Source organism: Streptomyces sp. RKND-216, from assembly GCF_004795255.1.
Taxonomy (GTDB): domain Bacteria; phylum Actinomycetota; class Actinomycetes; order Streptomycetales; family Streptomycetaceae; genus Streptomyces; species Streptomyces hazeniae.
In genome coordinates this window covers 1526030-1641372 of the sequence record NZ_SSBQ01000002.1, presented here as the reverse complement: position 1 = coordinate 1641372, position 115343 = coordinate 1526030, and the positions used below count along the sequence as shown (strand labels likewise).

The 115343-nt window shown below is 72.7% G+C and carries 99 protein-coding genes, 1 tRNA gene and 4 pseudogenes (2 of these 104 running past the window's edge); 57 read left to right on the top strand and 47 right to left on the bottom strand.

The window, feature by feature from the left end:
• Both E4198_RS06975 and E4198_RS06970 read left to right on the top strand, forming a co-directional pair.
• Positions 1–1082, top strand: the 3' portion of a protein-coding gene (locus tag E4198_RS06975) for a saccharopine dehydrogenase NADP-binding domain-containing protein (protein ID WP_136182406.1). The gene continues 124 nt to the left of window position 1, outside the view; the window shows 1082 of its 1206 coding nt (coding positions 125–1206); its start codon lies beyond the left edge, outside the window; its stop codon occupies positions 1080–1082.
• Positions 1083–1164: 82 nt separating this feature from the next.
• On the top strand, positions 1165–1356 hold the full coding sequence (locus E4198_RS06970; protein ID WP_136182405.1) for a hypothetical protein: 192 nt from the start codon (positions 1165–1167) through the stop codon (positions 1354–1356).
• Positions 1357–1557: 201 nt separating this feature from the next.
• On the opposite strand, the gene E4198_RS06965 is transcribed toward E4198_RS06970, so the two are convergent.
• Positions 1558–2394, bottom strand: a complete 837-nt coding sequence (locus E4198_RS06965) for an MIP/aquaporin family protein (RefSeq protein WP_136185225.1) — start codon at positions 2392–2394, stop codon at positions 1558–1560.
• A 754-nt stretch (positions 2395–3148) separates the two neighbouring features.
• Complete coding sequence (locus tag E4198_RS06960; protein ID WP_136182404.1) at positions 3149–3580, bottom strand: MerR family transcriptional regulator; 432 nt, start codon at positions 3578–3580, stop codon at positions 3149–3151.
• A 218-nt stretch (positions 3581–3798) separates the two neighbouring features.
• Here E4198_RS06960 and E4198_RS06955 point away from each other — a divergent pair, with 218 nt between their 5' ends.
• Positions 3799–4344 carry a peptidoglycan-binding domain-containing protein gene (locus E4198_RS06955; protein ID WP_136182403.1) on the top strand — a complete coding sequence of 182 codons (546 nt, stop codon included), beginning with the start codon at positions 3799–3801 and terminating at the stop codon, positions 4342–4344.
• Between the two features lie 31 nt (positions 4345–4375).
• Positions 4376–4807 (top strand): VOC family protein, encoded by a 432-nt coding sequence (locus E4198_RS06950; protein WP_136182402.1) that lies wholly within the window; start codon positions 4376–4378, stop codon positions 4805–4807.
• Positions 4808–4815: 8 nt separating this feature from the next.
• Here the strand turns inward: E4198_RS06950 and E4198_RS06945 are convergent, their stop codons facing one another.
• Positions 4816–4986 (bottom strand): hypothetical protein, encoded by a 171-nt coding sequence (locus E4198_RS06945; RefSeq protein ID WP_210732788.1) that lies wholly within the window; start codon positions 4984–4986, stop codon positions 4816–4818.
• Positions 4987–5071: 85 nt separating this feature from the next.
• Positions 5072–5800 carry a FadR/GntR family transcriptional regulator gene (locus E4198_RS06940; protein ID WP_136182401.1) on the bottom strand — a complete coding sequence of 243 codons (729 nt, stop codon included), beginning with the start codon at positions 5798–5800 and terminating at the stop codon, positions 5072–5074.
• An 89-nt stretch (positions 5801–5889) separates the two neighbouring features.
• Here E4198_RS06940 and E4198_RS06935 point away from each other — a divergent pair, with 89 nt between their 5' ends.
• From E4198_RS06935 to E4198_RS06915, 5 genes are all read left to right on the top strand, one after another.
• Positions 5890–7155 (top strand): Nramp family divalent metal transporter, encoded by a 1266-nt coding sequence (locus E4198_RS06935; RefSeq protein ID WP_136182400.1) that lies wholly within the window; start codon positions 5890–5892, stop codon positions 7153–7155.
• Positions 7156–7167: 12 nt separating this feature from the next.
• Positions 7168–8976: a gamma-glutamyltransferase family protein gene (locus E4198_RS06930; protein ID WP_136182399.1), complete on the top strand. Its 1809-nt coding sequence runs from the start codon at positions 7168–7170 to the stop codon at positions 8974–8976.
• Positions 8977–9150: 174 nt separating this feature from the next.
• Positions 9151–9846, top strand: a complete 696-nt coding sequence (locus E4198_RS06925) for a YoaK family protein (RefSeq protein ID WP_247597576.1) — start codon at positions 9151–9153, stop codon at positions 9844–9846.
• A 206-nt stretch (positions 9847–10052) separates the two neighbouring features.
• Positions 10053–11324 (top strand): VWA domain-containing protein, encoded by a 1272-nt coding sequence (locus tag E4198_RS06920; protein ID WP_136182398.1) that lies wholly within the window; start codon positions 10053–10055, stop codon positions 11322–11324.
• Positions 11324–12169 (top strand): hypothetical protein, encoded by an 846-nt coding sequence (locus E4198_RS06915; RefSeq protein ID WP_210732787.1) that lies wholly within the window; start codon positions 11324–11326, stop codon positions 12167–12169. The genes E4198_RS06920 and E4198_RS06915 overlap by 1 nt, the downstream gene beginning before the upstream one ends.
• A gap of 125 nt (positions 12170–12294) precedes the next feature.
• Here E4198_RS06915 and E4198_RS06910 read toward each other — a convergent pair whose 3' ends face one another.
• From E4198_RS06910 to E4198_RS06900, 3 genes are all read right to left on the bottom strand, one after another.
• Positions 12295–12480 carry a DUF397 domain-containing protein gene (locus E4198_RS06910; RefSeq protein ID WP_027766057.1) on the bottom strand — a complete coding sequence of 62 codons (186 nt, stop codon included), beginning with the start codon at positions 12478–12480 and terminating at the stop codon, positions 12295–12297.
• Positions 12477–13337, bottom strand: a complete 861-nt coding sequence (locus E4198_RS06905; protein ID WP_027766056.1) for a helix-turn-helix transcriptional regulator — start codon at positions 13335–13337, stop codon at positions 12477–12479. Before E4198_RS06905 ends, E4198_RS06910 begins: the two co-directional genes overlap by 4 nt.
• A gap of 163 nt (positions 13338–13500) precedes the next feature.
• Positions 13501–14406 (bottom strand): hypothetical protein, encoded by a 906-nt coding sequence (locus E4198_RS06900; RefSeq protein WP_136182397.1) that lies wholly within the window; start codon positions 14404–14406, stop codon positions 13501–13503.
• Positions 14407–14835: 429 nt separating this feature from the next.
• Between E4198_RS06900 and E4198_RS06895 the strand changes: the two are divergent.
• Positions 14836–15086, top strand: a pseudogene (locus E4198_RS06895) (IS5/IS1182 family transposase); the annotation flags it as partial.
• A 110-nt stretch (positions 15087–15196) separates the two neighbouring features.
• Here the strand turns inward: E4198_RS06895 and E4198_RS06890 are convergent.
• A tRNA-Arg gene (locus tag E4198_RS06890) sits at positions 15197–15268 on the bottom strand.
• A gap of 146 nt (positions 15269–15414) precedes the next feature.
• Here E4198_RS06890 and E4198_RS06885 point away from each other — a divergent pair.
• The 24 genes from E4198_RS06885 (at position 15415) to E4198_RS06770 (ending at position 39941) form a co-directional block, all read left to right on the top strand.
• Complete coding sequence (locus E4198_RS06885) at positions 15415–15849, top strand: response regulator (protein ID WP_348771322.1); 435 nt, start codon at positions 15415–15417, stop codon at positions 15847–15849.
• Positions 15850–16001: 152 nt separating this feature from the next.
• Positions 16002–16778 carry a DALR anticodon-binding domain-containing protein gene (locus E4198_RS06880; protein WP_136182395.1) on the top strand — a complete coding sequence of 259 codons (777 nt, stop codon included), beginning with the start codon at positions 16002–16004 and terminating at the stop codon, positions 16776–16778.
• 19 nt (positions 16779–16797) lie between these two features.
• On the top strand, positions 16798–18189 hold the full coding sequence (lysA, locus tag E4198_RS06875) for a diaminopimelate decarboxylase (protein ID WP_136182394.1): 1392 nt from the start codon (positions 16798–16800) through the stop codon (positions 18187–18189).
• Between the two features lie 187 nt (positions 18190–18376).
• Positions 18377–19669, top strand: a complete 1293-nt coding sequence (locus tag E4198_RS06870) for a homoserine dehydrogenase (protein WP_136182393.1) — start codon at positions 18377–18379, stop codon at positions 19667–19669.
• 122 nt (positions 19670–19791) lie between these two features.
• A complete protein-coding gene (gene thrC / locus E4198_RS06865; RefSeq protein WP_136182392.1) occupies positions 19792–20883 on the top strand; it encodes a threonine synthase in 1092 nt (363 codons plus the stop codon).
• 428 nt (positions 20884–21311) lie between these two features.
• Complete coding sequence (thrB, locus tag E4198_RS06860) at positions 21312–22244, top strand: homoserine kinase (RefSeq protein ID WP_136182391.1); 933 nt, start codon at positions 21312–21314, stop codon at positions 22242–22244.
• A gap of 384 nt (positions 22245–22628) precedes the next feature.
• Positions 22629–24590: a transcription termination factor Rho gene (rho, locus tag E4198_RS06855; protein WP_136182390.1), complete on the top strand. Its 1962-nt coding sequence runs from the start codon at positions 22629–22631 to the stop codon at positions 24588–24590.
• Between the two features lie 203 nt (positions 24591–24793).
• Positions 24794–25909 (top strand): LCP family protein, encoded by a 1116-nt coding sequence (locus tag E4198_RS06850; RefSeq protein WP_136182389.1) that lies wholly within the window; start codon positions 24794–24796, stop codon positions 25907–25909.
• A 175-nt stretch (positions 25910–26084) separates the two neighbouring features.
• The gene (gene rpmE, locus E4198_RS06845) at positions 26085–26312 is read left to right on the top strand and encodes a 50S ribosomal protein L31 (protein WP_027766034.1); all 228 of its coding nucleotides are present in this window, start codon (positions 26085–26087) and stop codon (positions 26310–26312) included.
• Positions 26313–26479: 167 nt separating this feature from the next.
• Complete coding sequence (gene prfA, locus E4198_RS06840; RefSeq protein WP_136182388.1) at positions 26480–27553, top strand: peptide chain release factor 1; 1074 nt, start codon at positions 26480–26482, stop codon at positions 27551–27553.
• Positions 27554–27645: 92 nt separating this feature from the next.
• Positions 27646–28485, top strand: a complete 840-nt coding sequence (prmC, locus tag E4198_RS06835) for a peptide chain release factor N(5)-glutamine methyltransferase (protein ID WP_136185222.1) — start codon at positions 27646–27648, stop codon at positions 28483–28485.
• Positions 28486–28488: 3 nt separating this feature from the next.
• Positions 28489–29136 carry an L-threonylcarbamoyladenylate synthase gene (locus tag E4198_RS06830; protein WP_136182387.1) on the top strand — a complete coding sequence of 216 codons (648 nt, stop codon included), beginning with the start codon at positions 28489–28491 and terminating at the stop codon, positions 29134–29136.
• 23 nt (positions 29137–29159) lie between these two features.
• Positions 29160–29795, top strand: coding sequence for a protein-tyrosine-phosphatase (locus E4198_RS06825; protein ID WP_247597871.1), 636 nt, complete (start codon positions 29160–29162; stop codon positions 29793–29795).
• 156 nt (positions 29796–29951) lie between these two features.
• Entirely contained in the window at positions 29952–31307 is a 1356-nt protein-coding gene (locus E4198_RS06820) for an MraY family glycosyltransferase (protein ID WP_136182385.1), read from the top strand.
• A gap of 231 nt (positions 31308–31538) precedes the next feature.
• The gene (locus tag E4198_RS06815) at positions 31539–31985 is read left to right on the top strand and encodes a hypothetical protein (RefSeq protein WP_136182384.1); all 447 of its coding nucleotides are present in this window, start codon (positions 31539–31541) and stop codon (positions 31983–31985) included.
• Between the two features lie 204 nt (positions 31986–32189).
• Positions 32190–32999, top strand: coding sequence for a F0F1 ATP synthase subunit A (gene atpB, locus E4198_RS06810; RefSeq protein WP_136182383.1), 810 nt, complete (start codon positions 32190–32192; stop codon positions 32997–32999).
• Between the two features lie 73 nt (positions 33000–33072).
• The gene (gene atpE, locus E4198_RS06805) at positions 33073–33309 is read left to right on the top strand and encodes an ATP synthase F0 subunit C (RefSeq protein WP_023531171.1); all 237 of its coding nucleotides are present in this window, start codon (positions 33073–33075) and stop codon (positions 33307–33309) included.
• Positions 33310–33368: 59 nt separating this feature from the next.
• On the top strand, positions 33369–33899 hold the full coding sequence (locus tag E4198_RS06800) for a F0F1 ATP synthase subunit B (RefSeq protein WP_136185221.1): 531 nt from the start codon (positions 33369–33371) through the stop codon (positions 33897–33899).
• A 58-nt stretch (positions 33900–33957) separates the two neighbouring features.
• Positions 33958–34773, top strand: a complete 816-nt coding sequence (locus tag E4198_RS06795; RefSeq protein ID WP_136182382.1) for a F0F1 ATP synthase subunit delta — start codon at positions 33958–33960, stop codon at positions 34771–34773.
• Between the two features lie 115 nt (positions 34774–34888).
• Positions 34889–36460 (top strand): F0F1 ATP synthase subunit alpha, encoded by a 1572-nt coding sequence (atpA, locus tag E4198_RS06790; protein WP_136182381.1) that lies wholly within the window; start codon positions 34889–34891, stop codon positions 36458–36460.
• Between the two features lie 2 nt (positions 36461–36462).
• Complete coding sequence (locus E4198_RS06785; protein WP_136182380.1) at positions 36463–37434, top strand: F0F1 ATP synthase subunit gamma; 972 nt, start codon at positions 36463–36465, stop codon at positions 37432–37434.
• Between the two features lie 2 nt (positions 37435–37436).
• The gene (gene atpD / locus E4198_RS06780) at positions 37437–38879 is read left to right on the top strand and encodes a F0F1 ATP synthase subunit beta (protein ID WP_027766021.1); all 1443 of its coding nucleotides are present in this window, start codon (positions 37437–37439) and stop codon (positions 38877–38879) included.
• Between the two features lie 92 nt (positions 38880–38971).
• On the top strand, positions 38972–39355 hold the full coding sequence (locus E4198_RS06775; protein WP_027766020.1) for a F0F1 ATP synthase subunit epsilon: 384 nt from the start codon (positions 38972–38974) through the stop codon (positions 39353–39355).
• A gap of 133 nt (positions 39356–39488) precedes the next feature.
• The gene (locus tag E4198_RS06770; RefSeq protein ID WP_136182379.1) at positions 39489–39941 is read left to right on the top strand and encodes a DUF2550 domain-containing protein; all 453 of its coding nucleotides are present in this window, start codon (positions 39489–39491) and stop codon (positions 39939–39941) included.
• Positions 39942–40124: 183 nt separating this feature from the next.
• Here the strand turns inward: E4198_RS06770 and E4198_RS06765 are convergent, their stop codons facing one another.
• The 3 genes and pseudogenes from E4198_RS06765 to E4198_RS06755 form a co-directional block, all read right to left on the bottom strand.
• Positions 40125–41975 (bottom strand): glycoside hydrolase family 18 chitinase, encoded by a 1851-nt coding sequence (locus tag E4198_RS06765; protein ID WP_136182378.1) that lies wholly within the window; start codon positions 41973–41975, stop codon positions 40125–40127.
• A 158-nt stretch (positions 41976–42133) separates the two neighbouring features.
• A pseudogene (locus E4198_RS06760) lies at positions 42134–42772 on the bottom strand (response regulator transcription factor); the annotation flags it as partial.
• Between the two features lie 32 nt (positions 42773–42804).
• Positions 42805–44059: pseudogene (locus E4198_RS06755) on the bottom strand (histidine kinase).
• 157 nt (positions 44060–44216) lie between these two features.
• Between E4198_RS06755 and E4198_RS06750 the strand changes: the two are divergent.
• Positions 44217–44804 (top strand): hypothetical protein, encoded by a 588-nt coding sequence (locus E4198_RS06750; protein WP_136182376.1) that lies wholly within the window; start codon positions 44217–44219, stop codon positions 44802–44804.
• Positions 44805–44930: 126 nt separating this feature from the next.
• Here E4198_RS06750 and E4198_RS06745 read toward each other — a convergent pair whose 3' ends face one another.
• From E4198_RS06745 to E4198_RS06735, 3 genes are all read right to left on the bottom strand, one after another.
• Complete coding sequence (locus tag E4198_RS06745; RefSeq protein WP_136182375.1) at positions 44931–45563, bottom strand: hypothetical protein; 633 nt, start codon at positions 45561–45563, stop codon at positions 44931–44933.
• Between the two features lie 72 nt (positions 45564–45635).
• A complete protein-coding gene (locus E4198_RS06740) occupies positions 45636–46166 on the bottom strand; it encodes a hypothetical protein (protein ID WP_247597575.1) in 531 nt (176 codons plus the stop codon).
• A 191-nt stretch (positions 46167–46357) separates the two neighbouring features.
• Complete coding sequence (locus tag E4198_RS06735; protein ID WP_136182374.1) at positions 46358–47779, bottom strand: MFS transporter; 1422 nt, start codon at positions 47777–47779, stop codon at positions 46358–46360.
• 189 nt (positions 47780–47968) lie between these two features.
• Between E4198_RS06735 and E4198_RS06730 the strand changes: the two genes are divergently transcribed.
• Positions 47969–49162 carry an alpha/beta fold hydrolase gene (locus tag E4198_RS06730; protein ID WP_136182373.1) on the top strand — a complete coding sequence of 398 codons (1194 nt, stop codon included), beginning with the start codon at positions 47969–47971 and terminating at the stop codon, positions 49160–49162.
• Positions 49163–49193: 31 nt separating this feature from the next.
• Here E4198_RS06730 and E4198_RS06725 read toward each other — a convergent pair whose 3' ends face one another.
• Both E4198_RS06725 and E4198_RS06720 read right to left on the bottom strand, forming a co-directional pair.
• Positions 49194–49766, bottom strand: a complete 573-nt coding sequence (locus E4198_RS06725) for a cob(I)yrinic acid a,c-diamide adenosyltransferase (RefSeq protein ID WP_136182372.1) — start codon at positions 49764–49766, stop codon at positions 49194–49196.
• A 141-nt stretch (positions 49767–49907) separates the two neighbouring features.
• Entirely contained in the window at positions 49908–51611 is a 1704-nt protein-coding gene (locus E4198_RS06720; protein ID WP_136182371.1) for an APC family permease, read from the bottom strand.
• A gap of 509 nt (positions 51612–52120) precedes the next feature.
• Between E4198_RS06720 and E4198_RS06715 the strand changes: the two genes are divergently transcribed.
• From E4198_RS06715 to E4198_RS06705, 3 genes are all read left to right on the top strand, one after another.
• Complete coding sequence (locus E4198_RS06715) at positions 52121–52969, top strand: 3-hydroxyacyl-CoA dehydrogenase family protein (RefSeq protein WP_136182370.1); 849 nt, start codon at positions 52121–52123, stop codon at positions 52967–52969.
• 307 nt (positions 52970–53276) lie between these two features.
• On the top strand, positions 53277–53609 hold the full coding sequence (locus E4198_RS06710; RefSeq protein WP_027766007.1) for an STAS domain-containing protein: 333 nt from the start codon (positions 53277–53279) through the stop codon (positions 53607–53609).
• Positions 53610–53678: 69 nt separating this feature from the next.
• Complete coding sequence (locus E4198_RS06705) at positions 53679–56273, top strand: ATP-binding protein (protein ID WP_136182369.1); 2595 nt, start codon at positions 53679–53681, stop codon at positions 56271–56273.
• Positions 56274–56543: 270 nt separating this feature from the next.
• On the opposite strand, the gene nucS is transcribed toward E4198_RS06705, so the two are convergent.
• Complete coding sequence (nucS, locus tag E4198_RS06700) at positions 56544–57215, bottom strand: endonuclease NucS (protein ID WP_136182368.1); 672 nt, start codon at positions 57213–57215, stop codon at positions 56544–56546.
• Between the two features lie 241 nt (positions 57216–57456).
• Between nucS and E4198_RS06695 the strand changes: the two genes are divergently transcribed.
• A complete protein-coding gene (locus E4198_RS06695; protein ID WP_136182367.1) occupies positions 57457–57849 on the top strand; it encodes an SCO5389 family protein in 393 nt (130 codons plus the stop codon).
• Here E4198_RS06695 and E4198_RS06690 read toward each other — a convergent pair.
• On the bottom strand, positions 57818–58978 hold the full coding sequence (locus E4198_RS06690; protein ID WP_136182366.1) for an LLM class flavin-dependent oxidoreductase: 1161 nt from the start codon (positions 58976–58978) through the stop codon (positions 57818–57820). The two genes, E4198_RS06695 and E4198_RS06690, sit on opposite strands and share 32 nt — an antisense overlap.
• Positions 58979–59210: 232 nt before the next feature.
• Here E4198_RS06690 and E4198_RS06685 point away from each other — a divergent pair, with 232 nt between their 5' ends.
• Complete coding sequence (locus E4198_RS06685) at positions 59211–59534, top strand: ATP/GTP-binding protein (RefSeq protein WP_136182365.1); 324 nt, start codon at positions 59211–59213, stop codon at positions 59532–59534.
• Positions 59535–59614: 80 nt separating this feature from the next.
• Here the strand turns inward: E4198_RS06685 and E4198_RS06680 are convergent, their stop codons facing one another.
• From E4198_RS06680 to mce, 9 genes are all read right to left on the bottom strand, one after another.
• On the bottom strand, positions 59615–60775 hold the full coding sequence (locus E4198_RS06680; RefSeq protein ID WP_136182364.1) for a S1 family peptidase: 1161 nt from the start codon (positions 60773–60775) through the stop codon (positions 59615–59617).
• Positions 60776–60999: 224 nt separating this feature from the next.
• Complete coding sequence (locus E4198_RS06675; protein WP_348771289.1) at positions 61000–62295, bottom strand: ABC transporter permease; 1296 nt, start codon at positions 62293–62295, stop codon at positions 61000–61002.
• Positions 62296–62356: 61 nt separating this feature from the next.
• Positions 62357–63580 carry an ABC transporter ATP-binding protein gene (locus E4198_RS06670; RefSeq protein WP_136182363.1) on the bottom strand — a complete coding sequence of 408 codons (1224 nt, stop codon included), beginning with the start codon at positions 63578–63580 and terminating at the stop codon, positions 62357–62359.
• 138 nt (positions 63581–63718) lie between these two features.
• A complete protein-coding gene (locus tag E4198_RS06665; RefSeq protein ID WP_348771288.1) occupies positions 63719–64468 on the bottom strand; it encodes a phosphotransferase in 750 nt (249 codons plus the stop codon).
• A gap of 101 nt (positions 64469–64569) precedes the next feature.
• Entirely contained in the window at positions 64570–65349 is a 780-nt protein-coding gene (locus E4198_RS06660; RefSeq protein ID WP_136182362.1) for an ABC transporter permease subunit, read from the bottom strand.
• A gap of 3 nt (positions 65350–65352) precedes the next feature.
• Complete coding sequence (locus E4198_RS06655) at positions 65353–66471, bottom strand: ATP-binding cassette domain-containing protein (protein ID WP_136182361.1); 1119 nt, start codon at positions 66469–66471, stop codon at positions 65353–65355.
• 183 nt (positions 66472–66654) lie between these two features.
• Positions 66655–67608, bottom strand: coding sequence for a cellulose-binding protein (locus tag E4198_RS06650; protein WP_136182360.1), 954 nt, complete (start codon positions 67606–67608; stop codon positions 66655–66657).
• 135 nt (positions 67609–67743) lie between these two features.
• Positions 67744–71079 (bottom strand): polarized growth protein Scy, encoded by a 3336-nt coding sequence (gene scy / locus E4198_RS06645; protein WP_136182359.1) that lies wholly within the window; start codon positions 71077–71079, stop codon positions 67744–67746.
• 240 nt (positions 71080–71319) lie between these two features.
• A complete protein-coding gene (gene mce / locus E4198_RS06640) occupies positions 71320–71775 on the bottom strand; it encodes a methylmalonyl-CoA epimerase (protein ID WP_136182358.1) in 456 nt (151 codons plus the stop codon).
• A gap of 149 nt (positions 71776–71924) precedes the next feature.
• On the opposite strand from mce, the gene E4198_RS06635 reads away from it, so the two are divergent.
• Together E4198_RS06635 and meaB are read left to right on the top strand one after the other, a co-directional pair.
• Positions 71925–73130 (top strand): acetyl-CoA C-acetyltransferase, encoded by a 1206-nt coding sequence (locus E4198_RS06635; protein WP_136182357.1) that lies wholly within the window; start codon positions 71925–71927, stop codon positions 73128–73130.
• Positions 73131–73174: 44 nt separating this feature from the next.
• Positions 73175–74134 carry a methylmalonyl Co-A mutase-associated GTPase MeaB gene (gene meaB / locus E4198_RS06630; RefSeq protein ID WP_136182356.1) on the top strand — a complete coding sequence of 320 codons (960 nt, stop codon included), beginning with the start codon at positions 73175–73177 and terminating at the stop codon, positions 74132–74134.
• Positions 74135–74159: 25 nt separating this feature from the next.
• Here the strand turns inward: meaB and E4198_RS06625 are convergent, their stop codons facing one another.
• Both E4198_RS06625 and E4198_RS24810 read right to left on the bottom strand, forming a co-directional pair.
• Positions 74160–75335 (bottom strand): CaiB/BaiF CoA-transferase family protein, encoded by a 1176-nt coding sequence (locus tag E4198_RS06625; RefSeq protein WP_136182355.1) that lies wholly within the window; start codon positions 75333–75335, stop codon positions 74160–74162.
• Positions 75336–75498: 163 nt separating this feature from the next.
• Positions 75499–75672: a hypothetical protein gene (locus E4198_RS24810; protein ID WP_168711385.1), complete on the bottom strand. Its 174-nt coding sequence runs from the start codon at positions 75670–75672 to the stop codon at positions 75499–75501.
• Between E4198_RS24810 and E4198_RS25330 the strand changes: the two are divergent.
• Positions 75613–75747 (top strand): annotated as a pseudogene (locus tag E4198_RS25330) (ATP-binding protein); the annotation flags it as partial. The gene E4198_RS24810 and the pseudogene E4198_RS25330 overlap by 60 nt on opposite strands.
• Before the next feature lie 12 nt (positions 75748–75759).
• On the opposite strand, the gene E4198_RS06615 reads toward E4198_RS25330, so the two are convergent.
• From E4198_RS06615 to E4198_RS06600, 4 genes are all read right to left on the bottom strand, one after another.
• Positions 75760–76227 (bottom strand): MarR family transcriptional regulator, encoded by a 468-nt coding sequence (locus tag E4198_RS06615; RefSeq protein WP_136182354.1) that lies wholly within the window; start codon positions 76225–76227, stop codon positions 75760–75762.
• A gap of 102 nt (positions 76228–76329) precedes the next feature.
• Complete coding sequence (locus E4198_RS06610) at positions 76330–77079, bottom strand: AIM24 family protein (protein WP_136182353.1); 750 nt, start codon at positions 77077–77079, stop codon at positions 76330–76332.
• The gene (locus E4198_RS06605; RefSeq protein WP_136182352.1) at positions 77076–77726 is read right to left on the bottom strand and encodes an AIM24 family protein; all 651 of its coding nucleotides are present in this window, start codon (positions 77724–77726) and stop codon (positions 77076–77078) included. Before E4198_RS06605 ends, E4198_RS06610 begins: the two co-directional genes overlap by 4 nt.
• Positions 77726–78364, bottom strand: coding sequence for an AIM24 family protein (locus E4198_RS06600; RefSeq protein ID WP_136182351.1), 639 nt, complete (start codon positions 78362–78364; stop codon positions 77726–77728). Before E4198_RS06600 ends, E4198_RS06605 begins: the two co-directional genes overlap by 1 nt.
• Positions 78365–78458: 94 nt before the next feature.
• Between E4198_RS06600 and E4198_RS06595 the strand changes: the two genes are divergently transcribed.
• The 3 genes from E4198_RS06595 (at position 78459) to E4198_RS06585 (ending at position 81199) form a co-directional block, all read left to right on the top strand.
• Positions 78459–78815, top strand: a complete 357-nt coding sequence (locus E4198_RS06595; protein ID WP_136182350.1) for a DUF3817 domain-containing protein — start codon at positions 78459–78461, stop codon at positions 78813–78815.
• The gene (locus E4198_RS06590) at positions 78812–79114 is read left to right on the top strand and encodes an MTH1187 family thiamine-binding protein (RefSeq protein WP_136182349.1); all 303 of its coding nucleotides are present in this window, start codon (positions 78812–78814) and stop codon (positions 79112–79114) included. The genes E4198_RS06595 and E4198_RS06590 overlap by 4 nt, the downstream gene beginning before the upstream one ends.
• A gap of 312 nt (positions 79115–79426) precedes the next feature.
• Positions 79427–81199 (top strand): cellulose synthase catalytic subunit, encoded by a 1773-nt coding sequence (locus tag E4198_RS06585; RefSeq protein ID WP_210732786.1) that lies wholly within the window; start codon positions 79427–79429, stop codon positions 81197–81199.
• On the opposite strand, the gene E4198_RS06580 is transcribed toward E4198_RS06585, so the two are convergent.
• The gene (locus E4198_RS06580) at positions 81142–82140 is read right to left on the bottom strand and encodes a DUF5937 family protein (protein WP_136182347.1); all 999 of its coding nucleotides are present in this window, start codon (positions 82138–82140) and stop codon (positions 81142–81144) included. The genes E4198_RS06585 and E4198_RS06580 overlap by 58 nt on opposite strands.
• Before the next feature lie 183 nt (positions 82141–82323).
• On the opposite strand from E4198_RS06580, the gene E4198_RS06575 reads away from it, so the two are divergent.
• From E4198_RS06575 to E4198_RS06565, 3 genes are all read left to right on the top strand, one after another.
• A complete protein-coding gene (locus E4198_RS06575; protein WP_027765985.1) occupies positions 82324–82836 on the top strand; it encodes a MarR family transcriptional regulator in 513 nt (170 codons plus the stop codon).
• An 86-nt stretch (positions 82837–82922) separates the two neighbouring features.
• A complete protein-coding gene (locus E4198_RS06570; protein ID WP_136182346.1) occupies positions 82923–83255 on the top strand; it encodes a DUF3817 domain-containing protein in 333 nt (110 codons plus the stop codon).
• A gap of 177 nt (positions 83256–83432) precedes the next feature.
• On the top strand, positions 83433–85133 hold the full coding sequence (locus tag E4198_RS06565) for a methylmalonyl-CoA mutase family protein (protein ID WP_136182345.1): 1701 nt from the start codon (positions 83433–83435) through the stop codon (positions 85131–85133).
• Between the two features lie 41 nt (positions 85134–85174).
• On the opposite strand, the gene E4198_RS06560 is transcribed toward E4198_RS06565, so the two are convergent.
• Complete coding sequence (locus E4198_RS06560; protein ID WP_136182344.1) at positions 85175–85765, bottom strand: TetR/AcrR family transcriptional regulator; 591 nt, start codon at positions 85763–85765, stop codon at positions 85175–85177.
• 129 nt (positions 85766–85894) lie between these two features.
• On the opposite strand from E4198_RS06560, the gene E4198_RS06555 reads away from it, so the two are divergent.
• The 4 genes from E4198_RS06555 to E4198_RS06535 all read left to right on the top strand — a co-directional run bounded on the left by E4198_RS06555 (position 85895) and on the right by E4198_RS06535 (position 90034).
• Positions 85895–86854, top strand: a complete 960-nt coding sequence (locus tag E4198_RS06555; RefSeq protein ID WP_136182343.1) for a tetratricopeptide repeat protein — start codon at positions 85895–85897, stop codon at positions 86852–86854.
• Positions 86855–87442: 588 nt separating this feature from the next.
• On the top strand, positions 87443–88054 hold the full coding sequence (locus E4198_RS06545; protein ID WP_136182342.1) for a DUF6230 family protein: 612 nt from the start codon (positions 87443–87445) through the stop codon (positions 88052–88054).
• 92 nt (positions 88055–88146) lie between these two features.
• Positions 88147–88725: a DUF6114 domain-containing protein gene (locus E4198_RS06540; RefSeq protein WP_136182341.1), complete on the top strand. Its 579-nt coding sequence runs from the start codon at positions 88147–88149 to the stop codon at positions 88723–88725.
• On the top strand, positions 88715–90034 hold the full coding sequence (locus E4198_RS06535; protein ID WP_136182340.1) for a hypothetical protein: 1320 nt from the start codon (positions 88715–88717) through the stop codon (positions 90032–90034). Before E4198_RS06540 ends, E4198_RS06535 begins: the two co-directional genes overlap by 11 nt.
• 96 nt (positions 90035–90130) lie before the next feature.
• Here the strand turns inward: E4198_RS06535 and pyk are convergent, their stop codons facing one another.
• The 3 genes from pyk to pta form a co-directional block, all read right to left on the bottom strand.
• On the bottom strand, positions 90131–91567 hold the full coding sequence (gene pyk / locus E4198_RS06530) for a pyruvate kinase (RefSeq protein WP_136182339.1): 1437 nt from the start codon (positions 91565–91567) through the stop codon (positions 90131–90133).
• Between the two features lie 73 nt (positions 91568–91640).
• Positions 91641–92900: an acetate kinase gene (locus tag E4198_RS06525; protein ID WP_136182338.1), complete on the bottom strand. Its 1260-nt coding sequence runs from the start codon at positions 92898–92900 to the stop codon at positions 91641–91643.
• Positions 92897–95053 carry a phosphate acetyltransferase gene (pta, locus tag E4198_RS06520; RefSeq protein ID WP_136182337.1) on the bottom strand — a complete coding sequence of 719 codons (2157 nt, stop codon included), beginning with the start codon at positions 95051–95053 and terminating at the stop codon, positions 92897–92899. The genes E4198_RS06525 and pta overlap by 4 nt, the downstream gene beginning before the upstream one ends.
• A gap of 254 nt (positions 95054–95307) precedes the next feature.
• On the opposite strand from pta, the gene E4198_RS06515 reads away from it, so the two are divergent.
• The 3 genes from E4198_RS06515 to E4198_RS06505 are packed head-to-tail and all read left to right on the top strand — an operon-like array spanning position 95308 to position 97548.
• On the top strand, positions 95308–96333 hold the full coding sequence (locus E4198_RS06515; protein ID WP_136182336.1) for an ATP-dependent 6-phosphofructokinase: 1026 nt from the start codon (positions 95308–95310) through the stop codon (positions 96331–96333).
• A gap of 31 nt (positions 96334–96364) precedes the next feature.
• Positions 96365–96775 (top strand): hydroxyphenylacetyl-CoA thioesterase PaaI, encoded by a 411-nt coding sequence (gene paaI / locus E4198_RS06510; RefSeq protein WP_136182335.1) that lies wholly within the window; start codon positions 96365–96367, stop codon positions 96773–96775.
• A 2-nt stretch (positions 96776–96777) separates the two neighbouring features.
• Entirely contained in the window at positions 96778–97548 is a 771-nt protein-coding gene (locus E4198_RS06505; RefSeq protein WP_136182334.1) for an SDR family oxidoreductase, read from the top strand.
• 23 nt (positions 97549–97571) lie between these two features.
• Here the strand turns inward: E4198_RS06505 and E4198_RS06500 are convergent, their stop codons facing one another.
• The 9 genes from E4198_RS06500 to E4198_RS06460 form a co-directional block, all read right to left on the bottom strand.
• Positions 97572–97982 carry a hypothetical protein gene (locus E4198_RS06500; protein ID WP_136182333.1) on the bottom strand — a complete coding sequence of 137 codons (411 nt, stop codon included), beginning with the start codon at positions 97980–97982 and terminating at the stop codon, positions 97572–97574.
• Positions 97983–97990: 8 nt separating this feature from the next.
• Positions 97991–98710 carry a helix-turn-helix transcriptional regulator gene (locus tag E4198_RS06495; RefSeq protein WP_136182332.1) on the bottom strand — a complete coding sequence of 240 codons (720 nt, stop codon included), beginning with the start codon at positions 98708–98710 and terminating at the stop codon, positions 97991–97993.
• Positions 98711–98811: 101 nt separating this feature from the next.
• A complete protein-coding gene (locus E4198_RS06490) occupies positions 98812–99021 on the bottom strand; it encodes an MbtH family NRPS accessory protein (RefSeq protein WP_136182331.1) in 210 nt (69 codons plus the stop codon).
• 80 nt (positions 99022–99101) lie between these two features.
• Positions 99102–100394 (bottom strand): MFS transporter, encoded by a 1293-nt coding sequence (locus E4198_RS06485; protein WP_136182330.1) that lies wholly within the window; start codon positions 100392–100394, stop codon positions 99102–99104.
• Positions 100391–108454, bottom strand: a complete 8064-nt coding sequence (locus E4198_RS06480) for a non-ribosomal peptide synthetase (protein WP_136182329.1) — start codon at positions 108452–108454, stop codon at positions 100391–100393. The genes E4198_RS06485 and E4198_RS06480 overlap by 4 nt, the downstream gene beginning before the upstream one ends.
• Entirely contained in the window at positions 108451–111075 is a 2625-nt protein-coding gene (locus E4198_RS06475) for an amino acid adenylation domain-containing protein (RefSeq protein WP_136182328.1), read from the bottom strand. The genes E4198_RS06480 and E4198_RS06475 overlap by 4 nt, the downstream gene beginning before the upstream one ends.
• An 11-nt stretch (positions 111076–111086) precedes the next feature.
• Entirely contained in the window at positions 111087–111899 is an 813-nt protein-coding gene (locus tag E4198_RS06470; RefSeq protein ID WP_136182327.1) for an aspartate/glutamate racemase family protein, read from the bottom strand.
• Positions 111896–113863 carry an AMP-binding protein gene (locus tag E4198_RS06465; RefSeq protein ID WP_136182326.1) on the bottom strand — a complete coding sequence of 656 codons (1968 nt, stop codon included), beginning with the start codon at positions 113861–113863 and terminating at the stop codon, positions 111896–111898. Before E4198_RS06465 ends, E4198_RS06470 begins: the two co-directional genes overlap by 4 nt.
• 11 nt (positions 113864–113874) lie before the next feature.
• On the bottom strand, positions 113875–115343 hold the end of the coding sequence (locus tag E4198_RS06460; RefSeq protein ID WP_168711383.1) for a type I polyketide synthase. 6703 nt of this gene lie beyond the right edge of the window; the window shows 1469 of its 8172 coding nt (coding positions 6704–8172); its start codon lies beyond the right edge, outside the window — the gene reads right to left on this strand; its stop codon occupies positions 113875–113877.

The following is a 115343-nucleotide window of genomic DNA, read 5'->3' as shown; positions in this document are numbered from 1 at the left end:
TGGCCGGACGCAACCGCGACAAGCTCGCCGCCGTGCGCGCCGAACTCGCCGGCATCCGCCCCGCATGGGCCGAACTCCCGCTGCTCGACGCCGACGTGACGGACACGCCCGCCCTGCACCGCCTCGCCGCCGCCACCCGCGTCCTCCTCACCACCGTCGGCCCCTACCTCCGCCACGGCGAGGAACTCGTCGCCGCCTGCGCCGAAGCCGGCACCGACTACGTCGACCTCACCGGCGAGCCCGAGTTCATCGACCGCACCTACGTCCGCCACCACGAGACCGCCCGCCGCAGCGGCGCCCGCCTCGTCCACGCCTGCGGATTCGACTCCGTCCCGCACGACCTCGGTGTCCAGTACACCGTCGGCCTGCTCCCCGAGGGCGTACCGCTGCGCATCGACGGCTACGTCACCGCCGACGCCCGGTTCTCCGGCGGCACCCTCGCCTCCGCCCTCGACGCCTTCGCGCGCGGCCCGCAGATGCTCCAGGCCGCGCGCGAACGGCGCCGCGTCGAGCCCTGGCCCACCGACCGCCGCGTCTCCACCCCCACGGGCGGCATCCGTCGCGTCCCCCTCCTGCGCAGCTGGGCCGTGCCGTTGCCCACCGTCGACCCGCAGGTCGTCGCCCGCTCCGCCGCCGCCCTGGACCGCTACGGCCCCGACTTCCGCTACCGGCACGCCGCCGCCGTCCGACGGCTCCCCGTCGCCCTCGGCGGCCTCGCCGGCACCGCCGGACTCGTCGCACTCGCCCAACTCCCCGCCGCCCGCCGCGCCCTGACCTCCCGGCTCGGCTCCGGCGAGGGCCCTTCCGAGGAGCGCCGCGCCCGCAGCACCTTCTCCGTCCGCTTCCTCGCCGAGGCCCTCACCGCACACGGCCCCCGCCGCATCGCCACCGAGGTGTCCGGCGGCGACCCCGGCTATGACGAGACCGCCAAGATGCTCGCCGAGTCCGCGCTCTGCCTCGCCCACGACGAACTCCCCGCTCTCACCGGCCAGCTCACCACCGCCACCGCCATGGGTCCCGCCCTCACCGACCGCCTCGTCCGCGCCGGCCTCCGCTTCCACGTCACCCACGAAGGCCGCTGAGAGAACACCACGTTTACCGGTCCGTGACCCGGGCACGTGAACCACTGTCAAGGAAACGGCTCACGAAACGAGGAGCGCGACCATGGCATCGCACAGCACGTTTTCGGCCAAGGCGCACAAGGCCCGGAGCCTCGTGGAGAACACCCTCCGCCAGGCCCGCACCCGTGGCCACGGACGCACGACCGCCGCCCCACGAGGCGGTCGTTCCCGCACCTCGACGGCGGCGGACGTACGACGCGTCGCTCTCCGCGCGCGGGAGGCGTTCCGGAAGTGACCCCCCACGCCTTGGACGACGCGGCCAGAGGAGCGCCCCCTTTCAGAGCCTGAGCGGTGGCCCGGCGGAACCTTCCGCCGGGCCACCGCTGTGTCAGCAGGCCCGGCCGACCCATGCCTGGCCGCATCGGCGGCGGTCGTGCGCATGCTGTTCGCCCCCGTGCCCTGGGGCACGGGGGCGAACGGTGCGCCGCTCCTGGGGTCACTCGGGGGCGCGGCCCTCCTCGGGGGCCTCGCCTGCGGCGAGGCGGGCCTTGAGGACGGGGGAGATGATCAGGTCGTAGACCAGGACGCCGACGATGCCGCCGATGAGCGGGCCGACGATCGGAATCCACCAGTAGCCGCTGAACCAGTCGAAGGTGCCCGGCAGGGCGATCGCACCCCAGCCCTCGAAGTAGGTGAAGAGGCGCGGCCCGAAGTCGCGGGCCGGGTTGATGGCGTAGCCGGCGTTGGTGCCGAAGGTCAGGCCGATCACCGTCACGATCAGACCGGTGATGAAGGGGCCGATGTTGGACCCGGGCGCCAGGTTGCGCTGGTCGATCAGGGCGCAGATCAGCAGTAGCAGGATGCCGGTGCCGACGATCTGGTCCAGCAACGGCCCCCAGATGCCGCCGCCGAAGTACTCGGCGGGGAAGGTCGCAAAGATGGAGTACGTACTCAACGACTCCTCGCGTGTCATGCCTGCCGCCTGGTTCGCCGCGTCGATGGCCCAGCGGTAGCAGGAGTAGGTGACCGCCGCGCCGCAGAACGCGCCGACGAGTTGGGCGCCCCAGTAGGGGAGCACCTTCGAGAAGGGGATCGCCCGCCGCACCGCGAAGGCGAGGGTCACCGCGGGGTTGATGTGCGCGCCGCTGACGCCGCCCGCGACGTACACGCCGAAGACGACGGCGAATCCCCAGCCCCAGGTGATGATGAGCCAGTTCGCCGGACCGAAGTCGGAGGTCTGGCGCCCCGAGCCCGGCAGGCCCACGACCGCGACCGCCACCGCTGCCGTTCCCAGCAGCAGCAGGACGAACGTACCCAGGAACTCGGCGAGCATCTCGCCACCGAGCCCTGCCCGGTAGCCGCGGCGGCGCGGGGTGCGCTCCGTAGCCGTGTGCTCAGACATTGACCCTCCTCACGTCGGCCCGTTCACCGTCGCAAGCGGGGGAGAGCGTGTCCTGCCGGAAAGGCCCGTTCGGGTGATGTGGTGGCGCCCCGGCGGCGCGGCGGCTGGACGGGTGCCCGTAGCCGGGTGCTCGGGCCGGGGTCTCGGCGCGAACCGGTAGAGCGAGGGCGGGTAGTCCGCCTCCGGCGCCCCGAACCGGGCGACGAGTTCCGGCGTCATCCGCGTCTGGAGCGCCCGCCGGAACAGCGCCAGATGCGCGTACACGTGGAAGGCGCCGAGCGCCCGGTCGCGCCCACTCGTTCGGCGCGACCACGGAGGCCCACTTCAGCCACGGCACCTCGACCTTCGACCGTCGGGCAGCCGGTCCGGCTCGGCGAAGACGCTCGCCGAGCGCTGGATGTCGAACAGCTTCAGGGGCAGGCCCTCGGGCAGCGCCGTCTCTGCCAGGCGCCACGGGTGCGCCATGCGGTTCTCCGAGCGGGCGGAGGCGTTGCCGCGGCGCGGGAGCGGCGGGTGAGCCGCCGTCTCGGCCCGAACGCGCCGCGGCGGGCCGGGGGATCGGCACTCTGGCCGATAACTCCCGTTGCCAGTTGTGCAATCGATCGCCATGCCCGGCGTCCGGCTGCGGGGCGGGTGCCGGTCACGCCGCACCCTCACGCGGCGTCGGCGTGCCTCCCGTGCCCGCTCACGTGTGCGGGCGGTCCGGGAGAGGAGTCAGTCCGCAGCGGCCTCCCGGGCACGGGTGACGTAGGCGATCAGTGCTCCGACGGGCTGCCGTACTCGCGCTGGATCTGCTCGCTGCCGACACCAGCGTCGACAGCCGCGCGTGCAGGGCGCGCAGCGCGGTGAGCTGCTGCCCGACGTGCTCCAGGTGGCTGCGCAGCAGGTCGGCCAGGTCCAGTTCGCCGGCGAGCGCGGTGCCCACGGCGTCCAGTGACAGCCCCAACTCCCGCAGCGCCACGACCCGGTACAGCCGCGTCACGTCGGCCTCGTCGTACAGCCGGTGCCCGCCTCCCGTACGTCCCGACGGCGTGAGCAGGCCGATCCGCTCGTAGTGGTGCAGCGTGCGCACCGTCAGGCCGGTGGGCCGGGCCAGCTCTCCCACCTTCCAGGCCATGACGTCCTCGCTTCCTCGTCCGGAACATCCCGGAACCACCGGTTTCGCCAGCGGTGTTCCCGACGCTACGACCTCCTCCGACGTCAGGTTCAAGCCTGCGCGGCGAGGAGGCCGCCCCTGCCCGCCCGGGATGCGGGGTGCCGGGCGCGGGCGCAGCCTGGAGTGGCCGGCTCCCGATCCTCCTCCCGGTCCTCCCGGTGCTCTCGGAGGCGATGCGTATGCGCCGCTCGAACGCGATTCTGCCGCTTCTGCCGGCCGTGCTTCTGGCCGTGCTCCTCACCGTCGCCGGCTGCACCGGGGGTGGTTCCGGCGACCCGTCCGGGGACGGCCCGGGTACCACCACGACGGCGCCCTCCGCGCCTGCCGAGGAGCCCGCCGAGGAGCCTGCCGAGACCCGTACCGTCACCGAACGTCCCTCCGCCACCGTGACCGAGAGGGCACCGGAGTCACCGCCGTCCGCGCCCGGGACCACGACGGTCGCCCCGCCGCCGGACGTCGCTCCGCAGGGGGAGGCGTGCCTGGCCACCACCGCGCAACCCGCGATCCAGCAGGGCTCCTCCGGGCCGGCCGTGGTGAAGGCCCAGTGCTACCTCAACCTCGCCCTGTCCGGGGCGTCCATCCCCGAGGACGGCGACTTCGGCCCGGTGACCGACGACTCCGTGCGCCGCTTCCAGGGGTGCGCCGGCCTGACCGTGGACGGTCTCGTCGGACCTCAGACCTGGCCCGAACTGGTCTTCTGGGCCGACGCGGGGCCCGTCTGCTGACACTCGCCGAGGAGAGGAGTAAGGAGGACCCATGGACTACACCATCGAGGTCATCGTCGTCCCCGTCACCGACATCGACCGGGCCAAGGAGTTCTACGCCGACCGCTGCGGCTTCCCCGTCGATCTCGACACCGAGGTCGCTCCGGGCATCCGCATCGTCCAGCTCACCCCGCCGGGCTCCCGCTGCTCCCTCGCTCTCTCCCAGGGCATGCCCAGCTCCCCGAGCCAGTCCGACATGGAGCCCGGCGCGCTGCGCGCCGTGCAGATCTGCGTCACCGACATCACCGCCGCGCACGCCGACCTCACCGGACGCGGCGTCGACGTCAGCCCCGTCCAGCACGTCGGCCCGAACGGCTGGGAGGAGGGCCGGGGCGAGACCTGGAACTCGTTCGCCTTCTTCGACGACCCCGACGGGAACGGCTGGGTTCTCCAGGAGGTCCCGGCTCCGCTTTCTCAGCGCTGATCCGAGTCTCAGCGCTGCCCGGTCTCCCCTCGCGGGCCCGACGCCCCCGGAACGGTCCGCCCCACCTGGAGGATCACGTCGGTCATGGCCTCCTCGGCGGGCGTCGGGACGCGGGGCGCGAGCCGGGCGAGCAGGATGCGCCGGGACGGCGCGTAGCCGTCGAGCCGCAGCACCCGCACGTCGGTGCGCAGGTTGGCCAGGGCCAGGCGTGGGGCCGCATCGGGTGACGACGGAGCCCCGGCGTGCCGTCTCCAGGTGGGCTGCTCAGCGCCCCGGCTGCCGTCCCGTCGGCGAGGCAGCCGTCTGGTCGACGACGGCCTCGACCACGTCCGACAGGTGCCGCGACATGGCCTCACGGGCGGCTGCGCCGTCGTTCTGCCGCAGCGCGTCGAGGACGCGCGCGTGGCCGCCCCAGGAGACGTCCTTGCGGAGCGGGCTCTGGAAGCCGATCCGGCGGGTTTCCGCGCTCAGCTCACCGATGCTCTCGAAGAGTTCGACGATCAGCGGATTGGACGAGGCCGCGGCGATCAGCTTGTGGAACTCCACGTCCAGCTCGCCGAGGGCCCGGGGGTTGTCCGTGGCGGCTGCGGCCTCGGCGAGTGCGTCGAGGCGGCCGATCTGCCCGGCCGTGATCCGCGAGGCCGCGAGGAAGGCGCATCCCGGCTCGACGGTCTGACGGAGTTCCATGACGTCCCGGAACGAGGTGGTGGCGGCCTGAGCGCGACGGGAGAACGCCAGGTTGCGGTCGGCGTCGGTGGGCACAGTGACGACGGTTCCACGACCGGGACGACGCGACACCAGCCCCTTGATCTCCAGTTCGCGCAGGGCGTCGCGCAGTGTCGTGCGCGACACCCCCAGGGTCTCGGCCAGCGCCCGCTCGGGCGGCAGCTTCTCACCGACGGTGAGCCGGCCCTGGGCGACCATGAGCTCGATCTCCTCAGCGAGCTTGTGCCCGACCGATCTCCAGCCCTGACCGACGTCGTTCCACTTCACGCGGCGCTCCTCGCCCGTCCCCAGCTGTTGACACAGATCGTAACAGGTCTGATGGTTGGACCAATCACTGAACGGCGAGGCGGAGCACCATGACTCAGGCGAACTCCCGTGCGGAGTCCACAGCGGTACGCAGTTCCCGGAAACCGTCGCTCTGGCGGCGCATCGTCGGCCCCGGGCTGGTGATGGCCGCCACCGGAGTCGGCGCGGGCGACCTCATCACCTCGCTCAACGCCGGCGCCAGCTTCGGGCTCACCCTCGCCTGGGCCGTGCTCCTGGGAGCCCTCATCAAGTTCATCGTCACCGAGTCCATCGGGCGGTGGTACCTGGCCACCGGCGTCACGCCGCTCCGCGGCCTCCTCCGCATCGGTCGGTGGTACATCGGCTTCTTCGGCGTCTTCGCGATCTTCCTCGGCTTCTTCTACGGCGGCGCCATCGCGAGCGCCGGCGGCCTCATCGTCAACGCCATGGCCCCCGGGCTTCCGGTCTGGGTGGCGGCCGTCTGCTTCCAGCTGATCGGCACCCTGCTGGTCTGGGTCGGGCGCTACGGGTTCTTCCAGAGGATCATGGGCGTCTTCGTCGGCCTGATGTTCGTCTCGACGGTCGGCGCGGCCCTCGCGGCGCGCCCGTCCCTCGGGACGCTGCTGGACGGATTCACGCCGTCCTTCGGCGGCTCGGCCGGCGCCTTCTACGTGCTCGGCATCATCGGCGGGGTCGGTGGCTCGATCAGCCTGCTCTCCTACAGCCGCTGGGCCGCGCAGCACGGCTGGAGCGGGACGTCCCGCATGCGGGCGATGCGCGTCGACCTGGTCATCGGCTACGCGATGACGTTCGTCTTCATGGTGGCGATGATGGTCGTCGGTGCGGCCTTCACCGCGGGCCTCGACGGAATCCGGGGGGTCGACGGCCTCCGGGCTCTGTCCGAGCCCTTCGCGGAGGAGTTCGGGGCCGTCGCCATGTGGCTGCTGCTCATCGGGATGTTCTCCGCCGTCTTCAGTTCGCTCATCGGCGGCTACAACGCACTGTGCAACGTGTTCACCGACATCGTGCACGTCCTCCGGGAGCAGGACACCGAGATCGGCGATCCGGAGAAGACCCGGCCGTTCCGTCTCTACCTGCTCTGGATGGCCGTTCCGTCCCTCGGGCTCCTCGCCTTCGACGCACCCGTCGTCATCGTGCTCGTCTACGCCGCCCTCGGCGCGGTGTTCATGCCCACCCTCATCGCGGGCCTGCTCTACCTGATGAACTCCCGCGGCATGCCGGGCGCGCACCGCAACAGGTGGTTCACCAACGTGGCCTTCGCCGGCGGCCTCGCCGTCTACGGAGCGCTCGGCGTGCACGAACTCATGGGCCTGTAGGAGGAGTAGGTCATGCGATTCACCACACGACCGGAGCTCAGCGGCACCTTCGGCATGGTCTCGTCCACCCACTGGCTCGCCTCCGCAGCGGGCATGAGCGTCCTGGAGCGCGGCGGCAACGCCTTCGACGCGGCCGTCGCCGCGGGATTCACGCTCCAGGTGGTGGAACCCCACCAGAACGGTCCCGGAGGCGACCTGCCGCTGATCTTCGCCGCTCCGGGGCAACGCCCCACGGTGCTCTGCGCGCAGGGGCCGGCGCCCGCCGCCGCCACCGTGGGTCACTTCCGGGAGCTCGGCCTGAGCGCGATCCCCGGCACCGGCACCCTCGCGGCGGCCGTCCCCGGGGCCACCCTCGGCTGGCTGACGCTGCTCCGCGACAAGGGGACGTTCCCGCTCGCCGACGTGCTGCACTACGCCATCGGGCACGCGCGGCACGGCTTCCCGGTCACGCAGAAGATCAGCGAGTACATCGCCAAGGTCCAGCGCCTCTTCACCACGCACTGGACCACCTCGGCCGCCGTTCACCTGCCGCACGGGCGAGCCCCCCGACCGGGCGAGTTCCTGCACAATCCGGCGCTGGCCGACACCTTCGAACGTCTCGTCGCGGCCGCGGCCGGCGGAACCCGCGAGGCCGGGATCGACCGTGCCGTGGAGGAGTGGACCACCGGCGGGATCGCACGGGCGATGACCGCCTTCTGCGCCACCGAGGTCGTCGACTCGACCGGAGAGCGTCGGCGCGGTCTGCTCCGCGCCGACGACCTCGCGGGATGGCGCCCTTCCTACGAGAACACCGTGAGCGTCGACTACCGCGGTCACCGGGTGCACAAGCCGGGACCGTGGTCGCAGGGCCCGGTGCTGCTCCAGCAACTCGGCATGCTCGCCGGTGACGAGGACCTCGCACCGGGGACCGCCGACCACATCCACCGCGTCGTCGAGGTCTCCAAGCTGGCCTTCGCCGACCGCGACGCCTGGTACGGAGACTCACCGGACGTCCCCCTGGACACTCTCCTCTCACCCGCCTACTGCGCCGAGCGACGCCGGCTGGTGGGTCCGCGGGCGAGCCGCGAGTTGCGGCCCGGGTCTCCGGAAGGCCGTGAACCGGTGCTCCCGGCCTTCCCGCCGGAGGTGATCGCGGAGGTGTTCCGCAGCGCCGTCGGCGAGCCCAACGCCGTGGCCCCCGACGGCCCCGCCGCCGGCACGCTCGACGACGGCCCGCTTCCCCACGGAGAGGCGCGGACGGACACCGTCCACGTCGACGTCGTGGACCGGGCCGGGACCATGGTGTCCGCGATGCCGAGCGGCGGGTGGTTGCACTCCTCCCCCGTGATCCCGGAGCTCGGCTTCCCCCTGGGCACCAGGCTGCAGATGGCCTGGCTCGAGGAGGGCCTGCCCAACACCCTGGCACCGGGCAAGCGCCCCCGGACCACCCTCTCGCCCACGGTGGTGACCCGTGGGGACGAGCCGGTTCTGGCCTTCGGCACACCCGGCGGCGATCAGCAGGACCAGTGGCAGCTGAACTTCCTCCTCAACGTCCTCGACGGCGGGATGAACCTGCAGGAGGCGATCGACTTCCCCCAGTTCCACTCCACGCACGCCCCCAGCTCCTTCTACCCGCACGAGAGCCGTCCCGCCGGAGTCGTCCTCGAAGGGCGGACCGGTGACGCGGTGCTCGCCGAACTCGCCGCACGCGGCCACGTCGTCCAGCGTGCCGGGGAGTGGGAGGTCGGGCGCCTCTGCGCGGTCGGGCGCGCACCCGGCACGGGCCGCCTGTACGGAGCCGCGAACCCCCGGGGCATGCAGGGATACGCGGCGGGGCGCTGAGCGCGGCCCCGGCGGGAGGCCGCCGGGGCCGCGGCTCCCGACGTCCTCGCACCGTTCCGGCCGAACGGCGGCGAGGACCTCGGGCACGCCCGCCCGCCGCGCGCCACGATGTCGCAGACGCCCGGCCACACAGGAGAACGCGAGCCTGCTCGCCCACGCCCACGAGGAGAACCGGTGAGCGCGTCCACCCGCCCGCAGCAGACCGAGCGGAGCATGCTCCGCCTGATGTTCGTGCTGACCTTCGTCACCGGCATGATCGACGCGATCGGCTACCTCGGTCTGGACCGGGTGTTCGCCGGCAACATGACCGGAAACGTCGTCATCCTGGGCCTGGGGCTCGCCGGAGCGGACCAACTGCCGGTCCTGGGACCGGCAACCGCACTCGGCGGTTTCCTGCTGGGCGCCGCGCTCGCGGGCCGCGTACTGCGTCGCTCGGACCGCGGCCGGTGGACCACTGCGACGACAGCGGTCCTCATGGTCGGGGTGACGCTGCTGGGGGCGGTCGCGGTGCTCCTCTTCCTCGGGGAGAGCCTGCCCCCGCAGGTGAGCACGCCGCTGGGCGCCTTCCTCCTCGCGACCGCCATGGGAGCCCAGGCCGCGACCGCACGCCGACTGGCCGTCCAGGAGGTGACGACCGTCGTCGTCACCTCGACGCTGACCGGTTTGGCGGCGGACTCGCGGCTCGGCGGCGGCGGTTCCCGGTTGGCGTTCCGCCGGGCGGGAGCCGTGCTCTGCCTCACCGCCGGGGCGGCGGCCGGGGCCCTGTTGCTGCTGCTCCACGCCGGTCTCGGCGTCGCCGTCTCCGCGGCGCTGACTCTGGTGGTCGCGGTGTGGGGGCACCTCAGCCTGGGGTGTGGAGCCCGGGCCTGACCCGAGCGGGCGGGCGGTCCGGCCGGCGGCCCCGGCCACGCGCGGCCGGGGCACGGTACGACGTGCGGGTGGGCACCGCGCCGGTGGTGCCCGTACCGCAGGGAGTCCACCGGCCGTGAGTCGGGCAGGGGCTTCCGCGCCCCCGGCTGTCCGCTCCGTTCGCCTTCGTTTTGGGAGAGGTGACGGGTGATCAGTACGCTCTGGCGATGATCACACGACACAGACTGGCGGCCGGGGTGTGCGGCCTGCTGGCGGCACTCGTCGCCGGGCTCGCCGCCCCGGCCGGCGCCGCCGCCGACGAGACGGCCGCACAGGACCCTCCCCAGGTCGAGCTGGTGCTCGACGTGAGCGGCTCGATGCGCACGCGGGACATCGACGGCGGCTCCCGGATGGCGGCGGCGAAACAGGCGTTCAACGAGGTCCTGGACGCCGTGCCGGACGAAGTCCACCTGGGCATACGCACGCTCGGCGCCACCTACCCCGGCGACGACCGGAAGGTCGGCTGCCGGGACACCCGGCAGCTCTACCCGGTCGGACCGCTGAACCGGACCGAGGCCAAGACGGCCGTCGCGACGCTCACTCCCACGGGCTGGACACCCATCGGCCCCGCCCTCCTCGCCGCCGCCGAGGACCTGGAGAACGGCGACGGCACCCGCCGGATCGTCCTCATCTCCGACGGCGAGGACACCTGCGCACCACCCGACGCGTGCGAGGTGGCGCGTGAGATCGCCGCACGCGGCGTGCACCTGGTCGTCGACACCCTGGGCCTCGTCCCGAACGCCAAGATCCGCCGTCAGCTCAGCTGCATCGCCGAGGCCACCGGCGGCACCTACACCGCCGTGGAGCACACCGACCAGCTCGCCGGCCGGGTCAAACAACTCGTGGACCGCGCCGCCGAACCGGTCGCCGTCCCCGTACGGACCGAGGGCGCCGACCGCTGCAGCGACGCACCCCTGCTCCAGCCCGGCCTGTACGCCGACCGCGAGCGGTTCTCCGAACACCGCTGGTACCGGGTGGACGTCCTGCCCGGCCGGGAACTGCGCGCCTCGGTGACGGTCGCCGCCGACCGTGCCGTCGACCGGGACTACGGCGTGCTCCTCCGCGCCGTGACCGAGCACGGCCGCGAGATCGTCCGGGGCTCGGAAGCCGGGCACGGACGCACCGACGTGATCTCCACGGGCCTGCGCTACCCCAAGGCGCCGCTCGACGACACCGGCGCCGAGCCCGAGCCGGAGACTGTCTGCCTGGAGGTCGGCAACTCCTTCTCGGCGCCCCCGTCGGTGCGGTCCACTCCCGGCCTGCCCGTCGAACTCCGGATCGACGTGGTGGACGCGCCCGGTGCCGCCTCGGACGTGGCCGCCTTCGGCCTCGGCCGCGGGTGGTGGCTGCTCGCCGCCCTGACGCTCACCGGCCTCGTCGCCGGTCTGCTGGCGGGCTGGATCTCACGCTGGCGCATCACTGTCAGGAGGACCCGCTGATGCGGACCGTACGCATGCTCGCCGGTGCTCTGCTGACGGGCGCCGTTCTCGCGGGGCCCGTCAGCCCCGCAGTGGCCGACTCCCCGTCGCCGAGCCCCGCCGCGAGCGACGAGGCCGGACCCACCGAAGCGGGTACCACCTTCCGCACCGCAACGCTCGTCCAGCAGGACCAGCGCGCCACCGCCAGCGCGTCCACCGGCGACTACCTCTACTGGGTCTTCCCCGCCGACACCGGGCAGCGCGTCACCGTGACGGCCACCGTGACGCCACCCGATTCCGCGGCCCGGCACGGGGCGTCGACCTGGCAGCTGGACGCCTACGACGGCCTGCGCCGCCGGCAGGCCTGCACCCGCGGGGCGAACACCCGGGTCGCCTCGCAGGACGCCGCCTCCGTCGAACTCTCCTGCACCCTGCGCCCGGTCCGCTCCTGGGCGGAACCCTGGGCCAACGACCCGCTGCCCGGCAGCTATTACGTCCGCCTGACCGTCACCGACCTGGCGGAGAAGGACCTCGGCCTGCCGGTACAGGTCGCCGTCCGGGCCACCTCGTCGGACAGCGGCGGCGCCCACGCGGTCGACGGCTCGCTGTCCACCCCGCTGCTGCCCGGCGCCGGCGCCGCGCAGGACGAGTCGGACGAGGAGTCGGACGAGGAGTCGGCGTCGGACGTGGAGCCGGCGTCGCCCAGGGCACTCGGGGAGCCGGAGGACGGCTGGTCCTCCGGATGGTGGACGGACCGCTGGGCGTGGACCGTGGCCGCCGGCGTCCTCGGGACGCTCGCCGGCATCACCGGCTACCGCCTGGCCGGAGGCTCAGGCCGCCGCCGGCCCTCCCCGCCCGCCACCTGACCGCACCCGCGTACCCCGCGGGGCGCGGCCTCGCGGCATCACCACCGCTGCGGTCGGGCGGCCCCAAGGGCGTGTGAGCACGGCAACGCCCCGCGTCGGACGGTTCCGGCGCGGGGCGTAGGGGATCAGTCCCGGGCTGCGTAGGAGAGGAAGGCGTTCCACGCGGCGGGGGAGAGGGCGAGTTCCGGGCTTCGCGTGTCCTTGGAGTCCCGGACGTGGATCGCCTCCGTGCCCTGCGCCACCTCGACGCAACTGTCACCCTGCGAGCCGCTGTAGCTGCTCTTGAACCAGGCCAGGTCGGACGTGTTCATGGCGCTCCTCGCAATCGCTTCAGCAGGCTCAGCGAGTCCTCGGGGGTCAGGGCCTGCGAGCGAAGTTTCGCATACCGCTGCTGGAGCAGGCTGATCTCTTTCGCACCGGCGATCAGCCGCCCGTTCTGCTGTCCCTCCGAGTACGCGAACCAGTGGTGGTCCGGGGTCTCGGCCAACTGCATCGGCCCGTCCGTGCCCGCGTGGGACGGCTGCCGCAGCGGCACCACCTGGAACTCCACGTTCCAGTTCCGGTCGATCAACTCCAGAAGCCGGTCGTACTGTTCCCGCGTCACGTCCTCCCCGCCCGTCCACCGCTCCAGCACCGCCTGCTCCACGATGAAGCTGAACGCCGTCGGCGGCTTACGCGTGACCGCCAGCAGGTCCTGCCGTGCCAGCCGCGCGGCGATCCGCTGCTCCAGCTCCTCCGGGTCGGGCAGCGGCGGCACGTCCAGCGACACCGTCCGCGCGTAGGCCTCCGTCTGCAACAGGCCCGGCACGACCCGGCATTCGTACGTGTACAGGCTGATCGCCGTGGCCTCCAGCCGGGCCCACTGCCGGAACCAGCTCGCCAGCCCCGCCTGCCGCGACAGATGCGGCGCAGCCCTGCGCAACGCCCCCGTGTTGCCCAGCGCGCTCTCCGCGCGCTCCACGAAGTCGCGGTCCGGCATGCGCCGGCCCTGTTCGACCGAGGCGACCGTGTGCTTGGAGAAGCGGACCAGCGCGCCGAACTCCTCACGCCCCAGGCCCGCGTGCTCCCGCAACGCCTGGACGACCGCGCCGAACGTGCGCAGACTGTCCGAGACCTCCGGCTCCGCGCAGCCCGTTCCCGTGCCGCCGTCCGTGCTCTCGTGGGCCACGCCGGCCACCTCCCTCACCACATCCCGCCGTACCGCTTCGACCGCGACCATCGTCACGTGCGGTGACACGTACCGTCCACCGAAAGTGCGCGTACGCTGACGCACCGTACGCACCGCGACCCTGGCCAACCCGCCGGTCCTGGCCCCTCAGTCCGACGCCTCGTCACCCCTGGGGGGAGGGGTGGCGGCGGTGGTGGGTGCAGAGGGGGCAGGGGCCGGGGGTGGGGCTGCGGTGGGCGCGGTCGCAGTCGGGGCAGTTCTGGAGTGGGGCGAGGGTCGGGGTGGGTGGTGGGGGTTGGGGGCTGGGTGCGGGTTGGAGTTCGGCGAGGCGCCAGGCGAGGACGGCGGCCGGGCGGGTGCGGAAGCGTTCGGGGAGGTCGCTGGTGAGGGTGCTGGTGATGCGGGTGGGGCGGATTCCGGAGGCGAGCCAGGTGTCGACGCCGGGTGCGAGGCGTGCGATCTCGCGGCGGGAGAGGGTGAGTCGGGGGTCGCGTGTGCCGAGTGCGGTGAGGAGCGCGACCGCTTCGGGGCTGGCCGTGCGGGCGGCGGGGTCGGGGTGCGGGCCGCCGGCGGGTTCGGGGTGCGGGTCCGGCGGGGTGGGTGCGGCCGGGGTGCGTGCCCGTTCGGGTTCCGGGGGTTTCGTGCGTGGATGTGGCAACGAGGTTGCCGCATCCACGCAGGGTGGTACCGGCTCCGCCGAGGCTGCGCGGGTCGCGGGCGCTTGGGTGTCGTCGGGGTGGGCGAGTTCGGGGAGGGTGTAGACGTAGGTGCGGGTGACGAAGCGTCCGCCCGGGCCGCGCAGGACGCGGCGCTCCAGCCAGCCGTCGGCCTCCAGTTCGCGCAGGGCGCGGCCGAGGACGGTCTCGCCCTCGGTGAAGTGCTTCTGGAGGGCTTCGATGGTGACGGGGGTGCCGTCGGGCATGGAGTTGATGTAGAGGGCGACGCCTACGGTGACGGCGCTGCCGGGCCGCCGGGCGAGGCGGTTGGCCAGGACGGTGAAGTTCCCGGACAGACGTGTCCGGACATGGATGGCGCCGGATACCGGCGCGTTAAGCTGCGCAGTAGCCATGGGGAAGGTTCCAGCTTCCTTGGTGGTGAGGCCCTCGCGTCCGGGACGGCAATCCTGGCCGGGGGCCGACTTGTGTGCGTGTCTCCGCTGACAGTAACCCCGTTTCGCCACCCTGTGTGCATGGTTCACCCTGACGGGTGACTCCACCGGGAAGGGCGGGCGGGTGGGAAGTCCTTCGTCAGTTGAGTCCTTGGGAGGAGTCCCGGGCTCACCGAGCCCCGGTGAACGGGGTCCGGTCCCGTGCGACCGGGCCCCGGACATCCAGGTCCCCGTGCGACCTGTGGTTCTGGCAGGGCGTGAGGTCGTGGGGTGGAGTTCGACCGGGCGAGGAGAGGGCGGCTGTGGCCGCCCGGAGGGGGGCATCGGCGGCGGCCCGTCGGCTGCGCCGCCTCGCCCATGTCCGGCGGCGTCGGCATGATTTCGGCCGTGAGTACCGCCTGCCGCTACCTCCGCGAAGCCGTCGACGTGCTGGCCGCACTCGCGCCGTCCCTGGCCGAGGCCGTTCGCACCGCACCGCGCAAGGCGTACGCCCTCCTCGTACCCTCCTGCCGATCGACCGCGTTGCCGCCGACCGCCCCTTCTACTGGGGGAAGCACGGAATCACCGTGCACGTCATCGCCGACCCGTTCGGGCTGCTGCGGTGGGTCTTGCCCGCGCTCCCCGGAGCCGTTCACGACGTCCACGGGCCTTGACATACGGCCGCATCGAGCGGCATACGGCTGCGCACGCAAGAAGACCCCGTACTCAGCGTCTCCGCTGGTCACGGGGTCTTTAGGCACTTCAGCAGGAGTACCCCCGGCAGGATTCGAACCTGCGCACACGGCTCCGGAGGCCGTTGCTCTATCCCCTGAGCTACGGGGGCGTGGCGCGCTGTGCGTGCCGACGGGTAGAACACTACCAGCCCGGAGGGGGTGGGTCGGAACGGGTTTCCCGTGGGCGCTGGGGCGTGGGCCGGGGCGGTTGGAATCAGGCAAAACCCGGACGCGGGGCGTATCGGGTGCATACGCTCTGGGTGTGCAGGGCGCGTCCGGCCGGGTGCTCGTCGTGGACGACGACGAGGTGATCCGGCAGCTGATCAGGGTCAACTTGGAGCTGGAGGGCTTCGAGGTCGTGACCGCGGACGACGGTGCCGACTGCCTGGAGGTCGTGCACGGGGTACGCCCCGACGTGATCACGCTGGACGTCGTGATGCCCCGGCTGGACGGGCTGCGTGCGGCGGAGTGTCTGCGCGCGGACCCGCGGACGCGGGAGATCCCGCTGGCGCTGGTGTCGGCGTGCGGTGCGGGGGGCCTGGGGGACCGTGAGGCGGCACGGGTGGACGCGGTGCTGGCGAAGCCGTTCGAGCCCTCGGCGCTGGTCGGGATGGTGCGACGGCTGGCTCGCCAGGCGCGCTCGGCGCGTGGCCGGGGCGGGAAGGGCGCCCCGTCGGTGCCGCACGGCTGAGACGGTCGGCGGGTGCGCGGGGGGCGGCAGCGGACTGCCGTTCCCCCGCGGGCCGAGCTTGCGGGTAGCAGGAGGCAGGAAACGCGGCGCGCCGTCCCAGCAGGCGGAACCCGTTGGCGCGATACCACCCCTTCTCTCCTAGGCTGTGCCACGTGACACCGGCCCAGCTCTCGAGCACCGTGCAGCACGTTCTGCGCGGTGCGGTGGGCGATGCCGCGCCGGGGCGGGTGGTGGTGGAGTCACCGCCGCGTCGGGGGAGCGGCGACTACGCCACGGGCGCGGTGCTCCAGGCCGCCAGGGCGAGCGGGAAGGACGTTCGGCGCCTCGCCGGCACGGTCGCCGACACCCTGGCCGGGGAGAGCGGCGTCGCCGGGGTCGAGGTGCAGGGGCCGGGGTTTCTCAACGTCACGCTGGACGTGGAGGGCAGGGCCGCCCTCGTCCGCGCGCTGACCGGGCCGGACCACAGCACGCCCGACGCGCCCGCGCAGGACGTCAGCCGCTGGGCTGCGGCGACGGGGGAGACGCCGGAGGCGTCGCTCCCGCGCACGGACGGCAGTTCACTGTTCCGCGTGCAGTACGCCCACGCCCGCACGCGTGCGCTGCTGCGCAACGCCACCGACCTGGGCCTGCGACCCGAGGCCGGAGCCGGGGGGCACGGGTACGGCGCTCCCGCCGAGCGGCGGCTGCTGGCGCTGCTCGCCGACCAGCGCCGGATAGTCGAGGCCGGGGACGCCGGGCGTCTCGCCCGCCACCTCACCGCCGTCGCCGACGCCTGCCCCGTCTTTCACGAGGCCTGCCCGCCGCTGCCCCGGGGGGACGAGAAACCCGGGGCCGCCCACCGCGCCCGCCTGGCTCTCACCGAAGCCTGCGGAACGGTGCTGGCCGGCGGCCTGTCCCAGCTCGGTGTCACCGCACCCGCACACCTGTAGAGGGAAATCAGCCAAGCTCATGAGCAGATCCGCACACCCCGCCGGGCCCCGCCACGCCGACGTACTGCCCGAGGGGCACTACTCCGGGCCGCCCGCCGACCTCAACGAACTCGACCCGCAGATCTGGGCCCGTACGGTCGCCCGTGCCGACACCGGCGCGGTCACGGTCGGCGGGCTGGACGTCCGGGACCTGGCCGAGGAGTTCGGCACCCCGGCGTACTTCCTGGACGAGTCCGACTTCCGCGAGCGCTGCCGCGCCTGGCGGGACGCGTTCGGCTCGGAGGCCGACGTGTTCTACGCCGGCAAGGCGTTCCTCTCCCGCGCCGTGGTGCGCTGGCTGCACGAGGAGGGCCTCAACCTGGACGTCTGCTCCGCGGGCGAGCTGCACACCGCGCTGGCGGCCGGCATGCCCGCCGACCGCATCGCGCTGCACGGCAACAACAAGTCGACGTCCGAGATCCGGCAGGCCGTCGAGGCCGGAGTCGGCCGGATCGTGCTGGACTCCTTCCAGGAGATCGCCCGCGTCGCGCACCTCGCCCGTGAGCTTGGCACCGTGCAGAAGGTGCAGATCCGCGTCACCGTCGGCGTCGAGGCGCACACCCACGAGTTCATCGCCACGGCGCACGAGGACCAGAAGTTCGGCCTGGCGCTGGCCGACGGACAGGCCGCCGAAGCGGTGCGCAGGGTCCTTCAGCTGGACAGCCTGGAACTGCTCGGCATCCACTCGCACATCGGCTCGCAGATCTTCGACACCTCCGGCTTCGAGGTGGCCGCGCACCGGGTCGTCGGTCTGCTGCGGCAGGTGCGGGACGAGCACGGTGTGGAGCTGCCGGAGATCGACCTGGGCGGCGGCCTCGGGATCGCCTACACCTCCGATGACGACCCGCGTGAGCCGCACGAGATCGCCAAGGCGCTCGGCGACATCGTCACCGGCGAGTGCCGGGCGGCGGGGCTGTCCGTGCCGCGGCTGTCGGTGGAGCCGGGCCGCGCGATCGTCGGGCCGACGGCGTTCACGCTGTACGAGGTCGGCACCGTGAAGGAACTGGACGGGCTGCGTACCTACGTGAGCGTGGACGGCGGCATGTCGGACAACATCCGCACGGCGCTCTACGACGCCGAGTACAGCGTGTCGCTGGTCTCCCGCACTTCCGAGGCGGAGCCGATGCTGTCCCGCGTGGTGGGCAAGCACTGCGAGAGCGGCGACATCGTCGTCAAGGACGCGTTCCTGCCGGCCGATCTGGCGCCCGGCGACCTGCTCGCCGTGCCGGCGACCGGGGCGTACTGCCGCTCCATGGCCAGCAACTACAACCACGCACTACGGCCTCCGGTGGTCGCGGTGCGCAACGGCGAGGCGCGGGTCATCGTGCGCCGGGAGACGGAGGAGGACCTGGCGCGGCTGGACGTCGGCTGACGGGACGGACCCGCCGGATTTCCGGACCGGCGGGCCGCCGGAGGGCCGGGCTCCCGGAACAACGTGAGGCACCGGACCACCGAAGCGCGCGGGCGTGAGACGTACGTTCCACATGCTGGATGAGGCGTGGACGAACCGGACCCGTGCGTGAGACTTGGACAACCACAACAGATGTGAGCGAGGTCGAATGATGCGTACGCGTCCGCTGAAAGTGGCGCTGCTGGGCTGTGGGGTCGTCGGCTCCGAGGTGGCACGCATCATGACGACGCACGCGCACGACCTCGCCGCGCGCATCGGCGCCCCGGTCGAACTGGCCGGGGTCGCCGTACGCCGGCCGGGGCGGGTGCGGGAGGGCATCGCTCCGGAGCTGGTGACCACGGACGCGAGCGGTCTGGTGCAGCGGGCGGACATCGACGTGGTGATCGAGGTCATCGGCGGGATCGAACCCGCACGCGGCCTGCTCACCACCGCCTTCGAGCACGGCGCCAGCGTCGTCACCGCCAACAAGGCGCTGATCGCCGAGGACGGCGCCAGCCTGCACGAGACGGCCGAGAAGTACGGCGCGGACCTCTACTACGAGGCCGCCGCGGCCGCCGCGATCCCGCTGGTGCGGCCGCTGCGTGAGTCGCTGGCGGGCGACAAGGTCAACCGCGTCCTCGGCATCGTCAACGGCACCACCAACTTCATCCTCGACCGGATGGACACCGCCGGCACCGGCTACGGCGAGGCGCTGGACGAAGCCACCGCGCTCGGCTACGCCGAGGCCGACCCCACGGCCGACGTGGAGGGCTTCGACGCCGCGGCCAAGGCCGCCATCCTGGCCGGTATCGCCTTCCACACGCGGGTGCGGCTGGACGACGTGTACCGGGAGGGCCTCACCGACGTCACCTCCGCGGACATCGCCTCGGCGCAGCGCATGGGCTGCACGGTCAAGCTGCTGGCCATCTGCGAGCGGGCGGCGGACGGTCGCAGCGTCTCCGCCCGCGTGCACCCGGCGATGATCCCGCTGAGTCACCCCCTGGCGTCCGTGCGCGAGGCGTACAACGCGGTCTTCGTGGAGGCGGACGCCGCCGGGCAGCTGATGTTCTACGGTCCCGGCGCGGGTGGCGCGCCCACCGCGTCGGCGGTGCTGGGCGACCTGGTCGCGGCCTGCCGCAACAAGGTCAACGGCGCGCGTGGGCCGGGCGAGTCGGCGTACGCGCAGCTGCCGGTCTCGCCCATGGGCGAGGTCGTCACCCGCTACCACATCAGCCTGGACGTGGCCGACAAACCGGGTGTGCTGGCCCAGGTCGCCACCGTCTTCGCGGAGCACGGCGTGTCCATCGACACCGTGCGCCAGCAGGGCAAGGACGGCGAGGCCTGGCTGGTCGTGGTCACGCACCGGGCGTCCGACGCGGCCCTCACCGCGACGGTGGAGGCGCTGCGCGGCCTCGACACCGTGCGCGGCGTGGCCAGCATCATGCGGGTCGAGGGCGAGTAGCGAGTTGCGCGTGGCCGGCCGGCCGTGACGCACCCGCGCCAGGAGGCGCGGGGACGACGCGGCCGCAGAGGGGTTCCAGGGGAACAAGGGGTTCAAGGGGAGCAGCGAGGACAATGACCATCATGGAACGCATGCCCGCCGGCGCCACCACCCACCAGTGGCGCGGCGTCATCGAGGAGTACCGCGATCGGCTGCCCGTCGACGCGGAGACCGAGGTCGTCACCCTGCGGGAGGGCGGCACGCCGCTCGTCCCGGCCCGTGTGCTGTCCGCCGCGACCGGTTGCGACGTGCACCTGAAGGTGGAGGGCGCGAATCCGACCGGGTCCTTCAAGGACCGCGGCATGACGATGGCCATCACGCACGCCAAGGCGCGGGGTGCGCAGGCCGTCATCTGCGCTTCCACGGGCAACACCAGTGCCTCGGCCGCGGCGTACGCGGTGCGTGCCGGGATGGTGTGCGCCGTGCTGGTGCCCCAGGGCAAGATCGCCCTGGGGAAGATGGGGCAGGCGCTGGTCCACGGCTCCAAGATCCTCCAGGTGGACGGCAACTTCGACGACTGCCTCAACCTGGCGCGCGGACTGTCCGAAAAGTACCCGGTCGCGCTGGTCAACTCGGTCAACCCGTCCCGCATCGAGGGGCAGAAGACGGCCGCGTTCGAGGTCGTCGACGCCCTCGGCGACGCGCCCGACATCCACGTGCTGCCGGTGGGCAACGCGGGCAACATCACCGCCTACTGGAAGGGCTACCGGGAGTACGCAGCCCCGGCGACCGGCGGCCCCGCCACCCGTACGCCCCGCATGTGGGGCTTCCAGGCGTCCGGTGCCGCGCCCCTCGTGCACGGTGCGCCGGTGACGAACCCCAGCACCATCGCCACCGCGATCCGGATCGGCAACCCCGCCTCCTGGACGCTCGCCGAGCAGGCACGGGACGAGTCCGGTGGATTCATCGAGTCGGTGACCGACCGTCAGATCCTGCGCGCCTACCGGCTGTTGGCGGCCGAGGAAGGCGTCTTCGTGGAGCCCGCGTCGGCCGCCTCGGTGGCCGGTCTGCTCCAGGCGGCGGAGCAGAACCGCGTCGATCCGGGGCAGCGCATCGTCTGCACGGTCACCGGGAACGGGCTGAAGGACCCCGACTGGGCGGTGGCCGGAGCACCGCAGCCGATCGTGGTGCCCGTCGACGCGGACGCCGCCGCCGAACGTCTCGGGCTGGCGTGACGGACGGTTCCGCACGCTTGACGGCGGCTCCCGCGGGCGCGGCGAGCGACGGTTGCCGCGCCCGCCGCACGCCGGGCCGGTCAAGACCCCGGGGCGGGTTTCGGCCATCGGCGGGGCCGACGGGAGCATGCTCCGTCCGGAGCGCCGCAGCTCACCGGCGGTGCGGAGCACGTATGGTGATCCGACACGCATCGTGCGCCTGCCGTGCGCCCTGTGTCGCCGGGGAACCCTCCTTCGATAGGCTGGGCCCCAACCCCCTCCCACGCACGTGCGACGGAAGCAACGATGTGCGGCTCCGTGGCAGGTGACGGGTGCGGTGCGGCACATCCGTCGCGGCCGCACCCCGCCGCCCCCGCACGTCGACCACGACCGCACGTCGGCACGACCCGCACGTGAAAGAAGAACCACACGAGGAGAGTCATCGGAAGATGGCCGGTCCCGCGTTCCGCGCAGCCGCCGTACGGGTGCGCGTCCCCGCCACCAGTGCCAACCTCGGCCCCGGTTACGACTCGATGGGCCTGGCGCTCGGCCTCTACGACGACGTGGTGGTCCGGGTCGCCGACTCCGGCCTGCACATCGACATCGCGGGTGAGGGCGCCGCGACCCTGCCCCGCGACGAGGACCACCTGCTGGTGCGCTCCCTCCGCACGGCCTTCGACTTGCTCGGCGGGCAGCCGCGCGGCCTGGAGGTGGTGTGCGCCAACCGCATCCCGCACGGCCGCGGCCTCGGCTCCTCCTCCGCCGCCATCTGCGCGGGCATCGTGGCCGCCCGCGCGGTCACCACGGGCGGCGAGGTCCGGCTGGACGACACCGCGATGCTGGAGCTGGCCACGGAGATCGAGGGCCACCCCGACAACGTCGCGGCCTGCCTGCTCGGCGGATTCACCATCGCCTGGACGGAGGGCGGCGCCGCCCGCGCGGTCCGCCTCGACCCCGCGGAGAAGGTTGTTCCGGTGGTTTTCGTCCCGGAGAAGCCGCTGCTGACCGAGACCGCCCGGGGCCTGCTGCCGCGCAGCGTCCCGCACGCCGACGCCGCGCTGAACGCCGGCCGGTCCGCGCTCCTCGTCGAGGCGCTGACGCGGCGCCCCGACCTGCTGCTGCCCGCCACCGAGGACCGGCTGCACCAGGAGTACCGCGCGCCGGCCATGGAGGAGAGCACCGCGCTGGTCGCCCGGCTGCGTGCCGACGGTGTGCCTGCGGTGATCTCCGGCGCGGGCCCGACCGTGCTGGCCCTCACCGAGGGCGACGCGGCGGACAGGGTCGCCCGTTCGGCGGGAGAGCACTGGACGGCCAACCGGCTGGGCCTCGACGCCGCCGGGGCCGGCGTGCTGCCCCTGGAGACGGGCGGCCCGTCCTCGTGAGATCGGATTGCCGGTGCGGGAGAGGGGGAATGTTTGTTGGAGCCGGTAGTGTTAACCTCAAGTCAGCATTCGCAGTCTCGTGGGTCGCGCCGACGACCCGTAGAGTGCGGTGCACGGTGTCCCTGTCAGGGACCACCTCTTCTTCCGGGAGCCCTCCTCACCGCTTGAGCATCCTGCCGAGCAGTGCCGTGCACGCTCCGGAACCGGCGTGATGGACATGTGTCACCGCTTCACGCCGAACCATTGAATGATCTTTCCGCCGTACGTACAGGTAGAGGCGGGACCACCGCCCCGGCCGGTCCGAAGGACGAGGGACCGCAGCCGGACAGCACGACCGGTCGCCGAGCCAGACAGGCCGACGCCCGCTCCAGGGAAGGACCCTTCGTGAGCGACACCACCGATCTGATGGGCGCCAACGCCGACAGCGCGACGAGCGCGGACAACGGCGCTGCGCCCGCCACGGACGCTCCTGCCGCCCCCAGGCGCCGGCGCTCGGGCACCGGGCTCGAGGGCATGGTCCTGGCCGAGCTCCAGCAGGTTGCCTCCGGCCTCGGCATCAGGGGCACCGCGCGGATGCGCAAGAGCCAGCTGATCGACGTCATCAAGGAGAAGCAGGCCGCGGGCGGCTCCGGCGGCGCGAACGCCGGGAAGGCGGACGCGTCCGCCGAAGCCGGTGAGACGAAGCCGAAGCGCCGGGCCACCTCCCGCGCACGCACCGGCGACACGGGCGGCGACGGCGACAAGGCCGCCGACCAGCAGGTCGGCATCCCCGTCCAGGGCGCGGACGAGCGCCCGGGCCGCCGCACCCGGGCCGAGGCCGCCGCGGAGACCGCTGCGGAGACCGCCGACGCGCGGAAGGACGGGCCGAAGCAGGACGCCAGGGACAACCAGGGCCGGGACGCCCAGTCCGGCCAGGGCAACGACGGCGGCCAGAACCAGGGCGGCGGCAAGGGTGGCCGCCAGCAGCAGGACCGTCCGTCCAAGCGCGAGCGGCAGCGTGACCGTCAGCGCGGCAACAAGGGCAACGACGGGGGCGGCCAGCAGAGCCAGGGCGGCGGCGGTGGCAACCGCGACCGCCGTGACGACGGTTTCGACGACGACGGCGGCGGCCGCAGAGGCCGCCGGGGCCGTTACCGCGACCGCCGGGGACGCCGGGGCCGCGACGACTTCGGGGGCGGCGAGCCGCAGATCTCCGAGGACGACGTCCTGATCCCGGTCGCCGGCATCCTCGACATCCTCGACAACTACGCGTTCGTCCGCACCTCCGGCTACCTGCCGGGCCCGAACGACGTGTACGTCTCGCTGGCCCAGGTCCGCAAGAACGGCCTGCGCAAGGGCGACCACGTCACCGGTGCGGTGCGCCAGCCCCGCGAGGGCGAGCGGCGCGAGAAGTTCAACGCGCTGGTCCGTCTCGACTCCGTCAACGGCGTCGCGCCGGACGGGGGCGGCGGCAAGGGCCGGCCCGAGTTCACCAAGCTCACCCCGCTCTATCCGCAAGAGCGGCTGCGCCTGGAGACCGACCCGGGTGCACTGACCACGCGGATCATCGACATGGTCTCCCCGATCGGCAAGGGCCAGCGCGGCCTGATCGTGGCCCCGCCGAAGACCGGTAAGACCATGATCATGCAGGCGATCGCCAACGCGATCACCACCAACAACCCCGAGTGCCACCTCATGGTCGTCCTCGTCGACGAGCGGCCCGAGGAGGTCACCGACATGACGCGGTCGGTGAAGGGCGAGGTCATCTCCTCGACCTTCGACCGCCCGGCCGAGGACCACACCACGGTCGCCGAGCTGGCCATCGAGCGGGCCAAGCGGCTCGTCGAGCTGGGCCACGACGTCGTCGTGCTGCTGGACTCGATCACCCGCCTGGGGCGCGCGTACAACCTCGCCGCGCCGGCGTCGGGCCGCATCCTGTCCGGTGGTGTCGACTCGACCGCGCTCTACCCGCCGAAGAAGTTCTTCGGCGCCGCGCGCAACATCGAGGACGGCGGCTCCCTGACGATCGTCGCCACGGCCATGGTGGAGACCGGCTCCCGCATGGACGAGGTGATCTTCGAGGAGTTCAAGGGCACCGGCAACATGGAGCTCAAGCTCGACCGCAAGCTCTCCGACAAGCGGATCTTCCCCGCGGTGGACGTCGACGCGTCCGGCACCCGCAAGGAGGAGATCCTCATGGGCAGCGACGAGCTCGCCGTCGTCTGGAAGCTGCGCCGGGTGCTGCACGCCCTGGACCAGCAGCAGGCGGTGGAACTCCTCCTGGACAAGATGAAGCAGACGAAGTCGAACGCCGAGTTCCTGCTCCAGATCCAGAAGACGACTCCCTCGCCGAACGGCGGCGACTGACGCCGCCCGCCCCCTCGGACCGGCACCGGGCCCGCCCCCACCGCGTGGGGGCGGGCCCGCCGCGTCGCCCCCGGGTGGCAGGCCGCGTGCACCGGGCGCGACGGGGCAGGACGGCAGGGCGCGGAAACTCGTCGGCGTGCCGCCGGACGCGTGGGGTACTCGCCCCGTTCGCATGACGCCGGACGGGAGGAGCGCCTCGCGCGATGGCGGAGCAGGACAGCAGGACAGGGCACGGCGAGCCGGACGAGCAGCCCCGGGGCGGGCGGCACCGGCGCAGGCGGAGGCGCGCCCTCGTCGTCACCGCCTGGACGGTCGCCGCGGTCCTCCTCCTCGGTGCCGCGGGCCTCGGGTTCGTCTACTACCGGCTGAACGGCAACATCGCCGGCGTCGACATCAACGGCCGCCTCGGCGGCGACCGCCCCGAGGACATGCCGCACGGCTCCGTTGACATCCTCGTCCTCGGCTCCGACTCGCGGTCCGGCGAGAACGCCCGGTACGGCGACGACGACGGGTCCGCCCGCTCCGACACCGCCATGATCGTGCACGTCAACGAGGCGCACGACCATGCCACGATCGTCTCGGTTCCCCGCGACACCCTGGTCGCCCGGCCCCCGTGCCGGAAGGCCGACGGCACTCTGGCGCCCGGCGCCGCACCGTCGATGTTCAACGAGGCCTACCAGGTCGGCGGGCCCGCCTGCGCGGTGAAGACCGTCGAGGCGATGACCGACATCCGCATGGACCACTACATCGAGGTCGACTTCACCGGTTTCAAGGAGCTGGTCGACACTTTCGGTGGCGTGCAGATCACCCTGAGTGAACCGCTGCAGGACGCGGACAGCCACCTCGACCTGGCGGCGGGCAGTCACACCCTGGACGGCGAGCAGGCCCTGGCCCTGGTGCGCACCCGGCACGCGGTCGGGAACGGCAGCGACCTGGGCCGGATACAGCTCCAGCACGCGTTCCTGCGCGCCCTGCTCGGGAAGGTCGACGACATCGGCCTCTTCAGCGACCCGGCGCAGCTCTACGACCTCGCCGACACGGCGACCTCGGCCGTCACCACCGACACGGAGCTGGACTCCGCCGCCGATCTGCTCGGCATGGCCAAGCTGCTCAGGGACGTCGGGCCCGGCGAGATCGACATGCTCACCATGCCCGTGCGCTACGACCCGGACGACCCCAACCGCGTACTGCCCCTGAAGGGGAAGGCCGACCAGGTGTGGGACGCGCTGCGCGCGGACCGGACGGTCCCCGAGTCGGCCACCGACGGCAGCGCGGGTGCCCGCAGCGACGCCGACGTCGTACGCCGGGAGCGCGGCTGACCGCGCCCCGCGCGGCGCAACGGACCCCGCCGGCCCCGGTCCGGGACGGAATACCGGGCGCCCCCACCCCGTTTTGTTCGTGTGCGGCCAGTAGTGGCAGACTGGTACGTCGGCCCCGGTTCACGCGGCGCAATCCGCGACGCGACCCGGCGCCCTCCCGAACCTAGGAGACACCTTGAAGCGCGACATCCACCCGGAGTACACCGAGACCCAGGTCAGCTGCACCTGCGGGGCCTCGTTCACCACCCGTAGCACCATGTCCGGCGGCAGCATCCGCGCGGACATCTGCTCCGAGTGCCACCCGTTCTACACGGGCAAGCAGAAGATCCTCGACACCGGTGGCCGCGTGGCCCGCTTCGAGGCCCGCTTCGGCAAGAACGCCGGGTCCGGCAAGAAGAAGTAGCGACCCGACAGCGCCGGTCCCCGGCCGCCTCAGCGCAGGCGGCCGGACCGGCGCTTCGTCGTTTCACCGCCGTACGCGGCGCGTCCCGGCGCCGGCTCCTGTCCGGCAGTGACGGGACCGCGACGCCGCGGCGCCACCCGCGCCCACTCCAGACAAGGACACAGCCGATGTTCGAGGCGGTCGAGGAACTGATCGGCGAACACGCCGACCTCGAGAAGCAGCTCGCCGACCCGTCGGTGCACGCCGACCAGGCGCGCGCCCGCAGGCTCAACAAGCGCTACGCCGAGCTCACGCCGATCATCAGCGCCTATCGCGCGTGGCGGCAGAACGCCGAGGACATCGACACCGCGCGTGAGTTCGCCGCCGACGACCCCGACTTCGCCGCCGAGGTGAAGGAGCTGGAGGCCGGACGCGAGGCCCTCACCGAGAAGCTGCGCCTGCTGCTCGTCCCGCGCGACCCCAGCGACGACAAGGACGTCATCCTCGAGATCAAGGCGGGAGAGGGCGGCGACGAGTCCGCGCTGTTCGCCGGCGACCTGCTGCGCATGTACCTGCGCTACGCCGAGCGCACCGGCTGGAAGACCGAGCTGATCCAGTCCAACGAGTCCGACCTCGGCGGGTACAAGGACGTCCAGATCGCCGTGAAGGCGAAGAGCAACGCCGAGCCCGGGCAGGGCGTGTGGGCACGGCTGAAGTTCGAGGGCGGCGTGCACCGCGTGCAGCGGGTGCCGGCCACCGAGTCACAGGGCCGCATCCACACCTCCGCCGCGGGTGTGCTGGTGCTCCCCGAGGCAGAGGACGTCGACGTCGAGATCAACGCGAACGACCTGCGCATCGACGTCTACCGCTCCTCCGGACCAGGCGGCCAGTCCGTCAACACCACCGACTCCGCGGTCCGCATCACCCACGAGCCGACCGGCATCGTCGTCTCCTGCCAGAATGAGAAGAGCCAGCTCCAGAACAAGGAGCAGGCGCTGCGCATCCTGCGCGCCCGGCTGCTGGCCGCCGCGCAGGAGGAGGCCGAGAAGGAGGCGTCGGACGCACGCCGCAGCCAGGTCCGCACGGTGGACCGCTCGGAACGCATCCGCACGTACAACTTCCCGGAGAACCGCATCTCCGACCATCGTGTCGGCTTCAAGGCCTACAACCTCGACCAGGTGCTCGACGGCGAGCTCGACCCGGTGATCCAGGCCTGCGCCGACGCGGACTCCGCTGCCAAGCTGGCAGCCTCGCAGAGTTGACCGAGCCCAGAGAGCCGACCCAGCAGCCCCCGCGTGGAGGACCGAAGGAAGTGCAGCCATCATCCGGGGGCGCCGGCCCCCGCTCCCGTCCGGTGCTGCTCGCCGAGGTCGCGCAGGCCACCCAGCGCCTCGCCGACGCCGGCGTGCCCTCCCCCCGCTTCGACGCCGAGGAGCTCGCCGCCTACGTGCACGGCGTAAAGCGCGGCGAGCTGCACCGCGTCGCCGACGCCGACTTCGACGCCCGCTACTGGGAGGCGGTCGCCCGCCGCGAGGCCCGCGAACCGCTGCAGCACATCACCGGCCGTGCCTTCTTCCGCTACCTCGAACTCCAGGTCGGCCCCGGGGTGTTCGTGCCGCGCCCGGAGACCGAGTCCGTCGTCGGATGGGCGATAGACGCCGTACGCGCCATGGATGTCGCCGAGCCGCTGATCGTCGACCTGTGCACCGGATCCGGCGCCATCGCCCTCGCCCTCGCCCAGGAGGTGCCGCGGTCCCGTGTGCACGCCGTGGAGCTGGACGAGGGCGCGCACCACTGGGCCGCGAAGAATGTCGAGGGCAGCCGCGTCACCCTGCACCGCGGCGACGCGTTCCGCGCGCTCCCCGAACTCGACGGGCAGGTCGACCTCGTCATCTCCAACCCGCCCTACATCCCGCTCACCGAGTGGGAGTATGTGGCCCCGGAAGCCCGCGACCACGACCCGTCTCTCGCGTTGTTCTCCGGGGAGGACGGACTCGACGTCATCCGCGGCCTGGAACGCACGGCGCACCGCCTGCTCAGGCCCGGTGGCGTCGTGGTGGTCGAGCACGCCGACACCCAGGGCGGCCAGGTCCCGTGGATCTTCGCGGAGGACCGCGGCTGGGCGGACGCCGCCGACCACCCCGACCTCAACAACCGTCCGCGATTCGCCACTGCCCGCCGGGAGGTGCCCTGAGACATGGCACGCCGTTACGACTGCACCGACGCCACCGAGCGCAAGACCGGCCTGCGTGAGGCGGCCGCCGCCGTACGCCGCCGCGAACTCGTCGTGCTCCCCACCGACACCGTGTACGGCATCGGCGCCGACGCCTTCAGCTCGGAGGCCGTCGGCGACCTCCTGGAGGCCAAGGGCCGCGGGCGCAACATGCCCACCCCCGTCCTCATCGGCTCGCCCGACACCCTGCACGGCCTGGTCACCGACTTCTCCGAGACCGCCTGGGAACTCGTCGACGCCTTCTGGCCCGGCGCCCTCACCCTCGTCGCCCGCCACCAGCCGTCCCTGACCTGGGACCTGGGGGAGACCCGCGGCACCGTCGCCGTCCGCATGCCGCTGCACCCGGTCGCGCTGGAGCTGCTGAACGAGTTCGGGCCGATGGCCGTCTCCTCGGCCAACCTCACCGGCGCGCCCGCCCCGCAGGACTGCGACGCCGCGCAGGACATGCTGGGCGACTCCGTCTCCGTCTACCTCGACGGCGGCCCCACACCCGACCCCGAACCGTCCTCCATCGTCGATGTCACCGGCAAGGTCCCGGTGCTGCTCCGCGCCGGCGCGCTCAGCGCCGAGGAGCTGCGCAAGGTGGTACCGGACCTCGAGGTGGGCAGTTGACGCCTCCTCCCGAAGGGCGTGGCATACCGGTCCAGGCGGGCCCCGGCGAGGCCGGGGTCTTCCGCATCCTCCACGTCTCCACCGGCAACGTCTGCCGCTCGCCGATCACCGAGCGGCTGACCCGGCATGCCCTCGCGGACCGGCTCGGCGGCCGGCTCAGCGACGGCATCGTCGTGGAGAGCGCCGGAACGTGGGGGCACGAGGGCGCGCCCATGGAGGAGCACGCGGCGGCCGTGCTGGTCGAGCACGGCGCCGACCCGACCGGCTTCCTGGGGCGTGAGCTGCTCGACGAGCACGTCATCCGCGCCGACCTGGTGCTCACCGCCACCCGGGACCACCGGGCGCAGGTGATCTCCATGGGGCATTCGGCGGGGCTGCGCACGTTCACGCTCAAGGAGTTCACCCGCTTGGTGCGGGCCATCGACCCGGCTACGCTGCCGCCTCCCGGCAGCGCCGCGGGAGTCGCCGAACGGGCCCGCGCTCTGGTGCAGGCCGCCGCCGCGCTGCGCGGCTGGCTGCTGGCGCCCAGTGCCGACGCGGACGAGATCTACGACCCGTACGGCGCGCCCATCCCGTACTTCCGGAGCGTCGGCGACGACATCAGCCACGCCCTGGACCCCGTTGTGACGGCGCTCACCGGGGTACCCGCACCCACATGACCCGGACGTGGGACCGGGCGCGCCACCGCCTGGACGCGGAGCGTCACGCCCGGACACGCGAAACCGCCGGCGGGCGCGAGCCGTCGTAAGGTGTGGAGGCCGGAGTGAGCCGTACCGCGAGGAACCACCGCAAGACCGCGAGACCCTGGGGATACGTTGCGTGAATATCTGCTGACGCTCTGCGTCACGGCCGCGGTCACCTACCTGCTGACCGGACCGGTGCGGAAGTTCGCCATCGTGGCCGGCGCGATGCCGCAGATCCGCGCCCGCGACGTGCACCGCGAGCCCACCCCGCGCCTCGGCGGCATCGCGATGTTCGGCGGCCTCTGCGCGGGCCTGCTGGTCGCCGGGACCCTCACCAACATCGGTGAGGTCTTCACCATGTCCGACGAACCGCGCGCGCTGCTGTCCGGCGCCGCGATCATCTGGCTCCTCGGCGTCCTGGACGACAAGTGGGGCGTCGACGCCCTGATCAAGCTCGGCGGCCAGATGATCGCCGCCGGCGTCATGGTCTACCAGGGCCTCACGATCCTCTGGCTGCCGATCCCCGGCGTCGGCAACGTCGCCGTCACCCCCATGCAGGGCACGCTGCTCACCGTCGCCCTCGTGGTCATCACCATCAACGCGGTCAACTTCGTCGACGGCTTGGACGGCCTCGCGGCGGGCATGGTCTGCATCGCCGCCGCGGCGTTCTTCATGCACGCCTACCGCGTCTGGTTCGGCTACGGCATCGAGGGCGCGGCCCCGGCGACGCTGTTCGCCGCCATCCTGATGGGGATGTGCCTGGGCTTCCTGCCGCACAACATGCATCCGGCGCGGATCTTCATGGGCGACTCCGGCTCCATGCTGATCGGCCTGGTGCTCGCCGCGGGCGCGGTCTCCATCACCGGCCAGATCGACCCGGACCTCATCGTGTACAACGAGGGGGGCTCGGAGCAGTCCGCCGTCCGCGGCATGGTGCCGCTGTACATGCCGCTGCTGCTGCCGTTGACCATCATCGCGGTGCCGGTGGCCGACCTGCTGCTGGCGGTCGTCCGCCGCACCTGGAAGGGTCAGTCGCCGTTCGCGGCCGACCGGGGGCACCTGCACCACCGGTTGTTGGAGATCGGCCATTCGCACAGCCGCGCCGTGCTGATCATGTACTTCTGGTCGGCGCTGATCGCCTTCGGCGCGGTGGCCTTCTCCGTGCAGGCCTCGTCGCTGGTGATCGTGCTCGTCGTCGTCGCACTCTGCGCGGTCGGTCTGGTGATCCTGCTCATGCCGCGCTTCACGCCCCATGTGCCCGCCTGGGCGCAGGCGCTGGTCCCGCCGCGGTACCGGCGCCCCGGCGCCGAGAACGCCGAGCACGCCGACGAGGGGCCCGCCGACGCCGGTTCGGCCTCCGGCCCGGGCCCGGAGCCCGGGCCGTCCCGGGGGACCGCCGAAGAGGAGAGCCGCGAACCCGCCCTCGCCGGCCTCCACGGCGCCACGGCCATCGGCGGCCGCCGCCACGGCCTCAACGAGCGCGGCTGACCGGCACCATGGGGGGCGTCAACGGGAGCACACTGGTCAACTCCCTTGTGTGACCGGCAGCACACGAGGTAGGTAAAGACCTCATCAAATAGTTTGTGATACCGTTCACGAGAACCCGGTGACACACCGAAGGGCCGCACTGAGACGGCCCTCCGGTGGGCGTTCTGCCCACTCAGCCGGGGATACGCTCGTCAACGACGACAGACGCCCCCGACTCCCCGGAGTACCCCCATGCCCAACGACGCCCGCATGCTCCTGCACTGCGCCGTCCCGACCGCCGCAGGCGGTGCCGTGGGTGCGGTCGTGAGTGGCCTGCTGGCCGGCGGCAAGGGTGCGATCGGCGCGGTGGCCGGAGCGGTGGTCGTGATCCTCTTCATGGGGGGTGGCCTCGCGGGCCTGCAGAAGACCGCGAAGTCGTATCCGCACCTCTTCCAGGCCATGGGCCTGCTGCTCTACACCACGCAGATCCTCTTGCTCGCCGTCGTCCTGATCGCCTTCAAGGGCACGACGCTGTTCGACGGCAGGGCGTTCGCCTTCACTCTTCTCGGGTCGACTCTCGTCTGGGTCGGCGCCCAGGCGTGGGCGCACTCCAAGGCCAAGATCCTTTACGTGGAGCCGGAGTCGACCACCGAGAAGTCCGAGCCGAAGTCCGAGCCGAAGACTGAGGCGCGCTCGTGAGGCGTAGGGCCGGTATAAGGACGCGTTCGAGCAACTGCTATGGTCCGATGCCATCTGCGGCGATGCAGCTGTGTCGGACGACCGGCTCTGCTTCTGTGAGCCGCCCCCAATTTCGTATGACCAGTCCAGTGCCGTTCCGCGACCCCGCGTCGCGCCGACACATCGAGGTAGCCGTATCCATGCGCCACGCAGAAGGAGCTCGCGGTGAGTGCTGACCAGATGCTCGCCTTCGAGACCGATTGCCACATCTTTGACGGTTGCGGCTTCCCGGCTCCGGGGCTCCACTCGTTCGTCTTCGAGCCGATGTTCACCGTCGGCGGGTTCGAGTTCAACAAGACCATGCTGCTGGCCCTCGTGGGCTCGCTCGCGATCGTCGGGTTCTTCTGGGCGGCGTTCAACAAGCCGAAGATCGTTCCCGGCAAGCTGCAGATGGTCGCCGAGGCGGGATACGACTTCATCCGCCGCGGCGTGGTGTACGAGACGATCGGCAAGAAGGAGGGCGAGAAGTACGTGCCACTGATCGTGGCGCTGTTCTTCTTCGTCTGGATCATGAACCTCTGGTCGATCATCCCGGTCGCCCAGTTTCCGGTCACCTCGATCATCGCCTACCCGGCAGGCCTCGCGGCGATCGTCTACATCACCTGGGTCTCGCTCACCTTCAAGCGCCACGGCTTCGGCGGCGCGTTCAAGAACTTCACCGGCTACGACAAGAGCCTGGGCCCGGTCCTGCCGCTGGCCATGGTGATCGAGTTCTTCTCGAACCTGCTGGTCCGGCCCTTCACGCACGCGGTCCGGCTCTTCGCCAACATGTTCGCCGGCCACCTGCTGCTCCTGATGTTCACCATCGCCAGCTGGTACCTGCTCAACGGGATCGGCATCGCCTACGCGGGCATCTCGTTCGTCATGACCATCGCGATGACGGCTTTCGAGCTCTTCATCCAGGCCGTCCAGGCGTACGTCTTCGTCCTCCTGGCCTGCGCCTACATCCAGGGCGCGCTCGCCGAGCACCACTGAGTGCCCTCACCGACCACATGTCCTGCCCGGTGGCCAACCCCCACCGGACCATGAAAGAGAAGGAAGATACGGCATGTCCGCTCTCGAAAACCTCGCTGCCGTCAGCGGCTCGCTCGGCTCCGTCGGTTACGGTCTCGCCGCGATCGGCCCCGGCATCGGCGTCGGCATCGTCTTCGGCAACGGCACCCAGGCCCTGGCCCGCCAGCCCGAGGCCGCCGGTCTGATCCGACAGAACCAGATCCTCGGTTTCGCCTTCTGTGAGGCGCTGGCCCTGATCGGCATCGTCATGCCGTTCGTCTACGGCACCTGAGCAGCGCTCGCTGACAGCCCGTTGCGACGAAAGGCACTGATGTGAACGCCCTGACACACATGGCGCAGGAGGGGGAGAAGCTCAACCCCCTCGTGCCGCCGATCCCAGAGCTGGTCATCGGCCTGATCGCCTTCGGCATCGTGTTCTTCTTCCTCTGGAAGAAGCTCCTCCCGAACATCAACAAGGTTCTGGACGAGCGGCGCGAGGCCATCGAGGGCGGCATCGAGAAGGCCGACGCGGCCAAGCTCGAGGCTCAGCAGACCCTCGACCAGTACAAGGCCCAGCTCGCCGAGGCCCGGCACGAGGCCGCGCGGATGCGGTCCGAGGCCGAGCAGCGGGGCGCCGAGCTCATCGCGGAGATGCGGGCCGAGGGCCAGCGTCAGCGCGAGGAGATCGTCGCCGCCGGTCACGCGCAGATCGAGGCCGACCGCAAGCAGGCGGCCCAGGCGCTGCGTCAGGACGTGGGCACGCTCGCCACGACCCTGGCCGGCAAGCTGGTCGGCGAGTCCCTCGAGGACCACGCCCGCCAGAGCCGCGTCATCGACCGCTTCCTCGACCAGCTTGAGGAGAAGGCCGAGGCTGCACGATGAACGCCGGAGCAACGAGTCGGCGAACGAGCGCCAGCGAGCGAGCCGGGGAGTGCGACTGATGAACACAGCGAGCCGCGAGGCACTGGCTGCCGCACGCGAGAGCCTGAACTCGCTGACCGACAGCACGTCGGTCGACGCGACGAAGCTCGCCGACGAGCTGGCCGCCGTCACCGCGCTGCTCGACCGCGAGGTGTCGCTGCGTCGGGTCCTCACCGACCCGGCGCAGTCCGGCGAGGCCAAGGCCGAGCTGGTCGGACGCCTGCTGGGCGGACAGGTCGGCGGGGAGACCGTCGACCTGGTGTCCGGCATGGTCCGCTCCCGCTGGTCCTCCTCGCGCGACCTGGTCGACGCGACGGAGGGACTGGCGGACAGCGCCGACCTGATCGCGGCCGAGCGGGTCGGCAACCTGGAGAACGTCGAGGACGAGATCTTCCGGTTCGGTCGGACGGTCGCCTCCTCGTCCGAGCTGCGCGCCGCGCTGACCAGCCGCAACGCGCGGGTGTCGGCCAAGACCGAGCTGCTGCACACGCTGCTCGGCGGCAAGGCCAGGCCCGCGACCGAACGTCTGGTGACGCGTCTCGTCACGCACCCGCGGGGACGTAGCCTGGAGAACGGGCTGGAGCACCTCTCCAAGCTCGCGGCGGAGCGCCGGGACCGTTCGGTCGCGGTCGTCACGTCCGCGGTGCCGCTGTCCGACGGGCAGCGGGACCGTCTCGCCGCCGTGCTGGCGACCCTCTACGGCCGCCAGGTGCACCTCAACCTCGACGTGGACCCTTCCGTCCTCGGCGGGATCACGGTGCGCATCGGTGACGAGGAGATCAACGGTTCGATCGCGGACCGCCTCGATGAGGCGCAGCGTCGGATGGCCGGCTGAGGCCGTTCCCACCGGGACGGCCTGGCCACACCAACTCAACAAGCATCACTAGCGGCCCGAGTTGGGCCGTAACAGAAAAGACTTACGGGCCCAACAAGGAGAGCAGGGAACCCAGATGGCGGAGCTCACGATCCGGCCGGATGAGATCCGGGACGCGCTGGAGAACTTTGTCCAGTCGTACACGCCGGACGCGGCCTCGCGCGAAGAGGTCGGGACGGTCAGCGTTGCCGGTGACGGCATCGCGAAGGTCGAGGGTCTTCCCTCGGCCATGGCGAACGAGCTGCTGAAGTTCGAGGACGGCACCCTCGGCCTCGCCCTCAACCTCGAGGAGCGCGAGATCGGTGCCGTTGTCCTCGGTGAGTTCAGCGGCATCGAGGAGGGCCAGCCGGTGCAGCGCACCGGAGAGGTCCTCTCGGTCCCGGTGGGCGAGGGCTACCTCGGCCGCGTCGTGGACCCGCTGGGCAAGCCGGTCGACGGTCTCGGCGAGATCGAGACCGAGAGCGTGCGCGCCCTCGAGCTGCAGGCCCCCACGGTCATGCAGCGCAAGTCGGTCCACGAGCCGATGGAGACCGGCTACAAGGCCGTCGACGCGATGACCCCGATCGGCCGCGGTCAGCGTCAGCTGATCATCGGCGACCGCCAGACGGGCAAGACCGCGCTCGGCATCGACACGATCATCAACCAGCGCGACAACTGGCGCTCGGGCGACCCGGACAAGCAGGTCCGCTGCATCTACGTCGCCATCGGCCAGAAGGGCTCCACCATCGCGTCCGTGCGCGGCGCGCTGGAGGAGGCCGGTGCCCTGGAGTACACCACCATCGTCGCCGCCCCGGCGTCCGACCCGGCGGGCTTCAAGTACCTGGCGCCCTACACCGGCTCGGCCATCGGCCAGCACTGGATGTACCAGGGCAAGCACGTCCTGATCGTCTTCGACGACCTCTCCAAGCAGGCCGACGCCTACCGCGCCGTGTCCCTGCTGCTGCGCCGCCCGCCGGGCCGTGAGGCCTACCCGGGCGACGTGTTCTACCTGCACTCCCGGCTGCTCGAGCGCTGCGCGAAGCTCTCGGACGACATGGGCAAGGGCTCGATGACCGGTCTGCCGATCGTCGAGACCAAGGCGAACGACGTGTCGGCGTTCATCCCGACCAACGTCATCTCCATCACCGACGGCCAGTGCTTCCTGGAGTCCGACCTGTTCAACGCGGGCCAGCGCCCGGCGCTGAACGTCGGTATCTCCGTCTCCCGTGTGGGTGGTTCCGCCCAGCACAAGGCGATGAAGCAGGTCTCCGGTCGTCTCCGCGTGGACCTCGCCCAGTTCCGTGAGCTGGAGGCGTTCGCCGCCTTCGGTTCCGACCTGGACGACGCCTCGAAGTCGGCCCTGGACCGCGGTTCGCGCATGGTGGAGCTGCTGAAGCAGGCGCAGTACGCCCCGTACTCGACCGAGGACCAGGTCGTCTCCATCTGGGCCGGCTCCAACGGCAAGATGGACGACGTGCCGGTCGCGGACATCCGCCGGTTCGAGCGCGAGCTGCTCGACTACCTGCACCGTGAGCACAAGGGCCTGATGACCTCGATCGTCGAGGGCGGCAAGATGTCGGACGACACCGTCCAGTCGGTCTCCGACGCCGTGGACTCCTTCAAGAAGACGTTCGAGACCGCGGACGGCAAGCTGCTGGGCGAGGGCTGAGCATGGGTGCCCAGCTCCGGGTCTACAAGCGGCGGATCAAGTCCGTCACTGCGACCAAGAAGATCACCAAGGCGATGGAGATGATCGCCGCCTCGCGCATCATCAAGGCGCAGCGGCAGGTCGCGGCCTCCACGCCGTACGCGACCGAGCTCACCCGCGCGGTGTCCGCGGTGGCGCAGGGATCCGACAGCAAGCACGCCCTGACCACCGAGGCGGATCACCCGACCCGGGCCGCGGTTCTGCTGATCACCAGCGACCGCGGTCTGGCGGGCGGCTACTCCTCCAACGCCATCAAGGCGGCGGAGCAGCTGACCCGTCGGCTCGAGGGCGAGGGCAAGGAGGTCGACACCTACGTCGTCGGCCGCAAGGGCGTGTCCTACTACGGCTTCCGCAAGCGCGCGGTCGCCGGATCCTGGACAGGCTTCTCCGACAGCCCTACCTACGCGCACGCCAAGATGGCGGCCGAGCCGCTGATCGAGGCGATCACCGCGGAGCAGGGCACCTCAGGGTCCGTCGACGAGCTGCACATCGTCTACACCGAGTTCGTGTCGATGATGACGCAGACGCCGGTCGACCGGCGCATGCTGCCGCTCACCCTCGACGGCGCCGGCGAGTCCGGCGCGGCCGCGGAGTCGGTCTCCGTCTCCAAGGGCGACGAGCCGAAGCCGACGGCGAAGGACGGCAAGATCCTTCCGCTGTACGACTTCGAGCCCTCCTCCGAGGACGTGCTCGACGCCCTGCTGCCGCGGTACGTCGAGAGCCGGATCTACAACGCTCTGCTGCAGGCGGCCGCCTCCGAGCACGCCGCCCGCCGCCGTGCGATGAAGTCGGCGACCGACAACGCCGAGGAACTCATCAAGTCGCTCACGCGGCTTGCCAACGCGGCCCGCCAGGCCGACATCACCCAGGAAATCAGCGAGATCGTCGGTGGCGCGAGCGCCCTGGCCGACGCTTCTGCGGGGAGTGACCGCTAATCATGACCACCACTGTTGAGACCGCGACCGCGACCGGTCGCGTCGCGCGGGTCATCGGCCCGGTCGTCGACGTGGAGTTCCCCGTCGACGCGATGCCGGAGATCTACAACGCCCTGACCGTCGAGGTCGCCGACCCGGCCGAGAACGGCAAGAAGAAGACCCTGACCCTCGAGGTCGCCCAGCACCTCGGTGAGGGCCTGGTCAAGGCCATCTCCATGGAGCCCACCGACGGCATCGTCCGTCAGGCCCCGGTGACCGACACCGGCAACGGCATCACCGTGCCGGTCGGCGACGTCACCAAGGGCCGGGTGTTCAACACCCTGGGCAAGATCCTGAACGAGCCGGAGGCCGAGTCCGAGGTCACCGAGCGCTGGCCGATCCACCGCAAGGCCCCGGCCTTCGACCAGCTCGAGTCCAAGACCGAGATGTTCGAGACCGGCCTGAAGGTCGTCGACCTGCTGACCCCGTACGTCAAGGGCGGCAAGATCGGCCTGTTCGGCGGTGCGGGCGTCGGCAAGACCGTCCTCATCCAGGAAATGATCATGCGTGTGGCGAAGCTGCACGAGGGCGTTTCCGTGTTCGCCGGCGTTGGTGAGCGCACCCGTGAGGGCAACGACCTCATCGATGAGATGGCCGAGTCCGGCGTTCTCCCGCAGACCGCGCTGGTCTTCGGCCAGATGGACGAGCCGCCGGGCACCCGTCTCCGGGTCGCGCTGGCCGGTCTGACGATGGCGGAGTACTTCCGCGACGTCCAGAAGCAGGACGTGCTGTTCTTCATCGACAACATCTTCCGCTTCACCCAGGCCGGTTCCGAGGTCTCGACGCTGCTCGGCCGTATGCCCTCCGCGGTGGGTTACCAGCCGAACCTGGCGGACGAGATGGGTGTGCTCCAGGAGCGCATCACCTCCACCCGCGGCCACTCGATCACCTCGATGCAGGCGATCTACGTGCCCGCGGACGACCTCACCGACCCGGCCCCGGCGACGACCTTCGCGCACCTGGACGCCACGACCGTTCTGTCGCGTCCGATCTCGGAGAAGGGCATCTACCCGGCGGTGGACCCGCTGGACTCCACCTCCCGGATCCTGGACCCGCGCTACATCTCGCAGGAGCACTACGACACGGCCTCCCGCGTCAAGGGCATCCTGCAGAAGTACAAGGACCTCCAGGACATCATCGCCATTCTCGGTATCGACGAGCTCGGCGAGGAGGACAAGCTGGTCGTCCACCGCGCCCGCCGTATCGAGCGCTTCCTGTCGCAGAACACCCACGCGGCGAAGCAGTTCACCGGCCTGGACGGATCGGACGTTCCGCTGGACGAGTCGATCACCGCGTTCAACGCGATCGCTGACGGCGACTTCGACCACTTCCCGGAGCAGGCGTTCTTCATGTGCGGTGGCCTGGAGGACCTGAAGGCGAACGCCAAGGAGCTCGGCGTCTCCTGACGCGGTAGTCGGACGGCGGGCCCGGGCCGCGGCCCGGACCCGCCCCCGGCACCCCTTATCCTTTTCACCATCCACGTAAGCGAGGAGCCACTGTGGCTGAGTTGCACGTCGAGCTGGTCGCCGCGGACCGCAAGGTCTGGTCGGGCGAGGCCGGCCTGGTCGTCGCGCGCACCACGTCGGGTGATATCGGTGTCATGCCCGGCCACCAGCCGCTGCTCGGTGTCCTGGAGTCCGGCCCGGTCAACATCCGCACGACCGGTGAGAGCGGCGAGGGCACCGTCGTCGCCGCCGTGCACGGCGGATTCATCTCGTTCGCCGACAACAAGCTGTCTCTGCTCGCGGAGATCGCCGAGCTGTCCGACGAGATCGACGTCCAGCGCGCCGAGCGTGCGCTGGAGCGGGCCAAGGCGGACGCCGACGCCGCCGCCGAGCGGCGCGCCGACGTACGCCTCCGCGCGGTGACGGGCGCCCACTGAGGCCCGACGCCGCGGAGCAGACACTCAGCCGCGGACCGCACCGGAGCATCTCCGGGGCGGTCCGCGGCTGAAGCCATACCGGAACCGTCGACGTGCAGCCGGACGTCGAGACGAGGCGAGGAGGTCGGTGAAGATGGCCCTCGCATTCGTGCTGTGCGGAACGGCCCTGCTCCTGGTGGTGCTGGCGCTGTTCGTCTTCGGCCTGCGACGGCGGCTGATCCAGCGCTCCGGCGGCACGTTCGACTGCTCGCTGCGCTGGGACGTGCCGGCCGAGGAGACCGGCGAGTCCGGCGGCAAGGGCTGGGTCTACGGCGTCGCCCGCTACAACGGCGACCAGGTCGACTGGTTCCGCGTGTTCTCCTATGCGCCCCGGCCGCGGCGCACCCTGGAGCGTTCCGGCATCGACGTCCGCGCCCGGCGCCTGCCCAGCGGCGAGGAGGAGCTGGCGCTCCTCTCCGACCAGGTCGTCCTGGGCTGCACCCTCTACGGCACCCGCGTCGAGCTCGCGATGAGCGACGACGCGTTGACCGGCTTCCTCGCCTGGCTAGAGGCCGCACCCCCCGGCCAGAGGGTCAACGTGGCCTGAGAAGGGATGCCGCTCCGGACGGCCTCCCCCGGCTGTGGGCGCGAGTGCGCTCCCGCGCCCTGACCGGTCACGAGCGGTGCGTGGACGCTCCCGACGGAGCGGCTGCCCTGCCACGCGCAACGGGCCGGGGCCCACGGGAAGGTGTCCCGCGGGCCCCGGCCGCTCCGGCCGTTCGGGGGTGTGTCAGCTCAGGCCGGTGTCGATAGCCGTGACGAGTTCGCCGTTCGTCGTGTCGCCGCTGAACTCCCAGAAGAAGGCGCCGCCGAGGCCCTGGTCCTTGGCGTAGGACATCTTGCCGTGGATGGTCTCCGGCGTGTCGTAGCTCCACCAGTTGTTGCCGCAGTGGGCGTAGGCGGTGCCGGCCACGGTCCCGGTCGTCGGGCAGCTGTTCTTGAGGACCTTGTAGTCCTCGATGCCCGCCTCGTAGGTGCCCGGGGCTGCGCCCGTCGCCGAGCCGCCGGGCTCGCTCTGGGTCACGCCGGTCCAGCCGCGGCCGTAGAAGCCGATGCCGAGCAGCAGCTTGTCGGCGGGAACGCCGATGGCCTTGAGCTTCTGGATGGCCGCGTCGGAGTTGAAGCCCTCCTGCGGGATGCCGTCGTAGCCGCGCAGCGGCGAGTGCGGGGCGGTGGGACCGTCCTTGTCGAAGGCGCCGAAGAAGTCGTACGTCATGACGTTGTACCAGTCGGTGTACTGGGCGGCGCCCGCGTAGTCGGCCTTCTCGATCTTGCCGCCGTCGGAGGCGTCCGCGGTGATGGCGGCGGTGACGAGCTGGTCGCCGAACTCCGCGCGGAACGCCTGCATCATGTCGCGCATGGAGGAGTAGCCGCTGCTGTCGCAGCTGAGGCCGCAGGCGTTGGGGTACTCCCAGTCGAGGTCGATGCCGTCGAAGACGCCTTCCCAGCGCGGGTCGTTGACGAGCTGGTAGCAGGACTCGGCGAACGCGGCAGGGTTCTGCATGGCCTCACCGAAGCCGCCGGACCAGGTCCAGCCGCCGAAGGACCACAGCACCTTGATGTGCGGGTGCTTCTCCTTCAGCTCCAGCAGCTGGTTGAAGTTGCCGCGCAGCGGCTGGTCCCAGGTGTCGGCGACGCCGTCGACGCTCTCGGCCGCGGTGTGGGCCTTCTCGATGGCGGCGTAGGAGTCGCCCATGGTGCATTTGCCGCCGGTGACGTTGCCGAAGGAGTAGTTGATGTGCGTGATCTTCTCGGCGGAGCCGCTGGTGTCGATGTCCTTGACGTCGTAGTCGCGGCCGTAGACGCCCCACTCGGTGAAGTAGCCGAGCTTGACGTGCCCGTCGGCGGGCGGCTCCGGGTCGCCGCCGCCGTCCGAGGTGGTGGACGCGGTGACGGTGGCGCCGGCCGGGCCGATCTGGCCGGCGGTGTCCTCGGCGGTGACCGCGTAGGCATACTCGGTGCCGGGAGTGAGGCCGGTGTCGCGGTAGGAGGTGCCCGTGACGGCGGCGACATCGGTGCCGTTGCGGAAGACGTGGTAGCGGACGACGCCGTCGTCGTCGGTGGCCGCGGACCAGTTCAGGGTGAGCGAGGTGTCGGTGGCGGAGCCGACCGTCAGGCCGCCCGGCGCGGAGGGCGCCTCGTCGGAGGGGTCGCCGCCGCCGGAGCCGTCGCAGGGCTTGCCGTTGACGGTGCAGCCGGTGGGCTCGCCGGTGCCGGTGCCGTTGAGGCCGATGGTCGCGGACTGGCCGGGGGCGAGGTCGGCGTTCCAGCTCGCCGGGGTGGCGCTGTAGTGGTCGCCGTCACGGGTGATGGTGCCGTTCCAGTGCGAGCCGACGGTGGTGCCGGAGGGGAAGTCCCACTCCAGCTCCCAGTCCGTGAGGGTGGTGTCGCCGGTGTTCTCGACGGTCCACTGACCGCCGAAGCCGGTGTCCCACTGGGAGGTCCTGATGAACGTCGCGGTGGCCGACTCGGCCGCCTGCGCGGGGGTGGCCAAGCCGACCAGCAGGCCTATGGGGAGCAGCAGCGCCACGGCGAACGCCGTGGCCCTGCCGCGGATGTGTCGTACGGTTCCTGATCTCAAGGGTGCTCCTCGAGTCCGGTCCGGTGCGGTGGAGAGTCCGGAGGGGGTACGGGTGGGGACCGCGCCGCCTGCGGGCGCCTGTGGGTGCGCTCGCCGCGGTCACGGGGAGCGTAGAGAGGTCTGGACCACTGGTCAATAGGTCTGGACCAGAAGGGCCGTTAGTTCGTCGTGACGCCCCACTCCTGGGCGAACACCGCGGCCTGGGTGCGACTGCGCAGCTCCAACTTCCCCAGCAGGCGGCTGACATGGGTATTCACGGTGGCCTCTGCCATCGTCAGCCGGTCCGCGATGTCCGCGTTGGCAAGCCCGCGCCCCAGGCAGCCGAGCACCTCGCGCTCACGCGGCGTGAGCGCGGCCAGCCCGGGATGCGCCTCGCCGCCGCACCGGCCCGCCGGGGCGGACGGGCGCGCGAACTCGGCGATCAGCCGCCGGGTGACCGCGGGAGCGATCAGCCCTTCCCCGCGCGCCACCGTGCGGACCGCGTCGATCACCGCGCTCGCCTCGCTGTCCTTCAGCAGGAAGCCCGCCGCCCCGGCCCGCAGCGCGCCGAACACGTACGCGTCCAGGTCGAAGGTGGTGAGTACCAGCACGTCCGCGAGCCCTTCGTCCGTCACCTGCCGGGTCGCCGAGACGCCGTCGAGCCGCGGCATCTGCACGTCCATCAGCACCACGTCCGGGCGCAGTTCCCGCGCCATGCGTACGGCCTCCTCGCCGTCGGCGGCCTCCCCGACCACCTCGACGTCCCCCGCGCTGCGCAAGATGAGCACCAGCCCCGCCCGTACGGCCTGCTGGTCCTCGGCCACGAGCACCCGGACCGCGGAACCTCCGGTCACCTCTTCTTCCTTCCCTCGGCGGGCAGTTCGGCCCGCACCCGCCACACCCGTCGCCCGTTCCCCCCCGGGGGACGAGGGCCCGGCCGTCAGTGTGCCGCCCAGCAGTTCGACCCGTTCACGCATGCCGACGAGTCCGGCGCCCGAGCCGGGAGCGCGCGGACCGGACGGACGCGCGCCGCCCAGCGGGCTGGTCACCGTGACGGCGAGTCCGCCGCCGTCCCCGTCCGCTCCGCTCCCGCCGCCGTCCCCGACGTCCGCCAGGCTTACCGCGACCTCACCGGGGGAGGCGTGCTTGAGCGCGTTGGTCACCGCCTCCTGCACGACGCGGTAGGCGGCCATCTCCACCGGCACGGGCGGACCGCCCCCGGCCCGCCGCGCGTCGTGCAGCGAGAACACCAGGTCCGTGCCGCCGGCGGCACGGGCGCGCGCCAGCAGTGCGTCCAGGCCGTCCAGCCGGGGTGTCGCGTCGGGGACCGGCCGGCCCTCCGCGTCCCGCAGGATGCCGATCAGACGGCGCATCTCGGTGAGGCCCTGCACGCTGTTCTCACGGATGACGCCGAGCGCGTCCCGGGTGGCGTCGCGGTCGGGCTGGAGCGCCTGGGCGGCGGTGGCGTGGATGGCGATGGCCGACAGGTGGTTGGCCACGATGTCGTGCAGCTCGCGTGCCATCCGGGCCCGTTCGGCGTTGACGGCCTGGACGCGGTCCGCCTCGGCCAGCAGCAGGGTCTGCTCGGCGCGCAGCCGTTCCGCCTCCGCGGCCTCCCGGTGGCCGCGCACCACGACTCCGGTGAACGACGGGGCCAGCGTGATCAGGCCGGTGGCCATGCCGATCAGCAGCAGCTCGGGATTCCGCCAGACGGACACCGGCACCACCGTCGCCAGCACGGTGAGCGGCACGGTGGCCCGCGGCAGTCTGCGGGCCAGCTTCGGCCCGCCGTACACCACCGCGGCGTACACCAGGTCGGTGAACATCACCACGGGCGCGACCAGCGTGCCCGCCAGGGTGTCCAGGCCCAGCGCGGCGGTGCCCAGGACGAGCGCGACCCCGGGGGCGCTGCGGCGCAGCAGCTCGGTGCCCGCCATGACGGCCAGGGCGACCAGCGCCGCCCAGGAGGGCACGCCGAGCAACTCGGGGCCGCCCTGGATGCCGGCGCCCCACAGCGCAAGCCCGCCGGCCAGGCCCGCCGCGCCGATGAGCACGTCATCGCGGTGCGGCCGGGCCGGGCGGCGGGGGAGCGGCAGGCTGGGCATGCGCCCATCACAGCACGCCGACCGCCCCGTCGGCGTCGGCGCAGGGGCGGAGCCGGCCGGTACATCGAAGGATGCAGCGCGGAATCGTCGCCGGTGACGACGTGGACGACCGCGCGCGGCCGGAGGCTGGAGGGAGTCGCCGAGAGGAGCTGCCACCGTGCTGGTCGCCTTGATCATCGCCTGCGAGATCGGGTTCTGGGTACTGCTCGCCCTGGGCCTCTCGCTGCGCTACCTCGCCCGGATGCCGCGTGCGGGGGCCGCGGTGCTGCTGTGCGAGCCGCTGCTGGAGCTGGTGCTGCTGGTCGTCACCGCGATCGACCTGCGGAACGGCGCCGAGCCGGACTGGAAGCACGGCCTGGCCGCCGTCTACATCGGCTTCACCGTCACCCACGGCCACCACCTGGTGAAGTGGGCCGACGCCCGCTTCGCCCACCGCTTCTCCGGCGGCCCGCCCCCGCGCCGGGCGCCGAAGTACGGCACCGCGCGCCTCGTGCACGAGTGGAAGACGGCCGCCCGCTGGATCGGCGCCGCGGCGATCGCGGCGGCGCTGCTCCAGGCGGCGATCTGGTGCGTCGGCGACACCGGCCAAGTGACCTCGCTGCGGGACTGGCAGGCCAAGATGGGCCTCCTCGCCGGTATCAACCTGGTCATCGCGCTGAGCTACACCCTCTGGCCGAAGCAGGCGCCCGCCGGGGCGCCGTCCGGCGAGGCGCGGCGGCCGGAGGGGGAGACCGTACGCCGTTGACGCCGCGCTGCACCGGGGGCGTCCGGCGCGCCGGACGGGCGAGAGGGCGGGGCGGCTCCGATTCGCCCGGAGCCGCCCCGCCCGCGCCTGCGGCCGACCGCCCGTGGGTGACGGGCGTCGGGGGTGTCAGCCGCAGTGGTCGGCGTGCTCCTGGCCGGTCATCGCCCGGGTGTGCTGCGTCGTGGTGTCCGGCGCGTCCGGCACCGGACCGGTGGCGGTGAACGGCACGTACCAGTAGTAGTGACCGTAGTAGCGGTCGGGGAAGTGCAGTTCGTACCGGCCGCTGACGGTCTGCAGCTGCGTCTCGCGGGTCACCCAGCCGACCTCGTTCGGGCGGACGTCGATGTAGGTCGTGGCGGACTCGGTGTGCGAGTTGGACCAGGTGTGCTCGTAGCTGGCCTCGACCGTCACCTTGAAGACCTCGCCGAAGCCGTACTCGGCGCTCATCGAGACGCCGACGCTGTTGGTCTCGCCGGTGGTGTCGGACCAGCCGACCCCCGAACGCTGCGGGTCCTGGGTGCAGTTGAAGGCGGAGTGGCCGACCTGGTGGGACGGGCCCATGGACAGCTGCGGCGGGCCGTCGGGGTGGAAGATGCACACGTCGGTGCCGTTGTCGCACTTCTCCAGCAGCTGGCGGGCCGTCGGGGTCTCCTCGGCGGGGGCCGCCTGGGCGGCGGTCGGGGCCACGACGGCGCCCGCCGCGGCGGTCATCGCGGCGGCGAGGATGCCGATCCGGGTCCTTCTGCGTGTGGTGGGCATGGAGGTACCTCTCAAGGGGTGGGGGGTGGTGGTCGGGCGGTGCCGGTTGGGCGCGTCGGGGAGGGACCGGCGTCAGCTGAAGCCGATCGACTCCGTCCGGTCGTTCATGAAGGACCCGATGTCCGGGGTGTTCTCCTTGAACGGGCCGTCCCGGTCGCCGCCGAGGTTGGGCTGCGGGTACAGCCAGAGCCAGCAGTTCGCCCAGGGCTGGACGGACGTGATGCTGTCCTTCCACCCGTCGCCCAGGTCGTACTGCCAGTTGACCCAGCCGTCCTTCTCGCAGGGCTGCGGGCCGTAGATGGTCAGGGAGGATCCGCCGTAGTTGGCGTGTTCGAAGAACGTGCCCTGGATGACCTCTCCGGCGAGGGACGCGCGGAAGCCGTCGTCCCCTGCCGCCGCGCGGGCGGAGGCGGGTAGGTCATCGACGCGTCCGCTCGTGGCCGCCTCCACGGCGGCACCGAAGGTGGCGAAGCAGCGCTCGCCGCCGTCGGGCCCGACGATGCAGTGCCGTTCGCCCGGCGCGTCGGTCCCCGGCCCGGCCGCGGGAGCGGCCGCCGCGCTCGTCGTGCCGCCGAGTGCGGCCAGTACGGCGAGCGACGCCACCGCGGCTCGCGCCTTTCGTGTCGATATCGATCTGTGTGCCGGCACGTCGTGCTTCCCTTCTCCTGTGGGGTGAGAGCGCTCCCGATCCTGCTCGCGGAGAACACGCCCAAACCCAGGGCCCGTTATTGCCCGGGAGCCCCCTGCGTCGCGCCAGCTCGCGTCGTCGGCCGTGACCGGAATTGTGGGATGGCCTACCGGCCGGTAGGCCCGCGGTGGCGGCTGCGGCGCAGCAGCACCAGCAGCCCGGCGGCGCCCGCGAACGCCAGCACGGACGCGCCGCGCAGCACCGCCTCGATGGCCGGTCCGTCCGCCCCGGCCGTGGACGCCGCCCCGCTGACGACCTCCAGCACCGACGCCGCCACCGCCACCGCCACCGCGCCGAGCAGCACCAGGGAGGTGAGCACGATGCCCGAGGCCGCGGCCCGGTCCCGTTCCTGCACATACGACTGTGTCGCCACGTTGGTCAGCGACCACCCCAGGCCGACGCCCACCCCGCACACCGCGAAGACGACGGTGTACCAGCCCAGCGGCTGCACCCACGTCAGCACCAGCAGCGCCACCCCGCTGGTCAGCATCCCCGCCGCCATCGGGCCCTCGGCGCGCCACCGTTCGGCCAGCCGCCCGGCCCAGTAGCTCGCCCCGCCGGAACCGCCGGACAGGGCGAGGAACACCAGGCCGGCCTCCAGCGGCGACAGCCCCCGCACCTCCTGGAGATAGAGGGCGGCGAGTACCGCGATCAGCGCGTAGACGGCGTTGGACAGCGAACCGGCCAGCGTGACCACGTCGAACGGCCCGTTGCGGAACAGCGCCAGGTCGATCAGCGGGTTGCGCACCCGCGCCTCCAGCAGCACGAACAGCGCCAGCAGCACCGCCCCCGCGGCCATCAGCAGCACGGTCCGCGCGGATGCCCAGCCCCAGGCCTCGCCGCGGTCGAAGGCCAGCATCACGCAGACCAGACCGCCCGCCACGGTCAGCACGCCGGGAACGTCCACCTGACGCACCGCCGCGGCGTCCCGGCTCTCCCGGACGAACCGCAGCACCAGGGCCATGGCCGCCGCGCACAGCGGGACGTTGACCAGGAACACCGCCCGCCAGCTCACGTGCTCTGCGAGCGCGCCGCCCACGAACGGGCCGACGGCGGTGCCCACCGCGCTGAACGCCAGCACCGTCGAGACCGCCCGGGCGAGGCGCGCCTGGTCGAAGAGGGACGCCACCACCGGCACGGCGACCGGGAAGATCACGGCCGCCGCCGTACCCTGCACGACGCGCGCGGTGATCAGCCACCCGGGATTCTGCGCGGCGGCGCACACCACCGAGACGACGGCGAACCCGGCCAGACCGATGAGGATGATCCTGCGCCGCCCCCACAGGTCGGCGAGGCGCCCGCCGGTGATCATCAGTGCACCGAGCGTCAGCATGTAGCCGCTGACCAGCCACTGGAGGTCGGTGACCGACGTGTCGAAGTCACGCGCGATGACCGGGAGCGTCAGATTCAGCGCGAACCAGTCCATCTGCACGATGAACATGGACAGCGCTGCGGCGGCGATGACCGCACGCTCCCGGGACGAGTAGCCGGCCGGAGCCCTGCCGGACCCGGCCGTCCGCGAAGCCACCACTCAAGGCTGACATGACCACGAGAGCCTCGCACGCGCGGCTCAGCGGGTGCGGGCCGTGCGGTCACGGCCGCCGTGCGGGCGCCTCGACCGCGCGAGGGCCGCGACCGAGGTGCGGCCCCCTCCCGCCGACCGCAGCATGGAGGCAGGCGCAGGCCCTCCCGGCCGCCCCGGACCCACGGACACGCCATGGAACTCTTCGAGGACCCGCTCTTCCAGAGCTTCGCCGAACGCGTCGCGATGACCGCGACACGTGGCGGTGCCGAATGGGGCGAGGTGCGACTCACCGCGGAGCGCGTCAGCGAGGGCGACCGCGACAGCTGGCACGAGGAGTGGACCCGCACCGCCCGGATCGTCGAGGGGTGGGCCGAGGACTCGGCGCGCGGCGGCCACCGGGTCAGCGCGCGTGAGGCGTTCCTGCGTGCCTGCACCTACCACCGCATCGCGTACTACCCGCTCTTCGGCGAGCCCGTGGACCCGCGGCTCGTCATGTCGTTCGGCCGCTCCGCCGCCTGCTTCGAGCGGTTCGCGGCGCTCGGCGAACCGCGGCTGCTTCCGCAGGAGATCCCGTACGAGGGCACCACGCTGCCCGGCTGCTTCTGCCCGGCCGACGCGAGCGGCACCCCGCGACCGCTGCTGATCGCCGTCAACGGCTACGACTCCGCCCTGCCCGAGATGTACTGGTCGCACGCCGTCCCCGCGCTGCGCCGCGGCTACCACTGCCTGCTGGTGGACGGGCCCGGCCAGGGCCGGGCCCTGATCGAGCAGGGCCTCCACCTGCGTCCGGACTGGGAGCACGTGATCGGCCCGGTGGTCGATCACGCCCTGACCCTGCCCGGTGTCGACGGCGACCGGCTGGTGCTGATGGGCTGGAGCCTGGGCGGCTACCTGGCGCCGCGCGCCGCCGCCGGCGAACCACGCGTCGCCGCGCTGGTCGCCGACCCGGGGCAGTGGGACATGATCGACACCTTCCGTACGCAGTTGCCGCTGCCACGCGGGCTCCGCGACCGCCTGCCGGACGTCGATCCCGGTGAACTCGAACCCCACCTCACACCGTTGGTGGAGAACCCGGTGCACTGCTGGAAGATGGTGCAGCGCGCGATGTGGGTGCACGGCGTGAAGAACCTGGGTGAGTACATCGTCGACACCGGTCGCTACCGCCTCTCCGACGTCGCGGCGCGGATCGCCTGCCCGACGCTCGTGGCCGTGGCCGAGGACGACCCGGTCGGCGCCGCCGCGGAGACCCTGTACGACGCGCTCACGTGCCCGCGCACCCTGGTCCGCTTCAGCGAGGCGGAGGGCGCCGCCGACCACGTCGAGTGCTGGAACCGTTCCCGCTTCGACCAGCGCGTCTACGACTGGCTGGACGACGTCCTCGCCTGACAGCCCGGCCCGCCCGGGCCGAGGCGAGCCGTCAGCGGTTCTCGCCGGGCACCCAGAGGACGTCGCCAACGTCCTTGTTGGCGGTACGCGCGAGGATGAACAGCAGGTCGGAGAGCCGGTTGAGGTAGGTCGCGGTGAGCGGGTTCATCGTGTCCGCGTGCTCCTGCAGCGCGGCCCAGGTGGAGCGCTCGGCGCGCCGGGCGACGGTGGTCGCCTGGTGCAGCAGCGCCGCGCCCGCCGTGCCGCCCGGCAGGATGAAGCTGCGCAACTTCTCCAGGCCGGCCAGGAAGCGGTCGCAGTCCTCCTCCAGCCTGTCGACGTAGGTCTGCTCGACGCGCAGCGGCGGGAACTCGGGGTTCTCCACGACCGGGGTGGCCAGGTCGGCGCCGACGTCGAACAGGTCGTTCTGCACACGCACCAGCACCTCCTTTACCTCTTCGGCGAGGCCGCCGAGAGCGAGGGCCACACCGATCGCGGCGTTCGCCTCGTTGGCGTCGGCGTAGGCGTCGATCCGGGTGTCCGTCTTCACGGTACGGCTCATGTCGCCCAGGGCCGTCGTACCGTCGTCACCGGTGCGGGTGTAGATGCGCGTCAGGTTGACCATGCGTGCAGCGTAGCGCCGGATGGGGCCGTACGAGCAGGCCGAGGGGCCCGTGGCGCCGCCACGGGCCCCTCGGTGGCCCCCGGTCCGCGACGACGCGGCCGGGATGCCCCGGGTGGCTCCTGCGAGCAGAGCCGTCCGGGCTCAGTGCGCCGGCGGCCCCCCGGCGTGCGCCTGCTGCGACTCGGCGAGGATCTCCTCCACGCGGTGGCGCGGGAGGGCGGTCTTCAGCGCCACCCAGATGGTCAGCAGGGCCAGGACGAACGTGGCGACCGCGCCGGTGCCGAGGCCGAGCCAGCCGAGGTTCCCGGCCTCCTCCGACTCCGCCGGGTAGCCGCCGGCGAAGCTGATCACCGCCAGGCCCGCGAACCACACGAACACCCAGGAGCCGGCCGCGAGGTCCAGCTTCGGGTGTTCCTGCTGGGAGAACCGCAGGAACGCCGCCATGAGGATCCAGCCGAGGATCAGCAGGAGGAACAGCTTCCAATTCTGCTCCCAGCCCGTCCAGTAGACGATCAGGTTCGTCGACCACAGGGCGAGGAACCCGACGACCCAGACCGTCCTGTCGCCCAGCCGGTACGGGCGGTGCTGCTCCGGGAGCTGCTTGCGCATGGCCAGCAGCACGATCGGGCCCGATCCGAAGGACAGCACCGTGGCGCTGGTGAGGAACGGGACCAGCTGTGCCCAGCCCGGGAACGGCAGGAAGAACAGGCAGCCGACGACGAACGCCAGCAGCAGGCTGACCCACGGCACGCCGTTCCTGTCGACCTTGGCCAGATTCGCCGGTGCGTTGCGGTTGCGGCCCATGGCGTAGGAGAGGCGCGCGGTGACTCCGGCGTAGATCATGCCCGTGTCCCCGGGGGAGATGATCGCGTCGGCGTAGAGCAGGCCGGCCAGCCAGACCGCGCCCAAAATGCCCGCGATGGCGGCGAGCGGGCCGAAGACCGCGAGCACGTCGGTCTCGCCGGTGAAGTTGGCGCCGACTTCGGCCCAGCCGCCCTCGGTGATGGCCTCGGACGGGACGGATCCGATGAAGGCGACCTGCAGACCGACGTAGAGGATGCCGCAGATGACGACCGAGCCGATCAGCGTCAGCGGGATGTTCTTCTTCGGGTTGTCGGTCTCGCCCGCGAGTTCCACGCCCTGGCGGAAGCCGAAGTAGGAGAACGCGATGCCGGCGCTGGCGACGGCGGAGAACACGCCCTTGGCGCCGTACGGGGCGAAGCCGCCGAACTCGTCGCCCGCGAAGTGGTCGGTGTTGAACGCGAGGGCGACGAACACCGCGATCACCAGCACGATCATCAGCAGCTTCCACCACACCAGCAGATTGTTCAGCCGCTGGAACCAGCGCACACCGAAGAAGTTGACCAGGACGAAGAGGCCCATCAGGAGAACCGAGACGACGGTGCCCCAGGCCGTCAGCGTGGGTTGTCCGTCCTTCACGTCCTGCAGCCAGGGAAGCCAGTTGTTCGAGTACTGCACGACGGCGAGCACCTCGATCGGTGCCACGGCCGCGGCGGCCACCCAGGTGAGCCAGCCCATCGTGAAGCTGGTGAAGGAGCCGTAGGAGTAGTGCGGGTAGCGGGCGACGCCGCCGGAGTGCGGGAACATCGTTCCCAACTCCGAATAGCTCATCCCGATGAAGATGAACATGACGCCGCCGATGATCCAGGAGAGGATCGCCGCGGGCCCCGCCATCTGCGACGCGAAGAGTGCTCCGAAGAGCCAGCCGGAACCGATGATCGACCCGACCGCTGTGAACAGCAGCCCGATCGTTCCGTAGTCCTTCTTCAGACGCCGGTCGTCACCCGGTGCGTCCGCCGAAGGGTTCGTGGTCACGTCGGCCATGGAGCGGCCACCTCCTGCTGTCGATGCGTCGGTGCGGGCCTGCTGGAGAGCCGGTGGCAGCGGAGGAACCGATGTGCCGGACACAGACCCACAGCAGGGTGCGCACCTTCACCTTTGCCTGTCCAGGGCGAAGCGGCCTGCATATCCCTGCCTGCAGTATCGGTTCGGGCAAGGAATCTTAAATGGCGGGTATAGCTGCGCGTCATGTTGCGGCACGTCGACATGTGGGGATTATGTCGCTCTTGTCGGTGAAGTCCGCGCACTCGATGCGAGTAGCGCGGTTGCGCGGCGTCCGCCGGTCCCCCCGACGGCGGGCGCTCGGTGCCGGATGCCCCCGGAAGCCGGGGTGCCGGGTCGCCGGGGGATCGGGCATAGCGCGCCGAAACGGGCGCCCCGGGTGTGACGTCCGCCATGTGAGACGTGACGCGTGTCTCTTCGCCGCCTGAGGGTCCGTCCGAAGCGCTAGGGTCCCGCCAACAGCTCGGATGCTCCAGGGAAGGAAGCGTGTCGTGGCGAAGAAGCTCGCCGTCATCGGTGCCGGTCTGATGGGTTCCGGCATCGCGCAGGTCTCGGCCCAGGCGGGCTGGGAGGTGGTCCTCCGCGATGTGACCGACGAGGCGTTGCGCCGTGGCACGGACGGGATCAAGGCCTCCTTCGACAAGTTCGTCGGCAAGGGCAAGATGGAGGCCGCCGCGGCCGAGGCGGCGCTCGGCCGGATCACCACCACCACCGAACTGGACGCCGCGGCCGAGGCCGACGTCGTCGTCGAGGCCGTCTTCGAGAAGATCGAGGTCAAGCAGGAGATCTTCCGCGCCCTCGACGGGCTGGTGAAGGACGAGGCGGTTCTCGCCTCCAACACCTCCGCCATTCCGATCACCAAGATCGCGGCCGCCACCCGCCGGCCCGAGCGCGTCGTCGGCACCCACTTCTTCTCGCCGGTCCCGATGATGGGGCTGTGCGAGCTGGTGCGTGGTCACAAGACCAGCGACGAGGCGCTCGCCGCCGCCCGCGCGTTCGCGGAGTCGGTCGGCAAGACCTGCATCGTGGTCAACCGCGACGTCGCAGGCTTCGTCACCACCCGCCTCATCGCCGCCCTGGTGGTGGAGGCGGCCAAGCTCCACGAGTCCGGCGTCGCCTCGGCCGAGGACATCGACACCGCCTGCAAGCTCGGTTTCGGTCACGCCATGGGCCCGCTCGCCACCGCGGACCTGACCGGCGTCGACATCCTGCTGCACGCCACCGAGAACATCTACACCGAGTCGCAGGACGGCAAGTTCGCGCCGCCGGAGCAGATGCGGCGGATGGTCGACGCCGGCGACCTGGGCCGTAAGAGCGGCAAGGGCTTCTACACGTACTGACCGCGCGGCGGCCGTTCCCCCGGCCCGGCCCGGCCCGGCGCGGCGGTCCGGGGCGCGTCCTGGAGCAGGACCCGGGAGGGGGCGTCCCGGTCTGCCGTTCTCACCCGTGAGGGTGAATTGCGTATCGGTTGGACCACGAACGGCAACTCGACGGACCGTCAGGTCGTCTCCCTGAAGAGGGGTTCCGGCCCTTCACCGTGCGGCGTGCCCCGGCCGGGGACGGGCGGCGCGGAGCGCGGCGCGAGAGCACGACGGGACCACACGTACGACACAGGACGCAGCCACACGATCCATACCGGGAGCGGTTATGCACATCAGGGGCGACCACGCAGAGCTGGTCGTCGGGGGGCGCCTCGACGTCCGCAGCGCAGCGGACGCCCGTACGGCTCTTCACGGCGCCGTCGACGCGGGCGAGGGCGACCTCGTTCTCGACCTGGCCGAACTCGAGTCGTGGGACGCCACCGGGCTGGGCGTCATCATGGGTGCGCACCGCCGGGCCGGGCGCTGCGGTCGGCGACTCGTCCTGCGGCGCGTCCCACCGCAGATGCAGCGCCTGCTCGTCGCCACCCGGCTGCACCGGATCCTGGCCATCGAGGACGCCGTCGCCGCCCCGCAGGTCGGAATCCTCACCAAGCCGTGACGTCCCGGCCCCCACACGAGCACGGCCCCTCGTGGATACTGTGCCGGACACTGCGATGGGGCGGAGGCCATGGTTCAGCACGAGAGTGACCAGTCCGGTGCGGAGCATACGGACGAGCGGGGCGGTGGACCCCTCGCCCGCACGGTCAGACTCATATCGGGCGACTACCTGCTGACCGTCAACCCGGTCGACGGCAGCGAGATCGAGCCCTGCCCACCCGGACAGCGCCCCGGACGCCCCCGGCGCCGTGCTGCGGGAGAGCGGCCCGAGGCCGGTCGGCCCGGCACCGGACGCGGCTCCGCCGGCGTCGGCGGCAGGCGCCCCTTCCTGCTGGAGCGGGACGAGGAGCGCGAGCGCCTCACCCGCCTGCTCGGCCAGGGCCGCTCCGTCCGCCTCACCGGGCCCCGCGGCTCCGGCCGCACCGCCCTCCTGGAAGCCGTCGCCGCCGACGCGGCGAGCCTGGCCCCGGACGGCGTGGTCCGGCTCAGCGGCTATCGCCGCGGGGTCACCGACGTCCTCCAGGACCTCTTCTCCGCCGTCCACGACGCTCCCGCCCTGCGCCCCGACCGGCGCCGCCTGCGCGAGGCGCTTGCCTCGGTCGGCGCGGTCGTCGTCCTCGACGACCTGGAGCTCGGCGCCTCCGCACTCGACGAACTGCTCACCGCCACCCCCGAGTGCGCCTACCTCGTCGCGGTCACCCCCGACGTCGCCGCACCCTCCGAAGAGGCCCGCATTGAGGAGGTCTTCCTCCCCGGGCTCAGCCGCACCGCCTCGCTGGAACTGCTCGAGCACCGTCTCGGCCGTCCGCTCACCGACGACGAGTCCGACTGGGCCGGCGACCTGTGGTTCCTCAGCGAGGGCAACCCGCTCTCCTTCGTGCAGGCCGGCACGCTGCTGCGGCAGCGCGGCGGCGGCACCGCCGTCGCCCTGTACGGGGCGGAGGACACCTCCGACGGCCACCTGCCCAGCGGAGCCGACCTGGCGGCCGACGTCGCCTCCGGCCTCTCGGGCACCGCACGCGACGCGCTGCGCATCGCGGCCGTCCTCGGCGGCGAACTCCCCCGGGGCACACACCTTCCGGCGCTGCTCGGCGAGGACCAAGCCGACCATGCGCCGGACGAACTCGCCGACGCCGGTCTCGTGACCGAGGCCGGGGGCCACTACCGCCTGGCCGCCGGTGTGGCGGGCCGGCTCACCGCAGGGCACCAGGGCGACGGAGACGGGGACGCGCTGCGGGCCGAGACCGTGGCCCAGCATTACGCGTGGTGGGTCGCCCATCCGTCGGTCAGCGCGGCCCGTGTCGGCGCCGAGGCGGACGCCGTGGTCGCCGCGGTCCAGGCGGCACAGCGCGAGGGCAAGGCCGCCGCGGCCGTTCTGCTGGCACGGTCTGCCGCGCCGGTCCTCGCCGCCGCCCTGCGCTGGGGCGCCTGGGAACGCGTGCTGCGCAGCGGCCAGGAGGCCGCCCGCCGTGCCGGTGAGGTCGCCGAACAGGGCTATTTCCACCACGAGTTGGGCGTGCTCGCGCTCTGCCAGGGCAACCCGGAGCGGGCCCGCACGGAACTCGACGCCTCCGTGGCGCTGCGTGCCGCGCTCGCCGACCAGCACGGCACGGTGGCAGGCCGCCGCGCACTGGCGCTGGTCACCGACCGCCTCGCCGCGGCCGCCGCCGGTGGCGCGGCGGGGGTCACCCCGGGCATGCCCGACGGCCCCACGCTCGCCGGCGGGCCGACGGCTTCCCCTGCGTCGCCTCACGGGACGGGCAATGTCGCGGGCGCCGGTGGCGCAACGGGCGCCCTGGGTGCCGCAGGTGCCCGGGTGGGGCTCGGCAAGACCGCGGGGGCGGGCCCTTCAGCGGTCGGTCCGGCCCACGGCCCGGACGAGACGCCCACCTCCCCGACGCCCCGCTCGTCCTCCGGCGACGGGAAGACCAGGTCCCAGGAGGAGATCACCGCGGCCGCGCTGTCGACGGCGGCGGCCATGGACGACAGCATCGCGGCCCTGCGCGCCGCCGCGGACGAGGAGCGCGGCTTCTCCGGTCTGGGCGGCCGCCGAGGTCTCGCGGCGCGCAGCACACGCAAGAACGTTCTTGCGGCCGGTGCGGGCGCCGTACTGGCGGCCGTCCTCGGCACGGTGGCCCTCACTGCGGCGTCCGACAGCTCCGACACCCCGCGTGGCGGCACGGTCCAGCCGGACCAGTCGGACACGTTCACCGACGACTGGACGGACGACCCGGAGTCCGGCGACGGCGGCGAGGACCGTGGGGACGACCCCTCGCGCAGCCCCGGCAGCCCCGGCCCCTCCAGCTCCGCCACCCCCTCGCCCTCCCCCTCCGACGGAGGCGGCCCGCCCGCCGACCCGTCCCCGACCGACGACGACTCCTCGTCGAACGGCGGCGGCAGCGGCGGGAACAGCGGTGGCAACGGTGGTGGCGGGGACGACGACGATGACTCGCCGTCCCCGGACCCGACCGACGACGAGACGACCCGGCCGCCGACCGGGTCGCCCACCCCCTCGGATTCGCCCGACCCCACACCCACTCCGACCGAGTCGTCGTCGGGAGGGGGCGAGGGATCGTCGTCGCCGACCGCGGACGGGCCCCCGCCGAGCGCGACGGCGAGCGGAACGTCCCCGGCGGCGGGCAACAGCGCGACGCCGGTCAGCTGAAACCGCCGCCGGCCGCCCGGCCGGTGAGGTCCGGAAGGGCGGCCTGTTCGGCGTCGCCCGGAGACGCGCCCCGGCGCGAGCCGCCCGTCTCCCCGGCCGCGCGGTGGGGGCAGCCGGCCCCGCTGTCCTACGGCGGCAGGGCGGGGGTTCCGTGCCGCAGTCGGCCCACGTGCGGGCGGAGGGGCCGCGCCACGGCCCCACGCAGGGACGCGCAGGCGCCGGTGACAGGACTCCCGCCCGGTCGCGACGGCGCCCGTCGGGCGTGCGCGGTCAGAAGAGGCGGAGCTTGTCGTCGTCGATGCCGCGGAGCGCGTCGTAGTCGAGGGTGACGCAGGAGATCGCGCGGTCCGTGGCCAGCACGCGGGCCTGCGGCTTGATCTCCTGGGCCGCGAACACGCCCTTCACGGGCGCCAGATGCGGGTCGCGGTTGAGCAGGTCGAGGTAGCGCGTCAGCTGCTCGACGCCGTCGATCTCGCCGCGCCGCTTGATCTCGACCGCGACGGTCGTGCCGTCGGCGTCACGGCAGAGGATGTCCACGGGCCCGATGGCCGTGGGGTATTCGCGCCGGATGAGGGACCAGCCCTCACCGAGGGTCTCCATCCGGTCGGCCAGCAATTCCTGCAGGTGCGCTTCCACGCCGTCCTTGATGAGACCCGGGTCCACGCCCAGTTCGTGCGACGAGTCGTGCAGGATCTCCTCCATCGTGAGGATGAGCTTCTCGCCCGCCTTGTTGACCACCGTCCACACGACGGCCCCGTCCTCCTCACCCTCCTTGAGGGTGCATGGCGGGGACATCCAGTTGAGGGGTTTGTAGGCACGGTCGTCCGCGTGGACGGACACCGATCCGTCGGCCTTGACCAGCACGAGTCGCGGTGCGGCGGGAAGGTGCGCGGTGAGCCGGCCTGCGTAGTCGACGGAGCAGCGGGCGATGACGAGACGCATGGTGGATCACGCTAGCGGACACCGGCACCCGTTCGCGATTCGCCCGTGATTCAGCCTGTTCTGGCATGGCTTGTTGTGTACGCATTCGCCTGGTGCGTCCGCACGCGCAGGCTTACGCTTCGCATCGGGGGCGTCGCCGTACGGAACCAGTGCGGAGGGCTCGGCTCGCCGCGTTCGCGAGCCCCCGGTCACGTCCGTATGACCCCGCACGCGTGCGCGCGGGGTCGCGAGAGGAGTACTCATGTCGCTCGACGTCTCACCGGCCCTCCTCGCACAGGCCGAGCGAGGCGAGGTCGACGAAGCGGCTTTCGTCGACTGCGTCCGCACCTCCTTGCCGTACGCGTGGGAAATGGTCAGCTCGCTGGTCGCTCAGCTGAAGGTGGACGGCGGTGAGTTCGCCGACAACCAGACGCCTCCGCCGGACGAGCAGGCGCGCGGCCAGCTGCTGCGGGCACTGGCGAGCGACGCGATACGCGGCGTGCTGGAGCGGCACTTCGGTGTCCGGCTCGCCTTCCAGAACTGTCACCGGGTGGCGGTCTTCCCGACCGACGGGTCGGGAGACGAGCGGCTGGCCCGCTTCACGTCCGTGCGCGGGCAGTTGCTCAACCAGTCGCCGACGCTGCGCGACTGCTGACCCCGGCGGGCCCGGCACCGGGTGCCGGCGTCGCCGCCGTGGCTCCGCCCGGCGCCGCCTGTCGCGGCGGCCGGTCGCGGAGCAGCGGCAGGACGTCGGCACCCAGCCGGGCCACGTTGTCCCGTGTCGCGGCAAGATCACCCGTTCCCTCGACCAGCAGGGCGAAACGGCGGATTCCGGTTGCTTCCGCGGTGGTGGCGAGCCGGTCCGCGCACAGCGCGGGCGGGCCCACCGGATGCAGTGAGCAGAGCTTCTCCGTGTAGGCGGCCGTGTCCCGCATGGCCCGTTCCCGGCCGTCCACGGTGCGGTGTGCGGCGAGCCCGCGGCGCATCCATGCGGGCATGGTCTTGGCGAGGGCCCCGACCGCCTCCCGGCGGGTGTCGGCTACCTGTGCCAGACCCGCGGACACGTGGTGCGCGGCGGCCCGTTCGACCGTCTCCGCGCCGTGTCCCGCGGCGCGCGCCTCGCGCCGCCACAACGCGGTCATGCCGGCCTTCTCCTCGTCGCCGCAGTGCATGCCGAGCAGCATCGGCAGCGCGTGCCGGGCGGCGAGCCGCACGGTCCCGGGCGAGGTGCAGGCCACCACCACGGGCGGCGGGTCGGCGAGGCCGGCGACCGCGTCGTCCGGGCGAGGCACCACGTCGACCTCCGGGAACGCGTACCGCGCGCCGTCCGCGCCGACGCGCGGCTCGCGCAGCCAGCGCATCAGCAGGTCCAGCGACTCCGGGAAGCCGTGCTCGTACGCCTCCAGGCCCCCTCCGAAGACCGCGAGGTCGATCCACGGCCCGCCCCGTCCGACGCCCAGCGTGAACCGGCCGCCGGAGGTGACGTGCAGCAGCGCCGTCTGCTCGCCGAGTGCGACCGGGTGTGCGTTCGGCAGGACGCTGACCGCCGTGCCGACGCCGATCCGCAGGGTGCGTCCGAGCAGCAGCGCGGCCAGCGTCACCGCCGAAGGGCAGACGCCGTACGGCACGAAGTGGTGCTCGGCCAGCCACACGTCGGCCAGGCCCGCACGTTCCGCCTCCTCGGCCGTGCACACCGCCCGGTGCAGCGCCTCCGCCGGGTCCTGCCCGGGGAACTGCGCGGCCAGTACGAACGCTCCCACGGTCTCGACCCGTGCCTCACCCATGTTCTCCGCCTCCCTGAGGCCGCCCACCCCTGGCTCCCCACCCGGCATCAACGCCTGACACGTGCCGAAGGCACGGTCCCCGGCGCGCCGCGGGCGCCGCGCGCCCCCGAAGGGGCGGGGCGGGGGACTGCGGTCAGTACGCTGGTGGCGCGAGCCCGCCGGGCCCGTCCCCGCGTCCGCGGCATCGTCCGCGGAACGCCGTCCGCCGTCGTCCGAACCGCCGAGGTGCACCGTGTCCCCGCGTCGTAACCGCCCGCGTGGCGGCGGCAGGTCCGCGTCCGGGAGTGCCGAGCGCGCCGACCGGTACGGGGTGGAGCGCACGGAGGACTGGCGGGGCGAGGAGTGGGTGGTCCGGCAGGTCGGCGGGGGTGCCGCGGGGAAGCACTACCGCTGCCCGGGCTGCGACCAGGAGATTCCGCCGGGTGTCCCGCACGTCGTCGCGTGGGCGCAGCACGGGCCCGTGGACGACCGCCGCCACTGGCACCGGGCGTGCTGGAACGCCCGGGACCGCCGCTCCGCCCGCCTCCAGCGGTCCCGCAACGCACCCCGGTACTGAAGCCTGTTGGCAGACGTGGCGACGGCCGGCGTCGGAGCGGGGGCTCCGGCGCCGGCCGTCGCGGTGGCCGGGGGTTGCCGTCAGGCGGTGTGCAGGGTGAGGCCGTAGCGCTGGAGGATCTCGTTGATCGGCTGGTGCCAGGTCTCGCCGCCGCCGGAACAGTTGCCCCAGCCGCCGGACGTGACGCCCTGCGCCTGGTCGCCGCTGATGAACGAGCCGCCGGAGTCTCCCGGTTCGGCGCACACGCTGGTCTTGGTCATCTGGTGCACGGCCCCCTGGCTGTAGTTGACCGTCTCGTTCTTCGCGAGCACGGTGCCGCAGTGCCAGTGCGTCGTCGAGCCGGAGCGGCAGACGGACGCGCCCACGGGCGCCTCGGCCGAACCGCGCACGAGACGGTCGGGGACGGTGCCCCAGCCGAGGACGACCGGCACCGTCCACCAGCCGCTCCCGACGTTCACCCAGGCGTAGTCGTCGCCGGGGAAGGAGGACCCCTGGAAGGTGCCGATGTGGCTGCCGTCCCAGCCGCGTACGGCGGAGCCCGTGCCGCCGCAGTGCCCGGCGGTGACGAAGCCGCCGTGCACGGAGAAGCCTATGGAGCAGCGGACGTTGCCCGTGTAGTACGGGTCGCCGCCGACGGTGCCCGCGGCGAAGGTGCGGGGCGCCTGCGGGGTCTCTCGTACGGCCACCGGGCCCGCCTCGCGCGCGTCAGCGACGAAGGCGCGGACGGCGTCGTCGTGCCGGTGCCCCTCGACGACCCGGACGACGACCGCGCCGGCGCGCGGGTCGACGTGCCAGCTCGCGACCCCGGCGGGGGCGTCGAGCGTGTCGACGCTCCGCATGGTGGTCTCGAGCCTGCGCAGGGTGTGCGCGGCGGGTACGACCCGGGCGCCGGTCGCCTCGACGGCCCGCCGCCGGTCCTGGTCGGTGCGTGCGCCGGTGAGCGCCACGGTGAGCCGGCCGTGTCCGGCGTCGAACCAGGAGCCGCCGTAGGCGGCTCCGGCGGCGCGCCGTGCAGCGGACTCCACGGTGCGGGCCTTTGCCTCCGCCTCGAGCCGGGCGAGAGCCTCCTTCTCGCTCAGGCCCAGGTCGCGCTGCAGGGCGGCGACCAGGCCGGGGGAGGCGGCCTTCTCCGCCGTGTCGCCGGGGGCGTCGGCCGCCGACACCTGGGTGAGTCCGCCTGCCAGGGTGCCCGCGAGAAGCGCGGTGGTCAGGGCGGAGCGCAGGGTCCTTCTTCGTCTCATGGCGTTGCCTTTCGTCGTGCCGGTAGGGGTGGGTACGGGTACGGGAAGGCTGATGAGAGCGCTCTCATATCGTGCTGCGGGGAGCGTAGCGGAGGAGCGGGTGTCAGGTCTATGCCAATGCAGCCGGTGCGGCGGGAGACGCGTCGCGAGAGCCGCGGGGCCGGCATGCCGCGGGCCCGGGACCGCGCGGGTGCGGCGGCCCCGGGCCCGTACGGAGCGGCAGATCAGACGTCGCGGTTGGCCAGGGCGGCGTAGGCGCCGGCCAGGGCCGCGCCGGAGACGACCGCGAGCAGGCCGAGCAGCGGCCAGCCGGTGGTCCCCACCTCGCCCTGGAACGGCATCCGGAACATCGACGCCAGGCCGTTCAGCGGCGAGTACTCCAGCAGCCCGTCCTGCAGGTCGCTCAGGCTCGCCGGGAGGAAGATCGCGACCAGCATCGGCAGCAGCACCACGCCCAGCATGGCGGTGATGGCACCGGCGGAGTGGCGGAGCATCGCGCCGACGGAGAGCGAGAGCAGACCGAGCAGGGCGACGTACAGGCCGGCGCCCACGGTGGCGCCGAGCCATTCGCCGCCGGTGGCCGTCAGTTCGCCGTCCACGACGGACTCGCGCAGGCCTTCGGACACCATCGCGTCCGGCGGCACCTCGGCGCCGCCCAGCATCCCTGCCTGGATCAGTGCGGTGAGTCCGGCCGCGAGCGTCGTCATGACGAAGGCGACCAGGAAGAAGACGAGCGCCTTGGCGAGCAGTACACGCCCGCGGACCGGGCAGGCCGTCATCGTCGTGCGGATCATCCCGGTGCCGTACTCGGAGGTGATCACCAGCACGCCGAGCGTGATGACGCAGATCTGGCCGAGCATCAGGCCGAACAGGCCGCCGCCGAGCAGCGGCGTGGTGACGAACCGGTTGCTGCTGCCGCTGAAGGCGAGCGCCATCAGGAAGCCGATGCCCACGACGATCACGAACATCACGCCGAGCGTCCACATCGTCGAGCGCACGGTACGGATCTTCGTCCACTCGGAGGCGAGGGCGTGGCCGAGGTGGGTGCGGGGGAGCGCCGCCTGCCCGGCGGTGCCCTGCGGCGGCGGCCAGCCGCCCGCCGGTGCCGAGGGGTTCACCGGCGCGGGCGCGGCCGGGGCCGGAGCGGTGGCGTACGGCGCCTGGCCGGGCGGCGGGCCCTGGGGCGCGGAGACGGGTGCCGCGGGCGGCTGGACGGGCTGGGCCGGCGGCGTGAGCATCATGGTGCCCTGGGCCGGGGTCCGTTGTGGTGGAGTGCTGCCGCCCGCGGCCTGGGCGGGGTTGAGCAACATGGTGTGCTCGGAGCGCCGGTCGCCCGCCTCCGCCTCAGGCGCGGTGCTCTGGGCCTCCTCGGGCTCCTCGGCCTCCTCCGTCGCCTCCGGCGCCGACTTCGCGTGGTCCTGGGCCTGTCCGGGGACGTGCGGGACGTGTGCCTCCTCGGGCGACGGCGTGCCCGGGGCGGGGTCGGAGGCAGGGTTCTCGGGTGGCTGGGGCGTGGTCATCGGGTGTCCTCGGTGCGGGGCTCGGTGGCGGGCGGGATGGTGCCGGGGGAGGTGGGCCGCGTCATCCGCGGCCTCCGCCGCCGGCGCCGGAGGCCCCCTGGTACGGGCCCGCCGCGTAGGCGCCCCGGGGGTCGGCCTGCGGCGGTACGGGCGGGGCGCCACCGGGAGCGCCGTACCCGCCCGGGACGGGACCGCCGGGCATCGCGCCGGGCATCGTGCCGGGCATCGTGCCCGGAGCCTGGCCCGGTACCTGTCCGGGCATCCCGCCCGGCACCTGCCCCGGCATCGCGCCGGGCGCGGTCCCCGGCACCGGCATACCGGGCACACCCGGCCCGAAGCCCGTCGGCGCGAGGCCCGCGGCCAGGTCCGTGGTCGACCGGTAGTCCACGGCGCCCTGGGTGAGCCGCATGTACGCCTCCTCCAGCGACGCCTGGTGCGGCGAGAGTTCCCACAGCCGCACGTCCGCCTCGTGCGCCAGGTCGCTGATGCGGGGGAGTGGCACCCCGGTCACCCGCAGGGCGCCGTCCGCCTCCGGTTCGACCTGGCCGCCGGCCTCCGCGAGCGCCGAACTCAGCTTCTCCCGCTGCTCGGGAGCGCCGTCCGGGGTGCGCACGCGCGCGTACCCCACGGAGTTCTGTGTGATGAAGTCCTTCACCGGCATGTCGGCCATCAGCTGGCCGCGCCCGATGACGATGAGATGGTCGGCGGTGAGCGCCATCTCGCTCATCAGGTGGCTGGAGACAAAGACCGTCCGTCCTTCGTCCGCGAGCCGCTTCATCAGGTTGCGGACCCAGAGGATGCCCTCCGGGTCGAGCCCGTTGACCGGCTCGTCGAAGAGCAGCACCTGCGGGTCGCCGAGCAGTGCCGCCGCGATGCCGAGGCGCTGGCCCATACCGAGGGAGAAGCCCTTGGACCGCTTGCCGCCCACGTCCTGGAGCCCGACGAGGCCCAGCACCTCGTCGACCCGGCGGGCCGGGATTCCGGACAGCTGCGCGAGGCACAGCAGGTGGCTGCGCGCGCTGCGCCCGCCGTGCACGGCCTTGGCGTCGAGCAGTGCGCCGACCTGGCGCGGCGCGTTCGGCAGCTTCCGGTACGGCTGCCCGCCGATCGTGACATGACCCGAGGTGGGCTGGTCCAGGCCCAGGATCATCCGCATCGTGGTGGACTTGCCGGAGCCGTTGGGCCCCAGGAAGCCGGTGACGGCGCCGGGCCGTACCTGGAAGGACAGGTTGTACACGGCCGTCTTGGCGCCGTAGCGCTTCGTCAGGCCGTACGCCTCGATCATGCTCGCCCCTGTAGGTGGTTCGGGGCCCGCGTCGCGCGTTCACCGCCCCCGCATCTCGCCCCCGGTCAAGGTCTAGGAGGGTACAGGCCGCCGTTCCGGTTCCCTCCTGTCGGCCACGTCCGCGCGGGACGGGGCGCTTCAGTACGGCGGCGCGTCCGCCGTCTCCCGCAGCGCGGCGGCCGAGGCCGCCGCGCACGCGCGTTCGGCGGCACGGGACGCTCCGGGGAACAGACGACCGAAGGAGACCGCCCTGCCGAGTGCACCCGGCCGCCACGCGAGGGAGGCCGCCCGCCGCAGCTCGGCCGCGCTCGTGCCCCGGCCCGTCCACGGCTCCAAGTAGGCGTCCCGCAGGCGCGGCGCCACCTCGGGCCCGTACCGCTCGCACGCCGCCCGGACGGGGACCCGGAGTGAGCAGAACGGGTGCGAGAGCGTGGCGTCGCCCCAGTCGAAGAAGGTGAACCGGCCCGGCCGCGGGGCGAAGACCTGGCCGGCATGCAGGTCGGCGTGGTCGAGGGAGTCCGGCACGCCGACGGCGGCGAGTTCCGCGCACCAGTCGGCCAGGCGCGGCCGCAGCGCGAGCAGCCGCGCGCGATCGCCGGGTGCCGACGCCGTGTCGTCCTCCACGAGCCGGTCGAAGACCTCGGGCAGTGCGGTCGTGTGCGCGCCGGGCACGCCGAGCCGTTCGAGGGCCGACAGGTGCGGCAGAAGGGCCCGTTGCAGTTCGGCGTAGCACCGCAGCGGCTCCTCCGGTGCGCCGCGAGGCCGCGCCGCGCCCAGTCGAGGGCGGCGCCACGCCAGGTCTCCTGCTCCCAGGGCGTCACCGCGTCCGGGTAGGGCCCGCGGTCCACGGACGTCGTCGTGTGTTGTCCCATCAGGCCATCCCAGCACGTCGCCGGGGCCGGCTCGATCGGGTTTCCGCTCCGTGCGGCGGACATGACGGCGCCCCCGGACCGTAGAGTCCCGGGGGCGCCGCAGGCGGGTGTCCCGCCTTACGCGTCGCGCTTCTTGACCGTCACGAAGCCCGCCAGCAGGGCGACGACGACCCAGCCGGCCATGATCAGCAGTCCGCCCCAGGGGCCGTACGGGCGGTCGCCGCTGCCCATGCTGCCGTCGACGACGGACATGATCATCGATCCGGCCTGGTCGGGCAGGTACTGCCCCACGTCCCGGGTGGCCTCGACGGCGCCCAGGATGTTGGAGACCAGGAAGAAGAACGGCATCAGGATCGCGAACGCCAGCAACGGGCTGCGCAACAGGAATGCGATGCCCATGGAGAACAGCGCCATCAGCGTCATGTAGATGCCGCCGCCGATGATGGCGCGGAGCACGTTCTCCTCGCCGATCGAGGTGCTGTACTCGCCGAGCAGGGCCTGCCCCAGGAAGAACGCGCTGAAGCTCGTCACCATGCCGACCACCAGGACCAGCAGCGTCGAGACCGCGATCTTCGAAGCCATGAAGACCCCGCGCTGCGGGACGGCGCCGAGAGAGCTGCGGATCATGCCGGTGCTGTACTCGCTGGAGACGGCCAGCACACCGAACGCGATCATCGCGAGCTGGCCGAGGGTGGTGCCCGAGAAACTGACGAACGTGGGGTCGAAGGTGGCCCTCTGCTGGGGCGGCATGTCATTGAAGGTGGAGGCCGTGACCGCGGCGATCAGCGCGCCGAGACCGACGGTGACGACGAAGGCGGTGGCCAGCGTCCAGAAGGTCGAACGCACGGTGGTGACCTTGGTCCACTCGGAGTGGAGGACCCGGGATACGTGTGCCATGGTTCAGCGGCCCTTCTTCCAGCCCTCGCCCCACGCGGGACGGTCCTGCGGCGTCTCGGTGTGCGGTGTGCCCGGCTGCGGCGCCGGGACCGCCTCGCCCTGTACGGCGCCGGGCGGCGGCGGTGCGGCGGGCGTCCCGCCGGGTGCTCCGGCCGGTGCGCCCTGGCCCGGCACCGTGCCCGCGGCGGCGGCCTGCTGCATCGCCGGGGCGGCGGTGGACGTGTGCGCGTGGTACTCCACCGCCTCGGCGGTCAGCCGCATGAACGCTTCTTCCAACGACGCCTGCTGCGGGCTCAGCTCGTGCAGCACGATCCCTCCCGACGCGGCGAGTTCGCCGATGCGGGACGCCTCGACGCCCTCAGCCTCCAACGATCCGTCGTCGGCGGTCACCGGCGTCACGCCGTCCCGGTGCAGCAGGTCGAGCAGCTTCTCGGGTTCCGGAGTGCGCAGCCGCACGTAGGTCCGCGAGTGCTCGGCGATGAAGTCGGACATCGGGGTGTCCGCGAGCAGTCGGCCCTGGCCGATGACGACCAGGTGCTCGGCCGTCAGCGCCATCTCGCTCATCAGATGGCTGGAGACGAAGACGGTGCGGCCCTGCCGGGCCAGTTCCTGCATCAGGTTGCGGATCCAGTGGATGCCCTCGGGGTCGAGTCCGTTGACCGGCTCGTCGAACATCAGGATCTTCGGGTCGCCGAGCAGCGCGGCTGCGATGCCGAGGCGCTGGCCCATGCCGAGAGAGAAGCCCTTCGGCCGCTTCTTGGCGACGGCGGACAGACCGACCAGGTCGAGCACCTCGGACACACGGCGGCGCGGGATGCCGTTGCTCTGCGCCATGCACAACAGATGGTTGTAGGCCGTGCGCCCACCGTGCACGGACTTGGCCTCCAGCAGCGCGCCGATGTAGTTCAGCGGCTCCTGCAGGCGGTCGTACCGCTTGCCGTCGATGCGGACTTCGCCGCTGGTGGGCGCGTCCAGTCCCAGCATCATGCGCATGGTGGTGGACTTTCCCGCGCCGTTCGGGCCGAGGAAGCCGGTGACCACGCCGGGGCGCACGCTGAACGTGAGATGGTCGACGGCGACCTTGCGGCCGTAGCGTTTCGTCAGCCCTTCGAGCTCGATCATGCGTCGATCCTACGGGCAGATCCGCCGACGTCGCCCGTGTGATTTGTCATGAGCCCGGGAGGCGCACCGAAGCTGCACGGCCCCGTCGCACGACGGTTCCCTCAGCGCAACCCGCCCGGACACGCACGGAGCCCCGTGCCCTGCGGGCCGGGGCTCCGTGCGAGCGGCGTGCCGAGGGCGGTGTCAGCGGGACTGCTGAGCCGGGACGCCGTGGCTCACCGACTCGTCGTCCGTGTCGTCCTCGCCGCCCGGCTGACCGGCCGCGGCCACGGCGGCACCGGTCAGCGTCGCCAGCATCTCGCGGACGTTGGTCAGCTGCGCGTTGATGCTGTCGCGGCGGTTGGTGAGCGCCGCCAGCTCGCGCTCGGACTCGCTGCGGACGCGGTCGGCCTTGGCGTTGGCGTCGGCCACGATGTCCTCGGCCTGGCGCTGCGCGGTCTCGACCGTCTGGCGGGCGCGGCGCTCGGCGTCGGTGCGCAGCTTCTCGGCCTCCAGCCGCAGCTGCTCCGCACGGTGCTCGATCTCCGCGAGCCGCTTCTCTGCCTTGGCCTGGCGGGACGCCAGGTCGCGCTCGGACTGCTCGCGGCGCTTGGCGAGGTTGGTCTCGAAGTCGGCGGCGGCCTGGGCGGCCTTCGCACGGGTGTCCTCGAAGAGGGAATCGGCCTCCTCGCGCTTGGACTGCGCGTCCTTCTCCGCGTCCGAACGCAGCTGCGAGGCCTCGCCCTTGGCCTTCTCGACGATGCGGGCGCCGTCGTCCTCCGCCTTCTGCTTGCGGTCGGACGCGAACGCCTCGGCGTCGTTGCGGACCTGCTGGGCGGCGCTCTCGGCGAGCTCGCGGTGCTGCTCGGCGGCCCGGCGGGCCTCCTCGCGCAGGTCCTTGGCCTCCTCCTCGGCGAGACGGAGGATCTTCTCCACACGCGCGCCCAGTCCGGCGTACGACGGCTCCGAGTCGTTGACCTGGGCCTGGGCGTTCTGCGTCTCGAGGTGCAGCTCCTCGATGCGCTTTTCCAGAGAGGTGATGCGGGAGAGTGCGCTGTCCCGGTCGGCGACGAGCTTGGTGATGCGGTCGTCCACCTGACCGCGGTCGTAGCCACGCCGCACGAGCTCGAAGCCGAAGGGGGAGGAAGTGTCGCTCATGGGGTTCCTGTCGAGTCAGACGGGGGTTGTCGGGCTGGGGTATCGGGGAGTGATAGAGGGAATCCTAGGGGGACAAGCGGCGTGTCATCGAGCTGATGCCCGTTTGTTGTGGAGAATGCTCGCTCGTTCGAGTGGCTAACGCCCGGACGGCTTGCCACCGCCGCGTGAACCGCCCGCGCCGGCACCCGCCTTGACGCCGCCGTTCGCGTCGGAGTCCGCACCGCTCTTCCGGCCGCCGCTGTTCTTTCCGGACCCCTTGCCGCCGCCGGCGCCGCCGGGCGCCTCGAACGACTCCAGGGCCTCCAACACGTCCTGCACACGGGAGATCTCGGCGTTGATGTCCTCCTGACGGCGCTCCAGCACCTCGAGTTCACGCTGTCCGGCGTCGAGGGTCCGCTGGGCCTCGGCCTCGGCGTCCTCGCGGGTCTTCTCCGCCTCGGCCAGCAGCTTCGCCTTGCGCTGCTCGGCCTCCTTGAGCAGACCTTCCGCCTTGCGCACGGCGGCGATCCGCACCTTTCCGGCCTCCGACTCCGCGTCGTCGACCAGCTCCCCGGCCTTCCGCCGTGCCTCGTCGAGCTGCTCCTCGGCGGCCTTCACCAGGGCGTCGCACCGTTCGCCGGCGGACTTCATCGCCTCCGCCGACTCCCGCCGGGCCCGCTCGTGCAGCTCCTCCACCTCGCCGGTGATCCGGTCGCGCAGTTCCTCGGCGCGCTCCCGGGTCGCGGCGGCGTCGTTCCGGGCCTCCTCCAGCAGGGTGTTCGCATCCGCGCGGGCCTTCTCGACCGTCTCGCGACCCTCCGCACGGGCGCTGTTCACCATGCCCTCGGCCTCCTCGCGGGCGGAGGCGAGCAGCCTGTCGGCCCGCTCCCGGGCCGCGGCGGCCGACGTCTCGGCCTCCTCGCGGGCCTGCGCCAGCAGTGTGTCGGCCTGCTCGGCCGCCTCGCCGCGCTTGCGTGCCGCGTCCTCGCGGGCCTCGTCCCGGGCGCGGTCGGCGTCCGCACGGGTTCGCTCGGCGGCCTCCAGCGCCTCGTCCACGGTGCGTTCGGCCAGCGAACGGGCCGCCTCCAGCTCCTCCTGCGCCTCGCGGCGCAGCCCGGTGATCTCCTGCTCCGCCTGCTCGTGCAGCCCCGCAACCGACTCGCGCACCTGCCGTGCGGTGTCCTCGGCACTGGCCACCAAGTCCGCGGCGTGCCGTTCGGCCTCCTCGACGATGCGGACGGCCTCGGCCTGTGCGTCGTCGACCCGCTGCCGCGCCGTGGCCAGCAGTTCCTCTCCCTGCTCGCGGGCGGCCGTGCGTTCCTGGTGCGCCTCCTCGCGGGCGTGGGCGAGCAGTTCCTCCGCTTCCCGGCGCCGCCGTTCGGCCTCGGCGCGGGCGGCCTCCAGCGCCTCCGAGGCTTCGGTGTTGGTGCGTTCGGCCGCGGCGTCGGCCTCCCGGCGCACCCGGTCCGCGGACTCCTGCGCCTCCGTCCGCAGCCGTTCCGCCTCGGCAGCGGCGTCGCTGCGCAGCTGCACGGCGACGTTCTCGCCCTCTGCGCGTGCCTGGGTCGCGTCCGAGATCGCCTCGGTGCGGACCCGTTCGGCCTCGTCCTCGGCCTGCTGCTGGAGAGCGCGGCGCTTCTCGGCCGCCTCCACTCGGAGCTGCTCGGTCTCGGTGCGGGTCTCCTCGCGCAGCCGGTCTGCCTCGCCGCGGGCCAGTCGCAGCTCCTCCTCCGCGCGGGACACCTTGTCCTCGGCGTCGGTACGCAGGCGCTCCAGCTCCCGGTCGGCCTCCGCGCGCAGTTCGGCCACGGCCTGCTCGGCGTCCTCACGGACCCGGCGGCCGGCCTCTGCGGCCTCGATACGGCTCTGTTCGGCCTGCTCCTCCGCGCCGGAGCGCAGCTCCTCGGCCTCCTTGCGGGCACGCTCCAGCGCCTCGTCGGCCTGACGCCTCAGGCTGGTCGCGCGCTCGATCGCCTCGGTGCGGACGCGTTCGCTCTCCGTCGCGGCGTCGCCGCGGAGTTCCTCGGCGTCGGTGCGCGCCTTCGCCAGCAGCTCCTCCGCGCTGGTGGCGGCCTCCTCGATCTGCTGGACGGCGTCGCGGCGGGCCTCGCCGCGGATCTTCTCGCCCTCCTCGACCGCTTCGGCGCGCAGCTGCTCCGCCTCGCCGCGCAGGCGCCGCGCCTCCTCCTGGAGTTCGACGGTCTTGGCGCGGTACTCCTTGGTGTCGTCCTTGGCCGCGCCCTTGAGTTCCGTGGCGACGTCGTGCGCCTCGGCGCGGAGCCGGTCGGCCTCCTCCTCCGCCTCCCGGCGGAGTCGTTCGGCCTCCTCGGTGGCCGCCTTCGTCGTGGCCTTGGCCTTCTCGGACGCCTTGTTGAGCACGTCCTCGGCCGTACGCGCGGCCTCGGCGAGCTGGTGAGCCGACTCCTCCGCGGTGCGGGTGCGAGCCTCTTCGCGGGCCTCGGCGACGAGCCGTTCGGCTTCGGTGCGGGCGTCGGAGAGGACCTGTTCGGCCTCCCCGCGGAGGGCCTCCGACTCCTTGGTGGCCTGGCCGACCATGCGGGCCACCTCGGACTTGGCGGTCCGCACCCGCTGCTCGTTGACCGACTCCGCGTCACCGAGCTTCTTGGCGGCGGCCTCCTCGGCCTCGGTGAGCTTCTTCTCGGCCTCGGCGCGGGCCTCGCGCAGGGCCGTCTCGGCCTCCCGCATCCGCGCCTCGGCGCGGCGGACCAGGTCGGCGGCCGCACGGCGGCTGCTCTCGGCCTCGCCCGAGCTGCGGCTGCGCAGCTGCTCGGCCTGCTCGGCGGCCTCCTGCGCCTGCCCGGTGGCGTTGGAGAGCATCCGCTCGGCCTCGGCGCGGGCGCGGCGCAGCATGGCGTCCGCCTCGGCCCGGGCGTTCTCGGCCTCGCTGGCCATCCGGTGGCGGGACTCCTCGGTGAGCCGCTGCGCCTCCGCACGCGCCTGGGCGAGCGATCGTTCCGACTCGGCCCGCGTCTCCTCCATCAGGCGGCGCGCCTGCTGTTCGGTGCGGGTGCGCAGCTGCTCGGCCCAGGAGACGTTCTCGTTGACGTGCGACTCGACCGTGGCGCGGCGTTCGGACAGCTCTTCGTCCAGCTGCCGCCGGCGCCGCACGGCCTCGGTGTGCAGCTCGGACTCCAGCCGCGACTGGGCCTCGGCCTGCTCCTGGAGGAGTCGCTGCGTCTGTGCGCGCGCCTCCCGCAGCTCGCGCTCGGCGTCCGAGCGCATCTGGTCGGCCTGCATCTGCGCGTTGTGCAGGAGCTGTTCGGCCTGGTGGGAGAGGTTCTCGAAGCCGGCGGCCGGGCGCGTGGCGAGAGCGCGGCGCGCCTCGTGGAGCTTGGCACGCAGCACTTCGACCTGGTAGCCGAGGTCGTCGGCGTGGTCGACCGCCTTCTCCCGCTCCTTCTTCAGCCGCTCCATCTCGGCTTCGAATCGCGAGAGGTGGTCGTCAGCCTCGTAGCGGTCGTTGCCCCGCACTGCGCGGTCCCATCCGTCCCCTGGTCGCCTATGAAGGTGAACTGTCCTGCACCCCCGTCACCATGCGCGGCAGACGCCCGTACGGGACATCTCCCGGACGTGCCGAAGAAATGGTGTCAGATCATCGGCGGAACGAGGAACCCGCGCCCGCCCGGGCAGGGCCTGGGCACGGCTTCTTCCCGGGGTCTTGGACAAGCGGCCCCGGCCGCGCGGCCACTCTACCGGCCGTGGAAGCGGACGTCAGTGGTCCGTGTGCTCCGCCCCCCGGCCGGAGGTGGCGGCGGAGGTCACGAGCTCGGTCAGCACGCCGTGGCAGTCCTTGGGGTGCAGGAACGTGATCCGCGAGTCCATCGAGCCGCGCCGCGGCTCGTCGTAGAGCACTCGCACGCCCTTGTCGCGGATGCCGGCCGCCTCCGCGTCCACGTCGGCCGTGCCGAACGCGATGTGGTGGACGCCCTCCCCGTTCTTGGCCAGCCACTTCCCGACCGCGGAGTCCTCGCGCGTCGGCTCCAGCAGCTGGAGGTAGGAGGCCCCGCCGTCGTCGGTGCCGTTGATGCGGAGCATGGCCTCGCGGACCCCCTGCTCCTCGTTGACCTCGGTGTGGGACACCTCGAAGCCGTAGGTGGCACGGTAGAACTCGACGGTGGCGTCGAGGTCGGTACAGGCGATCCCGATGTGATCGATACGCGTCAGCATGAGGACAGTGCAGCGTGTCGGGCGCGGTTCCGCAATGCGCGATTACGCAACGTGCGCACGGTCACACCGTCCGACCGGTGACCGGGGACGTGACCGCTCAGTACCGTGTAGATAACAGTCGTTAACCTCCCGCTGGAAGGGACCCTGCCATGACGGACACGTCCAGCAGCACCACATCGGTCATCGTCGCGGGTGCGCGCACCCCCATGGGGCGGCTGCTCGGGTCGCTGAAGTCCTTCTCGGGGGCCGACCTCGGCGGCTTCGCGATCAAGGCGGCACTGGAGCGGGCGGGTGTCGCCGGCGACCAGGTCGAGTACGTGATCATGGGCCAGGTCCTCCAGGCCGGCGCCGGCCAGATCCCCGCCCGGCAGGCCGCCGTGAAGGCCGGCATCCCGATGAGCGTCCCGGCGCTGACCGTGAACAAGGTGTGCCTCTCCGGTCTCGACGCCATCGCGCTGGCCGACCAGCTCGTGCGCGCCGGCGAGTTCGACGTGATCGTCGCCGGTGGCCAGGAGTCCATGACCAACGCCCCGCACCTGCTGCCCAAGTCGCGCTCCGGCTTCAAGTACGGCGCGGTCGAGATGCTCGACGCGATGGCGTACGACGGGCTGACCGACTCCTTCGAGAACATCGCCATGGGCGAGTCCACGGAGAAGCACAACACCCGTCTGGGCATCGGCCGCCCCGAGCAGGACGAAATCGCCGCCGCCTCCCACCAGAAGGCCGCGAAGGCCCAGGCGGACGGCCTGTTCGACGCCGAGATCACCCCGGTCGAGATCCCGCAGCGAAAGGGTGACGCGGTCGTCTTCTCGCAGGACGAGGGCATCCGGGGCGACACCACCGCCGAGTCGCTCGGCAGGTTGCGTCCCGCCTTCGCCAAGGACGGCACCATCACCGCCGGCTCCGCTTCGCAGATCTCCGACGGCGCGGCGGCCGTCGTGGTGATGAGCAAGGCCAAGGCGGAGGAGCTGGGCCTGGAGTGGATCGCCGAGATCGGCGCCCACGGCAACGTCGCCGGCCCGGACAACTCGCTCCAGTCGCAGCCGTCCCAGGCGATCCAGCACGCCCTGAAGAAGGAGGGCCTGTCGGTCGGCGACCTGGACCTCGTCGAGATCAACGAAGCGTTCGCCGCCGTCTGCGTGCAGTCGATGAAGGACCTCGGCGTGTCACCTGAAAAGGTGAACGTCAACGGTGGCGCGATCGCACTGGGCCACCCGATCGGGATGTCCGGTGCACGCATCGTCCTGCACCTCGCGCTGGAGCTGGGCCGCCGGGGCGGCGGCGTCGGCGCCGCGGCGCTGTGCGGCGGCGGCGGCCAGGGCGACGCGCTGGTGCTGCGGGTCCCCGGCAAGTGAGCGGTTCGACGGTTCGGCAGTCCGGCTGTACGGAGGAATGAGAAGTGGTGGACGTCCCCACGCTGGTGACGCAGGCCCGGGAGGGGCGGCCGCGTGCCGTCGCCCGGCTGATCTCTCTGGTCGAGGGGGCGTCCCCGCAGCTCCGCGAGGTCATGGCGGCTCTCGCTCCGCGCTGCGGAAACGCGTACGTGGTCGGGCTGACCGGCTCGCCCGGAGTGGGCAAGTCCACCTCGACCTCAGCGCTGGTCTCCGCCTACCGGCGGGCCGGGAGGCGGGTCGGCGTGCTCGCGGTCGACCCGTCGTCCCCGTTCTCGGGCGGCGCGCTGCTCGGTGACCGGGTGCGGATGAGCGAGCACGCCTCCGACCCCGGCGTCTACATCCGCTCGATGGCCACGCGCGGTCACCTCGGCGGCCTCGCCTGGGCCGCACCGCAGGCCATCCGGGTGCTGGACGCCGCCGGCTGCGACGTGATCCTCGTCGAGACGGTGGGCGTCGGGCAGTCGGAGGTGGAGATCGCCTCCCAGGCGGACACCAGCGTGGTGCTGCTGGCCCCGGGCATGGGCGACGGCATCCAGGCCGCGAAGGCGGGCATCCTGGAGATCGGGGACGTCTACGTCGTCAACAAGGCCGACCGGGACGGCGCGGACGCCACGGCCCGCGAGCTCAACCACATGCTGGGGCTTGGCGAGGCGCGTGCCCCGGGGGACTGGCGTCCGCCCATCGTCAAGACCGTCGCCGCCCGCGGCGAGGGCCTGGACGAGGTCGTCCAGGCGCTGGAGAAGCACCGCGCCTGGATGGAGGAGCGCGGAGTGCTCGGGGAGCGGCGCGCCCGGCGGGCCGCCCGCGAGATCGAGACCATCGCGGTGACCGCCCTGCGCGAGCGGATCGGCAGCCTCAGCGGCGACCGCCGGCTGGGTGCGCTCGCCGAACGCATCGTGAACGGCTCCCTCGACCCCTACGCGGCAGCCGACGAGCTGGTCGCGGGACTCACGCAGGAGAGCTGATCCGGCCGCGCGGCCTCCTGCCCGGTCACGCCGCGCCGGACTCGATCAGCAGGTCGATCTCGTCCTCGGTGAGCCCCAGCTCGGCCAGGATGACCCGGGTGTGTGCGCCGAGCGCGGGCACCGGGTCCGTCCGCGCCTCGCCGGGGAGCTGCCCCGGCGGGGCCGGGGCCCGGACGGGGCCGACCGGCGTGGCGACCTCGTGCCAGCGCCCGCGCGCGGCCAGCTGGGGGTGGTCCCACACCTCGGCCGGGGTGTTGACCCGGGCGTTGGCGACGGGGATGGAGCTGAGCAGGTCGACGGCCTCGGCGCCGGTCAGCTGTGCGAAGCGGGACGCGAGGACCGCTCCGAGGGCCTCCCGGTGGTCGCTGCGGCCGGCGTTCGTCGCGTAGTCGGGGTGGTCGGCGAGCCCGGGGTCGTTCAGGAACGCGGCGCACAGGCCGCGCCACTCGCGGTCGTTCTGGACGGCCATCATCACGACCGTCCCGTCACCCGCCGTGAAGGGCCCGTATGGCTGGATGGTCGCGTGCGCGGCACCCGAACGCGGGGGCGGGGGCGCGCCGTCGTAGGCGTAGTACAGCGGGAACCCCATCCACTCGACGGCGGATTCGAGCATTGAGATGTCCAGGTGCCTGCCGGTACCCGTCTGCCCGCGTTCCAGCAGTGCGGCCAGGACGGAGCTGTAGGCGTACATGCCCGCGGCGATGTCGGACACCGGGATGCCGACCTTCGCCATCTCCTCCTCGGTGCCGGTGACGGACACCAGGCCGGCTTCGGACTGCACGAGCAGGTCGTAGGCCTTGCGTCCCTCGTACGGCCCGGGGGACCCGTAGCCGGAGATGTCGCACACGATGAGGCGCGGGTTGAGTGCCCGCAGCTCCTCGGGGCCCAGACCGGCGCGGGCCGTCGCGCCGGGCGCCAGGTTCTGGAGGAACACGTCCGCGTCGGCCAGCAGCCGGCGCAGCACGTCCAGGCCGCGCGGGTCCTTGAAGTCGAGGGTGAGGGACTCCTTGTTGCGGTTCGCCCAGACGAAGTGCGCGCTGAGACCGGCGGTGCGCGCGTCGTACGCGCGGGCGAAGTCGCCGGTGCCGGGCCGCTCCACCTTGATCACCCGTGCGCCGAGGTCGGCCAGGTGGCGGCTCGCATACGGCGCGGCGAGGGCCTGTTCGAGCGACACCACCGTGATTCCGCGAAGGGGCTGCATGCCTTTCTCCCCGCTGGGCGAACCGGACGGTCGACGGTCCCGGCCCGGTCGTACGGGCCGGGGGTGCGACGGACGCCAGTGAAGCACGGCCGCCGTCACGGCGCGGGGCCGGGAGAGCACTCTCCCGGCCCCGCACGGCCGCCCCGGTGCCGGGACGGGCCCGTCAGCCGTCGTCGCGGTCGTCCGCGTCGTCCTGCGACTGGCCCTGCGACGGCGCGTCCGTGGCGCCGGAGTCACCGGCGAAGGCGGCCGTCGTGCCGCCGACGGCCAGGGTGGACGCGACGACGGCGGCGCCGGGCTGGGTCTCTCCGTCGCCCGCGACGTGGCGGAACGCCACGGAGGCACCCCCGCCGTCACCGACGCGCCCGAGGGCGGCGCCCTCTTCACCCTCCGTCTGCCGCCCCGGCCTGCGGCCCCGAGCCGTTCAGCAGTCGTGCGCGGCGTGCAGGTGGGCGGCCACGGTGGAGAGCGACGTCTGCAGCTCCTGAAGGGCCTCCGGGGTGAGAAGGTCGATGAAGTGCCGACGCACCGACGCCACGTGATGCGGCGCGACGTTCCGCATCGTCTCCCAGCCCTGCTCGGTCAGCACGGCGAACAGTCCGCGCTTGTCGGACTCGCAGTTCTCCCGCCGCACCAGCCCCGCGCTCTCCATGCGGGTGATCTGGTGGGAAAGGCGGCTCTTGGACTGCCGGGTGCGGTGCGCGAGTTCGCTCATCCGCACCCGGTGCTCGGGCGACTCGGAGAGGTTGACCAGGATCTCGTAGTCGTTGTTGGTCAGCCCGAAGGGCTGGAGATCGCGCTCCAGCTGGTACATGAGCAGCCGGCTGACGTCGAGGTGCGTGCGCCAGGCCTGCTGCTCCGCGTCGCTCAGCCAGCCCTTGTCCGTGTTCATGTCGAGAGCGTACCCAGGGTGTGTCGGGAAAGTAGCGCCGTCCGGCTCCAGGACCGGGCGGGGGCACCTCCCGGCCCTGGGGGAGGGACTTCCCGGCGCGCCCTAGAGTCCGAAGCGTCGCTGGAGGTCGCCGAGCTGGCCGGGCAGTCGCGGCGTCTGCTGCCCGGCCGCGCCGTGCCCGTCCTGCTGCGCGCCCTCACCCGCGAGCGGCACGTCCTTCATCACCTCGGTCGACTGGATCAGCACGGTTCCCGCTCCCGTGAACTCGTACTGGTGCTCCTCGCCGGAGGTGCCGCCCAGCCCAGTCACTGCACGGAGGCCGCCCAGCACGCCCCGCATGTACTGGTGGTCGTAGTGGTGGCAGGGGGAGGGGCAGTCGGCCCAGCCGACCAGCGCCTCCGGATCGACGCGCACCGGCGGCTCGACGAAGTGCACCTGGCCGTTGGACGCGGCCACGAACTTGCCGGTGCCGATCAGTGTGAGGAAGCCGGGGATGATCGACTGCTTCAGCGACAGCGACGGTTCGAAGGCCAGCAGGTTGCCGGACCGGACGGTCAGATTGCCGTCCTCCAGGTCGTAGCTGTTGACGTCGAAGGCGCGGTCGGCGAGCAGCATCTTGCCGCTGCCCTCGGCGACGGTCCAGTCCTGCGCGTGCAGCGGCGAGTGGAAGCTGCCGGCGACCAGCCGGTCCAGCGGGCCGTGGCCGATGCCGTGGAAGTCGATCTGCCCGTAGTAGGCGATCATCTTCCCCTTCTGCAGGAACCAGCGGTTGCCGCGCAGTTCCACGCAGAACGTGTACGGGTTGACGTTGTCGTCCGACGGCAGCGTCGTGAAGTCCTCAGGGGTGGTCACAGCTTCTCCTCGCTCGCCTGCACGTAGACCGTGCCGTTGCCGGACAGCTCGAGCTGGAACGCCTCGCCCGAGCCGCGGCCGACCATGTCGCGCCAGCCCAGCGCGGTGGAGAGCTTGTTGCGTACGTCGCCGTGGTGGGCGACGTACGCCTGCGGGTCGACGTGGACCGGGCGGTCGGGGGTGATCGGCAGTTCGAGGACGCCGCCGTGGGCCATGACGGCGACCGAGCCGTGGCCGCGGAGCGTGGTGGTGAACAGGCCCTGGCCGCTCACCTGACCGCGGACCATGCCCATGACCCCGCCCTGGGAGCCCAGGAACATCGTGCCCTGCTCCAGCGTGCCGTCGAAGGCGAGCAGCCGGTCGGCCTCGACGTACAGCGTGTCGCCCGTGAGGTCGATGACCTGCACGTGGTGGCCGCCGTGACCGTACATCACGGTGCCGTCGCCCTCGACGGTCATCAGCGGCGCCGCCTCGCCCGCCGCGCGGCGGCCGATCATGGCCATCACGCCACCCTGACCGCCGGACATGTTGGGTGTGAAGCCGACCTGCCCGGTGTAGGCGATCATCGCGCCGCGCTGGCTGAACATGCGCGAGCCCGGCGTGACCCGGGCCTCCACGATCTTGGAGTTGATCTGCTGGAACGGCATCAGATCTGCCCTCCGATCGTGTTGCGCTCGCTCGGCTGCACGTAGACCAGGCCCTCGCCCTCGAAGCGGATCTGGAACGCCTCGCCGGAACCCTCGCCGAGGAACGTGCGGAAGTTCACGCCGGACTGGAAGTCCTGCCGCAGACGGCCGGTGTGCGCCACGTACGCGCCGGGGTCGACCTGGAGCGGTTGGCCGTGCGAGACGCGCAGCACCACCGGCGTGCCGGCGGAGGCCAGCGCGGCCTGCCCGGTGCCCTCCACGGTGGTGGTGAACAGGCCGGTGCCCTGGGAGGCGCCGCGCAGGCCCGTGAAGCTGGTGCCGGTGCGCAGCGACGCGTCGGCGCACAGCAGGTTGCTGGATTCGACGTACAGCGTCTCGCCGTTCAGCGCGACCAGGCTGATGTCGCTCGCTCGGTCCGCGAACCAGCAGGTGCCCTCGCCCTTCACCTCCATGAGCTCCATCTGCTCGCCGGTGATGCGGCGCGTGACCATGCCGCGCAGGCCCTCACCGCCCCCGGAGAGCTTCTTGAACGCCATCCGGCCGTCGTACGCGACCATCGCGCCGTTCTTGGCCTTCACGGCGTCGCCCGCCATCGCGACGGCGAGCACCTTGCCACCTTGCAGTCGGAAATGAGCCACGGGAGTGAACCTACCCGGTGGTCGCCGCCCTGGAGGGAGGTGCCACAATGGCAAAAGTTTGTGCATCCGTTCACAAAGATCGAGGAAACCCGCCGTGGACATCAAGACCGTTTCCGCCATGCGTCGACTCCGCCTCGTCTCGGTGCCCGAGGCCGTCTCCTTCCTGCTGCTGCTGGTCTGCTCGGTGCTCAAGCGCACCACGGAGTTCAACGCCGTGCCGGTGATGGGTGCGATCCACGGCTTCCTCTTCGTCCTGTACGTGCTCTTCCTGCTGGACGCCTGGAACCGCACCAAGTGGTCCTTCGGCACCGCAGCGCTGTACTTCGTGCTGTCCGTGCTGCCCGCCGGCGGCTTCTTCGCGGACCGCAGGCTGCGCCGCGAGGAGAACGAGGCTGTCGCCGCGACCCGCACCGCGCCCACCGGACAGGGCGAGAGCGTGACGGCCCAGTGATCGTCGCCTTCTCCGTGACGCCCCTGGGCGTCGGCGAGGACGTCGGCGCCCACGTGGCCGACGCGGTGCGGGTGGTCCGGGAGTCCGGCCTGCCCCACCGCACCGACGCGATGTTCACCTCGATCGAGGGCGACTGGGACGCCTGCATGGACGTGGTGCGCCGCGCCGTCGCCGCGGTCGAGGCCCGCGCACCCCGCGTGTCCCTCCTCCTCAAGGCCGACATCCGCGAGGGCGTCACAGACGGCCTCACCGCCAAGGTCGACACCGTCGAACGCCACCTCGCCGCCGAAGACCACTGACCGGCCCCCCCACCGGAACTCCACCCAGAATCCGCCGCTACGGGCGCACTGTTGACCTGAACGGGGCCGGTGCGGCACGTCCCCGAGCGCCGCGGTGCCCCCAGTTCACTCGCGCCGGTTCCGCGCACAGTTCCTGCGGTACACGGCGCGCCCCTGCGCGCGCCGGTGGCCGTGGAGCCGGTGGAGCGTGGCGGGCGCCCCCGCCCGGGTGACCCGGTCGGGGGTCTCCAGGTCGCGAGGGTGGAGGCGGCACCGAAGGGTGGAGGCATCCGTGCGGGCCCGGACGGCCCGTGCGCGAGGTGGGAGGGAGCCGTGGCGCCGTCTCGTGACGACTACGAGAGGTACTGCCGCCTCGCCGGGCCGCTCGTGGCCGCGGGCCCGGACTACCGGGTGCGGTACCGCACTCTGCTGTCCCGCGAGCGGCACCGGCTCGGTGTCGTGCTGCTGATCGCCGCGGCGCCCACGTTGTCGGCCGTGCTGTTGGTGTGGCTGATATGGCCGGCCCACTGGTCGCGGCGGGGCGACGCGGCCCCGGGCTGGCTGGTCGCCGCCGACGCGGTGATGCTCGGCGCCATCGGCCTGATCGAGCTGTTCCGGCTGCTCGGTGTGGTGTCCGTCGCGCACGCCACTCTGGTGGCCCGCGACCCGGTGCCCGTGCGTCCGGAGCGGAACGTCTCGGTCGCCTTCCTCACCACGTACGTGCCCGGCAAGGAGCCGATATCCATGGTCCGGGCCACCCTGCGGGGGGCGCTGCGTGTCCGGCACCGCGGGCGGCGGCACGTCTGGCTGCTGGACGAGGGGGACGACCCCGCCGCACGGGCGCTGTGCGCGGAACTGGGCGTGCGCCACTTCACCCGCCGCGGAGTACCCGAGTGGAATCGTCCCCGGGGGCCGTTCCGGGCCCGGACCAAGCACGGCAACTACAACGCCTGGCTCGAGGCGCACGGCCACGCCTACGAGTTCTTCGCCTCCGTCGACACCGACCACGTGCCGCTGCCCGCCTACCTGGAGCGGACGCTGGGCTACTTCCGTGATCCCGACGTCGCCTTCGTCGTCGGGCCGCAGGTGTACGGCAACTACGACCGGCTGGTCACCAAGTGCGCCGAGAGCCAGCAGTTCCTCTTCCACGCGCTGATCCAGCGGGCGGGCAACCGGTACGGGGCGCCGATGTTCGTCGGCACCAACAACGTGGTGCGGATCGCGGCCCTGCGGCAGGTGGGCGGGCTGCACGACTCCGTCACCGAGGACATGGCCACCGGCTTCGAGATCCACCGCCGCCGCAACTCCGCCACCGGCGGCCGGTGGCGCTCCGTCTACACCCCCGACGTGCTCGCGGTGGGGGAGGGGCCCGAGTCGTGGACGGACTACTTCTCGCAGCAGCTGCGCTGGTCGCGCGGCACCTTCGAGACCCTGCTGCACCAGTACGGCCGCCCTCCGCACCGGCTGCCGGCGGGCCGGCTGCTCCACTACTCGCTGATGCTGGCGTACTACCCGATGAGTGCCGCCACGTGGGTGCTGGGTGCGCTGAGCTGCGCGCTCTTCCTGTGGGCCGGCACCTCCGGCGTCACGGTGCCGCCGCAGACCTGGCTGATGCTGTACGGCGACGCGGCCGTGCTCCAGGTCGGGCTGTACCTGTGGAACCGGCGGCACAACGTCTCGCCGCACGAACCGGAGGGCTCCGGCGGGCTGGCGGGCATGGCGATGTCCGCGCTGGCGGCGCCGGTGTACGCGCGGGCACTGGGAGCCGCCCTGCTGCGGCGGCCGTGCCGCTTCGTGGTGACGCCGAAGGGGGAGTCCGCCAGCGAGGACGGGGTGCGGACGTTCCGCACCCACCTGGGGTGGGCGGCGGTGCTGGGCTGTTCGCTCGCGGCGTCGCTGTGGCTGGGACACACCCACGCGGTGATCGGCGTGTGGGCGCTGTTGGCCCTGACGGTCGCGCTGGCGCCGTTCCTGGCCTGGGCGCTCACCGGCCGTCCGCACGGCGGGCGCGCGATGCCGCAACGGGGCGCACAGGCCGGGCCGGGCGCCTACGCGAGTTCGCCGTCGCCCGCGGACAGGGCGATGCCGAGCGGCGTGCGTTCGTAGAGCACCTGGTGCCCTACCCGGCGCGAGGTCAGCAGTCCCGCGCCGCGCAGCGTCGACAGGTGCACGGACACCGAGGACGGCGCCAGCCCCAGCCGCGCGGCCAGCGCGGTCGTCGACGCCGGTTCGGTGAGCGCCGCCAGCACCGCGGCCCGGTTCACGCCCAACAGCCGTTCCAGCGCCTCCGGTGAGCCCGGCCCGGCCTCGGCCTCCGACCACAGCGAGCCGATGCCGCGTGCCGGGTAGACCACGGCGGGCCGCCACGGCGCGTGGAAGCCGCTGACCACGTCCGGCCAGACGAAGACGCTGGGCATCAGCGTCAGTCCCTCGCCGCCCAGCGTCTGTGCCGCGTCCTCCGCGCGTCTTATCGTCAGCGCACCGTCGGCCCAGGTCACGTGCGGGTGCAGTCCGTCGAAGAGCGCGGCCAGGCCGCCGTCTGCCAGTCGCCGGGTGTGGAAGGCGACGTCGGCCTCCAGCAGCGCCCGCAACCGCCGCCAGTGCGGGGCCACGAGGGCCTCCCAGGCCCGGACGGTGGCGTCGGCCACCCTCTGCACGGCGCGGGCGGGGTCGCCGAGCATCGCCAGGCCCAGCGGCGAAGCGGCCGCCCCGGGGGTGTCGGCGAGGGCGCGGGCCATCTCCTCCTTGGCGGTGACCGGATCGGTGGCCCGCAGGCGTTCGATCTCCTCGTCGAAGGACTGCACCGGCCCGCCGGGCGGCGGGCAGAGGAAGTCGGGTGTCCAGCCCTGCCGGGGCATGAGTAGCCACAGCGGTTCCAGGCCGAGCGTCTCGGCGGCACGCACGCTCCGCCGCAGCCACGGCAGGTGGTGGCCCCACTGGCCGGGGCGGGCCAGCAGCCGGACGGCCTGCTGGGTCTCCCAGGCAGGCGAGAGCGCGAAACGGCAGTTGAGCAGGTCCTCGGTGCCGAAATGCATGCGCAGCGGCATGTTCCCCCTCCAGGCTGGTCCGGCCTCAGGGCGCACGGTGCGGTAGGGCCTCGGCGGCTACGCCTCCCCCCGCTTGTGCCGCTGCCCGCTGCGCCCCCGCCCGAAACCGTCCGGTGACCGTCAGGGGGACCGGTCGGTGAGACGCTTGCGCTCACGATATGAGCGGCCGGTAGGGTCGGGTGCGTGCCGAAGCCGCTCAGCCTGCCGTTCGATCCGATCGCTCGCGCCGACGAGCTCTGGAAGCGGCGATGGGGCCCTGCGCCCTCGATGGCCGCGATCACCTCGATCATGCGCGCCCACCAGATCCTGCTGTCGCAGGTGGACGCCGTGGTCAAGCCGTACGGTCTGACGTTCGCCCGGTACGAGGCGCTGGTGCTGCTCACCTTCTCGCGGGCCGGCCGGTTGCCGATGTCGAAGATCGGCGAACGGCTGATGGTGCACCCCACGTCGGTGACCAACACCGTGGACCGGCTCCAGCGCGCGGGCCTGGTGACCAAGGGGCCGAATCCGGAGGACGGCCGCGGGACGCTCGCGTCGATCACCGACAAGGGGCGGGAGGTCTGCGACGCGGCGACGCGCGACCTGATGGCGATGGACTTCGGACTGTCGAGCTACGACGACGCGCAGTGCGACGCGATCTTCTCGCTGCTGAGGCCGCTGCGGGTCGCCGCGGACGACTTCGACGACCCGGCTTAGGTCCGGTCTTCGAAGGTCCGCCGGACGAGCACGAGGGCCGCGGGGGCGGAGCCGGGGAGGCGAGGGAGGGCGGATACCCTCGCCGCATGAAGAAAAGCGTGTTGACCCGCTACCGCGTGATGGCCTACGTCACGGCCGTCATGCTGCTCGCCCTGTGCACCGCGATGGTCTTCAAGTACGGCTTCGACATGGGTGAGAACGTCACCTTCGCGATCTCGCAGCTGCACGGCGTCCTGTTCATCATCTACGTGATCTTCGCCTTCGACCTGGGGCAGAAGGCGCGCTGGCCGTTCGGCAAGCTGCTGTGGGTGCTGGTCTCCGGGACGATCCCGCTGGCGGCGTTCTTCGTGGAGCGCAACGTCGTCCGCGACGTCGAGCCGCTGCTCGATGACTCCTCCGCGGCGACGGCGAAGGTCTGAGGGCCCGCCCGCCCTCTCCCGGCGCCTCCGGGCACCGGCCGACACCCGTGTGACCTGCGTCTGAGGGGTCCGCCTTGCATTGCGGTGCCTTCGGGGCGGACACTTACTAGGACGTCCTAGTATTTTCGCCGCCTCCGCCGCCCGGTGCGAGGGGCACAGAGAGGCAGACGACACCGCATGGATGCTGAGGCCATCGAGGAAGGGCGCCTGCGCTGGCAGGCCCGGTACGACGCGGCACGCAAGCGCGACGCAGACTTCACCACGCTGTCCGGCGACCCGGTCGACCCCGTCTACGGACCGCGCCCGGGCGACTCCTACGAGGGCTTCGACCGCATCGGCTGGCCCGGCGAGTTCCCCTACACCCGCGGCCTGCACGCGACGGGTTACCGCGGCCGTACCTGGACGATCCGCCAGTTCGCCGGTTTCGGCAACGCGCAGCAGACCAACGAGCGCTACAAGATGATCCTGGAGGCCGGCGGTGGCGGCCTCTCGGTCGCCTTCGACATGCCGACGCTGATGGGTCGCGACTCGGACGACCCGAAGTCGCTGGGCGAGGTCGGCCACTGCGGCGTCGCCATCGACTCGGCGGCCGACATGGAGATCCTCTTCTCCGACATCCCACTGGGCGACGTGACGACGTCCATGACGATCTCCGGCCCGGCCGTCCCGGTCTTCTGCATGTACCTGGTGGCCGCCGAGAGGCAGGGCGTCGACCCGGCGGTGCTCAACGGCACGCTGCAGACGGACATCTTCAAGGAGTACATCGCGCAGAAGGAGTGGCTCTTCCAGCCCGAGCCGCACCTCCGCCTGATCGGCGACCTTATGGAGCACTGCGCGCACGAGATCCCCGCGTACAAACCGCTCTCGGTGTCCGGCTACCACATCCGCGAGGCCGGTTCCACGGCCGCGCAGGAGCTGGCGTACACCCTCGCCGACGGGTTCGGCTACGTCGAGCTCGGTCTCTCCCGCGGGCTGGACGTGAACAGGTTCGCCCCCGGCCTGTCCTTCTTCTTCGATGCGCACCTCGACTTCTTCGAGGAGATCGCCAAGTTCCGCGCAGCCCGGCGCATCTGGGCCCGCTGGATGCGCGACGTCTACGGTGCCACGTCCGAGAAGGCGCAGTGGCTGCGCTTCCACACGCAGACCGCCGGCGTCTCGCTCACCGCGCAGCAGCCGTACAACAACGTGGTCCGTACGGCCGTCGAGGCGCTCGCCGCCGTGCTGGGCGGCACCAACTCGCTGCACACCAACGCGCTGGACGAGACCCTGGCCCTGCCCAGCGAGCAGGCGGCCGAGATCGCGCTGCGCACCCAGCAGGTGCTGATGGAGGAGACCGGCGTCACCAACGTCGCGGACCCGCTGGGCGGCGCCTGGTACATCGAGCAGCTCACCGACCGCATCGAGGCGGACGCGGAGAAGATCTTCGACCAGATCAAGGAGCGCGGCCGCCGCGCCCACCCGGACGAGAACCACCCCATCGGGCCGATCACCTCGGGCATCCTGCGCGGTATCGAGGACGGCTGGTTCACCGGCGAGATCGCCGAGGCCGCCTTCCAGTACCAGCAGTCCCTGGAGAAGAACGACAAGAAGGTCGTCGGCGTCAACTGCCACACCGGCTCGGTCACCGGCGATCTGGAGATCCTTCGGGTCAGCCACGAGGTGGAGCGCGAGCAGGTGCGCGAGCTGGGCGAGCGCAAGTCCCGCCGGGACGACGCCGCGGTCACCCGCGCGCTGGAGGACATGATGAAGGCCGCCCGCTCGGACGCGAACATGATCGGGCCGATGCTGGAGGCGATCCGCGCCGAGGCCACCCTCGGGGAGATCTGCAACGCGCTGCGCGAGGAGTGGGGCGAGTACACCGAGCCGCCGGTCTTCTGAGCCGCGCAACGGTCGTTCGGGCTGCCGGGGCGGCCGAACGCTCAGCCCACCGCGCCGAGACCGCCGATCAGCAGCCGGGAGAAGGCGGACGCCCAGTCGGCGTCCACCTTCTCCGCGCTGACCAGTGCCCGGTGCACCACCGCGCCCGCGATCACGTCGAAGGCCAGGTCGACGTGGCGGGCGGCGGACTCCTCGTCCTGGTCCGGCGGGAGTTCGCCGCGCCGCTGCGCGCGCTCCCGGCCCTCCAGTACCAGGCGCTTCTGGCGGTCCACGACCGCGGTGCGGATCCGGGCGCGCAGCGCCGGGTCGCGGGTGGACTCGGCGACCACGGCCATCAGCGCGGTCTGCGTCTCCGGCCGCTCCAGCAGTCGTGCGAAGGACAGGACGACGCCCTCGACGTCGGCCTCCAGGCTGCCCCGGTCCGGGAGTTCGAGCGCGTCGAAGAGCACCGCGACCGCGTCCACTACCAGTTCGTTCTTGCCCGGCCAGCGCCGGTAGAGCGTCGTCTTGGCGACGCCGGCGCGGGCCGCGACGTCGCCCATCGTCAGCTTCGACCAGCCGAGTTCGACCAGCGCGGCCCGGGTCGCGTCGAGGATCGCGCCGTCGGCGGCGGTGCTGCGGGGTCGTGCCATGCCGGGCAGCGTAGCGGGACGCCGTTCCGGGGGCTCCGTGTTACGCTACGACTCGTATCGAAACGACCGTCCTCGCCGGACTGTGGGGATCGGGCGACGAACCGTCCGCGGAGGGGGGAGACTGGTCCCATGCAGTCACGCAACATGTCCATCAGCGGAGCGGTCGACCTCGCCGCGGTCAAGGCGGCCGGGGAAGCCCGGCAGAAGGCCGAACAGGCGCGCGCTCAGGCCGCCGAAGGCGGCGGCGCGCCCCCGCCCGCCGGTCTCGTCATCGACGTCGACGAGGCGGGGTTCGAGAACGAGGTCCTCCAGCGGTCCGCCGAGGTCCCGGTCGTCATCGACTTCTGGGCCGAGTGGTGTGGGCCGTGCAAGCAGCTCGGTCCACTGCTGGAGCGCGTCGTCGAGGAGTACGCAGGCCGGCTGCTGCTCGCCAAGATCGACGTCGACCAGAACCAGATGCTCTTCCAGCAGTTCGGCGTCCAGGGCATTCCCGCGGTCTTCGCGGTGGTCGCCGGGCAGGCGCTGCCGCTCTTCCAGGGAGCCGCCCCCGAGCAGCAGGTCCGCGAGACGCTGGACCAGCTCGTGCAGGTCGCCGAGCAGCGCTTCGGCATCACCGGCCTCCAGGGCGCTCCCGAGGGCGAGCAGACTCCCGCGCCCGAGGAGCCGCAGGTGCCCGAGAACCCGGCCCTGGCGGCCGCGCACGACGCGCTGGACGCCGGCGACCTGGCCGGCGCCGTCCAGGCCTACCGCAACGTGCTCGCCGACGACCCGGCCAGCACCGAGGCGAAGCTCGGTCTGGCGCAGGCCGAACTTTTGGGCCGCGTCCAGGGCCTGGACGCCCAGCAGGTGCGCAAGGAGGCGGCCGGGAATCCGGCGGACGTCGCCGCCCAGCTCCGCGCCGCGGACCTGGACCTGGTCGGCGGTCACGTCGAGGACGCCTTCGGGCGTCTGGTCGAGACGGTGCAGCGGACCGCCGGCGAGGACCGGGAGGCCGCGCGACTGCGACTGCTGGAGCTGTTCGAGGTGATCGGCGCGGACGACCCGCGTGTGGTCACCGCCCGTAGTGCCCTGGCGCGCGTACTGTTTTGAACAGGCGGAAGAGCAAGATCCGATAGGCGTTGATTTAGCGACACGGCGGCCGCGCTTTGCCAAAACTTGGCAATTGCGGCCGCCGTTACTCGCAGTAAGCCACTCCGCCGGTTTCGGGATGGCATGTCCGACTAATCCCCGCGTTGCGGATCCGGTGTCCGACACGGGCTGTCGCCGCTCTAAGCTGAGCTGCCCCGCTTCGGGCGTCCGGTCGTTACTCGCAAGTAACGAACCCCTTGTGTGTCAGCCGCAGATGCACCACGATCGGCCACGCTCGGTCCGTTCTCCCGTAGTCCCGGCACCATCCGGGTCCCGGTGTTGACGGGTCCCCACCGAGTGGATCGGTGAGCACGATCACCGGTCGCGGACAGGGGGGTCTCTGCCACAACGGCAGGGCCTGTCCGAGTGCGGGTTGCGCGAGAGCGTGGCCAGTGGTTGTCGCTCGGGGGTGATCGCCGGCAGTTCGGGAGTGACATGCTCGCGTCCCCAGGTGACGGCGCTCTCCTTCCCGAGGACGTAGCACTTCTCCCATCCCGTGCGGGACCGCAGGCCCGCATCGGAGATGTACGTCCGAGAAGGAGGAAAGTCATGGAGTCCCTGGCTCGTGGCGGGACCAGATGGAAGCGGTTCGCCGTCGTCATGGTCCCAAGCGTTGCCGCAACGGCAGCGATAGGTGTCGCCCTCTCCCAGGGTGCGCTCGCGGCCTCGTTCAGCGTTTCCGGCCAGCAGTTCAAGCTGACGGCCGAGCGCATCGAGGCCGAGGGCTTCACCCAGTACGGCGCGGTGGACAGCACCGCGAAGGGTGTCAAGCCGGTCACCGTCGTCGGCATGAACAGCGCCGACATCAAGGGCCTGTGCCAGTCCGTCGTCGTCCCGGTCCCCGGGTTCGGCGACGTGTCGATGGTGCTGGGTGCCGGCGACAAGGACCCGGTCGTCGCGAAGAAGCTGTACGTCGACGCCGACGTCCTGTCCGCCAACGCCACGTTCAAGAACATCGACATCGGCGTCTCGGTGGACGACACCACGAAGGGCCCCGGTCCGCACAAGGGCGACAAGTACCTGCCGGGCTCCTTCGCCCAGCAGGCCGAGAGCGCCGTGCTGACCGACGTCAAGCAGCGTGCCTGGGCGACGACGGCCGGAACCTTCAAGCTCAGTGGTCTCAAGATGTCCGTGAAGACGGGCAAGCACGAGTGCTACTGAGGCACTGACCGTACGGGCGCGGGTGCGCTTTCCGCGCCCGTACGGATGCTTCACCCCGCAATACCTGTGCCAGTCCCCGAGGAGCTGTACCTATGAGCGCCGACACGCATGCGCGAGAGGCGGACCGGTTCGCCCGGATGCGCCGGAATTTCCGGGTGTGGCGCGGACAGCGCCCGTTCTGGGGCGGGATGCTGACGCTGCTGTCCGGCATCCCCATCATGTACATCCCCTACCAGAACCTGACCCTGGGGTCGCTCACCATCCGCATGTCCACCACGGCGGGTGCCGGCTCGCTGATCATCGGCATCCTGCTGGTGGTCCTCGGGATCACGATGTGGTTCCAGCCGCACTCCCGGGTGTTCGCCGGAGTGGCGGCGATCCTGCTGGCTCTGGTCTCTCTGGTCGTCTCCAACTTCGGCGCCTTCCTGATCGGTTTCCTGCTGGGGCTGGTCGGCGGTGCCCTCTGCCTGTCCTGGGCGCCCGGCGAACCCGTACGGTCGTCGCCGCCCGACTCCGCCGAGTCGAAGGCGGACGACGCCGGCGACACGGCGCACGTCCCCGCCCAGGGAGCAGGCAGCGCCCTCGACGACCTGTCAGTCACTGGAACGCCCTCGTCCCCGACGGCGGGCGCGGACGCGAACAACGCGAACGGGAGGCACCGTGCCGGGTGACGAGCTGCACGAGGAGGCGACTGGAGCGGAGAATTCCGTTCCGGGCGCTCGCCGGGCAAGAACCGGCCCACGGCACGCGGCGCCCAAGAAGCCCTTCCTGACCCGGCTGAACGTGCCGGCGAGCAAGGCGGTGGCCATGGTGGCCATGCCGTCCGCCGTCCTGATGAGCATGGGTGTGACGCCGCAGCTGGCTTACGCCAAGCCGCTGCCCAAGAACCCCTTCAGTGACGGTCCCTGCGTTTCGCAGCAGGACCGCGCCGAGGAGGAGGCGGAGGAGGAGGCGGAGGCCGCCGCGAAGGCCGAGGAGGAGCGCAAGCGCGCCGAGGCCGAGCGGAAGGCCGAGCAGGAGAAGGAGGACGCGGAGCAGGATGACGCGTCGGACTCCGGCTCGGATTCCGGCTCCGGCTCCGGTGACGACGCGGCCGGAGGCTCGTCCGGTTCGGGCGGCTCCGGGGGCTCCGCGGAGCCCGGGCCGAGCCCGTCGGAGGAGGACGGTTCCGGCGGCCTGCTGGGGGGCGTCGGCGACGCTCTCGGCGACCTGCTGGGCGGCGGCGACCGCGAGAAGAAGGCTGAGCCGGAGCCCACGCCCTCCGAGACCCCGGACGCGTCGCAGAAGCCGGAGAAGAAGGAGTCCTCCGACCCGGTCGGCGACGCCGTCGGCGAGGTCGGCGAAGGCGTCGAGGACACTGTCGGCAAGGTCGAGGAGGGCCTGGGCGACGTCACCGACGGCCTGTCCGGCTCGTCCGGCGACGATGCGTCCTCGGACGAGGCCGGCGACGACGGGGCGACGGACGAGACCGAGCTGCCGGTGGGAGAGGACGGCAAGAAGGTCTTCCCCTGCGTGGAGGAGGAGAAGGTCGCTGGTGAGGCGGAGCAGACGCCCGCCATGCTGCCCAACCAGCCGTGGACGCTGAAGGCCTCGTCGCTGACCATCCGCGGCCAGGACTACGAGGGCGTGTTCAACGTCCGCACCGCGGACGGCAGCACCAAGCAGGTCCTCAAGTTCACCGCCGACACCGTCGACATCGGCGACCTGCACCAGATCGTGCAGGGGCACGACGGCCTCCAGTACCACGTGAAGGCAGCGCCGGGCTCCACCTCCACGATCCGCGACGGACAGGTGACGCTCTACACCGAGCGTCTGGAGGGCAAGCTGTTCGGTCTGATCCCGATCACCTTCGACCCGGAGCACCCGCCGCCGCTCAACCTGCCGGACGTCTTCTTCACCGACGTGACGGTCCAGCAGGCCGGGCAGTTCGGCGGCACGCTGACCGTCCCCGGGCTCCACTCCACCATCACCGGCGGCTGACCCCGGCTGCGACGGCCGAAGGGCCCCGTCTCCACCGCGCGGTGGAGACGGGGCCCTTCGTTCCCGTCCTTCTCCCGTCCGTTCGGGGGGGGCCGGTCAGACGGCGGTCTGCTCCGCGCCGCCGAGGTGGTGCACCCGGACCATGTTCGTGGTGCCCGGAACGCCGGGCGGCGAACCGGCCGTGATGATCATCTTGTCGCCCGCGTCGTACCGCTGGAGCTTCAGCAGCTCCGCGTCGACCAGTTCCACCATCTCGTCGGTGGTGTTGACGTGCGGGACGACGAAGGAGTCCACGCCCCAGCTCAGCGTCAGCTGGTTGCGGGTGGCGACCTCGGTGGTGAAGGCGAGGATCGGCTGCGCGGCGCGGTAGCGGCTCAGCCGCCGGGCCGTGTCGCCCGACTTGGTGAACGCGATCAGCGTCTTGGCGTGCAGGAAGTCCGCGATCTCGCACGCCGCGCGGGCGACCGAACCGCCCTGCGTGCGCGGCTTCTTGCCCTTCACCAGCGGCTGGAGACCGTGGCTGAGCAGCTCCTGCTCCGCCGCCTCGACGATCTTCGACATGGTCTTGACGGTCTCGATCGGGTACTGGCCGACCGAGGACTCCGCGGAGAGCATCACCGCGTCCGCGCCGTCCAGGATCGCGTTCGCCACGTCCGACGCCTCGGCGCGCGTGGGGCGGGAGTTGGTGATCATCGACTCCATCATCTGGGTCGCCACGATCACCGGCTTGGCGTTCCGCCGGCACAGTTCGATCAGTCGCTTCTGGACCATCGGCACCCGCTCCAGCGGGTACTCCACCGCGAGGTCGCCGCGCGCCACCATCACGCCGTCGAACGCGAGGACGACCTCCTCCATGTTCTCCACGGCCTGCGGCTTCTCGACCTTGGCGATGACCGGCACCCGGCGGCCGACCTCGTCCATCACCCGGTGCACGTCGCGCACGTCGGCGGCGTTCCGCACGAACGACAGCGCGACCATGTCGCAGCCCATTCCCAGCGCGAACTTCAGGTCGTCGACGTCCTTGTCCGACAGTGCCGGCACGTTCACCGCCGCGCCCGGCAGGTTGATCCCCTTGTGGTCGGAGATGACACCGCCCTCGATGACGATGCAGCGCACCCGCGGCCCGTCGACCTCGACGACCTGGAGCGCCACGTTGCCGTCGTTGATCAGCACCGGGTCGCCCTTGGCCACGTCGCCCGGCAGGCCCTTGTACGTGGTGCCGCACTGCGACCTGTCACCGGCCACGTCCTCCGTGGTGATGGTGAACTCCTCGCCGCGGACCAGCTCCACCGGCCCCTCGGCGAAGGTCTCCAGGCGGATCTTCGGCCCCTGGAGGTCGGCCAGCACGCCGACCGCCCGTCCCGCCTCGTCCGCGGCCTTCCGCAGCCGGTGGTAGCGCTCCTCGTGCTCCGGCTGGCTGCCGTGGCTCATGTTGAAGCGGGCCACGTTCATGCCGGCGTCGAGCAGTGTCTTCAGCTGCTCGTAGGAGTCGACGGCGGGGCCCAGGGTACAGACGATCTTGGAACGGCGCATGAGGACGATCCTATCGGTTTTGTTCAGAAGCGGAACGTACGGGGGTGAGCCGGCTCCGATACGGTCCTCCTCATCATGCCGCCTCCGCGGCGCCGACCAGGGCGTACGTCTGCCGGGCGATCTCCAGCTCCTCGTCCGTGGGGACCACGGCCACCGCGACCCGGGCACCCCCGGGCGAGATCAGCCGCGGCTCCCGGGCGCGTACCCCGTTGCGTCCCGGATCCACGGACAGACCCAGCCCTTCCAGCCCCTCCAGGGCCGCCGCCCGCACCTCGGCCGCGTTCTCCCCGACGCCGGCGGTGAACGCCACCGCATCCACCCGGCCGAGCACGGCGTAGTAGGCGCCCACGTACTTCTTCAGCCGGTGCGTGTACACCTCGAAGGCCAGCCGCGCCGCCTCGTCGCCCTCCTCGATCCGGCGGCGGATCTCCCGCATGTCGTTGTCGCCGCAGAGCCCCGTCAGGCCGCTGCGGCGGTTGAGCAGCGTGTCGATCTCGTCCACCGACATGCCCGCCACCCGCGCCAGGTGGAAGATCACCGCCGGGTCGGTGTCGCCGCTGCGGGTGCCCATGACCAGGCCCTCCAGCGGCGTCAGCCCCATCGAGGTCTCCACGCAGACCCCGCCGCGCACCGCCGACGCCGACGCGCCGTTGCCCAGGTGCAGCACGATCACGTTCACCTCGGACGGGTCCCGGCCCAGCAGTTCGGCCGTCCGGCGGGACACGTACGCGTGCGAGGTGCCGTGGAAGCCGTAGCGACGGATGCGGTGCGCGTCGGCGGTCTCCTTCTCGATCGCGTAGCGGGCCGCGGGCTCCGGGATCGTGGTGTGGAACGCGGTGTCGAAGACGGCCACCTGCGGCAGATGCGGGCTGAGCGCCCGCGCGGTGCGGATGCCGGTGAGGTTCGCCGGGGTGTGCAGCGGCGCCAGCGGCACCAGGCGCTCGATCTCCGCCAGCACCGCGTCGTCGATCACCGTGGGCTCGGTGAAGCGGCGCCCGCCGTGCACCACGCGGTGGCCGATCGCTGCCAGTTCCGGGGAGTCCAGGCCCAGCCCGTCCGCCGCCAGCTCCTCCGCGACGGCCTTCAGCGCCGCCTCGTGGTCCGCGATGCGGCCCTCCCGGGTGCGCTCCCCGCCCTCCTGGCCGCATGCGTCCCGCCCCGCGGGCGTGGTGTGCGCGAGCCGCGAGGTCTGCTCCCCGATCCGCTCCACCAGCCCGGACGCGAGCCGCCCCCCGCCCGCCATGTCCAGCAGCTGGTACTTCACGGACGAGGAGCCGGAGTTGAGTACCAGGACGCGCGTCGCCCCCGCGGGGGCCTTGGGGGTGGTGCTCATGCCCGCGCCTCCTTCCCGGCCCGCGCACGGCCGGCAGCCGGTGCCCGTCCGGACTGCGCCTGGATCGCGGTGATGGCCACGGTGTTCACGATGTCGGAGACCAGTGCGCCGCGCGACAGGTCGTTGACCGGCTTGCGCAGCCCCTGGAGCACCGGTCCGACCGCCACCGCGCCGGCTGAACGCTGCACCGCCTTGTAGGTGTTGTTGCCGGTGTTCAGGTCCGGGAAGACCAGCACGGTCGCCCGCCCCGCCACCTCCGAGTCGGGCAGCTTGGTCGCCGCCACCGACGGTTCCACCGCCGCGTCGTACTGGATCGGCCCCTCGATCAGCAGGTCCGGCCGCCGCGACCGGACGAGTTCGGTGGCCCGCCGCACCTTGTCCACCTCCGCACCCGAACCGGAGGTGCCGGTGGAGTACGACAGCATCGCGATCCGCGGCTCCACGCCGAACTGCGCTGCCGTGCCGGCCGACTGCACCGCGATGTCCGCGAGCTGCTCGGCGTCCGGGTCGGGGTTGACCGCGCAGTCGCCGTACGCCAGGACCCGGTCGGACAGGCACATGAAGAACACCGAGGAGACGATGCCCGCCTCCGCCTTCGTCTTGATCACCTCGAAGGCCGGCCGGATGGTCGCCGCCGTCGAGTGCGCCGCGCCGGAGACCATGCCGTCCGCCAGACCCTCGCGCACCATCAGCGTCCCGAAGTACGAGACGTCCGCCACCACGTCGTACGCCAACTCGTACGTCACCCCGCGATGGGCGCGGAGCTTCGCGTACAGCTCGGCGAACCGCTCGCGCAGCGGCGAGGTCTGCGGGTCGACGACGCGGGCGGTGGCCGCGGCGGTGTCCGGCAGTTCGTCGTCCTCCAGCAGCGGCAGGTCGATGCCCAGCTCCGCGGTGCGCCTGCGCACGGCCGTCGGGTCGCCGAGCAGCGTCAGGTCGCACACGTCCCGGCGCAGCAGCACCTCCGCGGCGCGCAGCACCCGCTCCTCGGTGCCCTCCGGCAGCACGACCGCGCGGCGCTGGGCCCGGGCGCGTTCGATCAGCTCGTGCTCGAACATCATCGGCGTGACGCGGGCGCTGCGGACCACCGAGAGCCGCTCGGTGAGGCGCGGGGTGTCCACGTGCCTCTCGAACAGGCCCAGTGCGACCTCCACCTTGCGCGGTGTGGCCGCCGTCAGCCTGCCCTGGAGCCCGAACAGCTCGGCCGCGGTGGGGAACGACCCGTGCGGCACGGCGAGCAGCGGCGTCCCCGGCGCCAGCCGCTCGGCCAGCGCCATCGTCTCCGGTCCGGGCCGCTCGGCGAGGGTGAGCAGCACACCGGCGAGGGCGGGAGAGCCGGCCGAGTGCGCGGCCAGCGAGCCGATGATCAGATCGGCGCGGTCGCCCGAGGTGATGACCAGGCAGCCCTCGGTCAGCGCGGGCAGGAACGTCGGCAGGTGGGCGCCGCCGAACACGAAGTCCCGCACATCGCGGGACAGCCCCGCCGGGTCCCCCAGCAGCACCTCGGCGCCCAGCGTCTCGCGCACCTGGGCCACGGTCGGGGCGGACAGCGCGGGCTCCTCGGGCAGCACGGACACGGGCACCGGCAGGTGTCCGGTCAGGGTGCGGGCGGCTTCCCCCGCCTCGGGGGCCTGCACCCGGTTCGCGATCATCGCGAGGATCTCGCAGCCCAGCGACGCGTACGCGTGGTGGGCGTTGCGCACCTCGGCGACCACAGACTCCCCGGTCTGGCCGTAGCCGCCGACGACCGGGAGCACGGCCGCGCCGAACTCGTTCGCCAGCCGCGCGTTCAGAGCCAGCTCGGCGGGCAGCCCGGTGTCGGCGAAGTCGGTGCCCAGCACGAGAACGGCCTCGTAGCCGGACGCCACCGCGTGGAAGCGGGCGACGAGCCGCGCCACCAGCTCGTCCGTGCCCTTCTCCGCCTGCAGCGCGGCCGCCTCGTCGTGCCCGAGGCCGACGACCGTGCCCGCCGGCTGGGTCAGCCGGTACCGGGCGCGCAGCAGGTCGAAGATCGGGTCCGGGCCGTCGTGCGCCAGCGGACGGAACACCCCGACCCGGTCCACGTGCCGGGTGAGCAGCTCCATCACCCCCAGCTCCACGACCTGACGGCCGTCACCCCGCTCGACGCCGGTCACGTACACACTGCGCGTCACGCGTGCTCTCCCTCGTCGTCCGTGTCGTGCGCCTCGCGGCCGCGCCGGCGCGGGGAACCCTGCTCCTGACAGTGTTGACGGTCTGGACCGCAACCGCACGGCCCGTCGCGCCGGGTGCGTCACGGAGCGACTACCGGACCGTATGCCGGACAGGGATGTGCCCCCTGCGTTCAACTCGTGAAACAATCCCACCGCCCAAGCACCCGACGCTGCCACAGCCGCCAGCGTGATCCAGCGAGCAGGAAGCGAAGCTCATGCGCATCGGAGTCCTCACCGCGGGCGGCGACTGCCCCGGTCTGAACGCCGTGATCCGGTCCGTCGTCCACCGTGCCGTGGCCGACCGGGGCGACCAGGTCATCGGCTTCGAGGACGGCTTCAAGGGCCTCCTCGACGGCCGGTACCGCGAACTCGACCTGGAATCCGTCAGCGGCATCCTGGCACGCGGCGGCACCATCCTCGGCTCCTCGCGGCTGGAGCGCGCCCGGCTCGCCGAGGCGTGCGAGAACTCCGAGGAGCTCATCGCCCGCCTCGCGCTCGACGCCCTCGTCCCCATCGGCGGCGAGGGCACCCTCACCGCCGCGCGGATGCTCGCCGACGCGGGCCTGCCGGTGGTCGGCGTCCCCAAGACGATCGACAACGACATCTCCGCCACCGACCGCACCTTCGGCTTCGACACGGCGGTGGGCGTCGCCACGGAGGCCATGGACCGCCTCAAGACCACCGCCGAGTCGCACCAGCGCGTGATGGTCGTCGAGGTGATGGGCCGCCACGCGGGCTGGATCGCCCTGGAGGCCGGCATGGCCGCCGGTGCGCACGCCATCTGTGTCCCGGAGCGCCCCTTCGAGGTCGACGAACTCGCCAAGATGGTCGAAGAACGCTTCGCGCGCGGCAAGAAGTTCGCCCTCATCTGCGTCGCCGAGGGCGCGCACCCCGCCGAGGGCTCCATGCCGTACGAGAAGGGCGTCATCGACCAGTACGGCCACGAGCGCTTCGCCGGTATCGGCAACCGCCTCGCGATCGAACTGGAGCATCGCGTCGGCAAGGAGGCCAAGCCGGTCATCCTGGGCCACGTCCAGCGTGGCGGCACCCCGACCGCGTACGACCGGGTGCTCGCCACCCGCTTCGGCTGGCACGCCGTGGAGGCCGCCCACCGCGGCGAGTTCGGCCGGATGACGGCGCTGCGCGGCACCGACATCGTGATGGTCCCGCTGGCCGACGGCGTCTCCGAGCTCAAGCGCGTCCCGCAGCACCGCATGGACGAGACCGAAGCCGTCTTCTGATCCGCCACCTGACGGCGGTTACGATCGGCGGATGGGCGGAGAGCGGAACGCGGCGCACCGGATGTTCGAGGCGGACGACGCCTCGCGGCGGCTCGGGATGGAGCTGCTGGAGGCCGGGGACGGTGCCGCGCGGGTGCGGATGACCGTCACCGACGCCATGGTCAACGGGCACGGCATCGCGCACGGAGGGTTCGTGTTCACGCTCGCGGACACCGCGTTCGCCTGCGCCTGCAACAGCCACGGCCCGGTCACCGTCGCGGCGGGCGCGGACATCACGTTCACGACGTCCGCGAAGGAGGGCGACGTGCTCACCGCCGTCGCCACCGAACGCACCCGCTTCGGCCGCAGTGGCGTCTACGACGTCACCGTGCTGCGTGGTGACGAGGTGGTCGCCGAGTTCCGGGGCCGCAGCCGTACGATCCAGCGCACCACCGAGGGTTGATCATGACCGAGCACGTGTTCCCCACCGCCGTCGTCACCGGTGCCGGCAGCGGCATCGGCGCCGCGACCGCACGCCGGCTGGCCGCCGAGGGCCACCATGTGGTGCTGGCCGGGCGCCGCACCGAGCGCATCGAGGCCGTGGCGCGCGAGATCGCCGACGCCGGCGGCAGCGCGGAGGCGCGTGCGCTGGACGTCACCGACCGCGCCGCCGTCCGCGCCTTCGCCGACGCCCTCGGCGACCGCCCGCTGACGCTGCTGGTCAACAACGCGGGCGGGGCGCTCGGCACCGAGCACGTCGACGCCACCGACCCGGACGACTGGCGCACCATGTACGAGGTCAACGTCCTGGGCACGCTGCACGTCACCCAGGCGCTGCTGCCCCGGCTGGAGGCCGCGGAGGGCACGGTGATCGTGCTGTCCTCGACGGCCGCGTTCGTCGCCTACGAGGGCGGGGGCGGCTACGCCGCCGCCAAGCACGGTGAGCACGCGCTGGCCGCCACGCTGCGGCTGGAGCTGTGCGGACGCCCGGTGCGGGTGGTGGAGATCGCGCCGGGCATGGTGCGCACCGACGAGTTCGCGCTCAACCGGATGCGCGGCGACGCCGACCGGGCCGCAGCCGTGTACGACGGCGTGCCGGACCCGCTGACGGCGGAGGACGTCGCGGACACCATCGCGTGGACGGCCTCGCGGCCGCCGCACGTCAACGTCGACCTGCTCGTCGTGCGCCCCCGCGCCCAGGCCGCGCAGCACAAGGTGCACCGCGTCACCGGCTGACCCGCTCCCGCCCCGGAACAGGGTCAGGGCCGGGCGTCCAGCCTGTGCCGCAGCGACCCGTCCGGGCCGTAGACGTCCAGCAGGTAGCCCTCCTGGAGCGGTACGCCCTCCTCGCGCGCCAGGAACCCGGTGAGCGAGGTCTTCAGCTCCTCGAAGGTCGCGGCGTCGTCGGTGCCGTGCGTCCGGACGACGACGAGCGGCGCGTCGCCGGGCCCGTCGGTGACCTCGATGCCGTAGACGTCCGCGGGACCGCCCGCTTCGTGGAAGCGGCCCGCCAGCCGGGCCGCCGCCTCCGGGGCGGCGGTCGTGGTGGCCGTCGGGCCCGCAGGTCGGGAGGAGCGGTCGGACGCCGACGGCTCGTCCGGACCGCAGCCGGAGAGCAGGGTGACGGTCAAAAGGCAGGCCGGGCCCGCCGTGCGCAGTGTCCGGAGCATGTGGATCATCATCCCCGATCCGCGCCGGTGATACCGGCGCGTTCCCAGAACCGCTCCAGGATGCCGTCGAGGAAGTCGGCGGAGAGGGTCGCGGAGTCGTCGGGGCGGCCGGAGCCGGCGCCGCCCCAGTGGAGCGAGCCGGCGGTCGCGGACTGGTAGGCGCGGTGCAGGTCGCGCAGCGCGTCCTCCAGACGGCTCCGCTCCAGGGGCACCAGGTCGGCGACGCGTCCGGCGTAGGACTGCCAGCGCGTGGTGACGGCGGAGCGCAGCAGCTCGGCGAGGTGCGCGGAGCGGCCGGTGAGGTCCAGTGCCGCGTCCGGCGGGAGCCGCAGCGCGCGGGCGAGCGCCGCGGCCTGCCGGTCGTCGCCGTCCCAGTGCCCGGCCTGCTCCATCCGTTCGTAGACCGCCGGGGCCATGCCGATCAGCAGCGCCAGGTCAAAGACGGCCATGCCGGCCGCCATCCGGTGCTGCCGCAGCGTCTGCGGCTCGCCCAGCAGGTCGCCCGGCGCACACCACAACGCGCCCGCCAGCGCCGGGAGTTCGTCGTCGCCGGGGACGCCGTCGCCCTCCTCCCAGGCGAGGACCGTGTGCGGCGGAACGCGTAGCCCGAACGCCGCCCACATGCCGTGTGCGACGTGGGCGGGCGTCATGCCCAGCGCCTGGCGCAGGCGGCGGGCGGCGACCGCGTCGAACGAGCCGACCGGCCGGTACGGGCGGTTCTGTCCCATCCGTCCACCGTAGGAGCAGCCCGGCGCCCCGCCCATCGGTCGTTCCGCCGAACTGCCGCCGGGTGGCGTGTGCCTTCCTCCAGCGGTGCGTGGCCGTTCCGTCAGGCCGTTCCGTCGAGCTGCCGGCGGAGTCCGAGCGGCCGCATGTCGGTCCACACCGCGTCGATGTGGCGCAGGCACTCCTCCCGGTCACCGGTGGTGCCCTCGGCCCGCCACCCGGCCGGGAGGCCGCGGTCCGCGGGCCATACCGAGTACTGCTCCTCGTCGTTGAGAACCACCTGGTAGCCGCGGTGGTCCTGGGTGTCGTCCATCGGTGCGCTCCTTCGTCGTCGAGGGGTGGCGGGCACGGCCCGCCGGGCCGTTGCGGAGGCCGGAGCCGGGATCGGCGGGGTCAGGTCGCGGCGGGCTCCGCCCGCGCCACGTCGGGCAGTTCGTGTTCCAGGTGGCGCACGCGGGGCCGGGCGTAGGCGAAAGCGGCCACCACCAGCAGCAGCGGTCCGGCCAGCAGCAGGATCATGGCGATGCCCGCTCCCGTCCCGGTGGCCGTCTCCCAGGGGGCCGCCCCGGCCAGTGGGCCGCCGACGTGGAGCGCGAGCGGCCCTGCGAGACCGTAGGCCACCGGCTCGGCGGACCAGGCGATCATCCGCCGGACGGCGAAGACGCGCCCCTGGATCTCCGTCGGCGTCTTCTGCTGCCACAGCGTCGGCGTCACCGCGTTGGTCACGGCGTAGCCGCCGAGGATGCCGAAGAGGCCGAGGCCGAGCATCCACAGCGCCGGATGCGCGCCCATGAGCAGCAGCAGGCACCCGTGTAGCAGGGTGACCGCGAAGACGGTGCGCACGAGTCCGCGGGGGAGCCGGACGACGCTCAGCAGCGCGCTGACCACGATCATGCCCACGGCGCCGACAGCGTTCACCACGCCCAGCGCCGAAGGGGCGTGGGCGCCGAGGACGAGGGGCGCCACCAGGACCAGCGACATCTCCATCAGCAGGTTGTTGGCCGCGAAGAAGACGAGCAACCCCAGCAGCCCGGGGCGCTGCCGGATGAAGCGCAGGCCTTCCGCCATCTCCTCGCCCAGCGCCCGGGGCCCGCGCCGGTCGCCGCCGGTGCGCGCCGGCGGCAGGGGCGGCAGCAGCCGGAAGGAGGCGAGCGTGGCGGTGCCGGCGAGGCCGAAGGTGGCCAGGTCGACCAGCAGCAGGCCCTCCAGGCCCACCACGCCGTACAGCGCTCCGGCCAGCAGGTCGCCGAGGACCAGTCCGCCCGCCTCCGCGAGCCCGACCCGCGCGTTGGCCTTGCTCAGATCGTCCTTGCCGACGACCTGGGACACCAGGCTGGAGAAGGCGGGCCACTGGAACGCCTTGCACGCCGAGGCCGCGGCGACCAGCGGGTACAGGTGCCACAGTTCCAGCGCGCCGGCGGAGAGCAGCGCGAGGACGGCGAGCGGCAGCACGGCCGTTCCGAGGTCGCTGACCAGCATGACCCGCCGGCGGTCCCAGCGGTCCACCAGGACGCCCGCGAAGGGGAGCATCAGCAGGCCGGGCAGCGACCCCGCCATCACCAGGGTGGTGAACGCCGTCGGCGAGCCCGTCTCCAGGAACACCCAGACGCCCAGGCCGAAGACGGTCATCGCGGTGCCGATCATGGACGCCGCCTGACCGGCCCAGACCAGGTTGAAGACCCTCACCGGACGTCCTTCCCGTCGTGGCCCTCCGCCGGGGCTCCCGCGCGCTCCGGTGCGCCGCCCAGTGCCTCCGCGACGGACTCGTCCAGCAGCGCGAGGAACCGCGCCAGCCGGAGGCGGAGCGGCTCCGCCTCGAACAGTGCGGTGCTGTACTCCAGCCAGCCGGAGATGCCCTCCGGGGTGTCGTAGCAGCGCAGGTGGAGTTCGTAGCGGCAGGTGCCCCGGTCGAGCGACAGCGGCTCCGCCCGGAGACCGTCGAGCCCGTGGGCGGCGGACGGCACGTTCTGCACCGCGAACATGGCCTGGCACAGCGGAGGGCGGCCCTCGTCGCCGCCACCGTGCTCCTCCGCCAGCGCCTCGAACGGCAGGGCGCGGTGCTCCCACGCGGCCAGGAACGACTCCCGGGCGCGTCCCAGCACGGTACGGAACCCGGGTGTGCCGCGCAGGTCCGCGGGCACCGGGACGATGCCCGCGAACGGGCCCGCCGCCGTCTCCGACTCCGGGTCGTTCCGGTTGGCGACCGGCACCGCCACCAGGAAGCGTTCCGCACCGGACAGTTCGCCCAGCCACCGCTGCACGGCGGCCAGCAGGACCATGAAGACCGTGCAGCCGGTGTCCTCCGCGAGCCGCCGGACGCCGGCGGCCACGCCGGGCGGCAGGGCGAAGTGCTCCACGGCACCCTCCAGCGACCACGCCGCGGGCCGTGGCCGGTCGCACGCCAGCGGGAGCGCCGTGGGCACGGCGCCCAGCAGTTCGGCCCGGTGACGCAGACTCTCCCGGGCGGCGGGGGAGGCCAGATACGCCCGCTCCGCCGCCGCGTGCGCCAGGAAGCCGCCCGGTGCGGGGAGTTCCGGGAGCCGGCCGGCGGCGAACGCGTTGTACAGCAGCGCCAGGTCGTTCTCCAGCACCGACAGCGTCCAGCCGTCGGCGACGATGTGGTGCACCGTCAGCCCCAGGACGTACGTGTCCGCGCCGCAGCGTACGAGCGTGGCGCGGACCGGAGGGCCCTGGGCCAGGTCGAAGGGCTCGCGCAGGTCGGCGGTGGCGGCCTCCTCGGCCGCTGCCACCGGGGCCTTCGCTCCGCGGGTGTCGTGCCGGCGTACGGGTATCAGCGCGGCCGGGACCACCGTCTGCACCGGCCCGTTCCCCTCGTCGGCGAACCGGGTGCGCAGCGCGGCGTGACGGGCGGTCAGCGCGTCGAGAGCGCGGATCAGCGCCACCTCGTCCAGCGGGCCGTGCACCCGGGCGTGGAAGCCGATGTGGTAGGCGGCCGTGCCGGGTTCGCGCTGCTGGTGCCGCCACACGAACTCCTGCCCCGCGGTGAGGGCGTACGGCCCTGTTTCCGGCGCGGCCGCGCCGGGCTCGGCCGGGACGGGTGCGGAACGCGCGACGCCGGACGGCGCCGCCCCGGACGCGTCCAGCCAGGCGGCCAGCGCCGCCACCGTCCGCAGGTCCAGCACCTGCCGCAGGGGCACCGCCCGGCCGTCCGCCGGACGCGGCAGCCGGGCCGCCAACTGCGCGGCGAGGAGGGAGTGTCCACCGCGCGCGAAGAAGTCGTCCTCCCGGCCGACGGGCCGTGACCCGACGCGTTCGGCGCCCAGCACCTCGGTGAAGGCGGCGGCGACCGCACGCTCGGTGGCGGACCGCGGCGGACCGGCCGGGGCGGCGACCGGCTCGTCGGGAAGCGCCGCGACCGCCTTCCGGTCCAGTTTGCCGTTCGCGGTCCGCGGCAGTGCCGGCACCCGGCGGAACACCTCCGGCACCTGCTGTTCGGGCAGCAGGGCGAGAAGCCCGCTCCGCAGGGCCTGCGGGTCGAGCGTGCCGGGTGCGACGCAGGCCAGCAGCCGGTCCGGTCGCCCGGTCGCCGCGCTCCGTACCGCGACGACGGCGGCTTCCGCGACGCCCGGCAGAGTACGCAGCACGCGTTCCACGGCGGCCGGTTCGACGCGCTGGCCGCGGATCTTCACCTGGTCGTCGTTGCGGCCCAGGAACGTGAGCGTGCCGTCGGCCTCCCTCCGTGCCAGGTCACCGGTCCGGTACGCGCGTGCACCCGGCTCCCCGGAGAACGGTTCCGGCACGAAGCGGTCGGCGGTGAGTCCGGGCTGCCCGTGATACCCGTCGGCCAGCCGAGCCCCGCCGATCCATACCTCACCGGGAACCCCGACGGGAGCGAGCTCGCCGTACGGGTCGACGACCCACAGCCGGGCACCGGCCACCGGAGGACCGATCGGCACCGGACCGGCCGCGCCCTCCCCGGGCGGGACGGGCATGCAGGTGGTCGTCATGGTGCCTTCGGTGGGACCGTACTGGTCGACGACCGAGGGCCGCCCGGTGAAGGCCGCCCCCGCCCGCGCGCAGTCGGCGGTGTCCAGGGGCTCTCCCGCGGTCAGCACCAGCCGCAGCCGCGCCCCGGGCCGGGACCCGGCGGACCTCCGGGCCTCGGCTGCGGAGAGCAGCGCCCGCAACAGCGTGGGCACCACGCTCAGCAGGCAGGTCGCACCGTGCCGGTCGAGCGCCGTGACGAGCGCCTCCGGGTCGGCGGCCTGGTCGTCGTCCGGCAGCACCACCCGGGCTCCGGTCGTGAGCGGACCGAGCAGGTCGCGCACCGAGGCGTCGAAGGACAGCCCGGCGAGCTGCAGGACGGTGTCCTCCGTCCCGAGCCCGAAGCGGTCCCCGAGGTAGTCCCGCAGGTACGCGGCGGCCGCGCCGTGCGAGGTCCGCACGCCCTTGGGGCGGCCGGTGGAGCCGGAGGTGTAGGCGAGGTAGGCGAGGGCTCCGGGCGGCACCCGCCCGGCCGTCTGCGGCACCGGTGCCTCCCCGGCGTCGTCGGAGGAGTCACCGGCCGCGTCGTCGTCTCCCAGGACGAGGGCCGGTGGTCCGGCGCTGTCGAAGGCGTCCGCCCAGGGACGGTCGGTGACCAGCAGTCCGGCGCCGCTGTCCGCCAGCAACTCCCGCAGCCGCCGCTGGGGATGACGGGGGTCCACCGCCACGTACGCCGCTCCGGTCAGCAGCACGGCCAGCACGGCCACGGGCTGCTGCACGCCCCGCCCGAGGCCGATGCCGACCAGCGAGCCGGGCCGTACGCCGTGTGCCGTGAGCCGCCCGGCGAGGCGGCAGGCCCGTGCGCCCAGCCGGCGGTAGGTCAGCGCCTCCTCGCCGGACACGACGGCGGTCGCGTCGGGGGTCCGGGCGATCTGGTCGAGGACCATGCCGTGCAGGGTGCCTGGCCGGCTCCGGTACGGCTCGGGCGTGCCGGGCGCCAGCGCCCGCCGTTCGCCGGGGGAGATGAGGGACAGGGTGCCGAGCCGGGCCGAGGGCGAGGCCGTTCCCCGGTCGAGCAGTGTCAGCAGGTGTCCGGCCATCCGCGCGACGCGCCCGGGGTCGAGGACGTCGGCCCGGTGGACGAGCCAGCCGGCCAGACCCTTCCGGTCGTCCTCCTCCAGGAACAGGGCGAGGTCGGCCTTGGCATGGTCGGGGGTGAACGGTTCCGGCACGAGGCGGACGCCGTCGGCGAAGGGCAGGGAGCCGACCGTGACCGGGTCCATCGACACGCTGTGGCGGGTGAGTTCCCGGCCGTCGAGGCCGGCCGCGTCCACCACCTCGTCGAACGGCAGCAGCCGGTGCTCCCAGGCGTCCAGCACGACGTCCCGGACCTCGCGCACCAGGTGGCGAAAGGTCCACTGCTCCCGGACCGGCAACCGCAGCGCCACCGTGTTGAGCAACAGGCCGACCACTCGCGCCAGTTCGGGCCGTTCGCGGTCGGCCACCGGCAGGGTGAGTGTCACCTCACCGGTGCCGCAGTGGCGGGCGAGCAGCGCCGCGTAGGCGGACAGCAGCACGACGAACGGCGTGCAGTGCTCCTGGTCGGCGAGTTCCCGTACCCGGGCGCACGGACCGTCGGGCAGCGTGAACCGGTGCGCCGACCCGGCGGAGCCCGCCCCTCCCGTGGACCGTGGGCGGTCCGCGGGGAGGTCCTGGCCGGACGCCCCGGTCAGGCGCTCGCGCCAGTGGTCCGCCTCCGCCGCCCTGACCTCGTCGCTCAGGACGTGGCGCTGCCAGGTCGCGTAGTCCCCGGCACCGAGCGTCCTCCCCGCGGCCGGCGACGCGGAGCGCCCACCACGGTAGGCGGCGGCCAGATCCTCCATCAGGACGCGGGCCGACCAGCCGTCGGCGATCACGTGGTGCACCGTCAACGCCAGGACCGCCTCCTCGTCGGCGATCCGGACGACGGCCGCGCGGGCCAGCGGCCCCCGGCCCAGGTCGAACCGCGTGCCGCTCTCCCCGGTCAGGACCTCGTGGAGCGCGGTGTCACGGTCCGCGCTGCCGCGATCCCGCAGGTCCACGGTGCGCAGCGGCAGTTCGACGTGGTCGGCGACCTCGCGTACGGGCCTGCCGTCGACGCCGGGGAAGGACGTGCGCAACGCCTCGTGCGCGCGGGGAAGCGACCGCAGGGCGTCCCGCAGCGCGCTCAGGTCGACGGGACCGTGCAGGCGGCACACCACGGGCAGGTTGTAGGCCGGGTCCCCCGGATCGAGCTGGTCGGCGAACCAGATCCGCGCCTCGGCCGCGGAGACCTCCCGAGCCCCCGGGGGACGGCGGACGACGCGGGCGCGGCCGGGAGGTTCCGCCGCAGGGCCGCCCGGGTCCCGGCGGTGATGCCCCGAGGCGCTGTCCTCGGGGGCGGTCGCGGCGTCCGCCGTTTCCGCGAGCCGCTCCGCGAAGCCGGCCACGGTTGGCGCCTCGAAGAGCAGCCGCAACGGCACCTGCCGGTCGAGCCGTTCCCGTACCGCGAAGACGGCCTGCACGGCGAGCAGGGAGTGGCCGCCCAGGTGGAAGAACCCGTCGTGGCGGCCGACTTCGCCGGTCGCGAGCCCCAGCGTCTCGGCCCAGATCGCAGCGAGGCGCCGCTCCACGTCGCCGGACGGCGGCTCGTGGGGCGCGTCGCCGGACAGCCGGCTCTCCCGACCGGTCGCCCCGGCGCCCGGTCCCGCGCCGCCTCGGACGGCCTCCGGCGCCGGCAGGTTGCGGCGGTCCACCTTGCCGCTCGGCAGCTGCGGGAAGGCGTCCAGGACGACGAAGGCCGCGGGCATCATGTAGGCGGGAAGTCTCCGGGTCAGAGCGCCGCGCAGCTCCCGGGCGGTCGGTGCGGCCGCCGTCCCCGGCAGGACGTAGGCGACCAGCCGCGGCCCGTCGGGGCCGTCGTTCCGGGCCGTGACGACCGCCTGGTTCACCGAGGGGTGCTCGCCGAGGACCGCCTCGATCTCGCCCAGCTCGATGCGGGTGCCCCGGATCTTCACCTGCCGGTCGGCGCGGCCCAGATACTCCAGACCGCCGTCCTCCCGGCGCCGCACCAGGTCCCCGGTGCGGTACAGCCGGCTGCCGGGCGGCCCGAACGGGTCCGGCACGAAGTGGTCGGCGGTCAGCCCGGGCCGTCCCAGGTAGCCGCGGGCGAGCTGGACGCCGCCGACGTACAGCATGCCGGGCAGGCCGACCGGCTGCGGGTTCAGCTCCGCGTCCAGCACGTGGCAGCGGGTGTTGTCCACCGGGTGGCCGATCGCGATGCGCGGATCGGCGGGGAGGCAGCGGGCGGCGGTCACGTTGACGGCGGTCTCGGTCGGCCCGTACGCGTTGAACAGCTCGGCGTCGAGCGTGTCCAGGCACCGCGCCGCAAGTTCTGGCGGCAGCGGCTCTCCGGCGCTCTTGACCACCCGAAGAGCCGGCAGCGGCACGTCTCCGCCGTGTTCGAGCAGGGCCGCGAGCATGGTCGGTACGAAGCGGACGTAGCTGACCCGTTCCTGGGCCATGACCGTGCGCAGGTACTCCGGGTCGCGGTGTCCCGCCGGGTCGGCGACGACCAGCCGTGCCCCGGACGCCAGCGTGGCGAAGACCTCGACCACCGAGTCGTCGAAGGTGATGTTGGTCTTCAGCAGCACCGCTTCGCCCGGACCGAGCCCGAACCGGTCGATCTGCCAGCGGATCTGGTTGTGCGCGGCCCGGTGGCCGACCATGACGCCCTTGGGGCGGCCGGTCGATCCGGAGGTGTAGAAAACGTAGGCGAGCTGGTCGGGCAGGGCGCCGGGAAGGTCCCACACGCCGGGGTGGGCGGCGATCCGTTCGGCGTCCGCGTCGACGGCCACTGCCGCGCAGTCCGCTCGCCGCACCGCGCAGTCCGGCGAAGAGGCGTGCGCCGCGGTGGTCACCACCAGGCGGGCGCCGGCGTCCTGAAGGACGGAGGCGTTCCGTTCGGCGGGGTGCGCGGGGTCCAGCGGCAGATAGGGCGCACCGGCGCGCACCACCGCGACGATCGCGACGACCAGGTCGAAGGACCTCTCCAGCAGCACGCCGACCGGTTGCTCCGGCCCGGCGCCCAGCGCACGCAGGTGGTGGGCCAGCCGGTTCGCGCGCCGGTCGAAGTCCTGGTAGGTCAGGTGCGCGCCGTCCATGCTCAACGCGACCGCGGCCCCGTTGGCCGCGGCCCGCTGCGCGATCATGGCGGCCAGGTCGACCGGCCCGGGATGGTCGCGCACCTCTCCGGTGGCGTCCCGCAGCGCCTCCCGTAGCTCACCCTCCGTCGCCAGGGCGGGGGCGCCGACGGCGAGGCCGGGCCGGGCGACGAGGGAGCGGGCGAGCGTCAGGTAGTGCCCGAGCATGCGGGCGGCACTCGCCTCGTCCCACAACTCCCGGTCGTACTCCAGCTCCAGCTCCCAGCCGCCGGGCTGCTCGCTCACCTCCAGCGTGAGGTCGAACTTCGCGGTGGCCGGGTCCTCGCGCGGCACCGGCCGCGCCCGTACGCCGCCCGTCTCCGCCGTACCGGAGTCCGCGGTGTTCCACACAAACATCACCTGGAACAGCGGGGTGTGGGCGAGGCTCGGCTCGACGCCGACCTCCTCGACCACGTGGTGGAACGGCACGTCCTGGTGGGAGAAGGCCGCGGCGGCGTCCTCCCGTACCGCCTCCAGCAGTTCGCGGAAGGTCAGCCCCGGCCGGAAACCCGCCCGCAGCACCACGGTGTTGACGAACAGGCCGATCAACGGCCCCGCGTGGGCGGCGCCACGGCCGGCCACCGGCGTGCCGACCAGCACGTCCGGCTGTCCCGTGTAGCGGTGCAGCAGGGCGTGGAAGCAGGCCGCCAGCACCATGAACGGTGTCGCGGACGTCTCCCTGGCCAGCGCCCGCACGGCGGCGACCAGGTCCGGGTCCACCGCGGAGCGGACCACACCGCCGGGACGGGTCGGTCGCCCCGGGCGCGGGCGGTCGGCGGGCAGTTCGAGGGCGGGCGGGCGGTCGCCCAGCCGCGCCCGCCAGAAGTCCAGCTGGCGGCGGTAGGCGCCCGCGTCGAGGCGGCGGCGGAACCAGGCGGCATGGTCGGCGTACCGGACCGGGGGCCCGGCGGGGTGGTCGCCCCGGCCGAGTTCGGCCGCGTAGCCCTCCAGCATTTCCCGCCGGAACACGTCGACCGACATGCCGTCGAAGGCGATGTGGTGCACGCTCAGCATCAACTCGTGGGCCGAGGCGCCCGTACGGACGAGCAGCGCGCGCCACACCGGCCCCCGGCGCAGGTCGAACGGCCGGTGGAACTCCGCCTCCCGCAGCGCGCGGAGAGCCGCTTCGGCCTCGGTGGCGGAGGCTTCCCCGGAGCTCTCCCCGTCGGCTGCGAGGGCGGTGCGGCGGAGGACGAACGACGGCTCGTGCGGGACGAGCATCTCCCTGCCGTCCCGCCGGACGTACGTGCTGCGCAGCACCTCGTGCCGCCGCTCGATGCCGCGCAGCGCGCGTTCCAGGGCGTCAGGGTCCAGCGGGCCTTCCAGCCGCAGGCCGAAGCCCATGTGGTATGCGGTGCCGTCCGGATCGAGTTCCTGGAGGAACAGTATGCGTTCCTGCTGCGGCGCCGCGGGTACCGGGCCTTCGCCCCGGGAGAGCGTGCGGCGTTCGCGGCTGCGGCCTGCCCGCGCCAGCCGTTCCGCCAGCAGCGCCCGGGTACGGTCCGCGTGGTCCGGTCCGGGCCCGGGATTTTGGTCCGGCCGCCCGGTGTCCTGGTCCGGCCCGGGAAGGCTCGTGGTCACCGGTCCTCGCCCCCGCCCGCCTCGATCTGGGCGATCAGTGCCTTCTCGACGACGTCGGAGAAGGCGGAGAGGGTCTGGCTCTCCAGGAGTTCCAGCAGCGGGATCTCCACCTCCAGGTCGGCCTGGAGATGGGCCATCACCTGGGTGATGAGCAGCGAATGGCCGCCGAGGTCGAAGAAGTTGTCCTCGGCGCCGATCTCGTCCACCTCGAGGACCTCGGCCCAGATCTCCGCGACCGCCTCCGCCACGGGGGTGCCCGGCGGCCGGTAGGGCGGGCGACCGCCGTCCTCGGCCGTGGGCGAGGGCAGTGCGTCCCGGTCCAGCTTGCCGTTGGCGGTGACCGGCAGCGCGTCCAGCACCAGAACCCGCGCGGGCACCATGTGGGCGGGCACCCGGAGGGCGAGCGCGGCGCGCAGTTCGCCGGTGTCGAGCCGGGCACCGGGCCGCGGCACCGCGTACGCCACGAGGTGCGCGGCGGCGGCCTCGCCGTGCACCACGGCGACGGCGGACGCGACCCCGGGCAGGTCGGCGAGCGCGGTCTCGATCTCGCCCAGCTCCACGCGGAAGCCGCGGATCTTCACCTGGTGGTCCTGACGGCCGAGGAACTCGATCGTCCCGTCCGGCCCGAACCGGGCCCGGTCCCCGGTGCGGTACATCCGGCCGGGTTCCGCGGTGAACGGGTCGGGCACGAACTTGGCGGCGGTGAGCCGCGGGTCGCCCAGGTAGCCCTCGGCGAGGCAGGCGCCGCCGATGTACAGGTCTCCGGGGGCGCCGACGGGGGACGGGTTCCGTGCGGCGTCCAGGACGTAGTAGCGGGCGTTGTCGATGGGCCGGCCGTACGGGATGCTCCGCCAGGCCGGGTCCACCCGGTCGACGCGGTGGTGGTTGGACCAGACGGCGGCTTCGGTGGCGCCGCCGAGCGCGACGATCTCGGGGCCGGCGAAAGCGGATCGGACGGCGTCGGGCAGGGGCAGCGGTATCCAGTCGCCGCTGAGGAAGACCAGGCGCAGCGAGTGCTCGGCCGCCGTGTCGCGCAGCGTCAGGAACGGCACCAGCTGCTGGAGCGCGGCGGGGGCGGAGTCCCAGAAGGTGACCGGCTCGTCGTCCAGGAGTGCCAGCAGCCGCTGCGGGTCGCGTACGTCCTCCTCGGCCGCCACGCGGATGCTGCCACCGGCGGCGAGCAGCCCGAAGACGTCGTAGACGGACAGGTCGAAGCTCAGCGAGGCGACGAACAGCACCTGATCGTCCGGACCGACCCCGTAGGTGTCGTTGACCCACCGGATGAGGTTGACGACCGGCGCGTGCGTCATCAGTACGCCCTTGGGCGTGCCGGTCGAGCCCGAGGTGAAGATCGTGTAGGCCGCGTCCTCGGGCCTGCACCGGTCGGGCGCCGGGGAGTCCGGCGGCACGTCGGCCAGGGCCCAGCCGGTCGCGGGCCCGCCCGGCGCGGTGGCGGGGGCGGGCCCGTTCCCGCCGAGCCACAGCACCTCGCACAGCTCCGGCAGATCCCGGCAGCGGTCCACCACTTCGGGCACCGCGTCGTGGTCGGTGAGCACCACCGGCGCGGCCAGGGCGCCGACCAGTTCGCGGAAACGTTCCGCGGGCAGGTGCGGGTCGACGGGGGCGTAGGCGGCCCCGGACTTGAGTACGCCCAGGAGTGCCACGACGGAACGCACCGTGCGGCGCAGGCTCAGGGCCACCATGTCGCCGGTGCCCACACCGGCCGCCGCCAGGCGGGCCGCCAGCCGGTCGGCGGCCGCGTCCAGTTCCGCGTAGTCGAGGCGTTCCCCGCCCTGCACCACGGCGAGCGCGTGCGGGGTCCGGGCGGCCTGGGCCTCGAACAGTTCGTGCAGGCACCGGGCGGGACCGCGTGCGGTGTCTGTCGCGTTCCACGCGTGCACCACTGTGTCGAACTCCTCCGGGGGGAGGACGAGGAGTTCGCCGAGCAGCGCCCCGGCGGAGGTGGCCGCATCGGCCAGGGTGCCCGTCATCCGGTCCAGGTGGGCGAGCAGCCGGTGCGCGTGGTCGTCGGTCAGGGTGCCCGGGAGGTGGTCGAGCAGCAGCCCCGCCTCCTCGTCGCCGAACCGGGCCGTCACGACGACGCCGTCCGGGCCGGCCGGCGTCGCGGCCGGGCCGGTGCGGGTGCAGACGACCGAGGTGGCGAGGAGCGGTACGTCACCGCGCAGGTCGGCGCAGGCCGCGAGCTGGGCGAGCGTCGGTCCGGCGTGCCGGCGGCCGGACTCCTCCGCCTCCCGGACTGCTTCCAGGTAGGCGCCCACGCCCTGCTCCGGGCCGGTGTCCAGGCGTACCGGGACCGGTGCTCCGTCCGGGGCGCTGCCGGTGGTCACGCCGAACAGCACGTCCCGCTCGCCCGCGTGCGCCGCCAGCACCAGACCCCAGGACGCGGTCACCAGCCGTTCGGCGGTCGTGCCGGCGGCCTCGGCCGCGCGGTCGAGCTCGGCGACCCGCCCGGGCGTCCAGGGCAGCGACGTCCGGGCGCGGTCGTTCCCGGAGCCGGGCCCGTCCGGGACCGGGAGGCGGGACCAGCCGCCGGGGGCGGTGGGCTGCGCGAAGCCGGCCAGTCTCTCCCGCCAGTGCCGCAGTGCTGTCTCCGATTCCACCGTGTACTCCTCTATCGGCTGAGCAGGGTCGTGAGTTGTGTGGCGATGGCCAGCAGGGGGTCGATGACGGTCGTTGCGCCGCCGTTCCTGCGCTGCCACCGCGACAGCAGATGCAGTTCGGTGCACCCGGCGATCAGGCCCGCGCAGCCGTGCTGGTGGGCGAGCACGCGGAAACGGTCCGCCAGGGTGGCGGTCAGCGGCTCCGCCTTGAGGCGGTAGAGCAGCCCGTGCAGCTCCCGCTGCACGTCCGGCTCCGGAAGGACGACCCGGTGCGCCGACTCCGGCCAGCGCGGTGCGCGCTGGAAGATCCCCGCTTCCCGGGTGCCGTCGGTGGCCACGAGCAGGTAGCGCGCGCCTGTGGGGGTCGCAGCCAGCTCGTCGAGGGTCGTGGAGACCAGCGAGATCAGCCGTCGCCGGTGCTCGGGTTCCAGCGCGCCGACGAAGTGGTGCGCCGTCACGCAGGCGACGACCACCCGCGTGGCCCCCATGTCCAGCAGCCCGCCGACGCCGCGGCGCAACCGGTCGGCCCACGCGGCCTCCCCACGGCTGCGGATGGTGTCCGTGCGGTCGGGGAAGCCCGGGTCGGAGTCGAGCAGGCAGCGCGGCAGCGTCTGCTCCGCCGCCGCGCCGGCCCGTTCCACGGCCGTCTCGTAGACGGTCTGCAGGAACGCGGCGGAGGCCAGCGGCCCCATGCCGCCGAGGATCCCCAGGACCGGCCCCGTCGCCTCGCCCCCGCCCCCGCGGCCGGCGGCGGGGGTCGCGCCGGGCCGGCCGTGCGCCGTGGACGGCCGGGAGCCGGGCAGGAGGGGCAGCCGGGCTGTCACCAGGTCTTCAGTCCGCCCGCGCCGTACAGCTTCCGCGTGAGCTTCCGCTGGATCTTGCCACTGGTGGTCCGGGGAAGACCGCCGGGCCGGAGCAGGACGACGGCCGAGACGCCGACGTGGTGGTCCTCCACCAGCCGACGCACCACGGCCCGCGTGACCTCGTCGGCCGTCACCTCGTCTGCGGCGGAGGGCTGTTCGCCGGCGGGCAGGACGCGCCGGTCGCCGCGCGTCTCGACCGCGAGCACGACGCGCGGCACGTCCGGGTCCGGGTCGGGGAAGGCTGCGCACTTGCCGCCGGCCAGGGCCGGGTGGCTGTCGGCGGCGGTGCCCTCCAGGTCCTGGGGGAAGTGGTTCCTGCCGTCGATGATGATCAGGTCGTCCGCTCGCCCCGCCACGAACAGCTCGCCCCCGGAGAGGAATCCGAGGTCTCCGGTGCGCAGGAAGGTCCGGTCGGTGCCCGCCAGCCGGGCGCCGAAGCGCTCCTGGGACGCCTCCGGGTTCTGCCAGTAGCCGAGGCCGATGCTGTCGCCGGACACCCAGATCTCGCCGAGGTGCTCCGGGGGGCGTTCGCGCAGCGTCTGCGGGTCGACGATGCGCAGGTCGTGATGCTCCGGGACGCGTCCGCAGGAGACCAGCCGCCGCCCGGCGCCGTCGCGCGCCGGCGTCACGCGCCCGGACAGCTCCAGCACCTCGGGGTCGATGTCGAGGACGCGCGCCTCGCCCGCGCCGCGGCCGCCGCTCAGGTACACGGTGGCTTCGGCCATGCCGTAGCAGGGGAGGTGCGCGGACGGGTCGAAGCCCACCGCCCGGAACCGTTCGGTGAAGGCATGCAGCGACTCCCAGCGCACCGGTTCCGCGCCGTTGAGCGCGAGCTTCCAGCTGCTCAGGTCGAGCGCCGCCACCTCCTCGTCCTTCATCTTCCGGGCGCACATGCCGTAGGCGAAGTCGGGCCCGCTGGCCACGGCGGCGCGGTAGCGGCTGATGGTCTCCAGCCAGAGCGCCGGGCGCAGCAGGAACGCGGCGGGCGGCATCAGCACGGTGCGCCCGCCGGCGAACAGGGGGATGAGCAGCTGGGAGAGGCCCATGTCGTGGAAGAGCGGCAGCCAGCTCACGAACCGGAAGTCCTGGACGGGGGCGGTGTCCACGCCGAAGCCGTCGGCCGACCGCAGGGCGCCGCACACCGCGGCCAGGTTCTCCATGATGTTGTGGTGGGTGAGCACCACGCCCTTGGGCGCGCTGGTCGAACCGGAGGTGTACTGCAGGAACGCGAGGGTCTTCGGGGTGACACCCGGGTCCCGCCAGTCGTCCGCGAGCGCAGTCTCCAGCCCGGCGACGGCGAGGCGTTCGACGTCACCGAGGACGTCCGCCTCCGCATTGCCGGCGAAGTCCGCCGTGGTCAGCACCACGGCGGGCCCGGCGTCCTCGACCAGCAGGCGGAGCCGGTCGAGTTGGCGCCGGAAGCCCCGTGACGGTTCCGGGAGGGGGACCGGGACGGCGACGATCCCCGCGTAGAGGCAGCCGAAGAAGGCCGCCGCGAAGTCGACACCCGTGGGGAGCGCCACCAGGGCGCGGTCCCCGGGGGCCGCCCGCCGGAGCAGGGCGGCGGCGACGGTCCGCGCCCGGCGGTCGAGGTCCGCGTAGGTGGCCTCCTCCGTCTCCTCGCCGCGCAGGCCGAGCACCGTGCAGGCGACGTCGTCCGGTCGCTGCCGCGCGTGTGCGCGCAGCACCGCGACGAGGGTGTCCCGGCCCGGCCGTCGGTACGCCGGATGACGGCGCAGCGGGGTCGGCGCGGGTCCGGACCACGTCCGCGCGACGTGGTCCAGGCAGGCCTCCTCGGTGCCGTCGAAGCCCGCGTCGTGCCAGCCCGCAGGGCGGGCACGGGTGGCGGGGTGGACCGAGTACCGGCCCGCGTGGTCGACCACGACGCGGTGGGTCGGTGCGGTCAGCACATCGCTGTCCGGCATGGGGGTGTCCCTCACTTCTCGAGGTTCTCGGGGTACTCGGGGTTCTCGGGGTCGAGCGCCGGGTCCGCGCACCGCAGGTCCGGGTCGGTGGCGAAGGCGGTGAGCAGCCGGTTCAGCCGGGCGGTCAGTGTCCGGGCGGTCGCCGGGTCGAACAGGTCGGTGCTGTACTCCAGGCAGGCGGAGAGCCCCGCGGGGCCGCCGTCCCCGGTGCGGAGTTCCCGCACGCTGAGGAACAGGTCGAACTTGGCGACGTCGGTGGGGTCCGGCTCCTCGGTGATCCGCAGCCCGGCGGCCTTCAGCTCCAGCGGGCCCTCCGTCTCGAACCCGAGCATCACCTGGAACAGCGGGTGACGGGCGCGCGAGCGCGGCGGGTTGAGAGCCTGCACCAGCTGCTCGAACGGAACGTCCTGGTGTGCCAGAGCCGCCAGGTCGGCGTCTCGTACGCGCTCGACGAGCCGGCGGAAGGTGGGTTCCCCGGAGGTGTCGGTGCGCAGGACCAGCGTGTTCACGAAGAAGCCGACCAGGTCTTCCAGGTTCTCCTCCGGCCGGCCGGCCACCGGCGTACCGATGGGGACGTCGGTTCCCGCACCGAGCCGGTCGAGCAGGACGGCGAGAGCGGCCTGGGTCACCATGAAGACGCTGGCCCTGCTCTCCTGGGCGAGCTTCGACAGCGCGGCGTGCACCCGCTCGTCGACGGTGAACCGCACCTGTCCGCCGCGGTGGCTCGCCACCCGGGGCCGCGGGCGGTCCGCGGGCAGCGTGATCTCGTCCGGCAGACCTGCCAGTGCCTCGCGCCAGAAGCCGAGTTGCCGGGAGAGCAGGCTCTCCGGGTCCTTCGCGGAGCCGAGCCGCTCGGCCTGCCAGAGCGTGTAGTCGGCGTACTGCACCTCCAGAGGGGCCCAGTCCGGCGCCCGCCCGGCCCGGCGCGCCGTGTACGCGGTCGTCAGGTCGCGGGCCAGCACCGGCAGCGACCAGCCGTCGCCCGCCGCGTGGTGCAGCACCAGGAGCAGCACGTGGTCCTGCTCGCCGAGTTCGAACAGGCTGCCCTTCAGGGGCACCTCGTCGGCCAGGTCGAAGGGGTGCGCGGCGGCCTGCCGCACGGCCGCGTCCAGCTCGGCCGGTTCGAGGGTCCGCTTGGCCAGGGCCGCAGGGACGTCCTCGACCGGGAGGATGTGCTGGCGCGGTACGCCCCGGCGCTCCTCGAAGACGGTGCGCAGCGGCTCGTGCCGTGCCACCACGTCGCCCAGGGCCGCGGTGAGCGCCTCCGTGTCCAGCGGGCCCGTCAGCCGCAGCGGCAGCGGCAGGTTGTAGGTGGAGCTCGGGCCTTCGAGCCGGCCGAGGAACCACAGCCGCTGCTGCGCGTGGGACAGCGGGAGGATGTCCGGTCGTTCCCGCCGGGCCGGCGGGGCGGCGACGGTGTCGCCCGCGCCGAGCCGGGCGGCCAGCGCGGCGACGGTCGGGTTCTCGAACAGCCAGCGCG

Excerpts from the sequence above, each read along its gene's own strand:
- E4198_RS06970 (WP_136182405.1), top strand. The coding sequence starts at position 1,165 with ATGGCATCGCACAGCACGTTTTCGGCCAAGGCGCACAAGGCCCGGAGC.
- E4198_RS06965 (WP_136185225.1), bottom strand. The coding sequence starts at position 2,394 with ATGCTCGCCGAGTTCCTGGGTACGTTCGTCCTGCTGCTGCTGGGAACG.
- E4198_RS06960 (WP_136182404.1), bottom strand. The coding sequence starts at position 3,580 with ATGGCCTGGAAGGTGGGAGAGCTGGCCCGGCCCACCGGCCTGACGGTG.
- E4198_RS06955 (WP_136182403.1), top strand. The coding sequence starts at position 3,799 with ATGCGCCGCTCGAACGCGATTCTGCCGCTTCTGCCGGCCGTGCTTCTG.
- E4198_RS06950 (WP_136182402.1), top strand. The coding sequence starts at position 4,376 with ATGGACTACACCATCGAGGTCATCGTCGTCCCCGTCACCGACATCGAC.
- E4198_RS06935 (WP_136182400.1), top strand. The coding sequence starts at position 5,890 with ATGACTCAGGCGAACTCCCGTGCGGAGTCCACAGCGGTACGCAGTTCC.
- E4198_RS06930 (WP_136182399.1), top strand. The coding sequence starts at position 7,168 with ATGCGATTCACCACACGACCGGAGCTCAGCGGCACCTTCGGCATGGTC.
- E4198_RS06920 (WP_136182398.1), top strand. The coding sequence starts at position 10,053 with ATGATCACACGACACAGACTGGCGGCCGGGGTGTGCGGCCTGCTGGCG.
- E4198_RS06915 (WP_210732787.1), top strand. The coding sequence starts at position 11,324 with ATGCGGACCGTACGCATGCTCGCCGGTGCTCTGCTGACGGGCGCCGTT.
- E4198_RS06910 (WP_027766057.1), bottom strand. The coding sequence starts at position 12,480 with ATGAACACGTCCGACCTGGCCTGGTTCAAGAGCAGCTACAGCGGCTCG.
- E4198_RS06900 (WP_136182397.1), bottom strand. The coding sequence starts at position 14,406 with ATGGCTACTGCGCAGCTTAACGCGCCGGTATCCGGCGCCATCCATGTC.
- lysA (WP_136182394.1), top strand. The coding sequence starts at position 16,798 with ATGAGCAGATCCGCACACCCCGCCGGGCCCCGCCACGCCGACGTACTG.
- E4198_RS06870 (WP_136182393.1), top strand. The coding sequence starts at position 18,377 with ATGATGCGTACGCGTCCGCTGAAAGTGGCGCTGCTGGGCTGTGGGGTC.
- thrC (WP_136182392.1), top strand. The coding sequence starts at position 19,792 with ATGGAACGCATGCCCGCCGGCGCCACCACCCACCAGTGGCGCGGCGTC.
- thrB (WP_136182391.1), top strand. The coding sequence starts at position 21,312 with ATGGCCGGTCCCGCGTTCCGCGCAGCCGCCGTACGGGTGCGCGTCCCC.
- E4198_RS06850 (WP_136182389.1), top strand. The coding sequence starts at position 24,794 with ATGGCGGAGCAGGACAGCAGGACAGGGCACGGCGAGCCGGACGAGCAG.
- prfA (WP_136182388.1), top strand. The coding sequence starts at position 26,480 with ATGTTCGAGGCGGTCGAGGAACTGATCGGCGAACACGCCGACCTCGAG.
- E4198_RS06830 (WP_136182387.1), top strand. The coding sequence starts at position 28,489 with ATGGCACGCCGTTACGACTGCACCGACGCCACCGAGCGCAAGACCGGC.
- E4198_RS06815 (WP_136182384.1), top strand. The coding sequence starts at position 31,539 with ATGCCCAACGACGCCCGCATGCTCCTGCACTGCGCCGTCCCGACCGCC.
- atpE (WP_023531171.1), top strand. The coding sequence starts at position 33,073 with ATGTCCGCTCTCGAAAACCTCGCTGCCGTCAGCGGCTCGCTCGGCTCC.
- E4198_RS06800 (WP_136185221.1), top strand. The coding sequence starts at position 33,369 with ATGGCGCAGGAGGGGGAGAAGCTCAACCCCCTCGTGCCGCCGATCCCA.
- E4198_RS06795 (WP_136182382.1), top strand. The coding sequence starts at position 33,958 with ATGAACACAGCGAGCCGCGAGGCACTGGCTGCCGCACGCGAGAGCCTG.
- atpA (WP_136182381.1), top strand. The coding sequence starts at position 34,889 with ATGGCGGAGCTCACGATCCGGCCGGATGAGATCCGGGACGCGCTGGAG.
- E4198_RS06785 (WP_136182380.1), top strand. The coding sequence starts at position 36,463 with ATGGGTGCCCAGCTCCGGGTCTACAAGCGGCGGATCAAGTCCGTCACT.
- atpD (WP_027766021.1), top strand. The coding sequence starts at position 37,437 with ATGACCACCACTGTTGAGACCGCGACCGCGACCGGTCGCGTCGCGCGG.
- E4198_RS06770 (WP_136182379.1), top strand. The coding sequence starts at position 39,489 with ATGGCCCTCGCATTCGTGCTGTGCGGAACGGCCCTGCTCCTGGTGGTG.
- E4198_RS06745 (WP_136182375.1), bottom strand. The coding sequence starts at position 45,563 with ATGCCCACCACACGCAGAAGGACCCGGATCGGCATCCTCGCCGCCGCG.
- E4198_RS06730 (WP_136182373.1), top strand. The coding sequence starts at position 47,969 with ATGGAACTCTTCGAGGACCCGCTCTTCCAGAGCTTCGCCGAACGCGTC.
- E4198_RS06725 (WP_136182372.1), bottom strand. The coding sequence starts at position 49,766 with ATGGTCAACCTGACGCGCATCTACACCCGCACCGGTGACGACGGTACG.
- E4198_RS06720 (WP_136182371.1), bottom strand. The coding sequence starts at position 51,611 with ATGGCCGACGTGACCACGAACCCTTCGGCGGACGCACCGGGTGACGAC.
- E4198_RS06710 (WP_027766007.1), top strand. The coding sequence starts at position 53,277 with ATGCACATCAGGGGCGACCACGCAGAGCTGGTCGTCGGGGGGCGCCTC.
- E4198_RS06705 (WP_136182369.1), top strand. The coding sequence starts at position 53,679 with ATGGTTCAGCACGAGAGTGACCAGTCCGGTGCGGAGCATACGGACGAG.
- nucS (WP_136182368.1), bottom strand. The coding sequence starts at position 57,215 with ATGCGTCTCGTCATCGCCCGCTGCTCCGTCGACTACGCAGGCCGGCTC.
- E4198_RS06695 (WP_136182367.1), top strand. The coding sequence starts at position 57,457 with ATGTCGCTCGACGTCTCACCGGCCCTCCTCGCACAGGCCGAGCGAGGC.
- E4198_RS06690 (WP_136182366.1), bottom strand. The coding sequence starts at position 58,978 with ATGGGTGAGGCACGGGTCGAGACCGTGGGAGCGTTCGTACTGGCCGCG.
- E4198_RS06680 (WP_136182364.1), bottom strand. The coding sequence starts at position 60,775 with ATGAGACGAAGAAGGACCCTGCGCTCCGCCCTGACCACCGCGCTTCTC.
- E4198_RS06675 (WP_348771289.1), bottom strand. The coding sequence starts at position 62,295 with ATGACCACGCCCCAGCCACCCGAGAACCCTGCCTCCGACCCCGCCCCG.
- E4198_RS06670 (WP_136182363.1), bottom strand. The coding sequence starts at position 63,580 with ATGATCGAGGCGTACGGCCTGACGAAGCGCTACGGCGCCAAGACGGCC.
- E4198_RS06660 (WP_136182362.1), bottom strand. The coding sequence starts at position 65,349 with ATGGCACACGTATCCCGGGTCCTCCACTCCGAGTGGACCAAGGTCACC.
- E4198_RS06655 (WP_136182361.1), bottom strand. The coding sequence starts at position 66,471 with ATGATCGAGCTCGAAGGGCTGACGAAACGCTACGGCCGCAAGGTCGCC.
- E4198_RS06650 (WP_136182360.1), bottom strand. The coding sequence starts at position 67,608 with ATGAGCGACACTTCCTCCCCCTTCGGCTTCGAGCTCGTGCGGCGTGGC.
- mce (WP_136182358.1), bottom strand. The coding sequence starts at position 71,775 with ATGCTGACGCGTATCGATCACATCGGGATCGCCTGTACCGACCTCGAC.
- E4198_RS06635 (WP_136182357.1), top strand. The coding sequence starts at position 71,925 with ATGACGGACACGTCCAGCAGCACCACATCGGTCATCGTCGCGGGTGCG.
- E4198_RS06625 (WP_136182355.1), bottom strand. The coding sequence starts at position 75,335 with ATGCAGCCCCTTCGCGGAATCACGGTGGTGTCGCTCGAACAGGCCCTC.
- E4198_RS06615 (WP_136182354.1), bottom strand. The coding sequence starts at position 76,227 with ATGAACACGGACAAGGGCTGGCTGAGCGACGCGGAGCAGCAGGCCTGG.
- E4198_RS06605 (WP_136182352.1), bottom strand. The coding sequence starts at position 77,726 with ATGCCGTTCCAGCAGATCAACTCCAAGATCGTGGAGGCCCGGGTCACG.
- E4198_RS06580 (WP_136182347.1), bottom strand. The coding sequence starts at position 82,140 with ATGCCGCTGCGCATGCATTTCGGCACCGAGGACCTGCTCAACTGCCGT.
- E4198_RS06570 (WP_136182346.1), top strand. The coding sequence starts at position 82,923 with ATGAAGAAAAGCGTGTTGACCCGCTACCGCGTGATGGCCTACGTCACG.
- E4198_RS06565 (WP_136182345.1), top strand. The coding sequence starts at position 83,433 with ATGGATGCTGAGGCCATCGAGGAAGGGCGCCTGCGCTGGCAGGCCCGG.
- E4198_RS06560 (WP_136182344.1), bottom strand. The coding sequence starts at position 85,765 with ATGGCACGACCCCGCAGCACCGCCGCCGACGGCGCGATCCTCGACGCG.
- E4198_RS06555 (WP_136182343.1), top strand. The coding sequence starts at position 85,895 with ATGCAGTCACGCAACATGTCCATCAGCGGAGCGGTCGACCTCGCCGCG.
- E4198_RS06545 (WP_136182342.1), top strand. The coding sequence starts at position 87,443 with ATGGAGTCCCTGGCTCGTGGCGGGACCAGATGGAAGCGGTTCGCCGTC.
- E4198_RS06540 (WP_136182341.1), top strand. The coding sequence starts at position 88,147 with ATGAGCGCCGACACGCATGCGCGAGAGGCGGACCGGTTCGCCCGGATG.
- pyk (WP_136182339.1), bottom strand. The coding sequence starts at position 91,567 with ATGCGCCGTTCCAAGATCGTCTGTACCCTGGGCCCCGCCGTCGACTCC.
- E4198_RS06525 (WP_136182338.1), bottom strand. The coding sequence starts at position 92,900 with ATGAGCACCACCCCCAAGGCCCCCGCGGGGGCGACGCGCGTCCTGGTA.
- E4198_RS06515 (WP_136182336.1), top strand. The coding sequence starts at position 95,308 with ATGCGCATCGGAGTCCTCACCGCGGGCGGCGACTGCCCCGGTCTGAAC.
- paaI (WP_136182335.1), top strand. The coding sequence starts at position 96,365 with ATGGGCGGAGAGCGGAACGCGGCGCACCGGATGTTCGAGGCGGACGAC.
- E4198_RS06505 (WP_136182334.1), top strand. The coding sequence starts at position 96,778 with ATGACCGAGCACGTGTTCCCCACCGCCGTCGTCACCGGTGCCGGCAGC.
- E4198_RS06500 (WP_136182333.1), bottom strand. The coding sequence starts at position 97,982 with ATGCTCCGGACACTGCGCACGGCGGGCCCGGCCTGCCTTTTGACCGTC.
- E4198_RS06495 (WP_136182332.1), bottom strand. The coding sequence starts at position 98,710 with ATGGGACAGAACCGCCCGTACCGGCCGGTCGGCTCGTTCGACGCGGTC.
- E4198_RS06490 (WP_136182331.1), bottom strand. The coding sequence starts at position 99,021 with ATGGACGACACCCAGGACCACCGCGGCTACCAGGTGGTTCTCAACGAC.
- E4198_RS06465 (WP_136182326.1), bottom strand. The coding sequence starts at position 113,863 with ATGCCGGACAGCGATGTGCTGACCGCACCGACCCACCGCGTCGTGGTC.